The sequence below is a fragment of the Streptomyces wuyuanensis genome (assembly GCF_900103455.1).
Lineage (GTDB): Bacteria > Actinomycetota > Actinomycetes > Streptomycetales > Streptomycetaceae > Streptomyces > Streptomyces wuyuanensis.
Genome location: NZ_FNHI01000004.1, coordinates 225,960 through 341,302, shown reverse-complemented (window position 1 = coordinate 341,302; position 115,343 = coordinate 225,960). Strand labels below are relative to the sequence as shown.

General features: G+C 73.0%; 98 protein-coding genes and 2 pseudogenes (2 of these 100 cut by a window edge). 66 read left to right on the top strand and 34 right to left on the bottom strand.

Annotated elements, in window-relative coordinates; translation table 11 throughout:
- From BLT82_RS08730 to BLT82_RS08720, 3 genes are all read left to right on the top strand, one after another.
- Positions 1-267: the 3' portion of an SAV_6107 family HEPN domain-containing protein gene (locus BLT82_RS08730; protein ID WP_093653284.1), read on the top strand. 309 nt of this gene lie to the left of the window's left edge; 267 of the gene's 576 nt are visible here — the last part of the coding sequence; its start codon lies off the left edge, out of view; its stop codon occupies positions 265-267.
- A 205-nt stretch (positions 268-472) separates the two neighbouring features.
- Positions 473-1,261: a methyltransferase gene (locus BLT82_RS08725; protein ID WP_093653283.1), complete on the top strand. Its 789-nt coding sequence runs from the start codon at positions 473-475 to the stop codon at positions 1,259-1,261.
- A 283-nt stretch (positions 1,262-1,544) separates the two neighbouring features.
- The gene (locus BLT82_RS08720) at positions 1,545-1,937 is read left to right on the top strand and encodes a DUF3040 domain-containing protein (RefSeq protein ID WP_093653282.1); all 393 of its coding nucleotides are present in this window, start codon (positions 1,545-1,547) and stop codon (positions 1,935-1,937) included.
- Between the two features lie 291 nt (positions 1,938-2,228).
- Here BLT82_RS08720 and BLT82_RS08715 read toward each other — a convergent pair whose 3' ends face one another.
- The 4 genes from BLT82_RS08715 to BLT82_RS08700 all read right to left on the bottom strand — a co-directional run bounded on the left by BLT82_RS08715 (position 2,229) and on the right by BLT82_RS08700 (position 7,974).
- The gene (locus BLT82_RS08715) at positions 2,229-4,646 is read right to left on the bottom strand and encodes a transglutaminase TgpA family protein (protein ID WP_208867781.1); all 2,418 of its coding nucleotides are present in this window, start codon (positions 4,644-4,646) and stop codon (positions 2,229-2,231) included.
- Entirely contained in the window at positions 4,643-5,995 is a 1,353-nt protein-coding gene (locus BLT82_RS08710) for a DUF58 domain-containing protein (RefSeq protein ID WP_093653281.1), read from the bottom strand. Before BLT82_RS08710 ends, BLT82_RS08715 begins: the two co-directional genes overlap by 4 nt.
- A complete protein-coding gene (locus BLT82_RS08705; protein ID WP_093653361.1) occupies positions 5,995-7,047 on the bottom strand; it encodes an AAA family ATPase in 1,053 nt (350 codons plus the stop codon). The genes BLT82_RS08710 and BLT82_RS08705 overlap by 1 nt, the downstream gene beginning before the upstream one ends.
- A gap of 384 nt (positions 7,048-7,431) precedes the next feature.
- The gene (locus BLT82_RS08700) at positions 7,432-7,974 is read right to left on the bottom strand and encodes a beta-class carbonic anhydrase (RefSeq protein ID WP_093653280.1); all 543 of its coding nucleotides are present in this window, start codon (positions 7,972-7,974) and stop codon (positions 7,432-7,434) included.
- Between the two features lie 305 nt (positions 7,975-8,279).
- On the opposite strand from BLT82_RS08700, the gene rsmH reads away from it, so the two are divergent.
- The 16 genes from rsmH (at position 8,280) to BLT82_RS08615 (ending at position 26,491) form a co-directional block, all read left to right on the top strand.
- Positions 8,280-9,260, top strand: coding sequence for a 16S rRNA (cytosine(1402)-N(4))-methyltransferase RsmH (rsmH, locus tag BLT82_RS08695; protein ID WP_093653279.1), 981 nt, complete (start codon positions 8,280-8,282; stop codon positions 9,258-9,260).
- Between the two features lie 60 nt (positions 9,261-9,320).
- Positions 9,321-9,905 (top strand): cell division protein FtsL, encoded by a 585-nt coding sequence (locus BLT82_RS08690; protein ID WP_404203393.1) that lies wholly within the window; start codon positions 9,321-9,323, stop codon positions 9,903-9,905.
- Between the two features lie 4 nt (positions 9,906-9,909).
- Positions 9,910-11,874, top strand: coding sequence for a peptidoglycan D,D-transpeptidase FtsI family protein (locus BLT82_RS08685; RefSeq protein WP_208867780.1), 1,965 nt, complete (start codon positions 9,910-9,912; stop codon positions 11,872-11,874).
- 17 nt (positions 11,875-11,891) lie between these two features.
- Positions 11,892-13,586, top strand: a complete 1,695-nt coding sequence (locus BLT82_RS08680) for a UDP-N-acetylmuramoyl-L-alanyl-D-glutamate--2,6-diaminopimelate ligase (protein ID WP_404203390.1) — start codon at positions 11,892-11,894, stop codon at positions 13,584-13,586.
- A 3-nt stretch (positions 13,587-13,589) separates the two neighbouring features.
- A complete protein-coding gene (locus tag BLT82_RS08675; RefSeq protein WP_093653276.1) occupies positions 13,590-15,026 on the top strand; it encodes a UDP-N-acetylmuramoyl-tripeptide--D-alanyl-D-alanine ligase in 1,437 nt (478 codons plus the stop codon).
- Entirely contained in the window at positions 15,023-16,093 is a 1,071-nt protein-coding gene (gene mraY / locus BLT82_RS08670; RefSeq protein ID WP_093653275.1) for a phospho-N-acetylmuramoyl-pentapeptide-transferase, read from the top strand. The genes BLT82_RS08675 and mraY overlap by 4 nt, the downstream gene beginning before the upstream one ends.
- Positions 16,090-17,517, top strand: a complete 1,428-nt coding sequence (murD, locus tag BLT82_RS08665) for a UDP-N-acetylmuramoyl-L-alanine--D-glutamate ligase (RefSeq protein WP_093653274.1) — start codon at positions 16,090-16,092, stop codon at positions 17,515-17,517. The genes mraY and murD overlap by 4 nt, the downstream gene beginning before the upstream one ends.
- A gap of 466 nt (positions 17,518-17,983) precedes the next feature.
- Positions 17,984-19,300, top strand: a complete 1,317-nt coding sequence (gene ftsW, locus BLT82_RS08660; RefSeq protein WP_208867792.1) for a putative lipid II flippase FtsW — start codon at positions 17,984-17,986, stop codon at positions 19,298-19,300.
- A 6-nt stretch (positions 19,301-19,306) separates the two neighbouring features.
- Positions 19,307-20,395, top strand: a complete 1,089-nt coding sequence (murG, locus tag BLT82_RS08655; RefSeq protein ID WP_093653273.1) for an undecaprenyldiphospho-muramoylpentapeptide beta-N-acetylglucosaminyltransferase — start codon at positions 19,307-19,309, stop codon at positions 20,393-20,395.
- A gap of 21 nt (positions 20,396-20,416) precedes the next feature.
- Complete coding sequence (locus BLT82_RS08650) at positions 20,417-21,217, top strand: cell division protein FtsQ/DivIB (protein WP_093653272.1); 801 nt, start codon at positions 20,417-20,419, stop codon at positions 21,215-21,217.
- Positions 21,218-21,497: 280 nt separating this feature from the next.
- Positions 21,498-22,703 (top strand): cell division protein FtsZ, encoded by a 1,206-nt coding sequence (gene ftsZ, locus BLT82_RS08640; RefSeq protein ID WP_093653270.1) that lies wholly within the window; start codon positions 21,498-21,500, stop codon positions 22,701-22,703.
- A gap of 28 nt (positions 22,704-22,731) precedes the next feature.
- Positions 22,732-23,457: a peptidoglycan editing factor PgeF gene (gene pgeF / locus BLT82_RS08635; protein WP_404203385.1), complete on the top strand. Its 726-nt coding sequence runs from the start codon at positions 22,732-22,734 to the stop codon at positions 23,455-23,457.
- Positions 23,454-24,173, top strand: a complete 720-nt coding sequence (locus tag BLT82_RS08630) for a YggS family pyridoxal phosphate-dependent enzyme (RefSeq protein WP_093653268.1) — start codon at positions 23,454-23,456, stop codon at positions 24,171-24,173. The genes pgeF and BLT82_RS08630 overlap by 4 nt, the downstream gene beginning before the upstream one ends.
- A gap of 134 nt (positions 24,174-24,307) precedes the next feature.
- The gene (gene sepF, locus BLT82_RS08625) at positions 24,308-24,967 is read left to right on the top strand and encodes a cell division protein SepF (RefSeq protein WP_093653267.1); all 660 of its coding nucleotides are present in this window, start codon (positions 24,308-24,310) and stop codon (positions 24,965-24,967) included.
- A 77-nt stretch (positions 24,968-25,044) separates the two neighbouring features.
- On the top strand, positions 25,045-25,341 hold the full coding sequence (locus tag BLT82_RS08620; RefSeq protein ID WP_017947448.1) for a YggT family protein: 297 nt from the start codon (positions 25,045-25,047) through the stop codon (positions 25,339-25,341).
- A gap of 49 nt (positions 25,342-25,390) precedes the next feature.
- Positions 25,391-26,491, top strand: a complete 1,101-nt coding sequence (locus BLT82_RS08615) for a DivIVA domain-containing protein (RefSeq protein WP_093653266.1) — start codon at positions 25,391-25,393, stop codon at positions 26,489-26,491.
- A 335-nt stretch (positions 26,492-26,826) separates the two neighbouring features.
- On the opposite strand, the gene ileS is transcribed toward BLT82_RS08615, so the two are convergent.
- Positions 26,827-29,964: an isoleucine--tRNA ligase gene (gene ileS / locus BLT82_RS08610; RefSeq protein WP_093653265.1), complete on the bottom strand. Its 3,138-nt coding sequence runs from the start codon at positions 29,962-29,964 to the stop codon at positions 26,827-26,829.
- A 576-nt stretch (positions 29,965-30,540) separates the two neighbouring features.
- On the opposite strand from ileS, the gene BLT82_RS08605 reads away from it, so the two are divergent.
- The 6 genes from BLT82_RS08605 to BLT82_RS08580 all read left to right on the top strand — a co-directional run bounded on the left by BLT82_RS08605 (position 30,541) and on the right by BLT82_RS08580 (position 36,864).
- A complete protein-coding gene (locus tag BLT82_RS08605) occupies positions 30,541-31,776 on the top strand; it encodes a TraR/DksA family transcriptional regulator (RefSeq protein WP_093653264.1) in 1,236 nt (411 codons plus the stop codon).
- A 101-nt stretch (positions 31,777-31,877) separates the two neighbouring features.
- Positions 31,878-32,438, top strand: a complete 561-nt coding sequence (lspA, locus tag BLT82_RS08600; protein WP_093653263.1) for a signal peptidase II — start codon at positions 31,878-31,880, stop codon at positions 32,436-32,438.
- Positions 32,439-32,580: 142 nt separating this feature from the next.
- The gene (locus BLT82_RS08595; protein ID WP_093653262.1) at positions 32,581-33,522 is read left to right on the top strand and encodes an RluA family pseudouridine synthase; all 942 of its coding nucleotides are present in this window, start codon (positions 32,581-32,583) and stop codon (positions 33,520-33,522) included.
- Positions 33,519-34,028, top strand: a complete 510-nt coding sequence (locus tag BLT82_RS08590; protein ID WP_093653261.1) for a GNAT family N-acetyltransferase — start codon at positions 33,519-33,521, stop codon at positions 34,026-34,028. Before BLT82_RS08595 ends, BLT82_RS08590 begins: the two co-directional genes overlap by 4 nt.
- A gap of 415 nt (positions 34,029-34,443) precedes the next feature.
- A complete protein-coding gene (locus BLT82_RS08585; RefSeq protein ID WP_093653358.1) occupies positions 34,444-36,030 on the top strand; it encodes a Na+/H+ antiporter in 1,587 nt (528 codons plus the stop codon).
- 87 nt (positions 36,031-36,117) lie between these two features.
- Positions 36,118-36,864, top strand: coding sequence for an SDR family NAD(P)-dependent oxidoreductase (locus tag BLT82_RS08580; RefSeq protein ID WP_093653260.1), 747 nt, complete (start codon positions 36,118-36,120; stop codon positions 36,862-36,864).
- A gap of 117 nt (positions 36,865-36,981) precedes the next feature.
- Here BLT82_RS08580 and BLT82_RS08575 read toward each other — a convergent pair whose 3' ends face one another.
- Positions 36,982-38,073, bottom strand: coding sequence for a mechanosensitive ion channel family protein (locus BLT82_RS08575; protein ID WP_093653259.1), 1,092 nt, complete (start codon positions 38,071-38,073; stop codon positions 36,982-36,984).
- A 162-nt stretch (positions 38,074-38,235) separates the two neighbouring features.
- Between BLT82_RS08575 and BLT82_RS36775 the strand changes: the two genes are divergently transcribed.
- The 3 genes and pseudogenes from BLT82_RS36775 (at position 38,236) to BLT82_RS08565 (ending at position 39,832) form a co-directional block, all read left to right on the top strand.
- Positions 38,236-38,370, top strand: coding sequence for a toxin-antitoxin system HicB family antitoxin (locus BLT82_RS36775; RefSeq protein WP_143041481.1), 135 nt, complete (start codon positions 38,236-38,238; stop codon positions 38,368-38,370).
- Positions 38,367-39,140 (top strand): annotated as a pseudogene (locus BLT82_RS08570) (RNA-guided endonuclease InsQ/TnpB family protein); the annotation flags it as partial. The gene BLT82_RS36775 and the pseudogene BLT82_RS08570, both read left to right, overlap by 4 nt.
- A gap of 98 nt (positions 39,141-39,238) precedes the next feature.
- On the top strand, positions 39,239-39,832 hold the full coding sequence (locus tag BLT82_RS08565; protein ID WP_093653258.1) for a dienelactone hydrolase family protein: 594 nt from the start codon (positions 39,239-39,241) through the stop codon (positions 39,830-39,832).
- On the opposite strand, the gene BLT82_RS08560 is transcribed toward BLT82_RS08565, so the two are convergent.
- The 5 genes from BLT82_RS08560 to BLT82_RS08540 form a co-directional block, all read right to left on the bottom strand.
- Entirely contained in the window at positions 39,829-41,394 is a 1,566-nt protein-coding gene (locus BLT82_RS08560) for a serine/threonine-protein kinase (RefSeq protein WP_093653257.1), read from the bottom strand. The genes BLT82_RS08565 and BLT82_RS08560 overlap by 4 nt on opposite strands.
- A 38-nt stretch (positions 41,395-41,432) precedes the next feature.
- Positions 41,433-43,088 carry an alkaline phosphatase D family protein gene (locus BLT82_RS08555; RefSeq protein ID WP_093653256.1) on the bottom strand — a complete coding sequence of 552 codons (1,656 nt, stop codon included), beginning with the start codon at positions 43,086-43,088 and terminating at the stop codon, positions 41,433-41,435.
- A gap of 324 nt (positions 43,089-43,412) precedes the next feature.
- Positions 43,413-44,225, bottom strand: coding sequence for a DsbA family protein (locus BLT82_RS08550; RefSeq protein ID WP_093653255.1), 813 nt, complete (start codon positions 44,223-44,225; stop codon positions 43,413-43,415).
- Positions 44,226-44,280: 55 nt separating this feature from the next.
- On the bottom strand, positions 44,281-44,964 hold the full coding sequence (locus BLT82_RS08545; protein ID WP_093653254.1) for a hypothetical protein: 684 nt from the start codon (positions 44,962-44,964) through the stop codon (positions 44,281-44,283).
- A 232-nt stretch (positions 44,965-45,196) separates the two neighbouring features.
- A complete protein-coding gene (locus tag BLT82_RS08540) occupies positions 45,197-46,522 on the bottom strand; it encodes a DUF2252 domain-containing protein (protein WP_093653253.1) in 1,326 nt (441 codons plus the stop codon).
- 191 nt (positions 46,523-46,713) lie between these two features.
- On the opposite strand from BLT82_RS08540, the gene dnaE reads away from it, so the two are divergent.
- Positions 46,714-50,253: a DNA polymerase III subunit alpha gene (gene dnaE, locus BLT82_RS08535; protein ID WP_093653252.1), complete on the top strand. Its 3,540-nt coding sequence runs from the start codon at positions 46,714-46,716 to the stop codon at positions 50,251-50,253.
- A 200-nt stretch (positions 50,254-50,453) separates the two neighbouring features.
- Here the strand turns inward: dnaE and BLT82_RS37085 are convergent, their stop codons facing one another.
- Complete coding sequence (locus BLT82_RS37085) at positions 50,454-50,603, bottom strand: hypothetical protein (RefSeq protein ID WP_167745986.1); 150 nt, start codon at positions 50,601-50,603, stop codon at positions 50,454-50,456.
- A 223-nt stretch (positions 50,604-50,826) separates the two neighbouring features.
- On the opposite strand from BLT82_RS37085, the gene BLT82_RS08530 reads away from it, so the two are divergent.
- Genes BLT82_RS08530 through BLT82_RS08515 form a run of 4 tightly spaced genes read left to right on the top strand, consistent with a single transcriptional unit; the run spans position 50,827 to position 54,675 of the window.
- Positions 50,827-52,101: an NYN domain-containing protein gene (locus tag BLT82_RS08530; protein ID WP_093653251.1), complete on the top strand. Its 1,275-nt coding sequence runs from the start codon at positions 50,827-50,829 to the stop codon at positions 52,099-52,101.
- 37 nt (positions 52,102-52,138) lie between these two features.
- A complete protein-coding gene (locus BLT82_RS08525; RefSeq protein ID WP_208867791.1) occupies positions 52,139-53,113 on the top strand; it encodes an ABC transporter ATP-binding protein in 975 nt (324 codons plus the stop codon).
- Between the two features lie 55 nt (positions 53,114-53,168).
- A complete protein-coding gene (locus BLT82_RS08520) occupies positions 53,169-54,002 on the top strand; it encodes an ABC transporter permease (RefSeq protein ID WP_093653249.1) in 834 nt (277 codons plus the stop codon).
- Positions 54,003-54,051: 49 nt separating this feature from the next.
- Positions 54,052-54,675 carry a DUF2567 domain-containing protein gene (locus BLT82_RS08515; RefSeq protein ID WP_244291886.1) on the top strand — a complete coding sequence of 208 codons (624 nt, stop codon included), beginning with the start codon at positions 54,052-54,054 and terminating at the stop codon, positions 54,673-54,675.
- A gap of 408 nt (positions 54,676-55,083) precedes the next feature.
- Here BLT82_RS08515 and ybaK read toward each other — a convergent pair whose 3' ends face one another.
- The 4 genes from ybaK to BLT82_RS08495 form a co-directional block, all read right to left on the bottom strand.
- A complete protein-coding gene (gene ybaK, locus BLT82_RS08510) occupies positions 55,084-55,581 on the bottom strand; it encodes a Cys-tRNA(Pro) deacylase (RefSeq protein WP_093653247.1) in 498 nt (165 codons plus the stop codon).
- Positions 55,582-55,632: 51 nt separating this feature from the next.
- A complete protein-coding gene (locus BLT82_RS08505; RefSeq protein WP_093653246.1) occupies positions 55,633-56,373 on the bottom strand; it encodes an LON peptidase substrate-binding domain-containing protein in 741 nt (246 codons plus the stop codon).
- Positions 56,374-56,378: 5 nt separating this feature from the next.
- Positions 56,379-57,455 carry a hypothetical protein gene (locus BLT82_RS08500; RefSeq protein WP_093653245.1) on the bottom strand — a complete coding sequence of 359 codons (1,077 nt, stop codon included), beginning with the start codon at positions 57,453-57,455 and terminating at the stop codon, positions 56,379-56,381.
- Between the two features lie 310 nt (positions 57,456-57,765).
- Entirely contained in the window at positions 57,766-59,373 is a 1,608-nt protein-coding gene (locus tag BLT82_RS08495) for an oxidoreductase (protein ID WP_093653244.1), read from the bottom strand.
- Between the two features lie 248 nt (positions 59,374-59,621).
- On the opposite strand from BLT82_RS08495, the pseudogene hisD reads away from it, so the two are divergent.
- The 9 genes and pseudogenes from hisD to BLT82_RS08455 all read left to right on the top strand — a co-directional run.
- Positions 59,622-60,947: pseudogene (gene hisD / locus BLT82_RS08490) on the top strand (histidinol dehydrogenase); the annotation flags it as partial.
- A 113-nt stretch (positions 60,948-61,060) separates the two neighbouring features.
- Positions 61,061-62,230, top strand: coding sequence for a histidinol-phosphate transaminase (locus tag BLT82_RS08485; RefSeq protein ID WP_093653242.1), 1,170 nt, complete (start codon positions 61,061-61,063; stop codon positions 62,228-62,230).
- Positions 62,227-62,820 carry an imidazoleglycerol-phosphate dehydratase HisB gene (gene hisB, locus BLT82_RS08480; protein ID WP_023589163.1) on the top strand — a complete coding sequence of 198 codons (594 nt, stop codon included), beginning with the start codon at positions 62,227-62,229 and terminating at the stop codon, positions 62,818-62,820. Before BLT82_RS08485 ends, hisB begins: the two co-directional genes overlap by 4 nt.
- Before the next feature lie 2 nt (positions 62,821-62,822).
- Positions 62,823-62,987 (top strand): hypothetical protein, encoded by a 165-nt coding sequence (locus BLT82_RS37080; protein ID WP_167745985.1) that lies wholly within the window; start codon positions 62,823-62,825, stop codon positions 62,985-62,987.
- Complete coding sequence (gene hisH, locus BLT82_RS08475; RefSeq protein ID WP_093653241.1) at positions 62,984-63,625, top strand: imidazole glycerol phosphate synthase subunit HisH; 642 nt, start codon at positions 62,984-62,986, stop codon at positions 63,623-63,625. Before BLT82_RS37080 ends, hisH begins: the two co-directional genes overlap by 4 nt.
- 2 nt (positions 63,626-63,627) lie before the next feature.
- Positions 63,628-64,356: a bifunctional 1-(5-phosphoribosyl)-5-((5-phosphoribosylamino)methylideneamino)imidazole-4-carboxamide isomerase/phosphoribosylanthranilate isomerase PriA gene (priA, locus tag BLT82_RS08470; protein WP_093653240.1), complete on the top strand. Its 729-nt coding sequence runs from the start codon at positions 63,628-63,630 to the stop codon at positions 64,354-64,356.
- Positions 64,353-64,751, top strand: a complete 399-nt coding sequence (locus tag BLT82_RS08465; protein WP_093653239.1) for a Rid family hydrolase — start codon at positions 64,353-64,355, stop codon at positions 64,749-64,751. Before priA ends, BLT82_RS08465 begins: the two co-directional genes overlap by 4 nt.
- Positions 64,748-65,518 carry an imidazole glycerol phosphate synthase subunit HisF gene (gene hisF, locus BLT82_RS08460; RefSeq protein WP_093653238.1) on the top strand — a complete coding sequence of 257 codons (771 nt, stop codon included), beginning with the start codon at positions 64,748-64,750 and terminating at the stop codon, positions 65,516-65,518. Before BLT82_RS08465 ends, hisF begins: the two co-directional genes overlap by 4 nt.
- A gap of 97 nt (positions 65,519-65,615) precedes the next feature.
- On the top strand, positions 65,616-66,824 hold the full coding sequence (locus BLT82_RS08455) for a serine hydrolase domain-containing protein (protein ID WP_244291885.1): 1,209 nt from the start codon (positions 65,616-65,618) through the stop codon (positions 66,822-66,824).
- A gap of 79 nt (positions 66,825-66,903) precedes the next feature.
- Here the strand turns inward: BLT82_RS08455 and BLT82_RS08450 are convergent, their stop codons facing one another.
- Positions 66,904-67,536, bottom strand: a complete 633-nt coding sequence (locus BLT82_RS08450) for a TIGR03085 family metal-binding protein (RefSeq protein ID WP_093653236.1) — start codon at positions 67,534-67,536, stop codon at positions 66,904-66,906.
- Between the two features lie 84 nt (positions 67,537-67,620).
- Here BLT82_RS08450 and hisI point away from each other — a divergent pair, with 84 nt between their 5' ends.
- The 11 genes from hisI (at position 67,621) to lgt (ending at position 76,823) form a co-directional block, all read left to right on the top strand.
- Complete coding sequence (hisI, locus tag BLT82_RS08445; RefSeq protein WP_093653235.1) at positions 67,621-67,980, top strand: phosphoribosyl-AMP cyclohydrolase; 360 nt, start codon at positions 67,621-67,623, stop codon at positions 67,978-67,980.
- An 11-nt stretch (positions 67,981-67,991) separates the two neighbouring features.
- Complete coding sequence (locus BLT82_RS08440) at positions 67,992-69,542, top strand: anthranilate synthase component I (RefSeq protein WP_093653234.1); 1,551 nt, start codon at positions 67,992-67,994, stop codon at positions 69,540-69,542.
- A gap of 8 nt (positions 69,543-69,550) precedes the next feature.
- Positions 69,551-70,207 carry a TIGR02234 family membrane protein gene (locus BLT82_RS08435; protein WP_093653357.1) on the top strand — a complete coding sequence of 219 codons (657 nt, stop codon included), beginning with the start codon at positions 69,551-69,553 and terminating at the stop codon, positions 70,205-70,207.
- A gap of 116 nt (positions 70,208-70,323) precedes the next feature.
- Entirely contained in the window at positions 70,324-70,584 is a 261-nt protein-coding gene (locus BLT82_RS08430) for an HGxxPAAW family protein (RefSeq protein ID WP_093653233.1), read from the top strand.
- An 86-nt stretch (positions 70,585-70,670) separates the two neighbouring features.
- Complete coding sequence (locus BLT82_RS08425) at positions 70,671-71,204, top strand: DUF2752 domain-containing protein (RefSeq protein WP_093653232.1); 534 nt, start codon at positions 70,671-70,673, stop codon at positions 71,202-71,204.
- A 126-nt stretch (positions 71,205-71,330) separates the two neighbouring features.
- A complete protein-coding gene (gene trpC, locus BLT82_RS08420) occupies positions 71,331-72,140 on the top strand; it encodes an indole-3-glycerol phosphate synthase TrpC (RefSeq protein ID WP_093653231.1) in 810 nt (269 codons plus the stop codon).
- A gap of 291 nt (positions 72,141-72,431) precedes the next feature.
- A complete protein-coding gene (trpM, locus tag BLT82_RS38790; RefSeq protein WP_107490236.1) occupies positions 72,432-72,569 on the top strand; it encodes a tryptophan biosynthesis modulator TrpM in 138 nt (45 codons plus the stop codon).
- Positions 72,570-72,638: 69 nt separating this feature from the next.
- Positions 72,639-73,943: a tryptophan synthase subunit beta gene (gene trpB / locus BLT82_RS08415; protein ID WP_093653230.1), complete on the top strand. Its 1,305-nt coding sequence runs from the start codon at positions 72,639-72,641 to the stop codon at positions 73,941-73,943.
- Complete coding sequence (gene trpA / locus BLT82_RS08410) at positions 73,940-74,752, top strand: tryptophan synthase subunit alpha (RefSeq protein ID WP_093653229.1); 813 nt, start codon at positions 73,940-73,942, stop codon at positions 74,750-74,752. The genes trpB and trpA overlap by 4 nt, the downstream gene beginning before the upstream one ends.
- A gap of 116 nt (positions 74,753-74,868) precedes the next feature.
- Positions 74,869-75,696, top strand: a complete 828-nt coding sequence (locus BLT82_RS08405; protein WP_208867776.1) for a DsbA family protein — start codon at positions 74,869-74,871, stop codon at positions 75,694-75,696.
- Between the two features lie 206 nt (positions 75,697-75,902).
- Entirely contained in the window at positions 75,903-76,823 is a 921-nt protein-coding gene (gene lgt / locus BLT82_RS08400; protein WP_093653227.1) for a prolipoprotein diacylglyceryl transferase, read from the top strand.
- Between the two features lie 121 nt (positions 76,824-76,944).
- Here the strand turns inward: lgt and BLT82_RS08395 are convergent, their stop codons facing one another.
- The 7 genes from BLT82_RS08395 to BLT82_RS08365 all read right to left on the bottom strand — a co-directional run bounded on the left by BLT82_RS08395 (position 76,945) and on the right by BLT82_RS08365 (position 86,283).
- Entirely contained in the window at positions 76,945-77,742 is a 798-nt protein-coding gene (locus BLT82_RS08395; protein ID WP_093653226.1) for an HpcH/HpaI aldolase/citrate lyase family protein, read from the bottom strand.
- Positions 77,739-78,989 (bottom strand): CaiB/BaiF CoA transferase family protein, encoded by a 1,251-nt coding sequence (locus BLT82_RS08390; protein WP_208867774.1) that lies wholly within the window; start codon positions 78,987-78,989, stop codon positions 77,739-77,741. Before BLT82_RS08390 ends, BLT82_RS08395 begins: the two co-directional genes overlap by 4 nt.
- Before the next feature lie 234 nt (positions 78,990-79,223).
- Positions 79,224-80,132 carry a ribokinase gene (rbsK, locus tag BLT82_RS08385; protein WP_093653225.1) on the bottom strand — a complete coding sequence of 303 codons (909 nt, stop codon included), beginning with the start codon at positions 80,130-80,132 and terminating at the stop codon, positions 79,224-79,226.
- Entirely contained in the window at positions 80,129-81,562 is a 1,434-nt protein-coding gene (locus BLT82_RS08380; protein WP_093653224.1) for an ADP-ribosylglycohydrolase family protein, read from the bottom strand. The genes rbsK and BLT82_RS08380 overlap by 4 nt, the downstream gene beginning before the upstream one ends.
- Positions 81,559-82,725: an ADP-ribosylglycohydrolase family protein gene (locus BLT82_RS08375; RefSeq protein WP_093653223.1), complete on the bottom strand. Its 1,167-nt coding sequence runs from the start codon at positions 82,723-82,725 to the stop codon at positions 81,559-81,561. Before BLT82_RS08375 ends, BLT82_RS08380 begins: the two co-directional genes overlap by 4 nt.
- Positions 82,726-82,798: 73 nt before the next feature.
- The gene (locus BLT82_RS08370) at positions 82,799-84,109 is read right to left on the bottom strand and encodes an ADP-ribosylglycohydrolase family protein (RefSeq protein WP_093653355.1); all 1,311 of its coding nucleotides are present in this window, start codon (positions 84,107-84,109) and stop codon (positions 82,799-82,801) included.
- Positions 84,110-85,269: 1,160 nt separating this feature from the next.
- Positions 85,270-86,283: an ADP-ribosylglycohydrolase family protein gene (locus BLT82_RS08365; protein WP_404203358.1), complete on the bottom strand. Its 1,014-nt coding sequence runs from the start codon at positions 86,281-86,283 to the stop codon at positions 85,270-85,272.
- A gap of 219 nt (positions 86,284-86,502) precedes the next feature.
- Here BLT82_RS08365 and BLT82_RS08360 point away from each other — a divergent pair, with 219 nt between their 5' ends.
- The 5 genes from BLT82_RS08360 to BLT82_RS08340 all read left to right on the top strand — a co-directional run bounded on the left by BLT82_RS08360 (position 86,503) and on the right by BLT82_RS08340 (position 95,301).
- Positions 86,503-87,231 (top strand): VIT1/CCC1 transporter family protein, encoded by a 729-nt coding sequence (locus tag BLT82_RS08360; RefSeq protein WP_093653221.1) that lies wholly within the window; start codon positions 86,503-86,505, stop codon positions 87,229-87,231.
- A gap of 406 nt (positions 87,232-87,637) precedes the next feature.
- Entirely contained in the window at positions 87,638-92,218 is a 4,581-nt protein-coding gene (gene gltB, locus BLT82_RS08355) for a glutamate synthase large subunit (protein ID WP_093653220.1), read from the top strand.
- Positions 92,211-93,671: a glutamate synthase subunit beta gene (locus BLT82_RS08350; protein WP_093653219.1), complete on the top strand. Its 1,461-nt coding sequence runs from the start codon at positions 92,211-92,213 to the stop codon at positions 93,669-93,671. Before gltB ends, BLT82_RS08350 begins: the two co-directional genes overlap by 8 nt.
- Before the next feature lie 247 nt (positions 93,672-93,918).
- The gene (locus BLT82_RS08345; protein WP_093653218.1) at positions 93,919-94,641 is read left to right on the top strand and encodes a vWA domain-containing protein; all 723 of its coding nucleotides are present in this window, start codon (positions 93,919-93,921) and stop codon (positions 94,639-94,641) included.
- A gap of 189 nt (positions 94,642-94,830) precedes the next feature.
- Positions 94,831-95,301: a pyridoxamine 5'-phosphate oxidase family protein gene (locus BLT82_RS08340; RefSeq protein WP_093653217.1), complete on the top strand. Its 471-nt coding sequence runs from the start codon at positions 94,831-94,833 to the stop codon at positions 95,299-95,301.
- Between the two features lie 240 nt (positions 95,302-95,541).
- Here BLT82_RS08340 and BLT82_RS08335 read toward each other — a convergent pair whose 3' ends face one another.
- The 4 genes from BLT82_RS08335 to BLT82_RS08320 all read right to left on the bottom strand — a co-directional run bounded on the left by BLT82_RS08335 (position 95,542) and on the right by BLT82_RS08320 (position 101,736).
- Complete coding sequence (locus tag BLT82_RS08335; RefSeq protein WP_093653216.1) at positions 95,542-97,113, bottom strand: DUF4139 domain-containing protein; 1,572 nt, start codon at positions 97,111-97,113, stop codon at positions 95,542-95,544.
- An 8-nt stretch (positions 97,114-97,121) separates the two neighbouring features.
- Positions 97,122-99,230, bottom strand: a complete 2,109-nt coding sequence (locus tag BLT82_RS08330; RefSeq protein ID WP_244291884.1) for a DUF4139 domain-containing protein — start codon at positions 99,228-99,230, stop codon at positions 97,122-97,124.
- 347 nt (positions 99,231-99,577) lie between these two features.
- Positions 99,578-100,582: an acyl-CoA dehydrogenase family protein gene (locus BLT82_RS08325; protein WP_093653214.1), complete on the bottom strand. Its 1,005-nt coding sequence runs from the start codon at positions 100,580-100,582 to the stop codon at positions 99,578-99,580.
- 2 nt (positions 100,583-100,584) lie between these two features.
- Positions 100,585-101,736 carry an acyl-CoA dehydrogenase family protein gene (locus BLT82_RS08320; RefSeq protein WP_093653213.1) on the bottom strand — a complete coding sequence of 384 codons (1,152 nt, stop codon included), beginning with the start codon at positions 101,734-101,736 and terminating at the stop codon, positions 100,585-100,587.
- Between the two features lie 49 nt (positions 101,737-101,785).
- Here BLT82_RS08320 and BLT82_RS08315 point away from each other — a divergent pair, with 49 nt between their 5' ends.
- The 5 genes from BLT82_RS08315 (at position 101,786) to BLT82_RS08295 (ending at position 106,753) form a co-directional block, all read left to right on the top strand.
- A complete protein-coding gene (locus BLT82_RS08315) occupies positions 101,786-102,574 on the top strand; it encodes an SDR family oxidoreductase (protein WP_093653212.1) in 789 nt (262 codons plus the stop codon).
- 91 nt (positions 102,575-102,665) lie between these two features.
- Positions 102,666-103,280: a TetR/AcrR family transcriptional regulator gene (locus tag BLT82_RS08310; RefSeq protein WP_093653211.1), complete on the top strand. Its 615-nt coding sequence runs from the start codon at positions 102,666-102,668 to the stop codon at positions 103,278-103,280.
- Between the two features lie 36 nt (positions 103,281-103,316).
- A complete protein-coding gene (locus tag BLT82_RS08305; RefSeq protein WP_093653210.1) occupies positions 103,317-104,474 on the top strand; it encodes an acetyl-CoA C-acetyltransferase in 1,158 nt (385 codons plus the stop codon).
- Positions 104,475-104,730: 256 nt separating this feature from the next.
- The gene (locus BLT82_RS08300) at positions 104,731-104,934 is read left to right on the top strand and encodes a cold-shock protein (RefSeq protein ID WP_093653209.1); all 204 of its coding nucleotides are present in this window, start codon (positions 104,731-104,733) and stop codon (positions 104,932-104,934) included.
- A gap of 91 nt (positions 104,935-105,025) precedes the next feature.
- The gene (locus tag BLT82_RS08295) at positions 105,026-106,753 is read left to right on the top strand and encodes a DEAD/DEAH box helicase (RefSeq protein ID WP_093653208.1); all 1,728 of its coding nucleotides are present in this window, start codon (positions 105,026-105,028) and stop codon (positions 106,751-106,753) included.
- Between the two features lie 158 nt (positions 106,754-106,911).
- Here the strand turns inward: BLT82_RS08295 and BLT82_RS08290 are convergent, their stop codons facing one another.
- Genes BLT82_RS08290 through BLT82_RS08275 form a run of 4 tightly spaced genes read right to left on the bottom strand, consistent with a single transcriptional unit; the run spans position 106,912 to position 110,309 of the window.
- The gene (locus tag BLT82_RS08290) at positions 106,912-107,961 is read right to left on the bottom strand and encodes an NAD(P)H-dependent flavin oxidoreductase (RefSeq protein WP_093653207.1); all 1,050 of its coding nucleotides are present in this window, start codon (positions 107,959-107,961) and stop codon (positions 106,912-106,914) included.
- Positions 107,958-108,713 (bottom strand): CoA-transferase subunit beta, encoded by a 756-nt coding sequence (locus BLT82_RS08285; RefSeq protein ID WP_093653206.1) that lies wholly within the window; start codon positions 108,711-108,713, stop codon positions 107,958-107,960. Before BLT82_RS08285 ends, BLT82_RS08290 begins: the two co-directional genes overlap by 4 nt.
- A complete protein-coding gene (locus tag BLT82_RS08280; protein ID WP_093653205.1) occupies positions 108,710-109,561 on the bottom strand; it encodes a CoA transferase subunit A in 852 nt (283 codons plus the stop codon). Before BLT82_RS08280 ends, BLT82_RS08285 begins: the two co-directional genes overlap by 4 nt.
- Before the next feature lie 4 nt (positions 109,562-109,565).
- Positions 109,566-110,309, bottom strand: coding sequence for an enoyl-CoA hydratase family protein (locus BLT82_RS08275; protein WP_093653204.1), 744 nt, complete (start codon positions 110,307-110,309; stop codon positions 109,566-109,568).
- A gap of 66 nt (positions 110,310-110,375) precedes the next feature.
- Between BLT82_RS08275 and BLT82_RS08270 the strand changes: the two genes are divergently transcribed.
- From BLT82_RS08270 to BLT82_RS08260, 3 genes are all read left to right on the top strand, one after another.
- Positions 110,376-111,203, top strand: coding sequence for an SDR family oxidoreductase (locus tag BLT82_RS08270; protein WP_244291883.1), 828 nt, complete (start codon positions 110,376-110,378; stop codon positions 111,201-111,203).
- A 1-nt stretch (position 111,204) separates the two neighbouring features.
- Positions 111,205-112,137: an SDR family oxidoreductase gene (locus BLT82_RS08265; RefSeq protein ID WP_093653203.1), complete on the top strand. Its 933-nt coding sequence runs from the start codon at positions 111,205-111,207 to the stop codon at positions 112,135-112,137.
- Positions 112,138-112,521: 384 nt separating this feature from the next.
- A complete protein-coding gene (locus BLT82_RS08260) occupies positions 112,522-112,914 on the top strand; it encodes a guanyl-specific ribonuclease (protein WP_093653202.1) in 393 nt (130 codons plus the stop codon).
- 129 nt (positions 112,915-113,043) lie between these two features.
- Here the strand turns inward: BLT82_RS08260 and BLT82_RS08255 are convergent, their stop codons facing one another.
- A complete protein-coding gene (locus BLT82_RS08255; protein WP_093653201.1) occupies positions 113,044-114,579 on the bottom strand; it encodes a HEAT repeat domain-containing protein in 1,536 nt (511 codons plus the stop codon).
- A gap of 23 nt (positions 114,580-114,602) precedes the next feature.
- Positions 114,603-115,343, bottom strand: partial view of a hypothetical protein gene (locus tag BLT82_RS08250; protein ID WP_093653200.1) — the 3' portion only. 159 nt of this gene lie beyond the right edge of the window; the window shows 741 of its 900 coding nt (coding positions 160-900); the start codon falls outside the window, past its right edge; its stop codon occupies positions 114,603-114,605.

Below are 115,343 nucleotides of genomic sequence, written 5' to 3'. Positions count from 1 at the left end.
CCGGAGATCGCCCCGGAGCTCACCGAGTGGAGCGCCCTCTTCGCCTCCGGCGCCGAACGCCGGGCCCGCGCCGAGGCGGGCATCCGGGGTGCCGCCGGCAGCCGAGACGCCGACGACCTGCTCCGCGACGTGGGCATGTTCCTCAGGCTGGTGGAGCGGATGCTGGTGCTCCAGCCGGTACTGCCGCAGCCGAGGCCCGAGCAGGCGGGGCCCGAGCAGGCGGGGCGGGAGGGCTCGGTAGGACGGCCCGAGGGCGCCGCGGGATGAGCGAACCTCCCCGCGCCCGCTCACCGGGCGCGGGGAGGCTGCGGGGACCGGAGGCGGGGACTGTCCGCGGCGGGCGTGCCGGCGGGCGGGCGCGGGGACACCGTGGGATGACCGGGGCGCCCGGCCGAGGCAATAGGGTGGAGCCAGCCTGCACCGTTCACGCCCCGTCAGCAGGGGCGGCACCCGCGCCGAGGAGTCAACTGCCGTGTCGGACCAGACGCCCCCCGTTCGGCCTCGCCGTGGGGAGACCCCGTCCCGCGCCTCCCTTCGCACGGCCGTCGTCTGGGAGGTGCTCAGGGACGCACTGGACCGCCGGGCCAAGGCGACCGGACGGGACGCCCTGGACGTCCTCGACACCGGTGGCGGTTCCGGCAACTTCGCCGTGCCCGCGGCTCGCCTCGGCCACCGCGTCACCGTGGTCGACCCCAGCCCCAACGCGCTGTTCGCACTGGAGCGGCGGGCGGCCGAGGCCGGGGTGGCCGACCGGGTGCGCGGGGTCCAGGGCGATGTCCACGGGCTGTTCGACGTGGTGGAGCGCGGCGGCTTCGACGCCGTGCTGTTCCACGGCGTGCTCGAGTACGTCGAGGACCCGGCCGAAGGCGTGCGGAACGCGGTGGAGGCCCTGCGCCCGGGAGGCGCCCTCAGCCTGCTCGCCGCCGGGCTCGGCGGCGCCGTCCTGGCCAGGGCCCTGGCCGGGCACTTCACCGAGGCCCGGCGGGCGCTCGGCGACCCGGCGGGGCGGTGGGGCGAGGGCGACCCGACGCCGCGCCGGTTCACGGCCGAGCAGCTCACGCAACTCGTCGGCGACTCGGGCCTCGAGATCGCGTCCGTGCACGGTGTGCGGGTCTTCGCGGACCTCGTCCCGGGGGTGCTCGTGGACACGGAGCCGGGGGCGCTGGAGGCCCTGCTCAAGCTGGAGGAGGCCGCCGCCGAGTCGCCCGCGTTCCACGCCGTCGCCACGCAGCTCCACGTCCTCGGCGAGAAGCGCGGCTGATCTCGGGCACCCGGTGCCGTGGCCCCGCCGCTGATCAGCCACGCAGCTGCAGATGGAGTACGCCACAGGCCCCCCGATCGAGGCGTTCGCCCCGTATGATCGGGGGACACGATCCGGCATGACGGACAGGCGGTTGGGGAATCAACGCCTCAGCAGTCGATCCGGCATGGCAGGCCCCGAAGGGCAATCGGGCACTCGGCGGGTTTCACGGGGGCGATTCCCTGCCTATCCTGAAAGGGCCGCATACCGGTCGCCCCCCGCGACCGACGACTAGGAGGACTCCGTGCCGCTCTCGGAGCACGAGCAGCGAATGCTCGAGCAGATGGAGCGAGCGCTGTACGCCGAAGATCCCAAGTTCGCGACAGCGCTTGAGGGAAGCGGGCTGCGTACGTACACCCGACGACGGGTCTACCAAGCGGTCGCCGGCTTCCTGGTGGGTATCGCGCTCCTCATGGCCGGAATGGTCGCCCAGCAGATCTGGATCAGCGTGGTGGGTTTTCTCGTCATGCTCGGCTGTGCGGTCCTGGCGGTCACCGGCTGGCGCAAGGCGCCGAAGCCGGGTGAGCAAAGCAACCCCGGGGCCGAGGCCACGCGCCGACAGCCCAGGCAGCGCCGGTCGATGATGGACCGGATCGAGCAGCGGTGGCAGCGCCGCCGCGACGAGCAGGGCCACTGAGCCCCGTGTGACGTCCACGTCCACGCATCTGACGAATCGGCTGAGGGGTGACCGCCACGGCGGTCACCCCTCACGCGTCCGCCCGTCCGTTTAGGTGCGACACCCCATCCCCCTCCTGGGCGCCACGGCCCTCGCGACCACGCCCCGTCCCGGGCCCGGCGACCCTCGCAACCGGGGCCGGCCCCCGTCCCCGCACAAGGACCGGGTCAGGCGAAAGGGCCGGGCCAGGCGATCGCGCACAAGGACCGGGCCAGGCGGGACGTCGCCCCGCCTGGCCCGGCCCCGGGCTCGTCACCCCCGCTGCCGCAGCGGCCTGCGCAGCTGTGCCATCGCACGGTCCACGAGCCGGCGGCGGGCATCGGCCGCGCGGCCCACGAGCGCGTTCCAGCGCTCCGAGCACGCCCATACGACCCGCACCGCGGAGCGCGGCAGCAGCAGCGCACGCAGGCTCCCGACCCGGCCGGCCCGCTCTCCCAGACCCGCCCGCACCCGGCCGGCATCCTCGGCCAGCCCCGTTCCCGGAGTGGGCCTCGGCGCGTACAGCACCTGCTCCACCGCGTGGGCCACCCGGTGCACCGAGTCCGCGGGTGCGCCGTCCAGCCGGCCTAGGCGGACGATGCGCGCGGCCGCCTTCCTCGGCGACAGCGACTCGTCCGGCGGGATGCCGTGGTCCCAGGCGGTGTCCGCGATCTCCTGCCAGACCAGGAGGGTCCGCGCCGCGGCCTCCTCAGCGGTACGGCCTCCGGAGCCGAGCCGGAACCTGCGCTGTCTCGTCCGCCACAGCATCGGCAGCAGCGGGACCGCCGCCAGAGCGGCGATCCCCCCGGTCCACGTCAGGACCGTGGCGAGCGAGGAGCCCCCGTCCCCGGACTCCGAGACGTCCTGCGGCGCCGTGGCCCCGCACTCGCCGAGCCGGCGCTCCTGCGGGGAGCAGTCGGACGACTGCGACGGGGCGGCCGGCACCGCCATCGACGCGGCGTCCTCCGGCTCCGCCGGGCTGCTCGGCCCGCCGGACGGGGTGGCCGCGCGCGTGTAGTCGGGCGCGTTGCCCCGCGTCGGCGTCGGTTCGAACCGGGTCCACCCCGCGCCCTCGAAGTACAGCTCGGGCCAGGCGTGGGCGTCCTGGTTGCTGACGGACCGCGCCCCGTCCGCCGCGGGCGTGCCGGGCGTGAACCCCACCGCGACCCGGGCCGGTATCCCCAGGGTCCGCGCCATGGCGGCCATGGAGAACGAGAAGTGGATGCAGAACCCTTCCTTGTTCTTCAGGAACCGCGAGATCGCCTGGACGCCGCCGCCCGAGTCCACCTGGGTGTCGTAGGTGAAGCCGCCGTCCGCGGCGAACCAGTCCTGGAGCTTGACCGCCCGCTCGTAGTCGTTCGCGGCGCCCCGCGTCACCCGTAGCGCGGTGGATCCCACATCGGCCGGCAGAGTGTCCGGCACCTTGGTGTACTCCTCCAGCAGCGCTGCCGGGGCCTTCGGCGCCTCGGCGAGCTGCCGCGCGGTGGGCTTCACCTGGAGGCTGGAGACCGAGTACTGCAGTCCGCCGGTCGTCTGCCCCCGGTCGCCGACGATCGTGCGGCGGGCCGGGTCGAAGCGCCACTTGCCGTCCACGGCCACCTTGGTGGCGGGGTACGGCATGGGCAGCCAGCCCTGCTTGTAGGCGCCCGCGGCGGAGATGTTCGTCCTGATCTCCGTCGTGGCCACTCCGCCGCCCAGGCCCTCGGGGCGGGGGAGCTCGGCAGGGATGTCGGTCACCTTGCGGACCGAGAACTTCCATGCCCCGCCGTCGAACTGGTCGAGCGCCATGATCCGCAGATACATGTCGTTGGTGGCGTTCGCGTTCGTCTTGTACTTGAGCCACTCCCGGCTCTCGGGCTGGTTCAGGCTGTCCTGCAGCGTCACCACCGGGTTCACCGCGTTGATGGTGCCGCCGCCCGAGCCCGCGCCGGCACCGGCACCGCCCCGGCCGATCAGACCGCCGCCCAGGGCCGGCAGCGACCAGTGGACGACCAGGGCGACGCCGAGCGCGGCCACACCGATCCGCCTGCCGGTGCGCACGGGCGCGTGCGCGGTCCCGTCCCCGCGGTCGAACCCCGCCCCGCCCCGCGGCGGAGCGCCACCGAAGACCCGGCCCCACTGGGACAGCCGGTCCCGGCCCTCCGCCAGCAGAAGCAGCAGATATCCGGAGGCCGCCAGCAGGAACCACCACCAGCCCGCCCCGCCCCCGGACAGTCCGGCGGCCACCGAGAACAGCGCCAGCAGCGGCAGACCCGCGGGGGCGGCGCTCCGGTACGTCACGGCCAGCGCGTCCACGGCCAGGCCGATCAGCAGCACCCCGCCGATCAGCAGCAGCTTGATGCCGTCGGTCGCCGGGGCCGGGATGGCGTACCTGCCGACGTCCTGCGCGCCCGTGGCCAGCAGCTCGCCGAGCCTGCCGACGGCGTCCGGCCCGGGGACCAGCCCGAGCACGGCGTCCTCACGGGCGAAGACCAGCGTGAGCATCAGCAGCGCCAGCACGGCCTGGGCCGCGACGGTCAGCGGCCGCGCCAGCGGCACCCGGCGCGCCGCGGCGCCGGCCCCGCCGACCAGTGCCGACAGGAACGCGGCCTGCAGCAGCCACGTCCACGGATCGACCAGCGGGACCATCGCGGCCGCCGCCATCAGCGTGGCGGCGTAGGCGCACAGGGCGACCCTTCCACGACCGCTCATGTCCATCCCCCAGAGAGACCCGTCGTACCGGCCGGGGCGGAGTCCGCGCGCTCCCGCGCCGCCTGCCGCCACAGCTCGGGAAGTGCCGCGCCGGGTCCGGCGGGGACCACCGTCCACCCGGCCTCGCGCAACCCGCGCAGCCGCGCCTCCACTGCGTCGTCCACCGCCCCGTTCGCCATCCACAGGCCGCTGTCCAGCACGAACGCGACAGCGCTTCCGCTGCGCTGCCGCATCCGGGCCGCCACCGCCGCCTGCTCCTCGTCCATGTCGCCGAAGAAGGCGACCAGCAGACCCTCGCCGCCGCCGCGCAGCACGTCGTAGGCGCGCGACAGCCCCGCGCCGTCCGAGTGGTCGACGACCGCGAGCGCGTCCAGCATCAGCCCGGCCGACTCCGCCGACTCCTGCGGCGAGCCGGCGAGACCGTCCCCGCCGTCGCCGGGCACCGAGGTGCCCGTGTCCGTCAGCAGCCGGACCGAGAAACCCCGCTCCAGCATGTGCACCAGGGCGGAGGCCGTGCCCGACACCGCCCACTCGAAGGCCGAGCCGGGCCCGGCGCCCCGGTAGGCCGCGCGCCGGGTGTCCAGCAGCACCGTGCACCTGGCCCGCTGCGGCTGCTCCTCGCGACGCACCATCAGCTCGCCGTAGCGGGCGGTGGAGCGCCAGTGCACCCGGCGCAGGTCGTCCCCGTGCCGGTAGGTCCGGGGGATCACGTCGTCGTCCCCGGCCAGGGCCAGCGTGCGCTGCCGTCCGTCCCCGTACCCCGTGGCATCGCCCGAGAGCCGCACCGGCGGCAGCGGTTCGGTGCGGGGGATGACGGTGAGGGTGTCGGAGGAGCTGAAGGAACGGGTCAGCTCGCACATGCCGAAGGGGTCGTTCAGCCGCAGCTGCAGGGGACCGAGCGGATAGCGTCCGCGCAGGTCGGACCGGACCCGGTACGACACCTCGCGCCGGCCGCCCGGCTCCACCCGGTCCAGCACGAACCGGGGCCGGGGCCCCAGCACGTAGGGCACGTGGTCCTGGAGCATCAGCAGGCCCGTGGGCAGTCGGGAGACGTTGTCCAGGCGCAGATGCACCCGGGCCTCGGACCCGGCGGGCACCCGGGAGGGGAACAGCCTCCGGCTGCCCGCCACCCGGTAGCGGGTGCGGTACAGCACGGCCACGCAGATCAGGGGCAGCACGGCGAGCAGCAGACCGACCCGGAGCAGATCGCTCTGCCCGAGCACCACCGCACACACCGCCGCGGCCACCCCGGCCGCCAGGAACGAGCGGCCGCGTGTGGTCAGCCCGCCGAGAGCCGACCGCAGACCGCCCTTCTCCTCATCGCCGCCGGCGGGGCTCCCGGCCGTCATCAGAGCCGCCGGACGCCGGGCCGCTGCTGGCCGTAGGCGGGGCCGCCGGGCGTCTGCCGGGCGCCGGTCCCGTACGTGGTGTCGTTGCCGGAGGTCGGCACCGGCGTGCGCTGGAGGATCTCCAGCACGACCTGCTCGGCCGTGCGCCGGTTCAGCTGTGCCTGGGCCGTCGGCAGCAGGCGGTGCGCGAGCACCGGCACGGCGAGCGACTGGACGTCGTCGGGCAGCGCGTAGTCCCGGCCGCTCAGCGCGGCCGAGGCCTTGGCGGCCCGCAGCAGGTGCAGGGTGGCGCGCGGCGAGGCGCCCAGCCGGAGGTCGGGGTGGTTGCGGGTCGCGGAGACCAGCTCCACCGCGTACCTCCGCACGGAGTCGGCGACATGGACCGTCCGCACCGCGTCGATCAGCTTCACGATGTCGTGGGCGTGCGCCGCCGGCTGGAGGTCGTCGAGCGGGGACACCGCGCCGTGCACGTCGAGCATCTGCAGCTCGGCCTCCGGCGTCGGGTAGCCCATCGACACCCGGGCCATGAAGCGGTCCCGCTGTGCCTCGGGCAGCGGGTACGTGCCCTCCATCTCCACCGGGTTCTGGGTCGCCACCACCATGAAGGGGGTGGGGAGTTCGTACGTCTGCCCGTCGATCGTGACCTGCCGCTCCTCCATGGACTCGAGCAGCGCGGACTGGGTCTTCGGCGAGGCCCGGTTGATCTCGTCGCCGATCACGATCTGGGCGAAGATCGCACCGGGCTTGAACTCGAAGTCCCGTCTCTGCTGGTCGTAGATCGACACGCCCGTGATGTCCGACGGCAGCAGGTCCGGCGTGAACTGGATGCGCCGTACCGAGCAGTCGATCGACCGCGCCAGTGCCTTCGCCAGCATCGTCTTGCCCACGCCCGGCACGTCCTCGATGAGGAGATGCCCCTCGGCGAGCAGCACTGTCAGCGAGAGCCGTACGACCTCAGGCTTGCCCTCGATCACACCCTCCACCGACCTGCGGACACGCTCCGCTGTGGTGGTCAGATCCGTGAGGCTCGCTCGATCGTCATAGGTCGTCACCCGGCCCTCCTCGGCCCGTTCCATGGGCCGGTGCACTGCTTGCGGCACGGCCCACCCCGAAACACGGACACCTTCCCCGGTCGGTTCCGCGAAGGTGCCACACCCGCATTCTTGTTGCCGTTGCCGCGTCGTGTCACTCGCCTGTGGACAAGTGGGCGCCATATGTCTGAGGTTGCCGTGTTTGGCCGCTCACGCAGCGCTGTGATCCGCCCCACGCGGGGCGGCTGCGGCGACTCGGCGCGACGCCGCACCGGCATTCCGTGCGACGCCGTGCGGACCTCGCAGGCCGTGCCGTGCGACGCCGTTCCGGCCGCCGGCCGCCGGCGGACAGCGGACAGCGGACGGCGCCGCGCTGCGGGCTCGCGCGGCGCCGTCGGTCGGGTCTCAGCCGGTGGGGTCGATCTCCCGCAGCAGACCCGACGTGACGTCGAAGACGAACCCGCGCACGTCGTCGCTGTGCAGCAGGAACGGCGAGGTGCGCACCCGCTGCATCGACTGGCGCACGTCCTGGTCCACGTCGCGGAACGCCTCGACCGCCCACGGCGGCCGCTGGCCCACCTCGTCCTCCAGCTCGTGCCTGAAGTCCTCGGTCAGGCTCTCCAGGCCGCAGCCGGTGTGGTGGATGAGGATGACGCTGCGGGTGCCCAGCGCCCGCTGGCTGATGGTCAGCGAGCGGATCACGTCGTCGGTGACCACTCCGCCCGCGTTGCGGATCGTGTGGCAGTCGCCGAGCTCCAGGCCCAGCGCCGCGTGGAGGTCGAGACGGGCGTCCATACAGGCCACCACGGCGACCTTGAGTACCGGCCGGGCGTCCATGCCGGGGTCGGTGAAGCCCGAGGCGTAGCGCTGGTTGGCTTCGACGAGCCGGTCGGTGACCGTGCCGCCGGCGAGGGCGGTGTCTGCGGGGAGGTGCGCGGAAGTCGACATGTCTCCGACGGTAATGGTCACGGGCCTGCGCAGCGCGCTGTGAGAGCGGACAAAGAACGTCAACACGGCTTGTTGTGAGCTAACCCACAGGCGGGAGCGGACCGTGTCCGTTCGGGTGAGTCGCGCCGCCCGCGGACCCCTCGGCCGCCGCCGCTGCGACGCGCCAGCCGGTTGATTGACCGGCACGACCAGTGGACTAAAGTGACGCGCAGTTCACGGACACATCCAGCACATTTCCGCGTTTTCCCGCGGGTGCGGCAAACGTACGGCCCGGCCACCGCCTGCGCCGGACCTGAGAGGGCGCATTGAGCCAGCGACACGTCCCGGTGATGCTCCAGCGGTGCCTGGACCTGCTGGCGCCCGCCCTGGAGCGTCCCGGCGGGGCCGACTCCACCGAAGTCCCGGGCCCCGTGGTCGTCGACTGCACCCTCGGTCTCGGCGGGCACAGCGAGGCGCTGCTGACCCGCTTCCCCGCGGCCCGGCTCGTCGCGCTCGACCGGGACACGGAAGCGCTGCGGCTGTCCCGCGAGCGGCTCGCACCGTTCGGCGACCGCGCCACCCTCGTGCACGCCGTCTACGACGAGCTGCCCGACGTCCTCGACCGGCTCGGCATCCCCGCCGTCCAAGGCGTCCTCTTCGACCTCGGCGTCTCCTCCATGCAGCTCGACGAGGCCGACCGCGGCTTCGCCTACGCCCAGGACGCGCCGCTCGACATGCGGATGGACCAGACGACCGGCCTGGGCGCCGCCGAGGTCCTGAACACCTACCCGCCGGGCGAGCTGGTCCGGATCCTGCGCGCGTACGGCGAGGAGAAGCAGGCCAAGCGGATCGTCGCCGCGATCGTGCGCGAGCGGGAGAAGGAACCGTTCACCAACAGCGCCCGGCTCGTCGAGCTGATCCGAGACGCGCTCCCGCAGGCGGCCAAGCGCACGGGCGGCAACCCGGCCAAGCGCACGTTCCAGGCCCTGCGCATCGAGGTCAACGGCGAGCTGACCGTGCTGGAGCGGGCGATCCCGGCCGCGGTGAAGGCCCTGGCAGTCGGCGGCCGGATCGCGGTCCTCTCGTACCACTCGCTGGAGGACCGGCTGGTCAAGCAGGTCCTCGCGGAAGGTGCCGCCAGTACGGCACCGCCCGGACTGCCCGTCGTCCCCGAGCGCTACCAGCCGCGGCTCAAGCTCCTCACCCGCGGCGCCGAACTCCCTTCCGAGGAAGAGGTCGCGGAGAACCGCCGGGCGGCGCCCGCGCGGCTGCGCGGCGCCGAGCGGATCCGCGAGGACGTGCGGTGACGGCGGCCGCGCCGAGGGAGCACGACCGGTGACGACAGCCGCGGCGAGGGAGGGCGACGGGTGAGGAAGGCCGCCGGACAGCTCAAGGGGCGTGCCGCACGGCTCGCGCGGCTCATGCCGTCCGGGCCGAGCACCGCGGCCCGTACCCCCTTCGTCCTGCTGGTCGTTCTCCTGCTCGGCGGTGGGCTGATCACCCTGCTGCTGCTCAACACCTCCCTCAACGAAGGCTCGTTCAGGCTGAGCGAGCTCAGGAAGAAGACCACCGAACTCACCGACCAGGAACAGGCGCTGCAGCGGGACGTGGACGAGCGCTCCGCCCCGGACGCCCTGGAGCGGCGGGCCCGAGAGCTCGGCATGGTGCCCGGCGGCAATCCCGCCTTCCTCGCTCCCGACGGCACGGTCCGCGGCGTCCCGAAGCGGGCGACGGCCGATCCGTCGGCCGTCCGGAGCCCGGAACCGCCGGCCAGGCCGGTCGGGCCGCCCGCTCCCGCGCAGCCGGCCGCGTCCGGCGCTCCCGCACCGCCTCCCGCGTCGCCGAAGCCGTCGGCCGCCGGTGCGCCGGCGGCGTCCGCAGCACCGTCCGCGCCGCCGCGGCCCTCCGCGTCCGGCGTGCCGAAGCCGCCCCCCACGACCCCCGGCAGGTGACGCTGTGCCACCCAAGGAACCACCGCGGCGCCGTGTGCCGGGCCCCGCGCGCCGCGGTCCGGGCGACCGCGGACGCCCGGCGCCGCGCCGTCCCCGCAGGACCGCGCCGGACCCGCGGCCGGCGGCGGCCGGCCGGATCCGGCTCGGCAACCCCCGCCCCCGGCTGAGGCTCGTCAGCCTCGCTCTCACTCTCGTCATGCTGACGTTCGTGGTCCGGCTGCTCCAGGTGCAGGCCGTCGACGCCGGCACGTACGCCGCGATGGCGGAGAAGAACCGCTACATGAGCCACAAGCTCGCGGCAGAGCGCGGCCGGATCACGGACCGCGCCGGGATCGCGCTCGCCACCACCGTCGACGCGCACGACATCACCGCCGACCCGAAGATGTTCACGCCCGAGGAGAGCAAGGCCCCGGACGCCCCGGAACAGGCCGCCGCGCTGCTCGCGCCCATCCTGGGCGCCGACCGGGCCGAACTCGCGAACAAGCTCAAGGCCCCGAAGTCCCGGTACACCGTCCTCGCCCGCCGCCAGACCCCGCAGGTCTGGAAGCAGATCAAGGACCTCAAGAGCGTCTTCGCCGAGAAGGCCGCCGCCGAAAGGGCCAAGGGCGGCCCGGGGGCCAACGTCCTCGCCGGCGTCTTCCAGGAGACCAGCAGCCGACGCGTCTACCCCAACGGGGATCTCGCCGCGGGGATACTGGGTTACGTCAACGCCGACGGCCGCGGCGCGGGCGGCCTGGAGTCCATGCTCGACAAGGAGCTGGCGGGCAAGGACGGCAGCATCACCTACGCGCAGTCGGGCGGCCGCCGGGTGCCCACCGCCGGGACCCGGGAGAAGCCCGCCGTCCCCGGCTCCGACATCGAGCTGACCATCGACCGCGACATCCAGTGGGCCGCGCAGCGCGCGATCAGCGAGCAGGTGACGAAGTCCAAGGCCGACCGCGGTTACGTGGTGGTCCAGAACGCCAGGACCGGCGAGGTCCTGGCGATGGCCAACGCGCCGGGCTTCAACCCCAACGACATCTCCCGCGCCAACGCCGCCGCCATGGGCAACGCGGCCCTCCAGGACGTCTACGAGCCCGGCTCCACCAGCAAGGTCATGTCCATGGCCGCCGTGCTGGAGGAGCAGGCCGCCACGCCGGGGACCCACGTCACCGTCCCCAACCGGCTCCACCGCGGCGACCGGCTCTTCAAGGACGACATCGACCACCCCACCTGGTACCTGACGCTCAACGGCGTACTCGCCAAGTCGAGCAACATCGGGACGATCCTGGCGACCGGACAGCTCGGGAAGACCCAGAGCCAGGCCAACCGCGTCCTCTACTCCTACCTGCGGAAGTTCGGCATCGGCAGCCCGACCGGCCTCGGCTACCCGGGCGAGACCCCCGGCATCCTGGCCAAGCCGCAGGACTGGTCGACCTCGCAGCAGTTCACGATCCCGTTCGGCCAGGGCCTGTCGATCAACGCCATGCAGGCCGCCTCCGTCTACTCGACCATCGCCAACGGCGGGGTGCGCATCGAGCCCACCCTGGTGCGGGGCACCCGCGGTCCCGACGGGCGCTTCAACCCGGCGGAGGCCCCGGAGAAGACCCGGGTGGTGAGCGAGAAGACCGCGAAGACCCTCGCGGCGATGCTCGAGTCGGTCGTCGGGAACGAGGAGGGCACCGGCACCAAGGCCCGGATCCCGGGGTACCGCGTCGCCGGGAAGACCGGGACAGCGAACCGGGTCGATCCCGAGCTCGGCCGCTACCGGGGCTACACCGCCTCCTTCGCGGGCTTCGCGCCCGCCGACAAGCCTCAGATCACCGTCTACTGCGCGATCCAGAACCCGACCCGGGGCAGCTACTTCGGCGGCCAGATCTGCGGACCGATCTACAAGAAGGTCATGGAGTTCGCGCTCAAGACCCAGCAGGTCGCGCCGACCGGCGCGGCTCCCGCGCGGCTGCCGGTCACTTTCGACCCCGGCGCGTGACCCGGGAGGAACAGCCAGTGAGAACCATCACGCCCGACCCCGGGAACCGCTCCCCGGGGGCCGCCGCGCCCGCCCTCGCCGCGTCCCGGTCGCCGCGCGGGCGCGGCCCACGGGGAGGCCCCTCATTTAGCGCCGGTCCCGGTACTGCCGGTACGCTCACCGCCGTGCCACAAGCTGATCAGTACCGAACCGCCCCTCCCCGTCCGGCCGAGGTCCGCCCGATCGACCTCGCAGACCTGGCCGCCCGGCTGGGGGTCGAGCCCCCGGGCTCCGGCGCGGTCACGGGCATCACGCACGACTCCCGCGCGGTGCGCCCCGGAGACGTGTACGCCGCTCTGCCCGGTGCCCGGCTGCACGGCGCCGACTACGTCGCCCAGGCCGGGGATCTCGGCGCGGCCGCGATCCTCACCGACCCGACGGGCGCCGACCGCGCCGCCGCGACCGGACTGCCCGTCCTGGTCACCGAGAACCCGCGCGGCAGAATGGGCGAGCTCGCCGCGGAGATCTACGGCCGCCCCGGTGAGGCGCTGCTGCAGATCGGCATCACCGGCACCTCGGGCAAGACCACCACGGCGTACCTCGTCGAGGGCGGCCTGCGCGGCGCCGGCCGCCGCACGGGCCTGATCGGCACGGTCGAGATGCGCATCGACGAGGAGCGCATCAAGTCGGAGCGCACCACGCCGGAGGCCACCGACCTCCAGGCCCTGTTCGCCGTGATGCGCGAGCGCGGGGTCGAGGCGGTCGCCATGGAGGTGTCCAGCCACGCGCTGGTGCTCGGCCGGGTCGACGGCTGCGTCTTCGACGTCGCCGTCTTCAACAACCTCTCGCCGGAGCACATGGAGTTCCACTCCGGCATGGAGGACTACTTCCAGGCCAAGGCCCAGCTGTTCACCCCGGCCCGCGCCCGGCGCGGTGTGGTCAACCTCGACGACGAGTACGGGCAGCGGCTGGTGACGGAGTCCCCGATCCCCGTCGTCACGTTCTCCGCCGAGGGCCACCCCGACGCCGACTGGCGCGCCGACGGCGTCGAAGTCGGCCCGCTGGGCTCCACGTTCACGGTCCTCGGCCCGGCGGGCGAGCGGGTGCGCGCCCAGGCCCCGCTGCCCGGCCCGTTCAACGTCGCCAACACGCTCGCCGCCATCGTCACCCTCGCCGTCGCGGGCATCGACCCGCAGACCGCGGCCGACGGCGTCGCCGCCGTGCCGGGCGTCCCCGGCCGGCTGGAGCGCGTCGACGCCGGCCAGCCGTACCTCGCGGTGGTCGACTACGCGCACAAGACGGACGCGGTCGAGTCGGTCCTGCGCTCCCTGCGCAAGGTCACCGAGGGCAGGCTGCACATCGTGCTCGGCTGCGGCGGCGACCGCGACCGGACCAAGCGCGGCCCGATGGGCGCCGCCGCCGCCCGGTACGCCGACACCGCCGTCCTCACCTCGGACAACCCCCGCTCCGAGGACCCCCTCGCGATCCTCGCCGCGATGCTCTCGGGCGCCGCCGAGGTGCCCGCCCACGAGCGCGGCGACGTCATCGTGGAAGCGGACCGGGCCGCCGCCATCGCCGCGGCCGTCGCCCGGGCCGCACCCGGCGACACCGTGCTGATCGCCGGCAAGGGGCACGAGCAGGGACAGGACATCGCCGGTGTGATCCGCCCCTTCGACGACCGCCAGGTGCTCCGCGAAGCGATCGAGCACAGCAACAAGAACAGTGAGGGATGAACAGTGATCGCCCTCTCCCTCGCCGAGATCGCCGAAATCGTCGGCGGGCAGCCGTACGACATACCGGATCCGTCGGTACGCGTCACCGGGCCCGTCGTCCGGGACTCCCGTGAGGTCGTTCCCGGCAGCCTCTTCGTCGCCTTCGTCGGCGCGCGCGTCGACGGCCACGACTACGCCGCGGACGTGGTCGCCGCGGGCGCGGCCGCCGTACTGGCCTCGCGTCCCGTCGGCGTCCCCGCGATCGTCGTGGACGACGTCCCGCGGGCCCTCGGCGCGCTGGCCCGCGCGGTCGTGCAACGCCTCGGCGCCACGCTCGTGGCACTCACCGGCTCGGCCGGCAAGACGAGCACCAAGGACCTGATCGCCCAGGTGCTGCGCCGCAAGGCGCCCACCGTCTGGACCCCCGGCTCCCTCAACAACGAGATCGGCCTGCCGCTGACCGCGCTCAGCGCCACCGACGAAACCCGTTTCCTCGTACTCGAGATGGGCGCCCGGGGCATCGGCCACATCCGCTACCTCACCGAACTCACCCCGCCCCGCGTCGGCGTCGTGCTGAACGTCGGCACCGCGCACATCGGCGAGTTCGGCGGCCGCGAGCAGATCGCCCGGGCCAAGGGCGAACTCGTCGAGACGCTGCCCCCCGCCGATGCGGGCGGAGTTGCCGTACTCAACGCCGACGACCCCCTCGTCCGCGCGATGTCCGCCCGTACCCAGGCACGCGTCGTGCTGTTCGGGGAGTCGGACGAAGCGGACGTACGCGCCGAGAACGTCCGCCTCATGCCCGGCGGACAGCCCGCATTCCGCCTTCGCACACCCTCCGGGTGCAGCGACGTGACCTTGCGGCTGTACGGTGAGCACCACGTGTCGAACGCGCTCGCCGCGGCCGCCGTCGCCCATGAGCTGGGCATGTCCGTCGACGAGATCGCCACCGCGCTCTCGGAGGCGGGCACCCTCTCCCGCTGGCGTATGGAGGTCACCGAGCGTCCGGACGGCGTGACGATCGTCAACGACGCCTACAACGCGAACCCCGAGTCCATGCGAGCCGCGCTGCGTGCGCTCGCGGCCATGGGCACGGCCGCCCAGGCCGCCGGGGGGCGCACGTGGGCGGTGCTCGGTCCGATGGCCGAGCTCGGCGGCGAGGCGCTGCCCGAGCACGACGCGGTCGGACGGCTCGCCGTCCGGCTCAACGTCAGCAAGCTCGTCGCGGTCGGGGGCAGGGAAGCGTCCTGGCTGCAACTGGGCGCATATAACGAGGGTTCGTGGGGTGAGGAGTCGGTGCACGTGTCCGACGCGCAGGCGGCGGTCGACCTGTTGCGCAGAGAGCTGCGCCCGGGAGACGTCGTGCTGGTGAAGGCTTCCAGGTCGGCCGGGCTCGAGCGGATCGCCGAGGCACTGCTCGCCGACACCGGTTCGACCGAGGGGCAGGTCGCCGGCCGATGAGGCAGATCCTCTTCGCGGGAGCCATCGGGCTCTTCCTGACGCTCATCGGCACGCCGCTGCTGATCAAGCTGCTGGCCCGCAAGGGCTACGGCCAGTTCATCCGTGACGACGGCCCGCGCAGCCACGGCAGCAAGAAGGGCACGCCCACCATGGGCGGCATCGCCTTCATCCTGGCCACGCTGATCGCGTACGCCCTCACCAAGGTGATCACCGGCGAGGACCCGACCATTCCGGGCCTGCTGGTGCTGTTCCTGATGGCGGGCATGGGCCTGGTCGGCTTCCTCGACGACTACATCAAGATCGTCAAGCAGCGGTCGCTGGGCCTGCGGGCCAAGGCGAAGATGGCCGGCCAGCTGATCGTCGGCATCGCCTTCGCGGTGCTGGCGCTGCAGTTCCCGGACGACCGCGGCAATACCCCGGCCTCCACCAAGCTGTCGTTCGTCACCGACTTCGGCTGGACGATCGGTCCGGTGCTGTTCGTGGTCTGGGCGCTGTTCATGATCCTCGCGATGTCGAACGGCGTGAACCTCACCGACGGACTGGACGGTCTGGCCACCGGCGCCTCGGTGATGGTCTTCGGCGCCTACACCTTCATCGGCCTGTGGCAGTTCCAGGAGTCCTGCGCCAACGCGACGACCCTGACCAACCCGGCCGCCTGCTTCGAGGTACGGGATCCCCTCGACCTGGCGGTCGTGGCCGCCGCGCTGATGGGCGCCTGCTTCGGCTTCCTGTGGTGGAACACCTCGCCGGCGAAGATCTTCATGGGCGACACCGGCTCCCTGGCGCTCGGCGGCGCGCTCGCCGGTCTGGCGATCTGCTCCCGCACCGAGCTGCTCCTGGCGCTCCTCGGCGGCCTCTTCGTCCTGATCACCCTCTCCGTGATCATCCAGGTCGGTTCCTTCCGCCTCACCGGGAAGCGCGTCTTCCGGATGGCCCCGCTGCAGCACCACTTCGAGCTCAAGGGGTGGTCCGAGGTCCTTGTCGTGGTCCGCTTCTGGATCATTCAGGGCATGTGCGTCATCGTGGGACTGGGCATCTTCTACGCGGGCTGGGCGGCCGACAAGTGAGCACGCAGGACTGGCAGGGCAGGCACGTCACCGTCGCCGGGCTGGGCGTGAGCGGCATTCCGGCCGCCCGCGTCCTGCACGGCCTCGGCGCGGTCGTCACGGTCGTCAACGACGGTGACGACGAGCGCGCGCGGGCCCAGGCGGCGGAGCTGGAGGCGGAGGGAATCACCGTCCGCCTCGGCGACGGCGCCACCCTGCCGGAGGGCACCGAGCTGGTCGTCACGGCGCCCGGCTGGAAGCCCGACAAGCCCCTCTTCGCGGTGGCCGCCGAGGCGGGCGTCGAGGTCTGGGGCGACGTCGAACTCGCCTGGCGGCTGCGCGGCCTGGACGGCCGGGAGGCAGCGCCCTGGCTCGCGGTCACCGGCACCAACGGCAAGACCACGACCGTGCGGATGCTCGCCGCGATCCTGGAGGCGGCCGGTCTGAAGACCGCGGCCGTCGGCAACATCGGGGTCTCCCTGCTGGACGCGGTGCTCGGCGACGAGAAGTACGACGTGCTCGCCGTCGAGCTCTCCAGCTACCAGCTGCACTGGGCCCCCTCGCTGCGCGCCCACTCCGCCGCCGTCCTCAACCTCGCTCCGGACCATCTCGACTGGCACGGCTCCATGGAGGCGTACGCCGCCGACAAGGGCCGTGTCTACGAAGGCAACACGGTCGCCTGCGTCTACAACGCCGCCGACCCCGCCACCGAGGACCTGGTGCGGGAGGCCGACGTCGTCGAGGGCTGCCGCGCCATCGGCTTCACCCTCGGCACGCCGGGGCCCTCGCAGCTCGGTGTCGTCGACGGCATCCTCGTCGACCGCGCCTTCGTCGAGAACCGGCAGAAGCAGGCGCAGGAACTGGCGCAGGTCTCCGACGTCGACCCCCCGGCTCCCCACAACATCGCCAACGCCCTCGCCGCCGCCGCGCTGGCCCGCGCGTTCGGCGTCGAGCCCGCGGCGGTGCGGGAGGGACTGCGGGCCTTCCGGCCCGACGCGCACCGCATCGAGTACGTGGACGAGGTCGACGGCGTCGCGTACGTCGACGACTCCAAGGCCACCAACACCCATGCCACGGAAGCGTCCTTGGCGGCGTACGACCCGATCGTCTGGATCGCCGGCGGACTCGCGAAGGGCGCCACGTTCGACGAACTCGTCGAGAAGTCCGCGAAGCGGCTGCGCGGCGCGGTGCTGATCGGCGCGGACCGGGCGCTGATCGCCGAAGCCCTGGCGCGACACGCGCCCGAGGTCCCGGTGGTCGACCTCGACCGGACCGACACTGGGGCGATGTCGGCGGCGGTCCGCGAAGCGGCACGGCTCGCGCGGCCCGGGGACACGGTCCTGCTGGCCCCCGCCTGCGCCTCCATGGACATGTTCGCCAACTACAACAAGCGAGGCGAGGCGTTCGCGGACGCGGTCCGCGCCCTCGCCGCCGAGCGCGCCTGACCGGCCCTGGCCCCGCCGCCACGACCCGGCGGCGTGGCCACGACCTGGAGGGGACAGCGACATGCCACCCGACGCGATCACGACGCCCGACCCGCCGTACTCGCGGCGGCCCGCCGGCACCCACGGCACGACGGACCCCACCGGCCGCCCGGCGCCCGTCCCAGGGCGGTACGACACGTCCGCCGCGGACGCGTCCGGTTCCGTGACGCCCCCCGGCGGCGCCGCGTACACGGACCCGGCCGGTGCCGCGGCGGGTCCCAACCGGGCCTGCGGCACGGGTGCGTTGACCTCCCCGGCGCAGCGCGGCAGCCCTTACGGCGGGCCGGCGGGGAGGCCGTCCCGCACCCGTACCGCCCGGCGCGAGCCGTTCGCCGAGCGGCTGCGCGCCCTCGGCCGGGCACTGGTGCCCGCGCCCGCCTTCGCCGGACCGCCCGCGCCCGCCTTCGCCGGACCGCCCGGGGTCGCCCTGCGCAGCAGGACCGCCAAGCAGGCGCCGCGGCCCGCGTACGGCTGGGGCGGGTCCCGTGGCGGCCGCCCCCGCCCGCCCCGCGGCGGCGGACTGCGCCGGCTGTACGAGCAGGCCCGCCGGGCCTGGGACCGGCCGCTCACGGCCTACTACGTGATCCTCGGCGCCGGCCTGCTGATCACCGTGCTCGGCCTCGTGATGGTCTACTCCGCCTCGATGATCACGGCGCTGAAGTACTCGCTGCCCTCCTCCTACTTCTTCCGCAAGCAGTTCCTCGCCGCCGTCATCGGTGCCGGGCTGCTGCTGATCGCCTCCCGCATGCCACTGAGGCTCCACCGCGCCCTCGCCTACCCGATCCTCGTGGTCAGCGCCTGTCTGATGGTCCTGGTGCAGGTTCCCGGGATAGGGCAGTCGGTCAACGGCAACCAGAACTGGATCTCGCTCGGCGGGCCGTTCCAGCTCCAGCCCAGCGAGTTCGGCAAACTGGCCCTCATTCTCTGGGGTGCCGACCTGCTCGCCCGCAAACAGGACAAACGACTGCTCACGCAGTGGAAACACCTGCTCGTCCCGCTGGTCCCGGTGGCCTTCATACTGCTCGGGCTGATCATGCTCGGCGGCGATATGGGCACCGCCATCATCCTGACCGCGATCCTCTTCGGGCTGCTCTGGCTGGCCGGCGCCCCGACCAGGCTGTTCGTGGGCGTGCTGTCCGTCGCCACGGTGATCGGCGCGGTGCTGATCAAGACCAATGCGAACCGCATGGCCCGCTTCCAGTGCGTCGGCGCCACCGACCCCGGCCCGGACGACAGCTGCTGGCAGGCCGTGCACGGGATCTACGCCCTGGCCTCCGGCGGATGGTTCGGTTCCGGCATCGGTGCGAGTGTGGAAAAATGGGGTCAACTGCCCGAAGCCCACACCGACTTCATCTTCGCCATCACCGGGGAGGAACTGGGCCTCGCGGGGACACTGTCGGTGCTCGCACTCTTCGCGGCTCTAGGCTATGCGGGTATCCGCGTGGCCGGACGCACGGAGGACCCCTTCGTGAGGTACGCCGCGGGAGGTGTGACCACCTGGATCACGGCCCAGGCCGTGGTCAACATCGGTGCGGTGCTCGGACTGCTGCCGATCGCCGGTGTCCCCCTCCCGCTGTTCTCCTACGGAGGCTCCGCGCTGCTGCCGACCATGTTCGCGGTCGGACTGCTGATCGCCTTCGCGCGGGAGGATCCCGCGGCGAAGGCGGCCCTGGCCGTGCGGCCCGGGATGAGATGGAAGACGATGAGACGGCGCGTCAAGGAACGTCCGTCCGGAGAGCGGTGAATTTCGGTGCATGTCGTACTCGCCGGCGGGGGGACCGCCGGCCACATCGAGCCCGCGCTCGCCCTCGCGGACGCCCTGCGGAGGCAGGATCCGACGGTGGGCATCACGGCCCTCGGTACCGAGCGCGGCCTGGAGACCCGGCTCGTCCCCGAGCGGGGCTACGAGCTCGCGCTCATCCCCGCCGTACCGCTGCCGCGGAAGCCGACGCCCGAGCTGATCACCGTTCCGGGTCGGCTGCGCGGCACGATCAAGGCCGCCGAGCAGGTCCTGGAGCGCACGAAGGCCGACGCCGTCGTGGGCTTCGGCGGGTACGTCGCCCTGCCCGGATACCTCGCCGCCAAGCGGCTCGGGGTGCCGATCGTGGTCCACGAGGCCAACGCCCGCCCGGGCCTGGCCAACAAGATCGGTTCGCGGTACGCCGCCGCGGTCGCCGTGTCGACTCCCGACAGCAAGCTGCGCAACGCCCGCTACGTCGGCATCCCGCTGCGCCGCTCCATCGCCACCCTCGACCGGGCCCGCGTCCGGCCCGAGGCGCGTGCCGCCTTCGGCCTCGACCCCAACCTGCCGACGCTGCTGGTCTCCGGTGGATCGCAGGGCGCCCGCCGCCTCAACGAGGTGGTCCAGCAGGTCGCTCCGCTGCTCCAGCGCTCCGGCATCCAGATCCTGCACGCGGTCGGACCGAAGAACGAACTGCCGCACGCCGACAACATGCCCGGGATGCCGCCGTACCTCCCGGTACCGTACGTGGACCGGATGGATCTCGCGTACGCGGCTGCCGACATGATGCTGTGCCGCGCGGGCGCCATGACCGTCGCCGAACTCTCCGCCGTGGGCCTGCCCGCCGCGTACGTACCGCTGCCGATCGGCAACGGCGAACAGCGGCTCAACGCGCAGCCCGTGGTGAAGGCCGGTGGCGGGCTGCTGGTCGACGACGCCGAGCTGACCCCCGAGTGGGTCCAGGGCAATGTGCTCCCGGTCCTCGCCGATCCGCACCGGCTGTACGAGATGTCCCGCGCCGCGGCCGAGTTCGGGCGCCGGGACGCAGACGATCTGCTTGTCGGAATGGTGTACGAGGCGATCGCCTCACGCCGATAGGCACGGCGAAGGGCAGGGAGCATGGCCGGACCGACGACCGCCGAACGCGGCACGCGCAAGCCCAACGGACCGTCGTCGGCCGGCCGGCTTCGCAAGGGTCCGGCTCCGCGCCGGCCCCGGCTCCCCGCCCCCCGGCTCCTGCTCTCCCTCGTCGCCGCCGTCGTCCTCGCCGGCGGCGGCCTGTGGGTGCTGTACGGCTCGTCCTGGGTCCGGGCCGAGCGGGTCGAGGTGTCCGGCACCGGAGTTCTGACGCCCCGTGAGGTCGAGGACGCGGCCGGCGTTCCGCTGGGAACCCCGCTGGTCTCCGTCGATCTGGACGGGATCGAGAGCCGGCTGCGCGACCGGCTGGCCCGCATCGAGTCGGTCGAGGCGGAGCGCTCGTGGCCGCACGGCATCGTGCTGCGGGTGACGGAGCGGAAGCCCGTCCTCCTCATGCGCAAGGGCGCCAGATTCGTCGAAGTCGACGCGAAGGGCGTCCGGTTCGCCACGGTGGACAAAGCCCCCAAAGCGGTTCCGCTCGTGGAGATGGCGGCGAACGAGTCGCCGAGCACCCGGCGTTTCGGGGGGCAGCGGCTGCTGAAGGGAGCTGCCCTGGTCGTCTCCCAACTCCCGGCCCGGGTCGCCGCGGATCTCCGGAGCGTACAAGTAATTTCGTACGATTCCCTCACTCTGAAGTTGACGCGCGGCCGTGAGGTGATGTGGGGCAACAGCGAGGACGGCGAGGTCAAGGCCCGTACGCTCACCGCCCTGATGAAAGCCGCCCCCCGTGCCGGGCGCTTCGACGTGAGTGCCCCCACCGCCCCTGCGGCATCGGCGAGTTGACGCACAAATGCGCAGGCCAGCACCCTGGTTGGTCAGCGCAACGGCTGATCACATAGGGTGAAAAGAAAAACGGGAGGTTCGGCGTGTTCGTTGAACGCACGCCACTTGTCGACTTAGTGTCTCGTTCGAGAGAGTCCAGGAAGCAGAGACACTGGTAACCCTAAACTTCAACGTTAGGGTTTGGGTCGGCATTTCGGACCGTCCCAATCGGCATCCGTCGTCGCGGCGCGGCCACCACCGCGAAGCGGCGACTCGTAACTCGAGGCGAGAGGCCTTCGACGTGGCAGCACCGCAGAACTACCTCGCAGTCATCAAGGTCATCGGTGTCGGCGGCGGTGGTGTCAATGCCATCAACCGAATGATCGAGGTCGGCCTCAAGGGCGTCGAGTTCATCGCGATCAACACCGACGCGCAAGCCCTGTTGATGAGCGACGCCGACGTCAAGCTCGACGTCGGCCGCGAACTCACCCGCGGCCTGGGGGCCGGAGCCAACCCGGCAGTCGGTCGCAAGGCGGCAGAGGACCACCGAGAGGAGATCGAGGAGGTCCTCAAGGGGGCCGACATGGTCTTCGTCACCGCCGGCGAAGGTGGCGGCACCGGCACCGGCGGCGCACCCGTCGTGGCCAACATCGCGCGTTCGCTCGGCGCCCTCACCATCGGGGTGGTCACCCGGCCCTTCACCTTCGAGGGCCGCCGCCGCGCCAACCAGGCGGAGGACGGCATCGCCGAGCTCCGCGAAGAGGTCGACACCCTCATCGTCATCCCGAACGACCGGCTGTTGTCCATCTCGGACCGCCAGGTCAGCGTGCTCGACGCGTTCAAGTCCGCCGACCAGGTGCTGCTGTCGGGTGTCCAGGGCATCACCGACCTCATCACCACGCCCGGCCTCATCAACCTCGACTTCGCCGACGTCAAGTCCGTCATGTCCGAGGCCGGCTCGGCCCTGATGGGCATCGGTTCGGCCCGCGGCGACGACCGCGCGGTGGCCGCGGCCGAGATGGCGATCTCCTCGCCGCTGCTGGAGGCGTCCATCGACGGAGCCCGCGGTGTGCTGCTCTCGATCTCCGGTGGCTCCGACCTCGGCCTCTTCGAGATCAACGAGGCCGCCCAGCTGGTGAGCGAGGCCGCCCACCCCGAGGCCAACATCATCTTCGGTGCCGTCATCGACGACGCACTGGGCGACGAGGTGCGGGTCACCGTCATCGCGGCCGGCTTCGACGGCGGCCAGCCGCCCGCCCGACGCGACAACGTGCTCGGTTCCTCCTCCGCCAAGCGCGAGGAGCCCGCTCCGGCGGCCAGGCCGGAGCCGGCCCGCTCGATCGGCGGACTCGGCACCTTGCCGCCGCGCGAGGAGTCCGCCCCCGCCGAGCCGGTCCCCGCGGCGAACGAGACCTCCCACCCGCAGACCCCGTCGCCGCAGGTGCCGCCGGCCCGGCCGTACGACAGCTCGGCGGAGGAGCTGGACGTCCCGGACTTCCTGAAGTGATCTTGAAGTGATAGGGGAGCACAGCAGAGTGGGCGGCGCCCACTTCGCCTTCACCGACCGGTGGGGCGGGGTGAGCGCCGCTCCGTACGACGAGCTCAATCTCGGCGGCGCGGTCGGTGACGACCCCGTCGCCGTCCGTACGAACCGGGAGCTCGCCGCCGGGCGGCTGGGCGTCGACCCCGGCCTCGTGGTCTGGATGAACCAGGTGCACGGCCGGGACGTCGCCGTCGTCGACGGCCCGTGGGCCGGCGCGGACGTCCCCGCCGTCGACGCTGTGGTCACCGCCCGGCGCGGACTTCCCCTCGCCGTGCTCACCGCCGACTGCACGCCGGTACTGCTGGCCGACCCGGTCGCCGGAGTGGTGGCCGCCGCCCACGCGGGGCGCCCCGGGCTGGTCGCCGGGGTCGTGCCGGCGGCGGTCGAGGCGATGGTCGGGCTCGGCGCCGACCCGTCCCGCATCACCGCCCGGACCGGTCCCTCGGTCTGCGGGCGGTGCTACGAGGTACCCGAGGTGATGCGGGCGGAGGTCGCCGCGGCCGAGCCGGCGGCCTGGGCCGAGACGAGCTGGGGCACCCCGGCCGTGGACGTCGCCGCCGGAGTGCACGCCCAGCTCGATGCGCTCGGTGTGCGCGACCGGAACGCGTCGCCGGTCTGCACACTGGAGTCGGGAGACCACTTCTCCTACCGACGCGACCGCACCACCGGGCGGCTCGCCGGATATGTCTGGCTGGACCGCGAGAGAGACGACGCATGACCGACCGCAGGACCGAACTCGCCGAGAACCTGGCGCGGGTGGAGGAACGTATCGCCTCCGCCTGTGCCGCGGCCGGGCGCAAGCGGGAGGAGGTGACCCTGATCGTGGTCACCAAGACCTACCCCGCGAGCGACGTCCGTCTGCTGCACGAACTCGGCGTGCGGCACGTCGCCGAGAACAAGGACCAGGAGGCGGCCCCGAAGGCGGCCGCCTGCTCGGATCTGTCGCTCACCTGGCACTTCGTCGGACAGCTTCAGACCAATAAGGCCCGTTCCGTTGCCGGTTATGCCGATATCGTGCAGTCGGTCGACCGGCCGAAGCTCGTACGCGCACTGTCCGCGGCGGCGGTCCACGCCGGACGCGAACTGGGCTGCCTCGTCCAGGTCGCCCTCGACGCGGAGTCCGGCCGGCAGGGCGACCGGGGCGGCGTCGCGCCCGGCGACGTCGAGGAGTTGGCGGCGGCGGTGGACGAGGCCCCCGGGCTCCGGCTCGACGGGCTGATGACGGTCGCCCCGCTCGCGGGGCCGTACGCCGGGCGTCAACAGGCCGCTTTCGAGCGGCTGATGGAATTCTCATCCCGCCTGCGCGCGGACCGTCCGGCTGCGAACATGGTGTCAGCAGGGATGAGTGCGGACCTCGAGCAGGCCGTGGCGGCGGGAGCGACACACGTGCGCGTCGGTACGGCGGTGCTCGGAGTCCGACCCCGCCTCGGGTAACGTCGCGAAGCAAGTCGGACCACAGCAGAAAATATGGTCATTTCCGTCGAAAGGCGGACAGGCCGAGTGGATCGCGGGCACTTGGTGACGTAGCCGAACGAAGCCGATCCACCACAGAGCGGAGGACTCAGAGAATGGCCGGCGCGATGCGCAAGATGGCGGTCTACCTCGGCCTCGTGGAGGACGATGGGTACGACGGCCGGGGGTTCGACCCCGACGACGACTTCGAACCCGAGATGGAGCCGGAGCCCGAGCGGGACCGTCGGCGGCACCAGCCTCCGCATCAGGTGGAACGGGAGGAGCCGGTGCGCGTGGTTCAGCCGCCGGCGCCGCGTGAGTCCGCGCCGCGATCGGCCCACGGGTCCGCGCCGGTGCCCGCGTCCCTGGCCGCTCCGCTCTCCGCGGAATCCGGACGTCCGGCGCGAATCGCCCCCGTGGCATCCATCACACCTGAACGTCCCAGTCTGGAGAAGAACGCACCGGTGATCATGCCCAAGGTTGTGTCCGAGCGGGAGCCCTACCGCATCACAACTCTGCACCCCCGGACCTACAACGAGGCCCGTACCATCGGGGAACACTTCCGTGAGGGCACCCCGGTGATCATGAATCTGACGGAGATGGACGACACCGATGCGAAGCGACTTGTCGACTTTGCCGCGGGACTCGTCTTCGGCCTCCATGGCAGCATTGAGCGGGTGACTCAGAAAGTCTTCCTCCTCTCGCCTGCTAACGTCGATGTCACGGCGGAGGACAAGGCCCGCATCGCAGAGGGCGGGTTCTTCAACCAGAGCTAGAACGAGCCAGAACACGACCGAGGGAACGACCCGGCCGCAAGGCCGGCAACGAGAGCCAGGGGAGAGGGAAGCGCGGGATGAGCGTGGCACTGCAGGTGATCTACATCGCTCTGATGTGCTTCCTCATCGTGCTGATTTTCCGGCTGGTCATGGACTACGTCTTCCAGTTCGCCCGCTCGTGGCAACCCGGGAGGGCGATGGTGGTCGTCCTGGAGGCCACCTACACTGTCACCGATCCACCGCTCAAGCTTCTGCGGCGGTTCATTCCGCCGCTGCGTCTCGGGGGCGTGGCACTCGATCTGTCCTTCTTCGTTCTGATGATCATCGTTTACATCCTGATCTCCGTCGTGAGCAGCGTGGGGAGAGGGATGTGAACGGTACGGTCTTGCCGACTGCCGACGACTACGTAGAGGTGAAGTAGAGATGCCGCTGACCCCCGAGGACGTGCGGAACAAGCAGTTCACGACCGTCCGCCTCCGAGAAGGCTATGACGAGGACGAGGTCGATGCCTTTCTCGACGAGGTCGAAGCCGAGCTGACGCGCCTCCTCCGAGAGAACGAGGACCTGCGCGCGAAGCTTGCGGCGGCGACCCGTGCGGCCGCGCAGAACCAGCAGCAGCAGGGCATGCGCAAGCCGCCGGAGCCGCAGGACGGCCGTGGTCCCGGCGCTCCCGTGCCCGCCGCCATATCCGGACCCCCCGTCCAGCAGCAGCCCCCGCAGATGGGTCCCCCCCAGCTGCCCGGTGGAGCTCCTCAGCTGCCGGCCGGTCCCGGTGGTCACGGTGGTCACGGTGGTCATGGCCCCCAGGGTCACCCGCAGGGTGGTCCGATGGGCCCCGGCCCGATGCAGGGCGGTCCCATGGGCGGCCCGATGGGCGGCCCCATGGGTGGTCACGGTGGCCCGCAGCTCCCGGGCCAGGGCCCGGGCGGTGACAGCGCCGCACGCGTGCTGTCCCTGGCCCAGCAGACGGCCGACCAGGCGATCGCGGAGGCCCGCTCCGAGGCCAACAAGATCGTCGGCGAGGCCCGGTCGCGCGCCGAGGGCCTGGAGCGGGACGCCCGCGCCAAGGCCGACGCGCTGGAGCGGGACGCGCAGGAGAAGCACCGCGTCGCGATGGGCTCGCTGGAGTCCGCCCGCGCCACGCTGGAGCGCAAGGTCGAGGACCTGCGCGGCTTCGAGCGCGAGTACCGCACGCGTCTGAAGTCGTACCTGGAGAGCCAGCTGCGCCAGCTGGAGACCCAGGCCGACGACTCGCTGGCCCCGCCGCGGACCCCGGCTGCCGCGTCGCTGCCCCCGTCCCCCTCGATGGCTCCGGCCGGCGCCGGTGCCCCGTCCTTCGGCGGCAACCAGGGCATGGGCGGCAACCAGGGCATGGGCGGCGGCCCGTCGTACGGCGGCCAGCAGCAGATGTCCCCGGCGATGACCCAGCCGATGGCGCCGGTGCGGCCGCAGGGCGGTCCGCAGCCGATGCAGCAGGCACCGTCGCCGATGCGCGGTTTCCTCATCGACGAGGACGACAACTGACGGCGGGCCACGGCGCGGAGCGCGCATAGCCGTCGGCAGGCTTGAACGGGCCGGGCCCGGGACGAACGTCCCGGGCCCGGCCCGTTTCTTGCGCGCCCGCTCGCACTGAGCCTCGCGCCGGTCCCGGTCTCGCCCGCCTCGCGCCGCACGGGTGCGGGGCGTCCCGCGTGCTGCGCGGCGTCGTGCGGTCGTGCGGGCGCGGGGAGCGGAGTACGACGCCCTCGCCAGCGTGCCGAGACGGCGGGTCGCCCAGCCGCGCAGGAGCCGCACGGACGGGGAACGCGAAGGGCCCGGCCCCGAAGGAGCCGGACCCTCGATGCGCGGTGCGGTACGGGTTACGCCTTGCGGAGACGGAACGTCAGGGAGAGGCCCTCGTCCGTGAACGGGGTGCCGTACGCGTCGTCGCCCTCGCCCGTCGCGAAGTCCGTCGCGAGGACCTCGTCCGCGATCAGCCCGGAGTGGTCCGAGAGCGCCGAGGTGACCTCGGCATCCGTGGACGACCAGCGGAGCGCGATACGGTCGGCGACGTCCAGACCGCTGTTCTTGCGCGCCTCCTGGATCAACCGGATCGCGTCACGGGCCAGTCCGGCCCGCCGCAGCTCCGGAGTGATCTCCAGGTCGAGCGCGACCGTGGCGCCCTGGTCGGAGGCGACCGACCAGCCCTCTCGCGGGGTCTCGGTGATGATGACCTCCTCCGGGGAGAGGGTCACCTCCTCGCCGTTGACGGCGATCACGGCCGAGCCGGATCGCAGCGCGAGCGACAGCGCCGCCGCGTCCGCCGCCGCCACTGCCTTGGCGACGTCCTGCACGCCCTTGCCGAAACGCTTGCCCAGCGCCCGGAAGTTCGCCTTCGCCGTCGTGTCGACCAGTGATCCGCCGACCTCGGACAGCGAAGCCAGCGACGAGACGTTGAGCTCCTCGGTGATCTGCGAGTGCAGTTCCGGCGACAACGACTCGAAGCCCGATGCCGCGACCAGCGCCCGCGACAGCGGCTGGCGGGTCTTCACACCGGACTCCGCACGGGTCGCTCGGCCCAGCTCCACCAGCCGGCGGACCAGCGCCATCTGCCGGGAGAGCTCCGGGTCGATGGCGGAGAGGTCGGCCTCCGGCCAGGTCGTCAGGTGCACGGACTCCGGCGCCTCCGGCGACACCGGGACCACGAGGTCCTGCCACACCCGCTCCGTGATGAACGGGGTGAGCGGGGCCATCAGCCGGGTGACGGTCTCGATCACGTCGTGGAGCGTCCGCAGCGCGGCCGCGTCGCCCTGCCAGAACCGGCGGCGCGAGCGGCGTACGTACCAGTTCGACAGGTCGTCCACGAAGGACGAGATCAGCTTGCCGGCGCGCTGGGTGTCGTACGCCTCCAGCGCCTGCGTGACCTGGTCGACCAGTGCGTGCAGCTCCGAGAGCAGCCAGCGGTCGAGCACCGTGCGCTCCGCCGGCGCCGGGTCGGAGGCCGACGGCGCCCAGCCCGAGGTGCGGGCGTACAGCGCCTGGAAGGCGACGGTGTTCCAGTAGGTGAGCAGCGTCTTGCGCACGACCTCCTGGATGGTGCCGTGGCCCACCCGGCGAGCCGCCCACGGCGAGCCGCCGGCCGCCATGAACCAGCGCACGGCGTCGGCGCCGTGCTGGTCCATCAGCGGGATCGGCTGCAGGATGTTGCCGAGGTGCTTGGACATCTTGCGGCCGTCCTCGGCGAGGATGTGGCCCAGGCAGACCACGTTCTCGTACGACGACTTGTCGAAGACCAGCGTGCCGACGGCCATCAGCGTGTAGAACCAGCCGCGGGTCTGGTCGATCGCCTCGGAGATGAACTGCGCCGGGTAGCGCTTCTCGAAGATCTCCTTGTTCCGGTACGGGTAGCCCCACTGCGCGAACGGCATGGACCCCGAGTCGTACCAGGCGTCGATGACTTCGGGGACCCGCGTCGCCGTCGAGGAGCACTGCGGGCAGGCGAAGGTGACCGCGTCGATGAACGGACGATGCGGGTCCAGGCCGGACTGGTCCTCGCCGGTGAGCTCGCTCAGCTCGGCGAGCGAGCCGACGACGGTCAGGTGGTCGTCGTCGCAGCGCCAGATCGGCAGGGGGGTGCCCCAGTAGCGGTTCCGCGACAGCGCCCAGTCGATGTTGTTGTTGAGCCAGTCTCCGTACCGGCCGTTCTTGACCGAGTCGGGGAACCAGTTGGTGTTCTCGTTCTCCTCGAGGAGCCGGTCCTTGATCGCGGTGGTGCGGATGTACCACGACGGCTGCGCGTAGTAGAGCAGCGCCGTGTGGCAGCGCCAGCAGTGCGGGTAGCTGTGCTCGTACGGGACGTGCCGGAAGAGCAGGCCGCGGGCGTCCAGGTCCTGGGTCAGCGCCTCGTCGGCCTTCTTGAAGAAGACGCCGCCGACCAGCGGCACGTCCTCCTCGAAGGTGCCGTCGGGACGGACCGGGTTCACCACGGGGAGGCCGTACGCGCGGCAGACCTTGAGGTCGTCCTCACCGAAGGCGGGGGACTGGTGGACCAGACCCGTGCCGTCCTCCGTCGTCACGTACTCGGCGTTGACCACGAAGTGCGCCGGGGCCGGGAACTCGACGAGCTCGAAGGGCCGGCGGTAGCCCCACCGCTCCATCTCGGCGCCCGTGAAGGTCTGGCCGGTGGCCTCCCAGCCTTCGCCGAGGGCCTTCTCCAGCAGCGGCTCGGCGACGACGAGCTTCTCCTCGCCGTTCGTGGCCACCACGTAGGTGACCGCTGGGTGCGCGGCCACGGCGGTGTTGGACACCAGCGTCCACGGGGTGGTCGTCCACACCAGCAGCGAGGCCTCGCCCGCGAGCGGGCCGGAGGTCAGCGGGAAGCGGACGAACACGGACGGGTCGACGACGGTCTCGTAACCCTGCGCCAGCTCGTGGTCGGACAGGCCGGTGCCGCAGCGCGGGCACCAGGGCGCGACGCGGTGGTCCTGGACCAGCAGGCCCTTGCCGAAGATCTCCTTCAGGGACCACCACACGGACTCGATGTACTCGGGGTCCATGGTCCGGTACGCCTCGTCGAGGTCGACCCAGTAGCCCATGCGGGTCGTCAGCTCGGCGAAGGCGTCGGTGTGGCGCGTCACGGACTCGCGGCACTTCGCGTTGAACTCCGCGATGCCGTACGCCTCGATGTCCTTCTTGCCGTTGAAGCCGAGCTCCTTCTCGACCGCGAGCTCGACCGGCAGACCGTGGCAGTCCCAGCCGGCCTTGCGGGCCACGTGGTAGCCCCGCATGGTCCGGAAGCGCGGGAAGACGTCCTTGAAGACGCGGGCCTCGATGTGGTGGGCGCCGGGCATGCCGTTGGCCGTGGGCGGGCCCTCGTAGAAGACCCACTCGGGGCGGCCCTCGGACTGCTCGAGGCTCTTCGCGAAGACCTTGTTCTCGCGCCAGAAGTCGAGCACGGCGTGCTCGAGCGCGGGCAGGTCGACCTGGGCTGGCACCTGGCGGTACTGCGGCGGCGTCATGTACGGGCTCCTCCAACGGAGTGTGTCTCTTCCGTCGGAGGGACGAGAGCCGATGCGCTGCGCTCCCGCGGTACCACCCTCCTTGGCCCTCCGGCGCACGGCCGGGGAGCCCCCTCATTGGGGTCGCGATGCCGGTTCTACTGGCCCTGGGACGACTGCGGGCGTTCTTCCGGCGGCTCAGGGGTGATCATTCGCACCGCGCTCGCCCCCGGGCTCTCACCGTCCCCGGGTCGCTCATGGCTGCGTACGACGCTACTCGTCCCCATCCACGCCTTTCGCTTCGCCCAGTGTACGGGCCCGGACGCGTGGGGGCCGACCGGATTTCCCGGCCGCCGGGCCGAGCGGAGGGCCGCCCCCGCATGACCCGAATGGCCACACGGAGCCGAGCGGGTTCCGCAGGCGCCCGCCCGGCGGATTAGGGGGCGGGGAGCTGGGCACAACGGATGCAGGCTCGCGTTGGGGAAGGCGCGGGGCGGGCCGGACAGGCGGCGTGCCCCGTTGCCGCGGCGCTGGGGTCGATTTATCGTCCCAGCACGATTCGCGAGCAAGATCACAATATGTGAAGGGGCCGCGGCCATGGTGGCGAAGAAGACCGCCGTGAAGAAGACGGCGTCAGCGAGGTCCACCGCCGCTGCGGGGGCGGCGGCCAAGGAGACGAACGGCAAGAAGAGCGTCGTCGCGAAGAAGAGCACCCGGAGGGTGACGAAGACCGTCGCCTCCGGCGCGAACGCGCACGACGCGGCCGAGGCGAAGGCCGCGGAGCCCGCCAGGAAGGCCGCGCGGAAGAGCACCGCGGCGGCGGCCAAGCGGTCCGCCGCCACGGCCAGGTCCGCGGGCGGGGGGAAGACCTCGTCGAGAAGCTCGAAGGCCCACGCCCCGGAGCCCCCGGCGCCGGACGCGGAGAAGGAACCGGGCGGAGCCGCCGGGGGGGCGGCGAAGGAGTCGGGCCGGAAGGCGGCACGCAAGGCGACCGCCCGGGCCGCCGCGAAGTCGGGCGCCGCGTCGAAGGCCACCGGCGGCGCGAGGACTCCGGACGCGGGGCCGAAGGCCGGGGACGCCGCGTCGAGTACCACCGGCGCCGGCAGGGCCGGGGGCAGGTCCGCCGAGGGCACGACGACCGCGGCGACGAGGAAGAGCACGGCCGCGAAGAAGACCGCGGCCACGAGGAAGACCGCGGCCGGCAAGGACGCGGCGGGGCGCTCGGCGGCGCCTCCGGCGGCGGCCGCCAAGGCGCCGGGCAGGAAGGCGGCTGCGAAGGCAGGCGCCGGCAAGGCCGCCACGGCGGCCAGGGAAGCGGTCGAGGCCGCGGAGCAGACGGGAGCCAGGACGGTGGCAGCCAAGAAGAGCGCGGGGTCCGGTACGGACACGAAGGACACCGCGTCGCCGGTGCCGCAGGCGCGGGTCGCGGCGGCGCCGGGGGACCTCGCCGTACGGCCGGGGGAGGACCCGTGGACGCCGGAGGAGGTCGCCGAGGCGCGCGCCGAGCTGGAGAGCGAGCTCGCCCGGCTGCAGGCCGAGATCAGCCACTCCGAGGAGGCGCTGACCGGGCTGATGCGGGACTCCGGTGACGGCGCCGGGGACGACCAGGCCGACACCGGCACGAAGAACATCACCCGCGAGCACGAGATGGCGCTGGCCGCCAACGCCCGCGAGATGGTCGAGCAGAGCGAGCGGGCCCTGCACCGGCTGGACGCGGGCACGTACGGCCTCTGCGAGGTGTGCGGCAACCCGATCGGCAAGGCCAGGATGCAGGCGTTCCCCCGGGCCACCCTGTGCGTGGAGGACAAGCAGAAGCAGGAACGGAGAGGCTGACCCCGCCACCGGCTCCGGACCGCGGCACGGTGTCCGGAGCCGGGCCCGCACCCGCGTGCCGTACCCTCGTGACCAGTCAGCACCTAGGTTGAGGGACTCACGTGGCAGAGGCGGAGCGCATCATCGGTACGCCGGACGTAGACGACGAGGCCGCGGCTCCCGCCGAGCGGCCCAAGGGCGAGCGGAGGATCTTCGCCCTGTTCGCCGTGGCCGCCGTGGCCTACGTGCTGGACCTCGCCAGCAAGATGCTGGTCGTCGCGAAGCTGGAGCACCACGAGCCGATCCGGGTCATCGGTGACTGGCTGAGGTTCGAGGCGGTCCGCAACCCCGGTGCCGCGTTCGGCTTCGGCGAGGCGTTCACGATCATCTTCACGATCATCGCCGCCGTGGTGATCGTGGTGATCGCGCGGCTGGCACGCAAGCTCTACAGCCTGCCGTGGGCCATCGCGCTCGGCATGCTGCTGGGCGGTGCGCTCGGCAACCTCACGGACCGGATCTTCCGTGCGCCGGGGGTCTTCGAGGGCGCGGTCGTCGACTTCATCGCGCCGAAGCACTTCGCCGTGTTCAACTTGGCGGACTCGGCGATCGTGTGCGGCGGCATCCTGATCGTGATCCTGTCCTTCAAGGGTCTGGACCCGGACGGCACCGTCCACAAGGACTGACAAGGACCGGGGCGGGTCCTGCACGGTCCGCGGCAGCGCGACGGCCGACCGCTGCGGCGCCCGGACGTCGCCGGCGGGCTGCCGGGCGCCGGTTGTCCACAGGCGTGCCCGGTCACAGGGGCCGACAAGGCATACTCGACGGGTGAGCACGATTCCCGAAACCCGCACCCTGCCCGTACCCGACGGCCTCGAGGGCGAGCGCGTCGACGCCGCCATATCGCGGATGTTCGGCTTCTCCCGGACGAAGGCCGCCGAGCTCGCGGCCGCGGGCAAGGTCCAGGTCGACGGCTCGGTCGTGGGCAAGTCCGAGAGGGTGAGCGGCGGGGCCTGGCTCGAGGTCGAGATGCCGCAGGCTCCCGCGCCGGTGCAGGTCGTCGCCGAGCCGGTCGATGGCATGGAGATCGTGCACGACGACGAGGACATCGTCGTGATCGCGAAGCCGGTCGGCGTGGCGGCCCACCCGAGCCCCGGCTGGTCCGGGCCGACGGTGATCGGCGGGCTGGCCGCGGCCGGGTACCGGATCTCCACGTCGGGTGCCGCGGAGCGGCAGGGCATCGTGCACCGGCTGGACGTCGGCACCTCCGGGCTGATGGTGGTCGCCAAGTCGGAGCGGGCGTACTCCCTGCTGAAGCAGCAGTTCCGGGAGCGCACGGTCGACAAGCGGTACCACGCGCTGGTGCAGGGCCACCCGGACCCGCTCAGCGGCACGATCGACGCCCCCATCGGCCGCCACCCCCAGCACGACTACAAGTGGGCCGTGACGGCCGAGGGCAAGCCCTCCGTCACGCACTACGACCTGATCGAGGCGTTCCGCGCCGCCTCGCTGCTGGACATCAAGCTGGAGACCGGCCGTACGCACCAGATCCGGGTGCACATGTCGGCCCACCGGCACCCCTGCGTCGGCGACCTCACGTACGGCGCCGACCCGACGATGGCACGGCGGCTGGGCCTGACCCGGCAGTGGCTGCACGCGGTGCGCCTGGGCTTCGAGCACCCAGCGGACGGCCAGTGGGTCGAGTTCGCCAGCGAGTATCCCGAGGATCTGCAGGCGGCGCTGGACCGGATCGCGGCGGAGAGCGCATGACCGGGCACGCGGAGCACCCGCCGGACGACGTCGCCCCGGGCGGATACGCCGTCCGCGAGGCGACGGACCCCGCCGACCGTGAGGCGTGCTTCACGGTGCGCAAGGAGGTCTTCGTCGTCGAGCAGCGGGTGCCGCAGGAGATCGAGTACGACGCCTACGACGCCGAGGGCGCGGACACGATCCACGTCCTGGCCGTCGGCCCGGAGGGCCCGCTGGGCACGGGCCGGCTGCTGTACGGCCCGGCGGCGGCCGGCAAGACCGGGGGCGACCCTTCGGTCGGCTCCCTGGGGCGGCTCGCGGTGACGGCGGCCGCGCGCGGCCGCGGCGTCGGGGCTGCGCTCGTCCGCGCGATCGAGTCCGCGGCCCGTGAACGAGGTCTCTCCGCGGTCGACCTGCACGCACAGACCCACGCGCTCGTGTTCTACGAGCGCCTGGGCTACGAGGCGTACGGCCCCGAGTTCCCGGACGCGGGCATCCCCCACCGGGCCATGCGCCGAGCGCTCTGACGGGGTCGTCCCGCGGGCATCGCGCCGGGGACGGCCGTCATGCCCGGGCCGTGTCGTGGTGGCCGTGCTCCACCTGCCGGCACTTCCGGCGCGGCACCGGCACGTCCCGCGGCCGGGCGCCGCCGCCGTGCCCGGTGGCCCATACCCCCGGTCCGGCTCCTGCGCGACCCGTACCTGCCCTGTCCGCCCGCCGGGCCCGCGCACCCCGGCCCGACCGGGCACCACCTCCGCGCGGGGCGCTCGTACGGCCCCCGCCCGATCGCGAAGCCGTCCCGCTCCCCTCATCGTGCCCGGCCCGGCCGGTGACGGGCCTTCAGCAGCCGGTCCGGGGACGGGCGTATTCGGATGAATCGGGATGAACGCATGGCACGCTGGAGCCGGTGATCGTCGGAGATTCGACCGTCGAGGGGTGCTCGTGGACCAACTGGCGCTGCTGTTCGTGCTGTTGCTGGGAGCCGTGATCACCGTGCCGCTCGGGGAGCGGCTCGGGCTGCCCGCGCCGGTGCTGATGACGCTCGTCGGCGTCGTCCTCGCCCTGCTGCCCTTCGTCCCGAACGTCACCATCCGGCCCGAGCTCATCCTTCCGCTGCTGCTCCCGCCACTGCTGTACGCCGCCGTGCAGCGCACGTCCTGGCGGCAGTTCACCGCCAACGTCCGGCCGATCTTCCTGCTCGCCGTCGCCCTGGTCTTCATCACCACGGCCGCCGTCGCGGCCGTCGCGCACACGGTCGTCCCCGGGCTGCCGATCGCCGCAGCGGTCGTCCTCGGCGCCCTCGTGGCACCGCCGGACCCGGTCGCCGCGACCGCCGTCGCGGGCTCCCTCGGCCTGCCCCGCAGGCTTGTGTCGATCCTGGAGGGCGAGGGGCTGTTCAACGACGTCACCGCGATCGTGCTCTACCACGTGGCGATCGGCGCGGTCGTCAGCGGTACGTTCTCGTGGCCCAGGGCCGCCCGCGAACTGGTGCTCTCCGCCGTCGTCGCGGTGGCCGTGGGACTCGCGCTCGGCTGGCTCTCACAACGGCTGATGGGCCTGCTCGGCGACCCGACCCTGCAGATCGGGCTCACCCTGCTCGTGCCGTTCGTCAGCTATGTGCTCGCCGAGGACCTGCTCGGCTCCGGCGTGCTCGCCGTGCTCGTCACCGCCCTCTATCTGGCCGAGCACGCGGTCGACGCCGACGACGTGCTCTGGCGGCTCGCGGGCAACACCTTCTGGCAGGTCGTCGACACCCTCGTGACCGGGGTCGCCTTCGGCCTCATCGGGCTGGAACTCCACAACGTCTTCGGCACTGCCGAAGGCCGGGGCGGCCTGCTGACGGGATGGTCCGTGCTCGTCGTCGCCACCGTCATCGGCGTGCGGCTGATGTATCTGCTGCCCGCCACCTGGCTGACCAAGCGGCTCCACAAACGGCGCGACTACGACGAGGAGATCCCCGTCGGCTGGCGCGAGACCGTGGTCATGTGGTGGTCCGGGATGCGGGGCGTCGCCTCGGTCGCGCTGGCCCTGGCGATCCCCCTGCGCACGGCGGACGGCGCACCGTTCCCGGGTCGGGACGTGATCGTCTTCATCGCGTTCGCGGTGATCATGACGACCCTGGTGCTCCAGGGGCTCACACTGCCCTGGCTCGTGAAACGGCTCGGCGTACGAGCCGACACCGACGCCGAACGGGCGCTGGAGCGTGACCTCGCGCTGCGCGCGGCCAAGGCGGCCAAGCACCGGCTGAAGGAGATCGAGCAGGTGGAGGAGTTGCCCGAGGACATCGCGGAACGGCTCCAGCGGGCGGCGTACGACATCGGCACCCGGATCAGTCCGGACATCGTGGACGAAGAGCGCCGCGAATGGTTCGCCAGGCGGGCGGGCCGGCAGCGGACGCTCCTGCGCGTGCAGCGCGAGATGCTGTCGGCCGCTCGGCACGAGGTGCTCGCCGCGCGCAGCGAGCCGGGCGCCGACCCCGAGGTCGTCGATCGCGTCCTGCTGCACCTGGACGTCCGCAGCCTGCGCTGACACCCGTCCGTGTGCGGCGCCCCAAGTCGGCCGCGCGGGGCGGTTTCGGACCGGCTCCGGGCGGCCGGCCGGTCGTAGGATCGGTGCATGGCGCGCACGGTGGTGATCAGTGGCGGGGGTACGGGAATCGGGCTCGCGACGGCGGAGGTGTTCGCCGCGGACGGCGAGCAGGTACTGCTGCTCGGGCGCCGCGAGGAGGTGCTCCAACGGGCGGCCGGGCGGATTCCCGGAGCACGCTACTGCGCGGCGGATCTGACCGAGCCCCAAGGCGCGCGCCGGGCCGCGGAGTTCGCCGCGCGGGAGTACGGCACTGTGGACGTCCTCGTCCACAGTGCGGGCGGCAGCGGCGCGCTGGAGGACCGGCCCGAGTTCGAGGACCCGCTGGAGGCGGTCGCCCACGACTGGACGCTCAACTTCCGGCTCAACACCCTGACCGCCACGCTCCTCACCGAGGCCCTCCAGGACCATCTGGCCACGCCCGGGGGCCGTGTGCTGTTCCTCAGCTCCATCGCGGCCTACCGGGGGTCCGGCTCCGGCGCGTACGCGGCCTCCAAGGCCGCCCTGCACCCGTACGCGCACGACCTGGCCCGCCGGCTCGGGCCGCGCGGCATCACGGTGAACCTCGTGGCTCCCGGTTACGTCGAGGAGACCGACTTCTTCGGCGACGGGATCGGGGAGGACCGCCGAAGGCAGCTCATCGCCGAGACGTCCACGGGCCGGGCCGGCCATCCCGGCGACGTGGCCCAAACCCTCCACTGGCTCGCCTCGCACGCGGCGGCCCACATCACGTCCCAGGTCATCCAGGTCAACGGTGGTGCGGAGCGCGGCCATTGAGGCCGGGCCGCCGGCCTCCGGCCGGGCACGGTCCCGCCGGGCGGGACCCCGGACACCGGTGGGCGCCCGCCGCCGGGAAAGCGCCTCGGCGGCGCCGTCCCCACCGCCCCGGTCCCGTCAGCCGCGGCCGGTCCGCTGGGCCGGGGTCTCCGGCTGGGTGTGCGCGGCGGGCGGGGCGACCGCCTGGGACGTGGCGATCCGCGGGAGCGCGTGCGCGTGGTGGTCGCACAGCCAGGCGATCAGCTGCTCCCGTACCGCGCACCGCACCGTCCAGATGTCGTCCGCGTCCTTCGCGGTGACGACGGCGCGGACCACCATCGTGTTGGGCGTGGTGTCCGTGACCGCGAGCGACCAGTCGCGGCCGTCCCAGGCCGGGCAGTCGCGCAGGATGTCGTGGAGCTTCTCGCGCATCTCGTGCACCGGCGCCGTGTGGTCGAGATGGAAGAAGACGGTCCCGGTCATCTGCACGCCGCCGCGCGACCAGTTCTCGAACGGCTTGCTGGTGAAGTACGACACCGGCATCGTGATCCGCCGTTCGTCCCACGTCCGCACCGCGAGGAAGGTGAGCGTCACCTCCTCCACCGTGCCCCACTCGCCGTCCACGACGACGGTGTCGCCGATGCGGACCATGTCGCCGAAGGCGATCTGGAAGCCGGCGAAGAGATTGCCCAGCGTGGACTGGGCCGCGACACCGGCGACGATGCCGAGGACACCGGCGGAGGCCAGCAGGGAGGCTCCCAGCTTGTCCATCCCCGGGAAGGTCAGCAGCATCGAGGCGAAGGCCACCACGCCGACCAGGGCGGTGACGATCCGCTGGACCAGCGCGACCTGGGTGCGGACCCGGCGGACCCGCGCGAGATCCCGGGAGCTGGCCGCGAAGCGGGAGTACGAGGCCTCCACCACCGCCGCGGCGATCCGCACCACCAGCCAGGCCGAGGCGGCGATGAGGACGAGCGTCAGGACGTGGCCGATGAAGGCCTCGTTCCGTTCGACGACCGCGATGGCGCTCTCCGTGTAGGTCCCTCGCAGCAGCGCGGTCAGCACCACCACCTGCAACGGCACCCGGCAGCGGCGCAGCAGCCCCCACAGCGGGGTTTCGCTGTGGCGGGCGTCCGCGCGGCGGAGCAGCAGATCGGTGAGCCACCCCAGCAGCAGCGTGAGAAGGACCGAGCCGACGAGGACGATCAACGGACGCAACACGTTCTCCATCAGATACCTCTCGAAAGGGGACCTCCGGCTTTGGCCGGAGGGGGGATTTCGTCCTCGAACCGGAGGCGCGCAGCGCCGGAGCTCGCTTCGTTTCCCGCCCGCGACGAACAGTCGCGGAGTGGTGGAATCTTGGTTGTGGCTAGGGGTGATCGCCGGGAGTCAATGAACCTTCGCGTTGCTCCTGAGCTGAAGCGGCAGATCGAGGCATACGCCGAGCGCGTAGGCATCTCGATCAACGCTGCCGCGTGCGTTCTCCTCGCCGAGGGGCTGCGCGTCGAGCGGAGGCGTGAGCGGTGATCCGCGCGTACAAGTTCCTCCTGCGCCCCACGGCCCGTCAGACGGCCGTGCTCGGCCAGATGCTGCGGGACCACTGCTCCCTGTACAACGGCGCCCTCCAGGAACGCCGTGACGCCTACCGGCACACCTCGAAGACCACGGTCCGCGACGGGGACCAGTCCGCCCAGCTCAAGGAGATCCGGGTATTCGATCCGGAGCGTCAGGGCCGTTGGGCGTTCTCCTCCCAGCAGGCCACCCCGCGCCGACTGGACAAGGCGTTCAAGGCGTTCTTCCGCCGGGTCAAGGCCGGGCAGAGCCCGGGATACCCCCGCTTCAAGGGCGTCGGGCACTTCGACACCGTCACCTTCCCCAAGGGCGGCGACGGCTGCCGATGGGACTCCACCCCCCACGATGCGCGGGCACGCGTACGGCTCCAGGGTGTCGGGCACGTCCGGGTGCGCCAGCACCGGCCCGTGCGCGGCCGGGTCAAGACGATCTCGGTGAAGCGCGAGGGAACCCGCTGGTACGTCGTCCTCTCCTGCGACAGCGTGCCCGCGGAGCCCCTGCTGCCCACGGGGGCGATGGTCGGCATCGACACGGGCGTCGCCCACTTCCTGACCACCTCGGACGGCGAGCACGTCGCCAACCCGCGATTCCTCACCGCGATGGCCGCGGAGCTGGGCGAGGCGCAGCGGCACCTCGCGACGTTCCCGAAGCGGACCCGGCAGCGCACCAAGCGCCATCGCTCGGCGGCCCGGAAGGTCGCCAAGCTGCACGCCAGGATCCGGCGGGCCGGGCTGGTCCTCTGCGCGGCGGCTTGGCCACCGACGCAGGAAGCCCGCGCGTCTACGCAAGGGTGGAGTCACGTCCTCGAACGTAACCTGACCGCATGGACATCATGCTTTTCCATTCGACCTACGGTCTGCGTCCCGCCGTGCTCGCCGCCGCCGAGCGACTGCGCGCGGCGGGCCACCAGGTGTGGACCCCCGACCTGTTCGACGGCCGGGTGTACGACTCCGTGGAGGAGGGCAGGGCGTACAAGGACGAGGTCGGAGTGGACGAGCTGCTGAAGCGGGCGATCGTGGCGGCCGCGCCCCACTCGGAACGCGGCCTCGTGTACGCGGGGTTCTCCCTGGGCGCCGCCATCGCCCAGAACCTGGCCCTCGGCGACGAGAAGGCCCGGGGTCTCCTGCTGCTGCACGGCACTTCGGACATCGCGGAGAACGCTCGGGTCGAGGACCTGCCCGTACAGCTCCACGTCGCCGACCCCGACCCCTTCGAGCCGCACGACTGGCTCACCGCCTGGTACCTGCGGATGGGCAGGACGGGTGCCGATGTCGAGGTCCACCGCTACCCGGGCGCGGGGCACCTCTTCACCGACCCGGATCTTCCCGACTACGACGAGGAGGCGGCCGGCCTGACGTGGCGCGTGGCGCTTGGCTTCCTGGAGACGCTCGGGGACGGCGGGGACGGCGGGGCCTAGCCGCGACGGCAGCGCCCCGACGGGTTGTCCGCCGGGGGGCGGCACTGAAGCGCCGAGTCCTCCGCGCGGGAACTCACATAGCGGCCGAAGCAGCTGTTGGCCGTGGTGCGGCCGCGTTCGGCGCAGAACCTGAGCGCGGCCCGGCCGTCTTCGAACGGCCCCTCGGCGTAGACGACCCAGTAGCCGGGCCGCAGCGACGCGTAGTCGTCGCTGCGTAGGTACCGGGCCTCGGGGACCGTCTGGCGAATTCGGGCAAGCCGGACATCGCGGGCGCTTGTGCCGGATTCGACGGGCTCGGAGAAGAGCTGCGCGATCCAGCGGCCCGAGGGCGGCGGGGGCGCGGGGCGATCCGCCGGAGTGTTCTCAGTCGCCGGCGCGGTGACGGTGACCGTTGGTGCCGGGGGTGCGCTCGGGCTCGGCGCCGGGCTCGAGACGGGGATGGCGGAGGCGGAGGCCGCGGGGCCCGATGCCCCACCGGCGCCTTTCGCGTCGTCCGCCGTCCGCCCCCCGGGATCCCGCAGCGCCAGCGCGATCGCGGTGGCGGCGGTGATCGCGAGGGCCACGGCGACCACGGCGGCGACCAGGGGCGCGCGGTTCGCACGCCGGTCCTCCGGGAGCCGCGCGGGCGGCTGGGGGACCGTCGGCCGCGGACTGTCCAGCCGGGTCGGTACCGGCGGAACCGGCCAGGGCGCCGGCTCCGGCGCGGGCGGCGCCGTTGTCGTGGGCTGCGCCCAGTACGGTGCCGTCCCCGCCTCGACCTGCGCGAGCATCGCGTCCAGTCGCGCCGCGTCGGGCCGGGCCGCCGGGTCCCGTACGAGCAGGGCCTGGAGAACGGGTGCGAGCGGCCCGGAACGCACCGGCGGCGGCACCGGTTCGTCGAGAACCGCCGCCAGCGTGGCCAGAGTCGTCGGCCGGCGCATCGGGCTGACGCCCTCCACGCCCACGTACAGCACCAGGCCCAGCGACCAGAGGTCGGACGCCGGGTCGTCGTCGCGGCCGCGGACGCGTTCGGGCGCCATGTACTCGGGCGAGCCGATCAGTTCGCCCGTGGCGGTCAGGGAGGTCGAGCCCTGGAGCGCCGCGATCCCGAAGTCGGTGAGGACGGCGGCGGCCGCGCCGGGGGAACCGGCCGGGCGCAGCAGGACGTTGGCCGGCTTGACGTCCCGGTGCTGGATTCCGGCCGCGTGTGCGGCGCGCAGCGCGGAGAGCACCTGGCGTCCGATGCGTGCTGCCTCCAGCGGGGTGAGCGGCCCCAGGGCGAGCCTGTCCTGGAGCGAGATCCCGGGCACCAGCTCCATCACGATCCACGGATGCGGTTCGGCGTCGACGATGTGATGGACCGTCACCACATGGGAGTGGCTGATCCGGGCCAGCGCCCGGGCCTCCCGCAGTACGCGCTCGCGCACGGCCTCGGAAGCGGAGGCGTCGGATCTGACCGCCTTCAGGGCGACTTCACGGTGGAGCACGGTGTCGCGGGCCCGCCACACCGTGCCCATGCCTCCGCTGCCGAGCCGTTCGATCAGCTCGAACCGCCCGTCGATCAGTTCCCCCGGCGCGTTCATGGCGCCAGGTTAGAGGAACCGCCGCGGGGGTTGCGGCCTCAGCGCACCGGCTGGTTGACGCGCTCGACCTTCTGCGAGCCGTTCAGCGTCCGGTACGAGCGCGTCCACGAGGCGGTCGCGTCCTGCCGCGTCTTGTCGGAGAGGACGTAGTAGTCCATCTGCGACCGCTCGGCCGTCACGTCGAGGACGCCGTAGCCGTGGCGGTCCATGTCGAGCCACTTCACATGGCGGTTCGCGGCCTTGACGGCGGTGGCCGCGACCAGGGACAGCGTGCCGGGGGCGACGTGCAGGATGTCGTCCAGGTTGTCGGACGACACCGACGTGACGACGAACTCGGTCGCGGCCGACTGCGACAGCGGGTACGTGGCCGCCTTCACCGGTACGTCGTTGGCCCACGCCATGTGGATGTCACCGGTGAGGAAGACGGTGTTCTTGATCCCGCGGTCCGTCAGGTGCTTCAGCAGCTCCTTGCGGTCGTCCGTGTAGCCGTCCCACTGGTCCACGTTGACGGCGAGCCCTTCCTTGGGCAGCCCGAGCAACTCGGCGATCGGCCCCAGCAGATGGGCGGGCACGGAACCGAAGGCCACCGGCGAGATCATCACCGAGGTGCCGACGAGCTTCCACGTGGCGTCCGACGAGGCCAGGCCGGACTTGAGCCAGTCGAGCTGGGCGCGGCCGGTGATCGTGCGCTCCGGGTCGTCGACCTTGCCGCTGCCGACGGACGCCTGCTCGGAGCGGAACGAGCGCAGGTCCAGCAGATGCAGATCCGCCAGCTTGCCGAAGCGCAGCCGGCGGTAGACCGTGCCCTCCGTGGAGGTCCGTACGGGCATCCACTCGAAGTAGGCCCGCTTGGCCGCCGCGGCCCGGGCCGCGTAGTCGCCCTCGGTGCCGGGCGTGTGGTTCTCCGCGCCACCGGCCCAGGCGTCGTTGGCGATCTCGTGGTCGTCCCAGATCGCGACGAGCGGGTGGGCGGCGTGCAGCGCCTGCAGGTCGGCGTCGGTCTTGTACGTGCCGTGCCGGGTGCGGTAATCGGCGAGCGTCGTGATCTCGTGCGCGGGCTCGTGCCTGCGCACGACGTACTCGTCGGCCGGGTAGCCGCCGGTGCCGTACTCGTAGATGTAGTCGCCGAGGTGCAGGATCGCGTCGAGGTCGGCGCGGGCCGCGAGATGGCGGTACGCGGCGAAGTATCCGGACTCCCAGTTGGCGCAGGACACCACGCCGAAGCGCACCCCGGGCGCGGCGGCGTCGGCGGCGGGCGCGGTCCGGGTGCGGCCGGTGGCCGACACGGTGCCGCCGGAGGTGAAGCGGAAGAAGTAGGCGGTGGCCGGAAGCAGCCCCCTGACGTCGACCTTGACGGTGTGGTCGGTGGCCGCGGTGGCGGTGGTCAGTCCGCCGGCGACGACCTTGGTGAAGCCCCTGTCCTCGGCGATCTCCCAACCCACTTCGGTGGCGGGGCCCTTGCCGGAGCCGGGCAGCGCGTCGGGGGCCGGGGTGACCCGGGTCCACAGCAGTACGCCGTCGGGCAGGGGGTCGCCCGAGGCGACCCCGTGGAGGAAGGCCGCGCCCTGTTCGAGGGCGGCGGCGGGAGAGGCGGCCGCGAGCGCGGGTGCGGCGGCGGCAGTGGCTACAGCGGTGGCGGCAGCGGCTTTGACGACCGAGCGGCGGCTGGGAGTTGAGGTGAGTCTACTGGTCACGGCCGGTCAGACTACTGACCGGTAAGGCGAACGGGCAGGCGAATTCAGGAAGTTCGTCTGCGCGTTTTCGATTGTCCGCCCGGCGTTGCCTGACAATACGTCAGGCAGCGACGGGCTGCGGACTCCGCTCGGGACGCGGCAAGGGCCCCGGGCGATGTCCTGCCGGTGCTCGGGGGGCCTCGCGGCCGCCCGCACCGGCCTGCCGCGCTCCCGACGCCTGCGCCGGGGGCCCATACGCCGAGTGGGCCGTGCGCCGGGGCGATTCCCGGCACACGGCCCACATCGAAGCCGGCGGCTCCGTGAGGCGTCGGCCCGTGGGAGGCGTCAGCCCTTGAGCGCCTTGTCGACCGCGGCGTTGAACTGCTCGACCGTCATCGGGGCGTTGTCACTGCCCTCCGCGACGACCTTCTTGCCGTCCATCTTCAGGGTCGGCGTGCCGCTCACCCCGCTGTCGTCGAAGGTCTTCGACATCTTCAGCGCCCAGGAGTCGAAGGTGCCGTTCTCGACGTTCTTCTTGAACGCGGCGTTGTTCTTGAGGGCGTCCACCGAGTCGGCGACCTTCAGCAGGTACGCGTCCTCGGCGAACTTGTCGTCGCTCTCCTCCGGGTGGAAGTTCGCGGAGTAGAGGGCCGCCTTGTAGTCCATGAAGGCCTCGGGGCTCACGTCGAGCGCGGCGCCGAGGGCGGAGAGGGCGTTCTTGGAACCCTCGCCGTTGTCGCTGTTGTCGATGAACGTCGCGCCGATGTACTTCAGCTTGTACTTGCCCGCGTCCACGTCCTTCTTCACGGTCTCGCCGACCGCCTGCTCGAACGTGGCGCAGACCGGGCAGCGCGAGTCCTCGTAGACCTCGAGGGTCTTCTTCGCGGCCGGCTTGCCGACGACGATCGTCGTGCCGTTCTCGCCCTCGCTGTTCCTGGGCTTGACGACCTTGGCGTCCTTCGCCGCCTCCCAGGCCGAGGGCTTGTTGGCCTGCATGACGGCGTAGCCGATGCCGCCCGCGGCCGCCAGGACCGCGACGGTCGAGACGGCGACGACGACCTGCCGCCTGATCCTGTCCTTCTTGGCCTGGCGCTCGCGCTCCAGACGCAGACGCTCGCGGGCGGCGGCCTTGTTGGCGCGGCTGTTGCGTGCACTCATGATCGTTTTCTCCGTGGGAAAGTGTGAAAAGGGTCGGTCGGGGACGTGCCGTGGCTCAGGCGTGAGCCGTGGCGGGCAGCGGTGGTCCCCTCCGCCGCACGGAGTGCACGAAGTGGCGGGTACGGGCGACGGCCGGGCGGGACCCCGGCCGCGCCGAGGGGCGGGCGGCGGTGGCGCGGCGGTGGACGACGGCGACCGCGGTCAGCAGTGGGCGGAACGCGGCGAGGGCCGCCGTGCGCAGCAGACCCGCGAGCGCCGACTCTCCGTGCCGCAGCCAGGCGGCGGCGAGCAGCCCGACGGAGACATGGGCCGCGAGCAGCAGCCAGGGCACATACGGATCGGGGGAGTCGACGAGCGCGCCGAGCCGGCTGTCGGCCGCTGCCACACCGGGCAGATGCGCTCCGGCGCTGCCACCGCACAGCACGTCCACCCCGACCGCGCGGAGCGACCCGGCCACGGGTCCGCCCGCGGCGCCGTAGCAGACGTGCTGGCCGGCGGTGAAGACCGTGTCCGCGGCCAGCTCCAGGGGTACGAGTACGGCCGCGATCGGCCCGTACCCCCGCTCCCGGCCGGCCAGGGCGTACGTGACCAGGAACACTCCGCCGGAGACCGCCGCGACGGTCGTCAGCGGCAGCGGCACCCGGGAGAGCAGCACATGTGAGGCCACGGACAGCGTCACGACGAATGCCGTGAAAACCGCCGCCCGCAGCCCTCTGAGCCGGGTCTCGCCTATGTGCACGGGGCTCCTGACTGGTGGACGTCCGCACTGCCGGCTTCCCGGGGCCGCCAGCGGGGAAGAATCCGGCATCGTCTGGAGTGTGCCATGTCGTTCGATAAGGGGCCGCTAAGGATCCGGCCCTCTTCCCGCTCGGCGGCGCGAGCGGGACGGGCCTGCTCGGGCCGCCGTCCACCGGGGCCGGGCCGCCGTCCCGCGCCCGCCGCTCCGGGGCCGGGCCGTCCCCGGCCCGGCCCTACAGCCCGGGGATCCGGCCGTTGCGGAACAGGTCCACGAAGATCTGGTGGTCGGCGCGGGCACGGGCACCGTAGTCGTGCGCGAAGTCCACCAGCAGCTCGCCGAAGCCGTCCTCGTCCGCCGCGATCGCCGCGTCGATGGCGCGCTCCGTGGAGAAGGGCACCAGCGAGTGGCCGCTCTCGTCGTCCGCCGCCGCGTGCATGGTCGCAGTCGCACGGCCGAGGTCGGCCACCACCGCCGCGATCTCGTCCGGGTCGTCGATGTCCGACCAGTCCAGGTCCACCGCGTAGGGCGACACCTCGGCGACCAGCTGGCCCGTGTTGTCGAGCTCGGTCCAGCCCAGCCAGGGGTCCGCGTGCGCCTGCAGGGCGCGCTGCGAGATCACCGTGCGGTGCCCCTCGTGGTGGAAGTAGCTGCGCACCCGCTCGTCCGTGATGTGCCGGGACACCGCCGGCGTCTGCGCCTGCTTCATGTAGATCACGACGTCGTTCTCGAGGGCGTCGCTGTTGCCCTCCAGCAGGATGTTGTACGACGGCAGTCCGGCGGAGCCGATGCCGATGCCGCGACGACCGACCACGTCCTTCACCCGGTACGAGTCGGGCCTCGTGAGACTCGACTCGGGCAGGGTCTCCAGATAGCCGTCGAACGCGGCCAGCACCTTGTAGCGCGTGGCGGCGTCCAGCTCGATCGCCCCGCCGCCCCCGGCGAAGCGCCGCTCGAAGTCGCGGATCTCGGTCATCGAGTCCAGCAGCCCGAAGCGGGTCAGCGAGCGGGCGCGGCGGAGCGCCTCCAGCAGCGGGCCCTCCGCGGTGTCCAGGGTGAAGGGCGGCACCTCGTCGTTCTTCGCTCCCGTGGCCAGGGCGTGGACGCGCTCGCGGTAGGCGGCGGCGAAGATCCTCACCAGCTCCGTGATCTGCTCGTCACCGAGCGCCTTGGTGTACCCGATCAGTGCCAGCGAGGCGGAGAGCCGCTTGAGGTCCCATGTGAAGGGGCCCACGTACGCCTCGTCGAAGTCGTTGACGTTGAAGATCAGCCGGCCGTTGGAGTCCATGTAGGTGCCGAAGTTCTCGGCGTGGAGGTCGCCGTGGATCCACACCCGGCTGGTGCGCTCGTCCAGATACGGACCGGCGTTCTGCTCGCGCTCCAGGTCGGCGTAGAACAGGTTTGCCGACCCCCGGTAGAAGGCGAAGGCCGAGGCCGCCATCTTGCGGAACTTCACCCGGAACGCGGCCGGGTCGGCGGCCAGGAGCTCGCCGAAGGCGGTGCCGAACACGGAGAGGATCTCCTCGCCGCGCTCGCCGGCCGGGGGCTGGTGGACCGACATCGCTGGGTGCCTCCTGGTGCATGAGGTGGGGGACGGGGGTTCCGTCACGCTCAACGCACGACGGTAGTGCGGAGTGCCCGGGGCGCCCACCTGCCACTCCCCGCCGGGTCGTGGTGCCGGGCCCTCTTCTGTCGGTGCGGAGGCATAGACTTCCACGCTGTCCACCCAGACCGTCCTGGAGGCCTCCCGCCGTGACCAAGCCGCCTTTCACGCACCTTCACGTCCACACCCAGTACTCGCTGCTGGACGGTGCCGCGCGGCTCAAGGACATGTTCAACGCCTGCAACGAGATGGGCATGACGCACATCGCCATGAGCGATCACGGCAACCTCCACGGTGCGTACGACTTCTTCCACTCCGCGCAGAAGGCCGGAGTCACCCCGATCATCGGCATCGAGGCCTACGTCGCCCCGGAGTCCCGGCGGAACAAGCGGAAGGTCCTGTGGGGCCAGCCGCACCAGAAGCGGGACGACGTCTCCGGTTCCGGCGGCTACACCCACAAGACGATCTGGGCGGCCAACGCGACGGGACTGCACAACCTCTTCCGCCTCTCGTCCGACGCGTACGCCGAGGGCTGGCTCCAGAAGTGGCCCCGGATGGACAAGGAGACCATCTCCAAGTGGTCCGAGGGCCTGATCGCCTCCACCGGCTGCCCGTCGGGCGAGCTCCAGACCCGGCTGCGCCTCGGCCAGTTCGACGAGGCCCTGAAGTCGGCGTCCGAGTACCAGGACATCTTCGGCAAGGACCGGTACTTCCTGGAGCTGATGGACCACGGCATCGAGATCGAGCGCCGGGTCCGCGACGGACTGCTGGAGATCGGCAGGAAGCTCGGCATCCCGCCGCTGGTCACGAACGACTCGCACTACACGTACTCCCACGAGGCCGGCGCCCACGACGCGCTGCTGTGCATCCAGACCGGCAAGAACCTCTCCGACCCGGACCGCTTCAAGTTCGACGGCACCGGCTACTACCTGAAGTCGACCGACGAGATGTACGCGATCGACTCGTCGGACGCCTGGCAGGAGGGCTGCCGCAACACGCTGCTGGTCGCCGAGCAGGTCGACACGACCGGGATGTTCGAGAAGCGCGACCTGATGCCGAAGTTCGACATCCCCGAGGGGTACACGGAGGTCTCCTGGTTCCGCGAGGAGACCATGCGCGGTATGGAGCGCCGCTTCCCCGGCGGCATCCCAGAGGACCGCCTCAAGCAGGTCGAGTACGAGATGGACACCATCATCTCGATGGGCTTCCCGGGGTACTTCCTCGTCGTCGCCGACTTCATCATGTGGGCCAAGAAGCAGGGCATCGCGGTCGGCCCCGGCCGAGGCTCCGCGGCCGGCTCGATCGTGGCCTACGCCCTGGGCATCACGGACCTCGACCCGATCCCGCACGGTCTGATCTTCGAGCGCTTCCTCAACCCCGAGCGCATCTCGATGCCCGACGTCGACATCGACTTCGACGAGCGCAGGCGCGTCGAGGTGATCCGGTACGTGACGGAGAAGTACGGCGCCGACAAGGTCGCCATGATCGGCACGTACGGCACCATCAAGGCCAAGAACGCGATCAAGGACTCCGCCCGCGTGCTCGGCTACCCGTACGCGATGGGCGACCGGCTCACCAAGGCCATGCCCGCCGACGTCCTCGGCAAGGGCATCCCGCTCTCCGGCATCCTCGACCCGCAGCACCCGCGCTACAGCGAGGCCGGCGAGATCCGCGGGATGTACGAGAACGAGCCGGACGTGAAGAAGGTCATCGACACCGCCCGCGGTGTGGAGGGCCTGGTCCGGCAGATGGGTGTGCACGCCGCCGGCGTGATCATGTCCAGCGAGACCATCACCGAGCACGTCCCCGTGTGGGTGAGGCACACCGACGGCGTGACCATCACCCAGTGGGACTACCCGAGCTGTGAGTCGCTCGGCCTGCTGAAGATGGACTTCCTGGGCCTGCGCAACCTCACGATCATGGACGACGCCGTCAAGATGGTGAAGGCCAACAAGGGGATCGACATCGACCTCCTGAGCCTGCCGCTCGACGACCCCACGACGTTCGATCTCCTGCAGCGCGGCGACACCCTCGGCGTGTTCCAGTTCGACGGCGGCCCGATGCGTTCGCTGCTGCGGCTGATGAAGCCGGACAACTTCGAGGACATCTCCGCCGTGTCGGCCCTCTACCGGCCGGGCCCGATGGGCATGAACTCGCACACGAACTACGCCCTCCGCAAGAACGGCCAGCAGGAGATCACCCCGATCCACCCGGAGCTGGAGGAGCCGCTCAAGGAGGTCCTGGACGTCACCTACGGCCTGATCGTCTACCAGGAGCAGGTGCAGAAGGCCGCCCAGATCATCGCCGGCTACTCCCTCGGCGAGGCCGACATCCTCCGCCGTGTCATGGGCAAGAAGAAGCCCGAGGAGCTGGCCAAGAACTTCACGATCTTCCAGGCGGGCGCCCGGAAGAACGACTACAGCGACGAGGCCATCCAGGCCCTGTGGGACGTGCTGGTCCCCTTCGCCGGCTACGCCTTCAACAAGGCGCACTCCGCCGCCTACGGCCTCGTCTCGTACTGGACGGCGTACCTCAAGGCCAACCACCCCGCCGAGTACATGGCGGCGCTGCTCACCTCGGTCAAGGACGACAAGGACAAGTCCGCCGTCTATCTGAACGAGTGCCGCCGCATGGGCATCAAGGTGCTGCCGCCCAACGTGAACGAGTCGGAGCCGAACTTCGCGGCCCAGGGCGACGACGTGATCCTCTTCGGCCTCACGGCCGTCCGGAACGTCGGGCAGAACGTCGTGGACTCGATCATCAAGTGCCGCAAGGCCAAGGGGAAGTACACGTCGTTCCCGGACTTCCTGGACAAGGTCGAGGCGGTCGTCTGCAACAAGCGGACCATCGAGTCGCTCATCAAGGCCGGCGCCTTCGACGAGATGGGCCACACCCGCAAGGGGCTCGTCGCCCAGCACGAACCGATGATCGACAACGTGGTCGCGGTCAAGCGCAAGGAGGCCGAGGGCCAGTTCGACCTCTTCGGGGGGATGGGCGACGAGGCGAGCAGCGAGCCGGGCTTCGGGCTCGACGTCGAGTTCTCCGACATCGAGTGGGAGAAGTCGTACCTGCTCGCCCAGGAGCGCGAGATGCTCGGCCTGTACGTCTCCGACCACCCGCTCTTCGGCATCGAGCACGTGCTGAGCGACAAGACCGACGCGGCCATCGCGCAGCTGACCGGCGGGGAGCACTCGGACGGCGCGGTCGTCACCATCGGCGGCATCATCTCGGGCCTCCAGCGGAAGATGACCAAGCAGGGGAACGCGTGGGCGATCGCCACCGTGGAGGATCTGGCGGGCTCGATCGAGTGCATGTTCTTCCCGGCGACCTACCAGTTGGTGTCCACCCAGCTCGTCGAGGACACGGTCGTCTTCGTGAAGGGCCGGCTCGACAAGCGCGAGGACGTCCCGCGGCTGGTCGCCATGGAGCTGATGGTCCCGGACCTGTCCTCGGCGGGCACCAACGCGCCCGTGGTGATCACCATTCCGACGGTGAAGGTCACCCCGCCCATGGTCAGCCGCCTCGGCGAGATCCTCGGCCACCACAAGGGCAACACGGAGGTGCGGATCAAGCTCCAGGGCGCCCGCAAGACCACCGTGCTGCGTCTCGACCGGCACCGGGTCCAGCCCGATCCCGCGCTGTTCGGCGATCTGAAGGTGCTGCTCGGCCCGTCCTGCCTGGCGGGCTGAGGGGGCCGGCCCGGCCGGCGCCCGGACCGCAGGAGGCCGCCGCCCCGGACACGGGGGCCCCGGGGCACGGGGCCCGCGCGCGGGCTCCGACGCGCGGGAGTCCGCCGATGGCGCCGGGGCGCGGTGTACTTGAGGGGCGCGCCCGACAACCGGGCGCGCCCCTCACTCGTACGTCACACGTGGATGCCGTGCGTGACGCGTCAGTTGTGTCCGAAGCGCTTCTGCCGCCCCTTGTGGGCCGTCGCGATCGGAGTGTCCGCCTGGGCCTCCGGCGTACGGGCCTCCTGGGCGCCGCGCTCGCCGGTGGAGCCGCTCTGGGGCTTGCGTTCTCGGTTCTTGTTCTTGGCCATGGTGATGCCTCCCGTGGGATGTAGGGGCCAGGGCCGCCCTCAGCCTCACATAGCCGAATACTCTGCGCATTTCGGATGATTGCAGTGAGTAACGGGCTGCTGTTAACGTGCGGCTTCACTCCCCGCCACGCCGATGATCGAGTTCCGGCGGTCAACCTTCCGGCGTTCGGGCAGACTCGAAGGAAACCCGAAGCAACTCCGATCCCGAGGTTCCCGAAAGAGGGTGGAACGCGTGGACCGCTGCGTCGTCCTGGTGGACGCCGGCTATCTGCTGGGAGCCGCCGCGAGCCTCCTCGCCGGGGAACCGGCACGTTCCCGCATCACCGTCGACCACGCCGCCCTCATCCAGGCCCTGCGCGATCGTGCCGAGGCCGACACCGAACGCCCGCTGCTGCGCATCTACTGGTTCGACGGCGCCCCCGACCGGGTGCCCCAGCCGGAGCACCGCCGCCTGCGGGTCATGCCCCGGGTCACCGTCCGGCTGGGTGCGCTCACCCGCAGCGACGGCCGCTGGGCCCAGAAGGGCGTCGACGCCGCCATGCACGCGGAACTCACGGAACTCGCCCGGAACCGGGCCTGCTCGGACGTGGTGCTGGTGACCGGGGACGGCGATCTGCTCCCCGGGCTGATGTCCGCGAAGGAGCACGGCGTCGCCGTTCATCTCTGGGCCGTCCAGGCCGCCGACGGCGACTACAACCAGTCCGAGGACCTGGTCGCCGAGGCCGACGAGCGGCGCGTCCTCGACCGTGCCTGGATCACCCGGGCCGTGCGCGCCAAGGAACTCACCGGCGTCTGCGCCCCGCCGCCCGTGCCCCGGCCGGAGATCGCGGCCATCCTGTCCGCCCCGCTGCCGGAGTCGGCGCTGTCCGCCGCGGAGCGGTCGGAGGAGACGGGCACCCCGGTGGCGGGCGGCAACGGCACGGCGCCCCCTGCCCCGGCGGCCGTGAGCGGCACGGAGAACGGCGTCGCCGCCCCCGCCGCCAACCACCACGCCAAGGGCGTCCCCACCCCCAAGGACCTGGCGGGCCTGCGCGGCCCGTCCGGCCAGGCCGAGCGTCATCCGGCCGCCGGGGCGACCCTCCGCTGGTCCTCCGACAAGGGCTGGATCGAGCGGCCGGGCGGTGGCACGCCCGGCGAGACCGCGGACGCGGCCTCGCTCCCCACCCTCGCCCAGCTCACCAGCGCCGAGCAGCGCTGGGCCGACCGCGAGGAGGACATCACCACCGTCGGCGGCGATCCGTTCGAGGTCGGGCAGGTCTTCGCCCGGCGCTGGATGGAGCGGCTGCCGGATCCGGCGCACGTGGAGAAGCTGTCGGGAATGTATCCCCGCATCCCGCACCGCATCGACGGCGAACTGCTGCGGTACGCGGCCCGCTTCGGGCTGCTCGCGCACAAGGACGACCAGATCGACGAGCACGACCGCTATGCCATCAGGGCCGGATTCTGGCGGGAGATCGATGTCCGAGCGGCCACGGAACGCGCCCCGGCCGGGGACTAGGGCGGGCGACCCCTTAGGCTCGTCCCTCGTGAGTACGGTGTGCGTGGTGCGGGATCTGGTCAAGACGTACCCCGCCGCGCGTGCCCGGCGGGGGATTCCCGCGACCCCCGAGGTGCGTGCCAACGACGGGATCGGCCTCGACGTGGGGCGGGGCGAGATCTTCGGGCTGCTCGGCCCCAACGGGGCGGGCAAGTCGACCCTGGTCCGGCAGCTGACCGGTCTGATGCGCCCGGACTCCGGCACCGTCGAGGTGCTCGGCCACGATCTCGTACGCCATCCCGAGCGGGCCTCGCGACTCATCGGCTACCTCGGCCAGGAGTCCACCGCACTCGACGAGCTGACGGTCGCGCTCGCCGCCGAGACCACGGGCCGGCTGCGCGGGCTAGGGGCGCGGCAGGCGCGTGCCGAACGCGACGCGGTCCTGGAGGAACTCGGCCTGACCGGCCTCGCGGGACGGCCCTTGAAGAAGCTCTCCGGAGGCCAGCGGCGGCTCGCCTGCTTCGCCGCCACGCTGGTGGGGGAGCGGCCGGTACTGGTGCTGGACGAGCCCACCACGGGCATGGATCCGGTCGCCCGGCGGGCCGTCTGGGCCGCCGTCGACCGCCGGCGTGCCGAGCACGAGGTGACCGTCCTGCTCGTCACCCACAACGTCATCGAGGCGGAGACGGTCCTCGACCGGGTCGCCGTGCTGGAGCGGGGCAAGGTCATCGCCTGCGACACGCCCGCCGGGCTGAAGGAGCGCGTCGCCGGCGAGGTGCGGGTGGAACTGGTGTGGCGCGAGCGGGCCCCGCTCGACGTGCCCGAGGTCGCCGCGCTCCGGCCCTCCGCCCAGGAGTCCGGGCGGCGCTGGGTCCTCCGGCTCGCCCCGGACGAGGCCCGGGCCGCCGTCGCTGCCGTGACCGGCGGCGAGGCGTTCTCGGCCCTCGACGACTTCACCCTGGCCACGCCGAGCCTGGAGGACGTGTACCTCTCGCTCGGCGGCCATGCGACGAAGGGACTGGTGAAGGCGTGAGCCGTGAGCCGTCGCCCGTACCGGCGTCGTCCGTACCGAACAGGAGCAGCGCCAGGTGAGCATCGTGCCTGCGGAGGCCGTGTCCGCGCGTGTACGGGGGGCGTGCGACGCCCGGACCGGGGGCGACGGGGGTGCCGCGCCGCTCGCCCCGCGAGCCCGGCTGCTGCCGGCGCTCGCGGCGGTGTACCGCGCCCAGCTGTCCCGGGCCCGCGTCGCGCGGATACCGCTGCTCTTCGTCGCCACGTTCCAGTCCGTGGGGATCATGGTGCTGATGCGCGGGGTCGTGGACGGCGGGGCGGAGGCCCGCGCCGTGGTCGCCGGCTCGTCCGTCCTGGTCGTCGCGTTCGTCGCGCTCAATCTGCTGGCGCAGTACTTCGGTCAGCTCCGTGCTTCCGGTGGTCTGGACCACTATGCGACGCTGCCGGTGCCGCCGGCCGCGGTGGTACTCGGGGCGGCGGGGGCGTACGCCTCGTTCACCGCGCCGGGGACGGTCGTGACCGCGGTGATCGGCTCGGTGCTCTTCGGGCTGCCGCTCACCCATCTGTGGGTACTGGTGGCGGTGATCCCCCTCGCGGGGGCCGCGCTCGCCGGGCTCGGCGCTGCGCTCGGGCTGCTCGCGCCGCGTCAGGAACTGGCGACGCTGCTGGGTCAGTTGGGCATGTCGGCGGCCCTGCTGCTGGGAGTGCTCCCGGAGGGGCGGCTGCCGGGGCCGATCGCGTTCGCGCGGGACCTGCTGCCCTCCACGTACGGAGTGGAGGCATTCGCTCATACGTTCGACAGGCATCCGCACTGGCCGACGGTCGCGCTGGACCTCGCCGTCTGCGCGGCCGTGGGCGTGGTCTCCCTGGCCGTCGCGACCTGGGCGTACCGGCGGGCCGCGGTCCGCTGACACCGCGGCCGGTGAGGCGGGCCACAGGGACGTTTGGCACGATGTCAGGGTGACAGCACCCCTGACGCCGCCCCACCGGCCCGCCCCGCACGACACGTCCTGGAACCACCCGCATCCCGCGCCGCACCCGGACGGAGAAGGGCTGGAGATGAGGAGCGAACTGCGCCGGGCGGCGATCGTGCTGGTGGCCGTGACGCTCGCCGGGATCGTGCTCGGTCTGCTGTGGCTGTGGCTGGCTCCGAAGGTGCCGCTGATCTCGACGGAGAAGGCGGTCTTCTTCGCGGACACCGAGGGCGAGGAGGCCGCCGGCGCGGACGGCACGTTCGTCCTGCTGGCGCTCGGTTTCGGTGTGCTCAGCGCCGCGGTCACCTTCTGGTTCAACCGCCGAGGGGGCATCGCGATCGTTGCCGCGCTCGCCCTGGGCGGGATCCTCGCCTCCGCCGTTGCCTGGGGCACGGGGCATCTGCTCGGTCCCGAGTCGGACGTCGTCGCCCAGGCCCGGGCCGTCGGCCAGGGCGTCGTCTTCGACGCGCCCCTGCGCCTGCGCGCGAAGGGCGCGCTGCTGGCCTGGCCCATCGCGGCGATGGTCGTGCACCTCGCCCTCACGGCCCTGTTCGCCCCGCGCGACCCCGAGCCGGAGTGGCCGCCGCTGGGCCCGGATCACCAGGGCTGAGCCTCCGCAGGGCCGGAGGCGACGCCGGTCCCGCTGACGGCGGACCGGCCCCGGGCACAAGGGCCCGCCCGGTCGCCTCGTGCGGCGGGGCGGGCCCTTGTGCCCGGGGCGGGCCCGGGCCTGTGCGCTCCGCGGGCGGCCACGGCCCCGCCCGCAAGGCCGCTCGCGTCGGTCGCGGCAGCAGTGCGGTGCGCCGCCGCGACCCGGTCGCCCGGAAGGCGGCGGCGCACCCTCGTTCAGGCCGGCCTGCGGCCGTGGTTCGCCCGGCGCTTCTTCAGCCGCCACTTGCGCTTGCGGGTGCGTTTGGACACGGAGGACCCCCTCGGCTCGGCATGTCCTTCGGTCGTAGCCGAGCGCGGGCGCGCCGTCGAGGGGGTGTGCGGGCCGCAGCAGGCGTACGCGGTGGTCTCAGGTGCGCCCGATCGGCGCCAGGACGGCGTCCGTCAGCGAGGCCAGGTCCGCCGGTGCCAGCTCCACCTCGAGTCCGCGCCGGCCGGCCGAGACGCAGATCGTCGGGTACGCGGAGGCCGAGGAGTCCAGCACCGTACGCAGACGCTTGCGCTGGCCCAGCGGGGAGATGCCGCCGCGGACGTAGCCCGTGGTGCGCTCCGCCGCCGCCGGATCGGCCATGGCCGCACGCTTGCCGCCGACCGCCGTGGCCAGTGCCTTCAGGTCCAGTTGCCCCGCCACGGGCACGACGGCGACCGTCAGCTCGCCGTCCACGTCGGCGACGAGCGTCTTGAAGACCCGCTCGGGCGTCACGCCCAGCGCCTGCGCCGCCTCCTCCCCGTACGACGGCGACGCCGGGTCGTGCTCGTACGCGTGCACGGTGAACGCCGTCCCCGCGGCCGTCAGCGCCACCGTCGCCGGCGTGCCGCCCTGCTGCTTCCTGGCCTTCTTCGCCAAGGTCCTTCTCCCTCGCCACGATCGGTCCTGCTCGGTTCTGTCCGGCCGGGCTCAGTTCGGGCTCGTCGGCGAGCGCGTCAGATCGACCGCGGGCAGCGACGGCAGGTGGCGTATGACCGCGGTCTCGGACCGCAGCAGCTTCAGTTCCTCGCGCAGCCGCGTCGCCGTGTCCGGCGCCTGCAGCAACTTCTGCTTCGACGGCGTGTCGAGCACGGCCGCCGCGGCGACCAGGTACGAGACCACCGACGGCTCGTCCGGAAGCTCCGAGCCCGTCGACAGCGAGCGCTCCCGGGCCCCGGCCAGCCGCTTCTGGTAGTTGCGGAAAGCCCGCAGCACGCCCTCGGCAAGCGTGCCCGCGCCCTCGCCCGACTCCTCCGGGATCTCCTCGAGTTCGGCCGTCAGGAACGGGCCGCTCGCGTCGACCGAGAGCAGCTTGACCCGGGTGGTCCCGGTGGCCAGCACCTCGAAGCTGCCGTCGGCGCGCTCCCGGATCGTCGCGGCGTCCGCGATGCAGCCGACTCGGTGGAACGCCTGGATCGGATCCGGGCCGAAGCCCGCGGCCGGACCCTTCTCGGGCCGGGCGGTCTGATCGGGCATCCCGGGCGCGGACGGCGCGACCTCGCGGCCGTCGCGGATGGCGACCACGGCGAAGCGGCGGGGATCGGACTCGTCCGTCTTCAACAGCTCGCGCATCATGGCGCGATAGCGCTCCTCGAAGACGTTCAGCGGCAGCACGAGGCCGGGGAAAAGCACCGCGTTGAGCGGGAAGAGAGGCAGGCGAGCGGTGGTCACAGCGGTCAAGCGTAGTGGTCGCCGGGCACGGCGTGTCCGGCCGCCCGTCCCTGGCCGGCAACTGCCCTGCCCGTGGAGCGCGTCCGGCGCCCCCCGCGGATCGGCGTCGCGGACGCCACCTCGATGCGGACCCCGTCCCGTGCCTCCAGGAACTGGCCCAGCGGATCGTCCGACACCCGGTTCCACGGGAACGACGTGGCGTACGGACCGATCGCGTGGAACTGGTCCAGTGCCTCGTCCCACCGGCCCCGTGCGATCAGTACGTACACCAGGAGATTGCGGACCTCGGCGGGCCAGGGGTCGCCGCTGCGGTACCGGGCGGACAGCTGCGCCGCCCGGTCGGCGGCGGCGTCGATCCGGTCCGCCTGCACGGCGGTGACGGCGCCCGCGAGCAGCAGCGTCAGCGCGGCGCGCACCGGCAGGGCCTGCACCAGCGAGCCGGGCAGCGAGTCCTCCGCCGCCCGCTCGGCGAAGTCGAAGCACTCCCGGTGCGAGCCGTGCCAGACCGCCGAGAGGTACTGGAGGGCGGCGACGTGGCAGCCGTAGTGGTGCGAGGAGCGGCGGACCGCCTGCTCCCACAGCGCCTCGAAGGCGGTGTGCGTGGCGTGCGTGCCGCGCGCGTGGTCGAGGGCCAGCCGCCAGGGCACGGGGTCGCGGGGATCGGCCTCCGCCGCGGCGTGGATCAGCGGGCCGACCTCGCGCAGCCGCTCCACGCTCGCGGGCGACTCCCACGCCCTGCGGACCTCGAGTTCGGCCTTCACGAGCAGGGCGTCGGGGTCGCGCGGGGAGGCGGCGAGCCAGCCGGCGAGCCAGTCGGGCCTGCTGTAGGCGAACGCCGCGAGCCGCATGACGTAGCGGTCGCGGTTCTCCCACTCGGCCGCGCCCCGCGTGGTGGCCAGCAGCTTGGCGGCCGGTTCGTGATCGCCGACCGCGGCGGCCACGAGCGCGGGCCCGAGTTCCCCGTCCGGGGCGTCGAGCAGTACCGCATCGTCCGGGGCCAGTCCGTCGGCGAGCCGCGGGGTGTGCCGGACCATGCGGGCGGTGCTGATCAGGGCGCGCAGCAGAGACATGGTGCGGACCATTGAAAGCCGCAGGTCGGGGCCGCGCCAGAGGGCATCTGTGAAGTTTTGGTAGCAGGTGGAATGGTTGTCCTGGCTCAGGTCAAGAAAACGCAAAGGAGCGCGCATTCGCGGCGCACCGGGGGCGCTCGGCGCGCCCCTCGGGAACGCCCCCGCAAGCCCCCTCGCCCGCGTACGGGGGCACCGGCCCCACGCAGGCCCGGACGCGCCGGCCCGGAACGCGCCCCGGCCCAGCACGCCCCGCCAGCCCCACCCGGGACGCCCCGCCCGGCGACCCGGCACGCGCGGCCCCCGGAACGCGCCGCCACCGCCCTCAGCTGCGTCTCAGCAGCCGGGACGCGCCCGCCGCCACCGTCGTCGCGAGTATCCAGCCGAGCAGCACCAGCGCCGCGGCGACCCATTGCCAGTGGCCTTCCAGCCGCCAGTAGCCGTCCTGGCCGAGGTTGATCACCGGCAGGAGCAGGTCGAGAGCGTAGAGCGAAGGGTTCCACTCCGGATGTTCGTTCGGCTTCATCGCATCGGGCGCGTAGCGGGAGAACGCCACCGCGCCGGCCGCCCAGAGCACCGCCATCCACAGCGCGGCCCGGCCCGGGCGGTAGCCGTACGCCACCGTCCAGTCCTGGACGTAGCCCCAGAGCTTCGCGGCGAGCGGCAGGGTCTCGCGCCGGCGGCGCTGCTTGGCGAGGAGCACCTCGCGGGCGTCCGCGTCCTCCCCGCTGTTGCGCAGCACGGTGGCCAGCCGCTCGTACGGCTCCGGCTGGTACTCGGGGGTGGCCGCGGCGACCCACTCCAGCCGCCGCGAGAGCGGGAAGCGGCTGTAGGGCACGAGGTTCTCGTAGGCGAACCCGCCCATCGCCAGCCCGCCCGGGCCGGGCCAGCTCGTGGAGAGGTCGATGAGCGTGACGACCTTCGCGCCGTTCAGCACCACGCGTCCCTGCTCCGGCCGCTCCCCGTTGAAGCGCAGTTCCGGAGTGACGATCCGGCGCAGCGACAGCTCCTCCCGGCGCGCCCCGGACAGCACGAACCGGGCGTGGTGGAGGTCGACGGCGTCACCGAAGCGCCCGTCGTCCAGCCGCACCCCGCCATGGCACTCGAAACGCTGTTCCCGCGCGCCGGCCCCGTGCCCCGGGGCGTCGAAGGAGAGCCCGAACGGGGGCGTGGCGCCCTGGTCGCCGGCGGAGTCCACCCACGCCCTGGTCAGATACAGCGTGCGCTCCACCGTCAGCTGGGGGGCGTTCAGCGCGCGCCGGCCCTCGACCGCCCGCAGCCGGCTGCCGCGCAGGCTCAGCGACACGCCGACCTTCGCGCCGCGCAGACTGACCTCCCCGTAGGTCTCGATCAGCTCGGCCTGCAGATCCTGCGCCACGGACAGACCGTCCGCGGTGATGGCCCGGCCGCGCCGGTCCGGCCGCACCCGGATCTGGTTGATCAGCAGGTCCGTGCCTATCTGGGCGTCCGTGAGCCGTATCCCGTGCTCGATGCGGCAGCGCGGCAGATGCAGATCGCCCTCGGTGTGGAGCCGGGCCGCCTCCAGCCTCGGTATCGCGCACCCCACCAGCCGCAGCGTGGTGAACCGCGACTCCGGCAGCGTCAGCTCGCTCTCGAAGCGGCACCCGGTCAGCTCGACGTACGGGCCGATCGTGCCGCCGGCGAGCGTGAGCTTCCCCGTCACGTAGGCACCCAGCAGCTTCAGCGCACAGACCCGCCCCGGACGCGCCGGCGGGCCGCTGAGCAGCAGCAGTGCGATCACATCGGCGCGCACGCTCCGCCCGGGACCCCACTCCAGCTCGGAGAAGGGATCGTTCAGCAGCGGATTGCCGTCGCGAAGATCGCACGTCATTCCGTACTCGAACGAGGTCCACATGGTTCGTTCCGCCGTGGTGAGATCGTTGGGCATGTCGACGCCCTGCGGCTCGGTCAATGCCGCTCCCTCGCTTTCCCCCGGTCCGCCTACCCGGTCTCGTACTGCCGTTCTTCCCGCTGGGTAACGGAACGAACACGAGTGGTCATGGCGGATGTTCGTGCCGCGAGGGGCGGACCGGCCGCCCGGGAACCCGGAGCCGGACGGGGAGAACGCGGCTCGCGTGCGGTGACCGAGTGGCGGGTGGGTGTGTATCAGCCAGTGATACGGAAGACCGGTACGCGGATCGCGTCTGAGAGAATTGTTCCGTGATCTCTCGTATCGACCTCCGCGGCGACGCCCTCCCCGAGGGCTCCGCGCTGCGAGACCTGCTGCCCCGTGCCGAGTTCGACGTGGAAGCCGCCCTGGAGAAGGTGCGGCCCATCTGCGAGGACGTGCATCATCGCGGGACTGCGGCGCTGATCGAGTACGCGGAGAGGTTCGACGGCGTCACCCTGGACCGGGTGCGGGTGCCCGAGAAGGCCCTCGTCGAGGCACTCGAGCAGCTCGACCCCCAGGTCAGGGCCGCTTTGGAGGAGTCCGTCCGCCGGGCCAGGACGGTCCACCGCGCCCAGCGCCGCGACGCGCACACGACCCAGGTCGTGCCCGGCGGCACCGTGACCGAGAAGTGGGTTCCGGTCGAGCGTGTCGGGCTGTACGCGCCCGGCGGCCGCTCGGTCTACCCCTCATCCGTGATCATGAACGCGGTGCCCGCGCAGGAGGCCGGCGTCGAGTCCATCGCGCTCGCCTCCCCGCCGCAGAAGGAGTTCGGCGGACTGCCGCACCCGACGATCCTCGCCGCCTGCGCGCTGCTCGGCGTCGACGAGGTGTACGCGGTGGGCGGCGCCCAGGCCGTCGCGATGTTCGCGTACGGCACCTCGGGACCCGACGGATGTGCGCCCGCGAACATGGTGACCGGCCCCGGCAACGTCTGGGTCGCCGCCGCCAAGCGCTACTTCACCGGCCGCATCGGCATCGACACGGAGGCCGGCCCGACCGAGATCGCGGTCCTCGCCGACGCCACCGCCGACCCGGCGCACGTCGCCGCCGACCTGATCAGCCAGGCGGAGCACGACCCGCTGGCGGCCGCCGTGCTGGTCACCGACTCGCCCGAGCTCGCGGACGCGGTCGAGCGGGAGCTGGAGCCTCAGATCGCCGCGACCAAGCACGTCGACGACCGCATCGTCCCGGCCCTGTCCGGGAAGCAGTCCGCGATCGTCCTCGTCGACGGCATCGAGGAGGGCCTGCGCGTCGTCGACGCGTACGGCGCCGAGCACCTGGAGATCCAGACCGCCGACGCGCCCGCCGTGGCCGACCGGGTGCGCAACGCGGGCGCGATCTTCGTCGGCCCCTGGGCGCCGGTCTCCCTCGGCGACTACTGCGCCGGGTCCAACCACGTGCTGCCGACCGGCGGCTGCGCGTGCCACTCCTCAGGCCTGTCCGTCCAGTCCTTCCTGCGCGGCATCCACATCGTCGACTACACGCGCGAGGCGCTCGCCGACGTCGCCCACCACGTGGTGACCCTCGCGAACGCGGAGGACCTCCCGGCCCACGGCGCCGCCGTGAAGGCTCGTTTTGCCGGAGGCGAACCGGACAGGCAAGTTGCCGGAGGCGAACCGGACAAGCACGTTGCCGGAGGCGAACCGGACAGGCACGTTGCCGGAGGCGAACCGGACAAGCACAGTGACTGGAAGGTGCCCCCGAGCAAGTGAGCACGACCGACATCGGCATCGACGACCTGCCCATCCGCGAAGAGCTGCGCGGCAAGTCGCCGTACGGCGCGCCGCAGCTCGACGTGCCCGTGCAGCTGAACACCAACGAGAACCCGTACCCGCTTCCCGAGGCGCTCGTCGAGAGGATCGCCGAGCGGGTGCGCGAGGCCGCGCGCGGCCTCAACCGCTATCCCGACCGGGACGCGGTCGAGCTGCGCACCGAACTCGCCCGGTACCTCACCCGCACCGGAAAGCACCCGGTCGCCCTGGAGAACGTGTGGGCGGCCAACGGCTCCAACGAGGTCATCCAGCAGCTGCTGCAGACCTTCGGCGGACCCGGGCGCACCGCCATCGGCTTCGAGCCGTCGTACTCGATGCACGCGCTGATCGCGCGCGGCACCGGCACCGGCTGGATCTCCGGCCCGCGCAACGACGACTTCACCATCGACGAGCAGGCGGCGGCCGACGCGATCGCCGAGCACCGGCCCGACGTGGTCTTCATCACCTCGCCCAACAACCCCACCGGCACGGCCGTCGCACCGGAGACGGTCCTCGCGCTGTACGAGGCCGCCCAGAAGGCCAGGGCGGACGGGGCGGGGGCGCTCGTCGTCGTCGACGAGGCGTACGTCGAGTTCAGCCACCGGCCCTCCCTGCTCCCGCTGCTCGAAGGCCGGCCGAACCTCGTCGTCTCGCGCACCATGTCCAAGGCGTTCGGCGCCGCCGGACTGCGCCTCGGCTATCTCGCCGCGCACCGCGCGGTGGTCGACGCACTGCAGCTGGTCCGGCTCCCGTACCACCTCTCGGCCGTCACCCAGGCCACGGCGCTGGCCGCCCTGGAGCACACCGATACGCTGCTGAAGTACGTCGAACAGCTCAAGCAGGAGCGGGACCGGCTGGTCGACGAGCTGCGCGCCATCGGTTTCGAGGTGACCGACTCCGACGCCAACTTCGTCCAGTTCGGACGGTTCGACGGCGAGGGCGGCGCCCATGCCGCGTGGCAGAAGATCCTCGACCGGGGAGTCCTGGTCCGCGACAACGGCGTACCGGGCCGGCTGCGGGTGACCGCCGGCACCCCCGAAGAGAACGACGCGTTCCTCGCCGCGGTACGCGCACTGAAGAGTTCCGTGGGGGACACCCCCACACCCCCGAAGGAGCAGAAGCGATGAGCCGCGTAGGACGCGTCGAGCGCACCACCAAGGAGACGTCCGTCGTCGTCGAGATCGACCTCGACGGCACCGGGAAGGTCGATGTGTCGACCGGGGTCGGCTTCTACGACCACATGCTCGACCAGCTCGGCCGCCACGGTCTGTTCGACCTCACCGTCAAGACCGACGGCGATCTGCACATCGACAGCCACCACACCATCGAGGACACCGCCCTCGCGCTGGGTGCCGCCTTCAAGCAGGCCCTCGGCGACAAGGTCGGCATCTACCGCTTCGGCAACTGCACGGTGCCGCTGGACGAGTCGCTGGCCCAGGTGACCGTCGACCTCTCCGGCCGCCCGTACCTCGTGCACACCGAGCCGGAGAACATGGCGCCGATGATCGGTGCGTACGACACCACGATGACGCGGCACATCCTGGAGTCCTTCGTGGCCCAGGCGCAGATCGCGCTGCACGTCCACGTGCCGTACGGACGCAATGCCCACCACATCGTGGAGTGCCAGTTCAAGGCGCTGGCGCGGGCGCTGCGCTACGCCTCGGAGCGCGACCCGCGCGCTGCCGGAATCCTGCCGTCCACGAAGGGTGCCCTCTAGCCGTGAACGGTCTCTCCACGGTTCTGATCGTCGTCGGGCTCTTCCTGATCGGCGGCATCATCTCCTTCGCCAAGCAGCAGATGCCCAAGGGCCTGATCGCTCTGCTGGCCGCCGGTGCGGTGATGTGCCTCGCCGCCGGCGTGCTGCGACTGGACGTATGGTCATGAGCGAACGGAAGAACGTCGTCGTCTTCGACTACGGCTTCGGCAACGTCCGCTCGGCCGAGCGCGCCCTCGCCCGCGTCGGCGCGGACGTCGAGATCACCCGCGACTTCGACAAGGCCATGAACGCCGACGGGCTGCTCGTCCCCGGCGTCGGCGCCTTCTCCGCCTGTATGACGGGGCTGCGGCAGGCCCGCGGCCACTGGGTCGTCGACCGCAGGCTCTCCGGCGGACGGCCCGTCATGGGCATCTGCGTCGGCATGCAGATCCTCTTCGAGCGCGGTATCGAGCACGGCGTCGAGACCGAGGGCCTCGACGAGTGGCCCGGCGTCGTCGGCCCGCTGAAGGCCCCGGTCGTGCCGCACATGGGCTGGAACACGGTCGAGGCCCCCGAGGACTCGGAGATGTTCGCCGGCCTCGACGCCGAGGCCCGCTTCTACTTCGTGCACTCCTACGCCGTGCGCGAGTGGGACTTCGAGGTGACCAGCGCGGCCATGGCCGTCCCGAAGGTCACCTGGGCGACCCACGGCGAGCCCTTCGTCGCCGCCGTCGAGAACGGTGCGCTGTGGGCCACCCAGTTCCACCCCGAGAAGTCCGGCGACGCCGGCGCCCAGCTGCTCACCAACTGGATCGAGACCCTCTGATCATGTCTCAGAAGCTTGAACTCCTCCCCGCCGTCGACGTCCGCAACGGCCAGGCCGTCCGCCTCGTCCACGGCGAGTCCGGTACGGAGACCTCCTACGGGTCCCCGCTGGAGGCCGCCCTCACCTGGCAGCGAGCGGGCGCCGAGTGGCTGCATCTGGTCGACCTGGACGCGGCCTTCGGCACCGGCGACAACCGGGAGCTGATCGCCGAGGTGGCCGGGGCCATGGACCTCAAGGTCGAGCTGTCCGGCGGCATCCGCGACGACGCGTCGCTCGCCGCGGCCCTCGCCACCGGCTGCACCCGGGTCAACCTCGGCACCGCAGCCCTGGAGACGCCCGAGTGGGTCGCCAAGGTCATCGCGGAGTACGGCGACAAGATCGCGGTCGGCCTGGACGTGCGGGGCACGACCCTGCGCGGCCGCGGCTGGACCCGCGACGGCGGCGACCTCTACGAGACCCTGGCCCGGCTCGACTCCGAGGGCTGCGCGCGGTACGTCGTGACCGACATCGCCAAGGACGGCACGCTCCAGGGCCCCAACCTGGAGCTGCTGCGCAACGTCTGCGCCGCCACCGACAAGCCGGTCGTCGCCTCCGGCGGCGTCTCCTCGCTCGGAGACCTGCGCGCGCTCGCGGGCCTCGTCCCGATCGGCGTGGAGGGCGCGATCGTCGGCAAGGCGCTGTACGCCGAGGCGTTCACCCTGGAAGAGGCTCTGGAGGCGGTGTCCCGGTGAGCAGCGACATCCGACGCGTCGGTTCGGCCGGCCCCTGGGAGGACGCCTTCGGGTACTCCCGTGCGGTCGAGCTTCCCAACGGCCTGGTGCTGGTGTCGGGCTGCACGTCGGTCGTCGACGGCGCGGTCGTCGACGGCGGTCCGTACGACCAGGCCGTGAACGCCTTCAACGCGGCGCTGGCCGCGCTGAAGGAGCTCGGGCTGGGCGGTGAGCACGTCGTGCGCACCCGGATGTACCTCACGCACGCCCGGGACGTCGACGAGGTCGGCCGGGCGCACAAGGAGCTGTTCGGGTCCGTTCGCCCCGCCGCGTCGATGCTCATCGTCTCCGGTTTCGTCGACCCGCGGCTGGTCGTCGAGGTCGAGGTCGAGGCGTACCGGGGAGAGACCTCATGACCCTCGCCGTACGTGTCATCCCCTGCCTCGACGTGGACAACGGCCGGGTCGTCAAGGGCGTCAACTTCCAGAACCTGCGCGATGCGGGCGACCCCGTCGAGATGGCGAAGCTGTACGACGCGGAGGGGGCCGACGAGCTGACCTTCCTCGACATCACGGCCTCGTCCGGCAACCGCGAGACCACGTACGACGTCGTGCGCCGCACCGCCGAGCAGGTCTTCATCCCGCTCACGGTCGGCGGCGGGGTCCGCTCCGCGGACGACGTCGACAAGCTGCTGCGGGCCGGTGCCGACAAGGTCGGCGTCAACACCGCGGCCATCGCCCGGCCCGAGCTGATCCGCGAGATCGCCGAGCGCTTCGGCCGCCAGGTGCTGGTGCTGTCCGTCGACGCGCGGCGCACCCCGGAGGGCACCGTCACGCCGTCCGGATACGAGGTGACCACCCACGGCGGTCGCCGCGGCACCGGCATCGACGCCGTCGAGTGGGCCCACCGCGCGGCCGAGCTGGGCGCGGGGGAGATCCTGCTCAACTCGATGGACGCGGACGGCACCAAGGACGGCTACGACACCAGGATGATCGAGGCCGTCCGCAAGCACGTCACGGTCCCGGTGATCGCCTCCGGCGGCGCGGGCAGGCTGGGCGACTTCGCCCCCGCCATCGCGGCCGGGGCGGACGCGGTGCTCGCGGCGTCCGTCTTCCACTTCGGCGATCTGCGCATCTCCCAGGTCAAGCAGTCGCTGCGCGAGGCGGGGCACCCCGTCCGCTGACCTCCTCGGTCCCACCCTTCGGGCAGCTTGTCCGAAGGGTGGTCGGGGCTTCCCGTTCCGCCGGGCGGTGCGACTGGTGTGCGCGCATAGTGCGGTTATGAGGCCGTCCCGTCCGGTGATGCTGCTTCTCGCGGCGACACTCGTCGCCGCGAGCCCCGCGACCGCCGCCGTCCCCGAACGGGCCGCCGGCCCCGGCCGGCCGTGCGTCGGTTCGCCGCCACCCAGGGGCGGGGAGGCGCGGGAGGCGCTGGACATCGCCCAGCGGGTCAAGTCCGAGCAGCACCTGAACTCCGTGCTGGTGCGCGTCACCAAGGACGGCGAGGAGGTCCTCACGGCCGGCCTCGGCCAGTCGATGACCGGCGTTCCCGCCCGGCCCGGCATGCACTTCCGCGCGGGCTCCGTCGCCATCGTCCACATGGGCATCGTCCTGCTGCAGCTGGTGGACGAGAAGAAGGCACGGCTCGACGACCCCCTGTCCCGCTGGCTGCCCGACGCCCCGCACGCCGACGAGATCACCCTGCGCATGCTGGGCAGTTCGACCTCGGGCCTGCACGACTACGTCACCGACCCGAAGTTCCTCGCCGCCCTGGAGGCGGCCCCGTTCCGGCACTGGACGCCCGAGGAACTGGTCGCGTACCCGGCCGCCCATCCCCTCTGGTACGAGCCCGGCACCGGCTGGAGCTATTCGCACGCCAACTTCGTGCTGCTCGGCGCCGCCCTGGAGAAGATCAGCGGCACGCCGCTGGACGAACTGCTGCAGCAGCGCGTCATGGGCCCGCTCGGGCTCGCCGACACCCGCAACGGCTTCACCCCCGAGATCCAGCCGCCGGTGCTGCACGCCTTCACCAGGGAGCGCGGTCCCTACGAGGAGTCCACCTTCTGGAACCCCTCCTGGACCACGGCACCCGGCGCAGTGATCACCACCCACATCTGCGACCTGGCCCGCTCGGCGGAGGCGGTAGGCACGGGCGAGCTGCTGTCGCCCGCGGCGTTCAGGACCCAGCTCGACCCCGGCACGGTCGGGCTCGGCGGCGGCACGAAGACCTGTCCCGCCACGGTCTGCCCGAAGAACACCGCGGCCCGGCACTTCGGGCTCGGGGTGCTGGTCATGAACGGGTGGATCCTGACGAACCCGTCGTTCTCCGGGTACGCGGCCGTCCAGGCGTACCTCCCCGCCGAACGCCTCGCGATCGCCGTCGCGACGACCAAGGGCAAGGACACCCCGGACGGCAACACCGCGCAGACGATCATGAACGGGATCGCCGAGGCGCTCGCTCCCGGGCATCCCGCCCCCGGAGGCCGCTGACGGCGCGAGCGGCGCCCCGGGACGGCGGGCACCTCGGCCCGGCCCCGGCGGCCCGGCGGCCGGTTCGGGGCGGCCGGGATCAGCCCATGCCCAGCTGCGTCCTGCCGACCCGGTCGACCGCCTCCTTGTCGCCTTCGACCTCCACGTGCGCCGCGTCCTGCCGGCCGAAGGCGTACATCGTCAGCTCACCCGGCTCACCGGTCACCGTCACCACCGGGGCCCCGCGGTGTGCCACCGCCGTCTGCCCGTTCGGACGCCGCAGCACCAGACCCACCGGCGCCTTGCGGCCCAGCAGCCGGGCCGACCTCTCCAGCCGCGACCAGAGCGCGTCGGCGAACACCGGGTCCAGCTCCCGCGGCGTCCAGTCGGGCTGCGCCCGCCGCACGTCCTCGGCGTGGACATAGAACTCCACCGTGTTGGACGCCTCGTCCACCTGCTTGATCGAGAACGGCGACAGTCTCGGCGGACCCGTGCGGATCAGCCGGATCAGCTCGTCGTACGGCCTCTCGGCGAACTCGGCCTGCACCCGGTCCAGCCTGCTCTTCAGGGGCCCGAGCACGATCCCCGCGGCCTCGGGGCGCCGCTCGCGCACCACGACGTGGGCCGCGAGATCCCGGGTGTTCCACCCCTCGCACAGCGTCGGGGCGTCCGGGCCGGCCGCCTCCAGCAGGTCGGCGAGCAGAAGTCGTTCACGCTTCGCATGGGTCGACATGGCGGCCAGCCTACGACCGGCGCGCCGCGTCCGCCCAGTGGACGCACGCCCGTCACGGCCCCGCGGGCGCGGCACAATGGCGGCATGACCAGCACCCCCAGCGCACTCGACCCCGCCATCGCCGCCCGCCTCAAGCGCAGCGCCGACGGACTGGTCCCGGCCATCGCCCAGCAGTACGACACCGGCGAGGTCCTCATGCTCGGCTGGATGGACGACGAGGCACTGCACCGCACGCTGACCACGGGCCGCGCCACCTACTGGTCCCGCAGCCGCGGGGAGTACTGGGTCAAGGGCGACACCTCCGGGCACGTCCAGCACGTGAAGGCGGTCGCCCTCGACTGCGACGCCGACACCGTCCTCGTGAAGGTCGACCAGATCGGGGCCGCCTGTCACACCGGAGACCGCACCTGCTTCGACGCGGACGTACTCCCCCTGGGCCAGTAGGGTCGTACGCCATGGATCTCGAGACCTTCCGCAAGCTGGCGGCCGACCGCCGCGTCATCCCAGTCAGCCGGCGTCTCCTCGCGGACGGCGACACCCCGGTCGGCCTCTACCGCAAGCTCGCGGGCGAGAGGCCGGGCACCTTCCTGCTCGAGTCCGCCGACGGGGGCACCTCCCACACCGTGGGCGGTGGGGGCGGGGGCTCCTGGTCCCGCTACTCCTTCATCGGCGTACGGTCCGCAGCGACCCTCACCGTCCGCGACGGGCAGGCCCACTGGCTGGGCACCCCGCCCGTCGGCGTCCCCACGGACGGCGACCCGCTGGAGGCCCTCCGGGCGACCGTCGAGGCCCTCCACACCCCCCGGCAGGACCTCGACGAGGGCATGCCGCCCTTCACCGGCGGCATGGTCGGCTACCTCGGGTACGACATCGTCCGCCGGCTGGAGCGGATCGGCGAGCACGGCCGGGACGACCTGGGGCTCCCCGAGCTGACCATGCTGCTCACCTCGGATCTCGCCGTCCTCGACCACTGGGACGGCTCGGTGCTGCTGATCGCCAACGCGATCAACCACAACGACCTCGACACCGGTGTCGACGAGGCCCACGCTGACGCCGTCGCCCGTCTCGACGCCATGGAGGCCGACCTGGCCCGGCCGGTCGAGAGCCGGCCGCAGGCGCTGCCGCCCTCCGAGCTGCCCCCGTACACCGGGCCCATGTGGAGCGGTGCGGAGTTCCGGGCGGCCGTCGAGGACGTGAAGGAGCGCATCCGCGCGGGCGAGGCCTTCCAAGTCGTGCCGTCGCAGCGGTTCGAGACCCCGTGCGAGGCGAGCGCCCTCGACGTCTACCGGGTGCTCCGGGCCACCAATCCCAGCCCGTACATGTACCTGCTGCGCTTCCCCCACGGGGACGGCGGGTTCGACGTCGTCGGCTCCAGCCCGGAGGCGCTGGTCAAGGTCGAGGACGGGCGCGCCATGGTGCACCCCATCGCCGGCACCCGTCCGCGCGGCGCGACCCCGCAGGAGGACCAGGCGCTCGCCGACGAGCTCCTCGCCGACCCCAAGGAGCGCGCCGAGCACCTCATGCTCGTCGACCTCGGCCGCAACGACCTGGGCCGGGTCTGCGAGCCCGGCTCCGTCGAGGTCGTCGACTTCATGTCGGTCGAGCGGTACTCGCACGTCATGCACATCGTCTCGACGGTGACGGGCCGGGTCGCCGAGGGCCGCACCGCCTTCGACGTGCTCACCGCCTGCTTCCCGGCCGGCACGCTCTCCGGCGCTCCCAAGCCCCGCGCGATGCAGATCATCGAGGAGCTGGAGCCCTCGCGGCGCGGACTGTACGGCGGAGCCGTCGGATACCTCGACTTCGCCGGCGACTCCGACACCGCCATCGCGATCCGCACCGCGCTGCTCCGCGACGGCACCGCCCACGTGCAGGCCGGGGCGGGGATCGTCGCCGACTCGGATCCGTTCGCCGAGGACACCGAATGCCGCAACAAGGCGGCCGCGGTGCTGCGTGCCGTGCACACCGCGAACCGGCTGAACGCCGACGGGAGGCGTAAGGGATAGTGGGGGGCGTGACTGCTGTACCCGTACCCCACTCCAGTGGCCAGGCCGAGCGGACGGCCGGTGCCGCCGCGGCCGCCCCGGGCGGCCGGCGCAGCCTCGCGGCCGCCCTGTTCCTCGGCGCCGTCGGCGCCGCCGTGGTGCTGCTCGCGTCGGGGCAGACCTGGGCCGAGGGCACGGCCGCCGTCGGAGCCGGCAGCGTGCCGCTCCAGGCCGACGGCCGCGACGTCACCGGGCTCCCCGCGGCGCTCGCCGTCGTCGGCCTGGCCGCCCTCGTCGCCGTATTCGCCGTCCGCCGGGCGGGCCGTGTGATCGTCTCCGCCCTCCTCGCGCTGAGCGGGGCCGGCGCGGCGGCATCCGCCTTCCTCGGTGCCTCCGACAGCGCGGCACTGGACGAGAAGGCCCGGCAGACCACCGGCGACACGGCCGCGGTCATCGACGGCCTCACCCACACGGCCTGGCCGTACGTCACCGCCGTCGCCGGGCTGCTGATCCTGGCCGCCGGCCTGCTGGCCATGCGGTACGGCTCCTCCTGGCCCGCCATGTCCGCACGCTACGAGCGCGAGGGCGGCGCCCCGCGCGGGGGCCGCCCGGCGGCCGACCCGGACCGGCCCGAGGAGCTGTGGAAGGCCCTGGACCGAGGCGAGGACCCCACCGGCGAGCGGTGAGGCATTCCCATCGCGATCAGTGACGACCCCCACGTCCCGGCAGCCCCACGGGTACGGGACAATGGGACGAGAGCATCCGACCCACCCCCCAGCGCAACACCAACGAGGAGCACTTCATGGCGGGCAGCAGCCACGGACACACCCCGGCCGCCTGGACCGGCGTCACCATCTCCTTCATCGGCTTCTGCATCTCAGGAGTCTTCATGGTGGCCGCAAACCCGCTCGGGTTCTGGGCCGGCATGGGCGTGGTCGTCCTCGGAGGTGTCGTCGGAGCCGCGATGAAGGCCGCCGGCCTCGGGCAGAAGGAGTCGGCCGTGCCCGTCCCGGCCCGCACCCCGGTCGCGCAGCCGGTGGCCGCCGAGGCGACGGCCTCCTGACCGCACAGATCCCCGCGAGAGGCGCGGCCCGGCGAGCCCGGGCTGCGCCTCTGCGCACGACCGGGGACAATCGCGGGGTGGAAGCCATGCCTGCCGCCACCCCCGTACCGGGACGATCCGCCGAACCGGGACCGTCCCCCGCCGCCGCGCCGGGACCCGAGCCCGCGCCGGCACCCGCGCCCCGGCACCACGACGGGCCGCCGCCGGCACCCCCCGCGCCTCCGCCCCTGCGCCGCCGGCTCGCCGCGCCGCTGGCCACGCTGGCCGCCGTCGCCGGGGCCTTCGCCTACGTCGGTGCGGTCGACCCGAACGAGCCCGGCCACTACCCGGTCTGCCCGCTGCTGCGGTTCACCGGGATCTACTGCCCGGGCTGCGGCGGGCTGCGCAGCGCCCACGCGTTCGTCCACGGCGACCTGGGCACCGCCTTCGGCGCCAACGCCCTCGCCGTCGCCGGATACCTGGTCTTCGCGGTGGTGTGGGCCGTGTGGCTCGTGCGCGCGGTCGGGGCGAAACCGGTCCGGATCACGCTCGGGCCCGCCTGGTGGTGGGGTCTCGGCGCGCTCCTGGCCGTCTTCACCGTTGTCCGGAACCTGCCGTTCGGCTCGGGGCTCGCGCCCTGACCCGGGGAAGAAGTCCCAGGTAGTGGGACGGGCGTCAACCGGATGCGGACCCTTCGCCCGCATCCGGATACCATCGGGAATGCCGACAGTGATCCATCATCAACCTCCCGGAAGGGGGCCGCTCGCGTGAGTGTGCTCGACGAGATCATCGACGGCGTGCGCGCCGACCTCGCAGAGCGGCAGGCGCGGGTCAGCCTCGACGAGCTCAAGGAGCGTGCCGCCAAGGCGCCCCAGGCCAAGGACGGCGTCGCCGCCCTCCGCGGCGACGGCGTGAAGGTCATCTGCGAGGTGAAGCGCTCCAGCCCCTCCAAGGGCGCGCTCGCCGCGATCGCCGACCCCGCCGGTCTGGCCGCCGACTACGAGGCGGGCGGCGCGGCCGTCATCTCCGTCCTCACCGAGCAGCGCCGCTTCGGCGGCTCGCTCGAGGACCTGGAAGCCGTGCGGGCCCGGGTGGACATCCCCGTGCTCCGCAAGGACTTCATCGTCACGTCGTACCAGCTGTGGGAGGCCCGTGCCTACGGCGCCGACCTGGCCCTGCTGATCGTCGCCGCCCTCGACCAGGAGGCCCTGGTCTCCCTGATCGAGCGCGCCGAGTCGATCGGACTCACCCCGCTCGTCGAGGTCCACGACGAGGACGAGGCCGAGCGGGCCGTGGACGCCGGCGCCAAGATCATCGGTGTCAACGCGCGTGACCTCAAGACCCTCAAGGTCGACCGCTCCACCTTCGAACGCGTCGTCCCCGAGGTCCCCGCGGGAATCGTCAAGGTCGCCGAGTCCGGAATCCGAGGCCCCCACGACCTGATCGCGTACGCCAACGCCGGCGCCGACGCGGTGCTGGTCGGGGAGTCCCTGGTCACCGGCCGGGACCCGAAGGCCGCCGTGGCCGATCTGGTCGCCGCGGGCGCCCACCCGGCGCTGCGGCAGGGGAGGGACTGACCACCGGTGGCTTGTTCGGGCTCGGTTCGCCTCGGGGGCGCTTGGGTGTGCGTCGACGGTCGTTCGTGCTCGGTCCCTCGTGCCTCGGGGCCTGCGCGCGTCCTCCCTTTCGACGCCCACGCGCCCCTTCGGCTCGCTCCCGTGGCCTTCTCGGCTCGCCTCCGGGGCGCTTGGGTGTGCGTCGACGGTCGTTCGTGCTCGGTCCCTCGTGCCTCGGGGCCTGCGCGCGTCCTCCCTTTCGACGCCCACGCGCCCCTTCGGCTCACTCGCCCGCGCCCGAGCGGGGCGCGTGTGCCGCATGCCCCGCTGGCGCGCGGCTGCCGCCCGCGCGGCTGCCGCGCCCCCGCCCGGCGGGTGCACGGACGCCGGGTCAGGTACGTCATCGGGGACGAGCCCGGCCAGGTCAACGGCATGCGATGGCGTCGCTGAGCGACACGCTCAGCACCGGACGTCATCATTCATTTCTCTTCGGCTTACACGCACACGAGGAGTTCTGGCATGCCCAGTCAATACTTCGTTCCCGACCCCGAGGGTCACGTGCCGAACGCCGCCGGCTACTTCGGCGACTTCGGCGGCAAGTTCATCCCCGAGGCGCTCGTCGCCGCGGTCGACGAGGTGGCTGTCGAGTACGACAAGGCCAAGTCCGACCCGGCCTTCGCCGCAGAGCTCGACGAGCTGCTCGTCCACTACACCGGCCGTCCCAGCGCGCTGACCGAGGTGCCCCGCTTCGCCGAGCACGCGGGCGGCGCGCGGATCTTCCTCAAGCGCGAGGACCTCAACCACACCGGCTCCCACAAGATCAACAATGTGCTGGGGCAGGCCCTGCTCACCCGGCGCATGGGCAAGACCCGGGTCATCGCCGAGACCGGCGCCGGCCAGCACGGCGTGGCCACCGCCACCGCCTGCGCCCTCTTCGGCCTCGACTGCACCATCTACATGGGCGAGATCGACACCCGGCGCCAGGCGCTCAACGTCGCCCGGATGCGCATGCTCGGTGCCGAGGTCGTGCCGGTGAAGTCCGGCAGCCGCACCCTGAAGGACGCCATCAACGAGGCGTTCCGCGACTGGGTCGCCAACGTCGACCACACCCACTACCTGTTCGGCACGGTCGCGGGCCCGCACCCCTTCCCGGCGATGGTCCGCGACTTCCACCGGGTCATCGGCGTGGAGGCCCGGCGCCAGATCCTGGAGCGCACCGGCCGCCTCCCGGACGCCGCCGTGGCCTGCGTCGGCGGGGGCTCCAACGCCATCGGCCTCTTCCACGCGTTCATCCCGGACGAGGGCGTGCGCCTGGTGGGCTGCGAGCCCGCGGGCCACGGAGTCGAGACCGGCGAGCACGCGGCGACCCTGACCGCCGGCGAGCCGGGCATCCTGCACGGCTCGCGCAGCTACGTCCTCCAGGACGACGAGGGCCAGATCACCGAGCCGTACTCGATCTCGGCCGGCCTGGACTACCCCGGCATCGGCCCGGAGCACTCGTACCTCAAGGACACCGGACGCGGTGAGTACCGGGCCGTGACGGACGACGCCGCCATGCAGGCGCTGCGGCTGCTCTCCCGCACGGAGGGCATCATCCCGGCCATCGAGTCGGCGCACGCGCTGGCCGGCGCCCTCGAACTGGGCAAGGAACTCGGCAAGGACGGGCTGATCCTGGTCAATCTGTCCGGCCGGGGCGACAAGGACATGGACACGGCCGCCCGCTACTTCGGGCTGTACGACGCGGACGGCGGCGCCGGCACGGACGCCGTCGTCGAGGCGGACGCCGCCGGCGAGGTCGCGGAGATCGAGGGGGACGCCAAGTGAGCGGCAACATCCGACTGCTGAGCGACACCCTGGCGCGCGCGAGGTCCGAGGACCGGGCAGCCCTCGTCGCCTACCTCCCGGCCGGCTTCCCGACCGTCGACGGCGGCATCGAGGCGATCAAGGCCGTCTTCGACGGCGGCGCCGACGTCGTCGAGGTGGGCCTGCCGCACAGCGACCCGGTGCTGGACGGCCCCGTCATCCAGACCGCCGACGACATCGCCCTGCGCGGCGGCGTCAGGATCGCGGACGTGATGCGCACGGTCCGGGAGGCCACCCGGGCCACGGGCAAGCCGGTGCTCGTGATGACGTACTGGAACCCCATCGACCGGTACGGCATCGAGCGGTTCACCGCCGAGCTCGCCGAGGCGGGCGGCGCGGGCTGCATCCTGCCGGACCTGCCGGTCCAGGAGTCCGCGGTGTGGCGCGAGCACGCCGAGAAGCACGGGCTCGCCACGGTGTTCGTCGTCGCGCCCAGCAGCAGGGACGAGCGGCTCGCCGAGATCACGGCCGCGGGCTCGGGCTTCGTCTACGCGGCCTCGCTGATGGGCGTCACCGGCACCCGGGAGTCGGTCGGGGCCCAGGCCCAGGACCTGGTGGGGCGCACCCGTGCCACCACCGAACTGCCCGTGTGCGTCGGGCTGGGCGTCTCCAACGCCGAGCAGGCCGCCGAGGTCGCGGGCTTCGCCGACGGTGTGATCGTCGGCTCGGCGTTCGTCAAGCGGCTGCTCGACGCCGACGACCACGCCGCCGGAATCGCGGCGGTGCGGGCGCTGGCGGGCGAGCTCGCGGAGGGCGTCCGCAAGCGGTGACCGACGGGGGGCCGTCCGGTCGTGGAACGAAGGATCTGATCGGACCGGCTCACCCGTCCGGGTGGACATGGGACCGGGGAGGCGCATGCGCGCCTCCCCGGTTCGTTGCTGTGGTCGTGAGCGAGAACAACCAAGAGGGAAGGCGGGCCGCGCGCGAGCGGCTCATGCGCGAACGCGAGCAGCAGAAGGCCCGTGAGAAGCGACGGCGCCTGTTGATCGTGTCCGCCGCCGTGGTCGGCGTCCTTGGTCTGGCCGCGGTCGTCGGCGTGATCGCGGCGGGCGGCGGGGGCAAGGACGAGGGCTCGGCCGCCGACGGTCCGGTGGTGGCCCCGAGCGGCGCCCAGGGCGAGGACGCGCTCGCCCTCCCGGCGGGCGCCGACGACGCGCCGTCGACGCTCACGGTCTGGGAGGACTTCCGCTGCCCGGCCTGCGCCCAGTTCGAGAACGTGATGAGGCAGACGATCCACGACCTGACCGCCTCGGGTCAGCTCAGGGTCGAGTACCACCTCGCGACGATCATCGACGGGGGCATGGGCGGCAACGGCTCGCACCGCTCGGCGAACGCGGCCGCGTGCGCGCAGGACGCCGGGAAGTTCGTGGAGTACCACGACGTGCTCTACCAGAACCAGCCGCCGGAGACCGAGGACGCCTTCGGGGACAACAAGCGGCTCATCGAGCTGGCGGGCAAGGTCCCGGGCCTCGCCACCCCCGCGTTCACCGAGTGCGTGGAGTCCGGCAGGCACGACAGCTGGGTGGACAAGTCCGGTCAGGCCTTCGAGAAGCAGAACTTCCGGGGCACACCGACGGTGCTGCTCAACGGCGAGTCGGTGTTCCCGCAGAAGGGCAACGAGCAGATCAGCCCCGAGAACCTGCGGAAGTGGGTCGCCGAGGCCAACAAGGGCAAGAAGCCCGGCTCGGCGCAGCCGAGCCCGGCGGCTTCCTGACGGGCACGCGTTCCCGGGTGGGCGTTCCGCGGCGCGGCCGGGGGCGCCCACCCCCGCGTGTGCGCGGGGTGCCGGTCGACCGCCGCTCGGCCCGGTGGCCCGGTCGTCGTCGGTGGTGGGGGACTCGTCGTGCGGGGGCTCGTTATCCAGACGTTGCGCGGTCGCTTGCCGTGCCCCGGGCCCGGCAAGGTAGCGTCGGACCTGCCATGGACCTTGCCTACATTCCCAGCCCGTCCACGGGTGTCGTCCACCTCGGACCGCTTCCGCTGCGCGGCTACGCCTTCTGCATCATCATCGGTGTCTTCGTGGCCGTCTGGTACGGCAACAAGCGCTGGATCGCCCGCGGCGGCAAAGCCGGCACGGTGGCCGACGTCGCCGTGTGGGCCGTCCCTTTCGGCCTCGTCGGCGGCCGTCTGTACCACGTGATCACCGACTACCAGCTGTACTTCGGCGAGGGTGAGAACTGGGTCGACGCGTTCAAGATCTGGGAGGGCGGCCTCGGCATCTGGGGCGCCATCGCGTTCGGCGCGGTGGGAGCGTGGATCGCCTGCCGCCGGCGGGGCATCCCGCTGCCCGCGTACGCAGACGCCATCGCGCCCGCCATCGCCATCGCCCAGGCGATCGGCCGCTGGGGCAACTGGTTCAACCAGGAGCTGTACGGCAAGCCGACCGATCTCCCGTGGGCTCTCGAGATCAGCGAGGGAGTGAACCGGGAGGCGGGCCTCTACCACCCGACGTTCCTCTACGAGTCGCTGTGGTGCGTGGGTGTCGCGCTGCTGGTCGTCTGGGCCGACCGCCGCTTCAGGCTGGGGCACGGGCGCGCGTTCGCGCTGTACGTCGCCGCGTACTGCGCCGGCCGGGCCTGGATCGAGTACATGCGCGTCGACGAGGCGCACCACGTCCTCGGCCTGCGGCTGAACGTCTGGACCGCGATCGTGGTGTTCGCCCTTGCCGTCGTCTACATCGTGGTCTCCGCCCGGCTCCGCCCCGGCCGTGAGGAGATCGTCGAGCCCGCCGCCGTGCGGCAGGGCAACGGGGCGGGCGCCGACTCCGCCTCCGGCGCGACGTCCCTGGACAAGGACGCCGAGGGCGACCCGGCGGACTCGGGGTCCGCGAACAGAGGCTGACCGGGAGCCGAGGCTCCGCACAGGGCGTTTCCGCAGGGCCGCCCGGCCGTCACGGCCGGGCGGCCCTGCGGGCTTCGCGGGCCCGTCGCCCTGCGGCCCTGCCGCCCTGCGGCAGGCCGCGTCAGGCGCCGTCGCGGCCTGCCAGGGAGAGCGTGCGGTGGGCCGCCGCGACGACGGCCGCGTCGACGAAGCGGCCGTCGGGGAGGGCCAGGGCGCCCGCGTCCGTCGTCGCCGCCTTGACGATCTCCTCCGCCGCCTCCACCTCCTCGGGGCCGGGGAGATAGGCGCGCTCGATCACCGGGAGCTGCCGGGGGTGGATCGCGGCCCGGCCGAGGAAGCCCAGCGAGCGTCCGTGGGCACAGGAGGCCGCCAGCCCGTCCAGGTCCCGGATGTCGGGGAACACCGACTGCGTCGGCGGGGGCAGACCCGCCGCGCGGGCGGCGACGACGACGCGGCTGCGCGGCCAGTCCAGTCCGGTGTCGTTCCGCACGCCCAGGTCCGCCCGGAGATCCGCCTCGCCGAGCGCGATACCGCGCACCGCCGGGTCGGCGGTCGCGATCGCGTACGCGTGCTCCACTCCACCCGCCGATTCCAGCAGCGCGTACAGCCCCTTACCGGGGGCCAGCTTCGCCGTGACACGGATGTCGGTGGCGTGTGTCACCTTGGGGATGCGCAGAGCCGCCAGTCCCGGCAGGGGGGCCAGCGGTGCGATGTCGCGTTCCGCGTGGATGCGGACGTGGACCGGCACGGGCTGGGGGGAGGAGAGCAGTTCGGCGGTGGCCGCGAGCGCGTACGTCTTGCGGTGCGGGGCGACCGCGTCCTCGAGGTCGACGATCACGATGTCGGCGCCGGACGACAGCGCCTTCTGGACCACCTCGGGGCGGTCCCCGGGGACGTACAGCCAAGTGAGCGGGGTCATAGCGCGCCTTCGCCGCGCAGCGCGGCGATCCTGGCGGGGGTGAGCCCGAGTTCGCCCAGGACGGCGTCGGTGTCCGCGCCGTGCGGCCGGCCGGCCCAGCGGATGCCTCCGGGAGTCTCGGAGAGGCGGAAGAGGATGTTCTGCATGCGGATCGGGCCGAGCTCCGGATCGGGAACCTCGGTGACGCTGTCCAGCGCCCGGTACTGGGGGTCCTCCATGACGTCCCGTACGTCGTAGACGGGGGCGACCGCGGCCTCGGCCTTGTCGAAGGCGGCGATGACCTCGTCCCGGGTGTGGCGGGCGATCCAGGCGCCCACGGCCTCGTCCAGCACGTCCGCGTGCTCGGCCCGTCCGCTGCCGGAGGCGAACCACGGCTCGGAGGTCAGTTCCGGACGGCCGACGAGCCGCATCACGCGCTCGGCCACGGACTGCGCGGAGGTGGAGACGGCGAGCCAGGCGCCGTCGGCTGCCCGGTAGGTGTTGCGGGGCGCGTTGTTGCGGGAGCGGTTGCCGGTGCGCGGCTGGACGTAGCCGAGCTGGTCGTACCAGATGGGCTGCGGACCGAGCACGGTGAGGATGGGCTCGATGATGGCCATGTCGACGACTTGGCCGCGGCCGTTGGCGGCGCGGGCGGTGAGGGCGGTCATGACGGCGTAGGCGGTGGCGAGGGCCGCGATGGAGTCGGCGAGCCCGAAGGGCGGCAGCGTGGGCGGGCCGTCCGGCTCGCCGGTGATCGCGGCGAACCCGCTCATGGCTTCGGCGAGGGTGCCGAAACCGGGCCGGTGGCAGTACGGGCCGAACTGGCCGAAGCCGGTGACCCGGGCCAGCACCACCCGGGGATTGGCGGCGCTCAGCTCCTCCCAGCCGAGCTGCCACCGCTCCAGCGTGCCGGGGCGGAAGTTCTCGACGACGACGTCCGCGGTGGCGGCCAGCCGCAGGAAGGTCTCGCGGCCGCCGGGTGTGGACAGGTCGAGCGTGATGGTGCGCTTGTTGCGGCCGAGCAGCTTCCACCACAGTCCGACGCCGTTCTTGCCGGGCCCGTGGCCCCGTGACGGGTCGGGCTTCCCGGGGTGCTCGACCTTGATCACATCGGCGCCGAAGTCGCCGAGCATCGTCGCGGCGAGCGGGCCGGCGAAGAGGGTGGCGAGATCGAGGACGCGCAGCCCGGCGAGCGGCCCGCCCGCGGCGGGCGCACCGGCTGGGACGGACTGGCGAGCGGTGACGACGTCGGCGTCGGGATCGTGCATGGGGGCTCCTTGCGAGTCTCCTGCGGGGCGTGCGCGGTGCGGTGACGGGTCGAGGGGGTACGGGCTGTCGTGGGTACGGGCTGTCGTGGCTCGTGCCGGGCGGCCGGGGCACGGGGTGCGTTCCGTACGGTGCCGGTCGCGGTCGTGGTGTGCGATCCGGCGGCGGTGGCCTCGCGGCGCCGCGATCGGCGGGCACTCGCAGCGGGGCGCCGCCCGCGGCAGCGCCCGGCGGGCTCAGCCTCCCGTGGCGCCCTCCAGCCGGCCGGCGTCGATCTCGGGCCGGTACGGCATGGAGGACGAGGCGCCGGCGCGCTGGACGGACAGCGCCGCCGCGGTGGATGCCCAGGCCATCGCCTCGGGCATCGGCCGGCCCTCGACCAGGGCCACGGTGAGGACGCCGACGAAGGTGTCCCCGGCGGCCGTCGTGTCGACGGCACGCACCCGGGGCGCCGGGACCGTGACGGGTTCGGCGCCCCGGGCGGCGTGGAGGCTGCCCGCCGCGCCGAGCGTGATCACGACCTGCGGCACCTGGCGGAGCAGCGCCTCGGCCGCGGCTCGCGGGTCGGCGATTCCGGTGAGCAGGGCGGCCTCGTGCTCGTTGGGCACCAGCAGGTCGGTGACCGCGAGCAGTTCGGGCGGCAGGGGCTGCGCGGGCGAGGGGGTGAGGACGGTCCGTACCCCGTGCCGATGGGCGGCCTCGGCGCCGGCGATCACCCCCGCGAGGGGCAGTTCGAGCTGGAGGAGCAGCGCGTCGGCGGCGGCGATGAGGGTCTCGTCGCCGGGGGTGAGGTGGTCCACCGTCCCGTTGGCGCCGGGGATGACGACGATGGCGTTGCCGCCCTCGTCGTCCACCACGATGTGCGCGGTTCCGGACGGCCCCTCCGCGGTGCGCAGCAGATCGGTGTCGACCGCGGAGTGTTCGAGCGTCTCCCGCAGCACGACGCCGAAGTCGTCCGTGCCCACGGCGCCGATCATCGCCACCTCGCCGCCGGCCCGGGCGGCGGCGACGGCCTGGTTGGCGCCCTTGCCGCCGGGGACGGTGCGGAACTCCCGGCCCGTCACGGTCTCCCCGCGCTGCGGCGCCTTCGGGACGTAGGCGACGAGGTCCATGTTGGTGCTGCCGAGCACGACGATGCCGGTCATGGGTGCGGGTCCTCCCGGAGATTGATGCGGTCGTACGTGAGGCGGGCGAGCGAGTCGAAGCCGATGCCGTCGAACCCTCCGACGGTAGTGGCGAGTCGGTTCTTGAGCGGGGCCGTCCAGCGCTCGGGCAGGCGGTCGGGGCGGCCGGCGAGCAGCCCGGCCAGCGAACCGGCGGTGGCGCCGTTGGAGTCCGTGTCCCAGCCGCCCGAGACCGCACGGCAGATCGAGCCGGCGAAGTCGCCGTCCGCGTGGGTGAGCGCGGCGGCGAGCAGGGCCGCGTTGGGGATGACGTGCACCCAGTGACAGGCGCCGTGCGCCGCGTGCAGCCGGTCCACGACCGTGTCGAAGTCGTCGTGCGCGGCGGCGGTGGCGATGCCGCCGCGCACGGCCGCAGCGAACCGCGACCGGGGCGGGACGACACGGAGTCCTTCGCGCAGGCACCCGTGCACGTCGGTGCCGCCGCCGGCCGCGACGGCGAGTGCGGCCGCGATGAACATGGCCCCGTACACGCCGTTCGCGGTGTGGGTGAGCACCGCGTCGCGGTGGGCCTGCTCGGCCGCGGCCGCCGGGTCGCCCGGGTGGGTCCAGCCGTGCACGTCGGCGCGGATGGCGGCGCCGATCCACTCCCGGAAGGGGTTGTGGCGGGTGGCGGTGTCCGGCGGTTCCAGCCCGTCGAGGAGATTGCGGTACGCGACCCGCTCGGCGGTGAACGTACGGCCGGCGGGGAGTTCGTCCAGCCACAGCCGTGCGACGTCGGCGGTGCCGAAGTCCGGTCCGTGGCGCTGGAGGAGGAGCAGGTTCAGCAGCGGGTAGTTGAGGTCGTCGTCCTCGGGCATGCCGTCGATGTTCTCGGCGAGGGAGGTGGGGGCGGAGCGGCGGTTCCAGGGGTGGGCGGCGAGCAGCCCGGGGGGCACGCCCTTCGCCGTGAACCAGTTCGAGAGCGGCCAGTTGCCGGTCGCGCGGGCGAGTGCGCGGACGGCGTTCAGGGGGAGCTTCTCCACGGGCTTGCCGAGCAGACAGCCCGCCGCCCGGCCGAGCCAGGCGGCGTGCAGCCGCTGCTCCAGGGTCCCGTCGGGCCCGCACCCGGGCGTGTCCTTCGACCGTTCGCCCGTCGGGTGCTTCGCCCGCTCCCGCGAGCAGGACGCCGGCCAGTCGGGGCAGGCCGCCCGGATGGCCGGGAGGCCCGTCGGCTCGCGGTCGGCGAACGGAGAGGGGAGCGCGTCCAGTTCGTCCAGCAGCCGGATCGCCAGCTTCCGCAGCCGCGGGTCGGCGGAGCGGGGTGAGGCACCCGCGGCCGGCGGTGCCGGGGTGCCGCCCGCCGTACGCCAGCGGTGTGCGACCGCCGAGGCGTCGCGGCCGTCCTCGGCGGCCTGGCGGAGCTCGTGGCCTACCAGGTCCTCGGGCTGGACCCAGGTGAGCCGGAGGTTCACCGGGCTTCCGTGAGCCGCGCGAAGGCGGCCTCGTGCGCCCGGCGGCGCCGGGTGTCGCGGGCGAAGACCTCGTACGCGACCTCCGTGAGCGCGCGGGCCGGGGCGTGCAGATCCAGGCGGCTGGCCTCGGAGACGGTCTTCACCCAGTCGGTGGGGACCGGTTCCTCGCCGTGCAGCGCGCCGGCGATCGCCCCGGACATCGTGGCGATCGAGTCGCAGTCCCGGCCGTAGTTCACGGAACCGAGCACGGTCCTGCGGAAGTCGCCGTCGCCGATGAGCAGCATGCCCAGTGCGATGGGGAGTTCCTCGACGGAGTGCAGCCGGGAGGGGCGGCGAGCCGCCAGGGAGGGGGAGCGGTAGTCGGGCCCGACGGTGTCGAAGGGCGCGACAGCCTCGCGGAGCGGACGGAGCGCGGGTTCGAAGTCGCTGTGGCGGGAGGCCACTTCGGCCACCGCCTCGATCGCCGAACGGGTGCCGTCCTTGGCGAGCGACAGACAGGTCTCGACGACGGACTCCGGGCTCGCGCCGGGTGTGCAGGCCGCGGCGACCGCGGCCGCGAGGACGCCCGCCGCCTCGCGCCCGTACGAGGACTGGTGGGCTCCCGCCACGTCCAGGGCCTCCGCGTAGGCGGCGGCCGGGTCGGCCGCGTTGACCAGGCCGACGGGCGCCATGTACATGGCCGCACCGCAGTTGACGATGTTGCCCGCCCCGGCCTCACGGGGATCGACGTGGCCGTAGTGCAGCCGGGCCGCGAGCCACTTCTCGGCCAGGAACACCCGCTGCAGGGGGAGGGCCTCGGCCTCCAGCTCGGGGATCCAGCGGGGAGTGGAGACGAGGTCCGGTACGAGGTGGTCGGCGACGGCGTACGCGTCGAGGTGGTCACGGACGGTGGCGTAGACGCGCACGAGTGCGTGCGTCATCAGGGTGTCGTCGGTGACGTGCCCGTCGCCCTTGTGGTACGGCGCGATGGGGCGGGCGGTGCGCCAGTCGTCGCCGTGCCAGGGGCCGACGATGCCCCGAACCCGGCCGCCGTGGCGTTCCACGATCTGCTCCGGCGTGTATCCCTCGACCGGGCCGCCGAGCGCGTCGCCCACCGCCGCGCCGACGAGGGAGCCCGTGATCCGGTCGTCGAGCGGGGCGACCGGGTGCGCTGAGAGTGTCATGTCGGAATTGTCCACCCGGGGTGGGCGCCGGTGAGGCAGGCCGCGTCGGGGATTCGCGCCCGGGAGAGGCGAGTTACGGGTCCGGAGTCCGCACGGGTGTCCCCGCGGCCGAGGTCGGGTGGGTCACCGGGACCGGCGCGGCGGCGGGCGGCGCGCCGTGCGGGGCGAGCGGAGGACCGTCCGGCGGGCGGATCGTGCGGGCGAGCAGCCCCGCCAGTTCGACGAGGTCCGTACCGGCCAGGCGGGGCAGGGCGCAGCCGGCCAGGGTGCGGCAGGCGTCCCGCCATGCCGCGGGCACGGCCGCGCCGCCGCCGAGGGCGCCGGTCAGCGCACCGGCGAGGGCGGGCGCCGAGTCGGCGACGCGCGACAGGCATGCGGCGGCGGGGAGCGCGCCGCCCATCCGGCCGCGCGCCGCCGTCACGAGGGCGAGGGCGACGGGCACGGTCTCGGCGGCGGCGATTCCGTAGCTGTAGACGTGGTCGACGATCTGGTGCTCCAGCAGGGGCACGAGGGAGAAGGCGTCCTCCGCGTCGCGGGCGAGCGCGAGGGCGTGCCGGGCGTTGCGGCCGATCTCGGTTGCCTCGGGGAGTTCGGCGAGGGCGGCGCCGACGGACGCGTCCACCGGTGCGCCGCCCAGCGCCGCCGCGACGGCCGCCGCCATGGCACGGGCGCCGTGGACCCCGTCGCCGTCCTGGGTGTAGCGGGCGTCGAACTCGGCGAGATCGGCGGCGGTCCGCGGATCGCCCGGGTGGACGACGGCGAGGACGGCGGCCCGGACGCAGGCGGCGTCGTCGAAGTAGTGCGGGTTGTCGTGGCCCGTGGCGGGCGGGCGCAGTCCGGTGGCCAGATTGCCGAGGCCCGCGCGTACGGAGATCCGGGCCCGGAGGGGAGGCACGGCCGCCTCGACCTCGGGGGCACGCGCCTCGGCCGCGGCGATCTTTCCGGCCAGGGCGTTCCAGGCACGATCGACCGCGGCGCGCATACGGCGCCCGGGGTCGAGCCCGTCGAACCGTTCTCCCGCGGAGGCGAGGACCGTCTCGGCGGCGAAGGCGGCCCACTCGGCGTCGTCGGACGGGCCGAGGCGCAGAGGTTCCGGGGGCTGGTTGAGGGCGATCGGGACCGGGAGGGTGGTCGTGGCGTTCTGTTCGGCGAACGTGTCGAGCTCACGGGTGAGACGCCGGGTCCACTCCGGCATCCGCGCGGCCCGGTGCCGCGCGGCGGGCCATCCCGCGGCGTCACCGGCGGCGAGCCCGAGCAGCAGTCCCTCGATCCGGGCGCGGTGCACGTCGTGAGCGGGAGGAGCGGTGCGCGCCCGCGCGGCGGGGGCCTCGCCGGGGCGGAGCGCCGTCCGGTGCAGCCAGGAGGAGTAGCCCCACCCCGACACGGGCCCGCCGCTCCTGGTCCCGGCACCGTGGCCGTCCTGCGGCCGGCTCCGCCCGGCGGCAGGACCGTCGTCGGCCGCCGCGCCGCGCGACCGGCTGCCCGGTGCCGTGTGCCGCCGCAGCGGGTCCGTCCCGTGCTCGGGCCGTCCCACCGGGCGCGAGTGCTCCGGCCTCCACGAGCGCTCGCGCGCGGTGCGGTCGGCACCCGAGGCGCCGGCGCCGGCGGAGAGCCCGGCGGCTGCTCGGGCCGCTCCGGTGGCTGCGGCTGCTTGGGGCGTTCCGGCGGGTCCGGCGGTTCCGGTGGCTTGGGCCGCCCCGCTCGCCTCGGTGGTCTTGGTGGTATCGGTGGCTGCGGCCGCTTGGGCGGTTCCGGCTGCTTGGGCGGTACCAGTGGCTGCGGCCGCTTGGGCCCCCCCGCTCGCCCCGGCGGTCTTTGTGGTGTCGGCGGCCCCAGCGCTTCCGACGGTTCCGGCTGCTTGGGCGGTACCAGTGGCTGCCGCTGCTCGGGCCGTTCCGCTCGCCCCGGCGGTGCCGTCGGGCGCCGTGGCCGATCCGCTCGATGGTGGTCCGGCGTTTGCGGCGGTACCGGCCGTTCCGGTCGCTTCGGCTGCCTTGCTCGCCCCGGTGGCTGCCGCTGCTTGGGCCGCTCCGCTCGCCCCGGCGATTCCGGCGGGCGCCGTGCCCGCGCCGGTCCCGGCCGACCGGGCCCGCGTCGCGGCGGCTTCGTTCGCTCCGGCCCGGCGGACCGTTTCTGCGCCCTCCCGGACCCGGCGCACCGCACCTGCCGCGCCGGCTGGGGATTCCGCCGGTGTCTGCGCGCCGGTGGAGCCCTGCGGAGCCCCGGGCCCCGCACCCGTCGCCTCGGCCGTCGATCTCGCGGGTGCCTCCGGGCCGGCGCCCGCCGGCCGTTGCGTCCGGCCCGGGGACACGCCGTCCGCCGTACGCGCGACCCGCTCCCACACCTCATCCGGGCCTCCGGCCCGGGTGCCCGTCGGTGTCTCCGGGCCCTGCTGCTGGTCCTCCCGGACCGTCCCCGGGTCCGGCGCCCCCTCCCCCGACCCGTCGTCGGGCGTGTCCGGCCGGTTCGCCGCCAGGTCCGGAGGGGAGTCCGGGCTGTCGGGGGCGGGCTGGTCCGGGGTGGCGGAGTCGAGGGGGCGGGGGGTCATGAGAGGGCCTCGGTGTCGTCGTACGGGGTGAGCAGATCCGCGATGTCCAGGACGTGGTAGCCGCGCATCGAGGGGAGGCAACTGCCCCGGACCGGGCCGATCGCGGCGGCCCAGTCCGGCGGGATGGCGGAGGCGCCCGACATCGCGCCGGCCAGCGCGCCGGCGACCGCGGCGGTGGTGTCGGCGTCGCGGCCCATGTTGACCGCGGTCAGCACCGACGTGCGGAAGTCGCCGCGGGCCGCCGCGAAGGCGCCGAAAGCCAGGCCGACCGCCTCGGGCGCCAGGTCGGTCCACGGGTAGCCGCCGATGACGACCGCGGAGCGGACCGTGCGTTCGCGGCCGAGCAGGTCCGTCCCGGCGCGTTCCGCGGCCACGACCGCCCGGCGCATCGAACGCGAGGTCCAGGAGTCCAGGGGGACGACGGACAGGGCCGCGCCGATCACTCCCGCCGGGCCGGCTCCCGCCATCGCCGCGGCCACCCCCGCCGCCACCGCCTGCCCGCCGTAGATGCCCTCGCCGTCATGGCTCACGCAGCCGTCGATGGCCACCAGCCGCGCCGCCTCGTCGGGGGAGCCCGCGGCGAACACCCCGAACGGCGCCGCCCGCATCGCGAGCCCGTCGCTCCACGCGTGCCGGTGCTGCGCGGTGATGGGTGCCGCCAGCCCTCGGCGCAGGTTCTCCAGCGTGCCGCGCTCGCTGAATCCGGCACCCCGGAACGGACCCTCGTCCAGGTCCGCGATCCAGTGGTGCCACGCCTTCTCCACGTGTGCCACGGTCAGCGCCGACCCGTGCCGGGCGAGCAGCAGCCCGGAGAAGATCGCGTACTCCGTGTCGTCCGTGCCGGCGGGGCTGTCGCTCACGAAGCCCTCGATGCGGCCCCAGCGGCGGCGGATCTCCGACGGCCGCATGTTCTCGGCGGGTGCGCCCAGGGCGTCGCCCACGGCCAGTCCCAGGAGCGCGCCGCGGGCCCGATCGCATGCAATCCAGTCCACCGCGCCACTCCTTCGCACCCCTTCGGGCCCCTTCCTCGATCTGTCCCACGCGGGGCGCCGGGTGCGGGCGCGGGAAACCCCGGTTCACGCGTCCGGCCCAAGGGCGGAGCCCAGCGCTCTGACCAGGTAAGTAAAGCCTGCCTTGCTAGCGCGCCCCTTACATCGCGCGTACTTTCGAGAACGAGAAACGGGGCGGGGCACGGACGTGGACCCGCTCCGGGGAACGAGGGGAGAGCTGTGTCCATCATCGAGACCGAGGCGACGCTTCACGAGGCGCACCGCGACAACCACACGCACCGCGATGTCAACGGCGGCTGGCTGCGTCCCGCGGTGTTCGGCGCGATGGACGGGCTCGTGTCCAACCTGGCCCTGATGACCGGTGTCGCGGGCGGGTCCGCGTCCCCGCAGACCATCGTGATCACGGGCCTCGCCGGCCTCGCGGCCGGCGCCTTCTCGATGGCCGCGGGCGAGTACACCTCCGTCGCCTCGCAGCGCGAGCTCGTCCAGGCGGAACTGGACGTCGAGCGCCGTGAGCTGCGCAAGCACCCGGTCGACGAGATGGAGGAGCTGGCCGCGCTGTACGTGGCCCGCGGTGTCGAGCCCCGGCTCGCCCGTGAGGTGGCCATGCAGCTGTCCAGGGATCCCGAGCAGGCCCTGGAGATCCACGCCCGCGAGGAGCTGGGCATCGACCCGGACGAGCTGCCCTCGCCGACGGTGGCCGCCGTCTCGTCCTTCGGGTCGTTCGCCCTGGGTGCGCTGCTGCCGGTCCTGCCGTACCTCCTGGGCGCCACCACGCTGTGGCCCGCGGTGCTGCTGGCGCTCCTGGGGCTGTTCGCCTGCGGCGCGCTGGTGTCCAGGGTGACCGCGCGCGGCTGGTGGTTCAGCGGGCTGCGCCAGCTGGCCCTGGGCGGTGCCGCCGCGGCCGTCACCTACGGGATCGGAAGCCTGGTCGGGGCCGCCGTCTAGCCGTTCGACCTGCGTCGTCACAGCCTTCGGGGGTCCCTTCCGGAGGCTGTGACCTACGTCCTGCTGCCCTATCGGGCCGTGAGGTGCGACACTTGGTCTTGGCCTCACACCAAGAGCCGTTACCGGGCGGTTTCGAATCCTTAACCGCCGGGCATGAGCCACACGCGCTGTGGGCAACGAAGCCTGCTCTGCATCCCGGGTCCGTGGACACCGATCCCAAGCCGATCTGTCCGCACCCGCCCCCACCTGCGCCGCTATCAGAACCCCATAGCGCGGTGTCCGCATGTTGGAATGGGCTATCCGCTTCCCGAGAACCTCTCCATCATGTAACCTGCACGAAATTTCAGCGGAGGGCCAACGTCGTCCCTCGGCACCGCCACATGCCACGACGACGACGGGAGAGCCGATGCGTTCCGACGCCTGGTCGCCCATGGACGGTCGCCCCGCCCCGCAGGGGATGTACGACCCCCGTAACGAACACGACGCCTGCGGCGTCGGGTTCGTGGCCACCCTCACCGGTGTTGCCAGCCATGAGCTGGTCGAGCAGGCGTTGACCGTTCTGCGCAACCTCGAGCACCGCGGCGCCACCGGCTCCGAGCCCGACTCCGGCGACGGGGCCGGCATCCTCCTCCAGGTCCCGGACGCCTTCCTGCGCGAGGTCGCCGGATTCGAGCTCCCCGAGGCCGGTTCGTACGCCGTCGGCATCGCCTTCGTCCCGCAGGGCGCCGAAGACGAGGCCGTCTCACGGATCGAGACGATCGCCGCAGAGGAGGACCTCTCCGTCCTCGGCTGGCGCGACGTCCCCGTCGCGCCCGAGCTGCTCGGCGCGACGGCCCGTTCGACGATGCCCGTCTTCCGCCAGCTCTTCGTGGCCGGGGACGACCCCCGGGCCGGAGGCTCCGCGCTCAGCGGCATCGCCCTCGACCGCAAGGCGTTCGTGCTGCGCAAGCGCGCCGAGCGCGAGGCCGGCGTGTACTTCCCGTCGCTCTCCGCACGCACCATCGTCTACAAGGGCATGCTGACCACCGGCCAGCTGGAGCCCTTCTTCCCGGACCTCTCGGACCGCCGCCTCGCCACCGCAGTGGCCCTGGTCCACTCCCGGTTCTCCACGAACACCTTCCCGAGCTGGCCGCTGGCCCACCCGTACCGCTTCGTGGCGCACAACGGTGAGATCAACACCGTCAAGGGCAACCGCAACTGGATGCGGGCCCGTGAGTCGCAGCTGGTCAGCGAGCTGTTCGGGGACGGGAACCTGGACCGGATCTTCCCGCTCTGCACGCCGGACGCCTCCGACTCCGCCTCCTTCGACGAGGTCCTGGAGCTGCTCCACCTCGGCGGCCGCTCGCTGCCGCACAGCGTGCTGATGATGGTTCCCGAGGCGTGGGAGAACCACGACTCCATGGACCCGGCCCGGCGCGCCTTCTACCAGTACCACTCCACGATGATGGAGCCCTGGGACGGCCCGGCCTGCGTCACCTTCACCGACGGCACCCAGGTCGGCGCGGTCCTCGACCGCAACGGCCTGCGCCCCGGTCGCTACTGGGTCACCGACGACGGCCTCGTCGTGCTCTCCTCCGAGGTCGGCGTCCTGGACATCGACCCCGCCAAGGTCGTCCGCAAGGGCCGCCTCCAGCCGGGCCGGATGTTCCTCGTCGACACCGCCGAGCACCGCATCATCGAGGACGACGAGATCAAGGCCCAGCTGGCCGCCGAGCAGCCCTACGAGGAGTGGCTGGAGGCCGGGATCATCGAGCTCGGCGACCTGCCCGAGCGTGAGCACATCGTCCACACCCACGCCTCGGTCACCCGCCGCCAGCAGACCTTCGGCTACACCGAGGAGGAGCTGCGCGTCCTGCTCGCGCCGATGGCCCGCACCGGCGCCGAGCCGATCGGCTCCATGGGCACCGACTCGCCGATCGCGGCCCTCTCCGAGCGCCCGCGGCTGCTGTTCGACTACTTCACCCAGCTGTTCGCGCAGGTCACCAACCCGCCGCTGGACGCCATCCGCGAGGAGCTCGTCACCTCGCTGATCTCCTCGCTCGGCCCACAGGGCAACCTGCTGGAGCCGACCGCCGCGTCCTGCCGCTCGGTCACCCTGCCGTTCCCGGTGATCGACAACGACGAGCTGGCCAAGCTCATCCACATCAACGCCGACGGCGACATGCCCGGCATGAAGGCCGTCACCCTTTCCGGCCTCTTCCGGGTCTCCGGCGGCGGCGACACCCTCGCCGCCCGGCTGGACGAGATCTGCGCCGAGGCCGACGCCGCCATCGAGGGCGGCGCCCGCCTGATCGTGCTGTCCGACCGCCACTCCGACGCCGAGCACGCGCCGATCCCGTCGCTGCTGCTCACCGCGGCGGTCCACCACCACCTCATCCGCACCAAGCAGCGCACCCACGTGGGTCTGCTGGTCGAGGCCGGCGACGTCCGCGAGGTGCACCACGTCGCGCTGCTCATCGGCTACGGCGCCGCCGCCGTCAACCCGTACCTGGCGATGGAGACCGTCGAGGACCTGCTGCGCGCCGGTACGTTCATCGAGGGCCTGGAGCCCGAGCAGGCGATCCGCAACCTGATCAAGGCGCTCGGCAAGGGCGTCCTCAAGGTCATGTCCAAGATGGGCATCTCCACCGTCGCCTCCTACCGGGGCGCCCAGGTCTTCGAGGCCGTCGGTCTCGACGACGCCTTCGTCGCCAAGTACTTCGACGGCACCGCGACGAAGATCGGCGGCGCCGGCCTCGACGTCGTCGCCAAGGAGGTCGCCGCCCGGCACGCCAAGGCGTACCCGGCCAGCGGCATCGCCCCGGCGCACCGCGCGCTGGACATCGGTGGCGAGTACCAGTGGCGCCGTGAGGGCGAACCGCACCTGTTCGACCCCGAGACCGTCTTCCGGCTGCAGCACGCCACGCGCACCAAGCGGTACGACATCTTCAAGAAGTACACGGGGCGGGTGAACGAGCAGTCCGAGCGCCTGATGACGCTCCGCGGCATGTTCGGCTTCAAGTCCGACCGCCCGTCGATCCCCCTCGACGAGGTCGAGCCGGTCTCCGAGATCGTCAGGCGCTTCTCCACCGGCGCCATGTCGTACGGCTCCATCTCCAAGGAGGCGCACGAGACCCTCGCCATCGCCATGAACCAGCTGGGCGGCAAGTCCAACACCGGTGAGGGCGGAGAGGACCCGGACCGCCTCTACGACCCGGCGCGCCGCTCGAGCATCAAGCAGGTCGCCTCCGGCCGCTTCGGCGTGACCTCCGAGTACCTGGTCAACGCGGACGACATCCAGATCAAGATGGCCCAGGGCGCCAAGCCCGGCGAGGGCGGCCAGCTGCCCGGCCCCAAGGTCTACCCGTGGGTCGCCAAGACCCGGCACTCCACCCCGGGTGTCGGCCTGATCTCCCCGCCGCCGCACCACGACATCTACTCGATCGAGGACCTGGCGCAGCTGATCCACGACCTCAAGAACGCCAACCCGGCCGCCCGCATCCACGTGAAGCTGGTGTCCGAGGTCGGCGTCGGCACCGTCGCCGCGGGTGTCTCCAAGGCCCACGCGGACGTGGTGCTCATCTCCGGCCACGACGGCGGCACCGGCGCCTCGCCGCTCACCTCGCTGAAGCACGCGGGCGGCCCCTGGGAGCTCGGCCTCGCCGAGACCCAGCAGACGCTGCTGCTCAACGGGCTCCGCGACCGGATCGTCGTGCAGACCGACGGCCAGCTGAAGACCGGCCGCGACGTCGTCATCGCCGCGCTCCTCGGCGCCGAGGAGTTCGGTTTCGCGACCGCCCCGCTGGTCGTGTCCGGCTGCATCATGATGCGCGTCTGCCACCTGGACACCTGCCCGGTCGGCATCGCCACGCAGAACCCGGTCCTGCGCGAGCGCTTCACCGGCAAGGCGGAATTCGTCGTCAACTTCTTCGAGTTCATCGCCGAGGAGGTCCGCGAACTCCTCGCCGAGCTGGGCTTCCGCACGCTCGACGAGGCCGTCGGCCACGCCGAGCTGCTGGACACCACCCGCGCGGTGAACCACTGGAAGGCCCAGGGCCTCGACCTGGCGCCGCTGTTCCACGTGCCCGACCTGCCCGAGGGCGCCGTCCGCCACCAGCTGGTCGAGCAGGACCACGGCCTGGAGAAGGCCCTGGACAACGAGCTGATCAAGCTGTCCGCTGACGCGCTGGCCGCGGCCACCGCCGAGGAGGCGCAGCCGGTCCGCGCCCAGGTCGCGATCCGGAACATCAACCGGACCGTCGGCACGATGCTCGGCCACGAGGTGACCAAGAAGTTCGGCGGTGCGGGCCTGCCCGACGACACCATCGACATCACCTTCACCGGCTCCGCCGGCCAGTCCTTCGGCGCCTTCCTGCCGCGCGGCGTCACGCTGCGCCTGGAGGGCGACGCCAACGACTACGTCGGCAAGGGCCTCTCCGGCGGCCGGGTCGTGGTCCGCCCCGACCGCGGCGCCGACCACCTCGCCGAGTACTCGACCATCGCGGGCAACACCATCGCCTACGGCGCCACCGGCGGCGAGCTGTTCCTGCGCGGCCGCACCGGCGAGCGCTTCTGCGTCCGCAACTCCGGGGCGCTGGTGGTCTCCGAGGGCGTGGGCGACCACGGCTGCGAGTACATGACCGGCGGCCACGCCGTCGTCCTCGGCGAGACGGGACGCAACTTCGCGGCCGGCATGTCCGGCGGTGTCGCGTACGTCATCGACCTCGACCGGGACAACGTCAACGCCGGCAACGCGAACGCCGTCGAGATCCCGAGCGACACCGACAAGGAGTGGCTGCACGACGTCGTGCGCCGCCACCACGAGGAGACGGGTTCCACGGTGGCCGAGAAGCTCCTCGCCGACTGGCCCGCCGCCGCGGACCGGTTCAGCAAGATCATCCCGACCACGTACAAGGCCGTGCTCGCCGCCAAGGACGCCGCTGAGCTCGCCGGTCTCTCCGAGCGGGAGACCACCGAGAAGATGATGGAGGCGGCGACCAATGGCTGACCCCAAGGGCTTCCTGACCACCGGGCGCGAGGTCGCCGAGACCCGCCCCGTCGCCGAGCGCGTCAAGGACTGGAACGAGGTCTACGTCCCCGGCTCCCTGCTGCCGATCATCAGCAAGCAGGCCGGGCGCTGCATGGACTGCGGCATCCCGTTCTGCCACAACGGCTGTCCGCTCGGGAACCTCATCCCCGAGTGGAACGACTACGCCTACCGCGAGAACTGGCAGGCGGCCAGCGAGCGGCTGCACGCCACGAACAACTTCCCGGAGTTCACCGGCCGCCTGTGCCCCGCCCCGTGCGAGTCGGCGTGCGTCCTCGGCATCAGCCAGCCCGCCGTCACCATCAAGAACGTCGAGGTCTCGATCATCGACAAGGCGTGGGACACGGGTGACGTCAAGCCGCAGCCGCCGGAGCGGCTGTCCGGCAAGACCGCCGCGGTCATCGGCTCGGGGCCGGCGGGCCTCGCCGCCGCCCAGCAGCTGACGCGGGCCGGCCACACCGTGGTCGTCTACGAGCGCGCCGACCGCATCGGCGGGCTCCTCCGCTACGGCATCCCCGAGTTCAAGATGGAGAAGCGGCACGTCAACCGCCGCATCGAGCAGATGCGCGCGGAGGGCACCAAGTTCCGTACGGGCATCGAGATCGGCCGCGACCTCACGGCGACGGACCTGCGCAAGCGGTTCGACGCGGTCGTCATCGCCGCCGGTGCCACGACCGCGCGCGACCTGCCGGTGCCGGGCCGCGAACTGAACGGCATCCACCAGGCGATGGAGTACCTGCCGCTCTCCAACAAGGTCGTCGAGGGCGACTTCGTGTCCCCGCCGATCACCGCCGAGGGCAAGCACGTCGTCGTCATCGGCGGCGGCGACACCGGCGCCGACTGCGTCGGCACGGCCCACCGCCAGGGCGCGGCCTCCGTGACCCAGCTGGAGATCATGCCCCGGCCCGGCGAGGAGCGCAGCGCCGGCCAGCCCTGGCCGACGTTCCCGATGCTCTACAAGGTGACGTCGGCGCACGAGGAGGGCGGTGAGCGGGTCTACTCCGTCTCCACCACCCACTTCGAGGGCGACGCGGACGGCAACGTCCAGTCCCTCCACCTCGTCGAGGTCGAGTTCGTCGACGGCAAGCTGACGCAGAAGCCGGGCACCGAGCGCGTGATCCCGGCCCAGCTGGTCACCCTCGCCATGGGCTTCACCGGCACCGACGTCGAGAACGGCCTGGTCTCCCAGTTCGGCCTGGCGCTGGACGAGCGCGGCAACATCGCCCGCGACGCGGACTTCGCCACCAACGTCGACGGCGTCTACGTCGCCGGCGACGCGGGCCGCGGCCAGTCGCTGATCGTCTGGGCCATCGCCGAGGGCCGTTCCGCGGCGCGCGGGGTGGACCGCTACCTCACGGGCACCAGCGAACTGCCCGCGCCGATCCGCCCGACGGACCGTTCGCTGACGGTCTGACCGGACGCCCTTCCCGGGACCGTTCGCTGACGGTCCCTCATATACGTCCCGTACAAAGGCGTACGGAACAGACGCGGCGCCTGCCCCCGTCCCCGACCGGATGATGGGCGGGCGCCGCGGCATCTTCCGGGGTGACGGTACGCGCCCGTAATCTCGCACCCCGCGCGCGGCCGCCCGGCGCGTAGTCTCTCGCCACGGGTGCGGCCCGCACGGGACCCACGGACGACCGGCGAACGGAGACACGCCCATGGCGGCCATCAGCCTGCGCAAGATCGAGGAGACCGCGCCGGCCCTCGTCGGCCTCTACAAGGCCGCCGGGGTGTCGCTGGCGAAGCACGGGCTGAACGACCGGCGTGCCGCGGTGTACCTGGTGGTCGACTACTCCGGCTCCATGAAGCCCTACTACAAGGACGGCAGCGTCCAGGCCCTCGCGGACCGGGTCCTCGGGCTGTCGGCCCATCTGGACGACGACGGGCGCGTCCCCGTGGTCTTCTTCTCCACGGACATCGACGCCGAGACCGACATCGAACTCGCCGACCACGAGGGCCGGATGGACCGGATCGTGGCGGGGCTCGGCCACATGGGCAGGACCAGCTACCACCTCGCCATGGACGCGGTCATCGACCACTATCTGGAGAGCGGTTCCACGGCGCCCGCGCTCGTCGTCTTCCAGACCGACGGCGGACCGATCAACAAGCTCGCCGCGGAACGGTATCTGTGCAAGGCGGCGAAGCTGCCGATGTTCTGGCAGTTCATCGGCTTCGGCGACCCGGACAGCCGGCAGTTCGACTTCCTGCGCAGGCTCGACGACCTGGCGGTCCCCGCGAAGCGCCCCGTCGACAACGCGGGCTTCTTCCACGCGGGGCACGACCCGCGGCAGCTCCGCGACGAGGAACTCTACGACCGGCTGGTGTCCGAGTTCCCGGTGTGGCTGGCGAACGCGCGTGAGTTGGGCATCGTGCGCTCCTGACCCCGGTCCCTCCCCGGGACCCCCGGACCCCCGGACCCCCTGTCCCTCCCCGGACCCCCTGTCCCTGCCCGGGACCCCGGCCGGGCCGCGGTAGGAGGTGGCCGCCGTCGGAGTGATGTGCCGGCGGTCACGGCACCCTGCTCGGAATACCGGACATCGGATGTCCGGTATTCGGGGTTTCCTGGGCCCATGAGCAACAGCTGGGCAGACTTTCAGGCCGCGGAGCCGGACTTCGCCACGGTGGTGCGGGAGCGCTTCGAGAAGTACAAGCACCATGTCCTCGCGACCCTCCGCAAGGACGGATCGCCACGGCTCACCGGGCTGGAGGTGACCTTCCGCTCCGGGGAGCTGTGGCTCGGGATGATGCCGGACTCCCGCAAGGCGCTGGACCTGATGCGCGACCCAAGGTTCGCGATCCACGCCAATCCGGGCGCGGACGACTCCATGGCCGACGGGGACGTCCGGATCGGCGGACGAGCCGTCGAGGTGACCGACCCGGAGGCGAAGGCCCCGTTCCGGTCGGCGACCGAGGCACCGGAGCCGTTCCACCTCTTCCGGGTGGAGCCGACGGAGGTCGTGCGGATAGGGGTCGAGGGCGACGAACTGGTCGTCCGCGTGTGGCGGCCGGGCCGGGACCTGCGGACCGTGCGGCGCCGTTGACGACGCTCTGGTCGGCACGGCCGGGCGGCCCGGAGGGTGTCCGGGTCGCCGACCCGCGAGGGTCCGCCTTCGTATCGGGCCGGCCCGGCACGGTGCGAACGGCAGGCCGCCCCGGGGCGGCCTCGAGCACACCGACGGCGGCGGCGATGCGCTGCCGGTGGGGCGCCGACGATCCGACCGGGTCCCGCCGCACCGCCGCCCGGCCTGCCCGTCGCCGGTGCGCCCGTGCGGAGCGAAGGGTCAGAGCCCGGTGACCTTGGCGCTCGCCGACAGCTCGTAGACCAGCGTGACCGTGCGGTGTCCGCCCGCCGGCAGGCTGACGTCCCAGCGGGCCACGCCGTCGGCGTCGAGCACGTCGGGCGGCGGCGAGCAGGCTTCCTTGCGCAGGCGCACCTCCACAGCCGAGACCTCGGAGACCGGGATCCGCTCGCGGAGGACGACCACCCGTTCGCCGTGCTCCCCGGGCGCGGAGAACCGGGACAGGTGCAGCCGGACCGTGCGGGTGACCACGGTCCGCTGCGTGATCCCGGCAGTGTCCCGGACCTCCTCGGTCTCCCTCACCACCCGGTGGTCGTCGGAGCTGCCGAAGGCCAGCTCGGCGGGGGCACCGGGGGCCGTGAAGCCCAGCGTGCCGCGGCCGGTGAAGCCGCTGCCGCGGATCAGGTCCACCGGCCCGGCGAGCAGTGCGTGACCGGACCGGTTGTCGAACCGGACCGCCTGTGTGACCAGCGGGGACAGCTCGGGTGAGCAGGCGTACTCGCTGCGCGCGCCCGTGGTGAAGGCCGAGACGGGCACCCGGTGCGCGCGGCCGTCACAGGCCACCGAGACCGGCGCCGGGGACTCCAGCACCCGAACCTCGCCGCCGTCGTCCACCCCGGGCAGGCCGACCACCGGGGCCGGGCCGAGGTCCCCGACCTCCTCCTCGCGCAGCTCGACGTCGACCGTGCGGCGCTCCGCCGAGGAGCGGTCCCTGAGAGTCAGCCGGTCCTCGCCGAGCCGCGGCGGGTCGGCGGCCTGCGCCGAGCGGGCCGTCGAGAACGTCAGCCGCACGTCCGACCAGTCCTCGCCGGTGCGCTGCCAGACCATCGCGTCGGTCTCGAGCGTCAGGGCGCCGCCGTCGAGCACGGCCCGGTAGGCGGGCCGCCACAGCGCACACGGTGTCAGATGGCTCAGCCGCAGTTCGGCCGGCCCCGCTGCCGCGGCGTCCACGGTCAGCTCGATGTGGCCGACCAGCTCGGCGGGTTCCTCCTCGGAGAGGGCCAGCGCCCGCCGGGTCTCCCCGAGTCCCTCCGCGACGGCCGCCAGCCGTGCCTCGACGGAGCGGAGCTCCTCACCGCGGGCGTCGCGCTCGGCGTCCACCCGGTCCAGTTCGCGGGCCCAGCGCTCCGGCTCGGCCTCGCCCGACCCGGCGCCCTCCCCGATCTCCCGCAGCAGATCGGCGGCGAGCCGGCCGAGCAGGTCGAGCCGGGCCCGGAGGCGGTCGCGCCGCTGTTCCAGGGCACGCTGCTCCTCTTCGAGTCCGTGCTCGCGGTGGCGAAGCGCCGAGTCGTCGCCGGTGGGCGGCTGCGGGGCACGCGGCGTCCAGCCGCGGACGATCCGCAGGTCGAGCACCGTCACCGGACGTTCCGGACGATCGGTCGTCAGCTCGGCGTGCAGGCTGCGGTCGACGGCCAGCGCGCTGACCGGTCCGAGGCGGAGCCGCTGGACCCCGGCGTCCAGCTCGAGCACGGCAGAGCGCTCGACGTGGGCCCGGTCCTCCAGGCAGGTGACGGCGGTGACGGGAAGCGGGATCGGCACCCGGGCTGTGGACATGGCGTACGTCAGCTCCTGCGGTTGCCGCCGGTCAGGGCCTTGCCTGCCGGGATGCGGATCTCGTAGCCGCCTTCGAAGGCGAAGGTGGCGCCGGCGGGCAGGTCCACCCGCCGTATGCGGGTGCCCGGGGCGTGGTGCTCGGGGCCTTCTCCGTCCACGGGTACCGTCCAGTCGGCCCGCTCCTCGATCCGGACGTCCGGTTCCGAGGTGACCGGGACCCGCTCGCGGACCTCCACGGTGACGTCCTGCCCGAGCCGGTTGGCCAGCTCCACACGGACGCGGTGGTCGAGCACGGTGGTGCTGCCGCGCAGCCCCGAGGCCGACTCGCGCAGCTCGGTGCGGCGGGTGACCCGGATGGCCTCGGCCGGGCCGAGGCCCACCCGGCGGACCGCGCCCGGGGCGAGCGTGGGCAGCGCGGCGGTCAGCGCGAAGCCGTCGTCGACGGTGACCTCCACCGGGCCGGCCAGCAGCGCCCGGTCGGTGGCGTTGGAGAGCACCAGCGTGGCGTACACGGTCTCCTCCACGGACGGCACGCAGACGTACTCGGTGCGCAGACCGACCGGCATCTCGCCGATGGCGACGGTGTGCCAGGTCCCGTCCGACGGGATGTCGGCGCGGGCGGCGGCGTCGAAGCGGTGGTCGAAGGAGCCCGCCGACCGGCGGGGCGGCACGGCGTGTCCGGGCAGCGGCAGCGAGGCCACCGCCTCGGCCCGGCGGCGGTACTCGGCGGCCACCAGGTCGTCCGGGGCGGCGGGGAAGATCCGCCCCCGCCGCCCGTGCTGCTCGTCCGGGCCGCTCAGGACCAGGGCGGCGTAGTCGAGTTCGGCACCGCTCGGCCGCGGCGGCCCGGTCACCGGTTCCTGCGGTGGCGGCGGGGGACCGCCGGGAGCGGCAGGTGCCATCGGAGCGTGGACGGCGAAGGACGCGCCGCGCGCACGCGGCCCGGAGCCCGGTCGCGCCCCGGCCGGGCGCGCGAGGTCGGGCCCGCCGCCGAACGCGCCCGGGGCCGGAACGGCCACACCGCCGGGTTCGGGGAGCGCCGAGGGTGGAGCGCCGTAGCCCTGCGGGGCCGGCGGTGGTGGCGGGGGAACCGGCGCGGAGCCGGCGACGGGGACGGGTACGGAGCCGGCCCCGGCGGCGGGGCGGGGGCCCGCCGAGTCGTAACCCGTGAACAGGCCGGCGAGCCCCGCCGGGGGCTCGCGCCAGCCGGAGGGCGCCGGGGCGGGCTGGCGGCGCCCGATCCGGAGCGAGCGGAGCTTCGGCAGATCCGTGCGCCGCCGCAGGTCGGCGGTGGACAGGCCGACGAGTACGCCCGTCCAGTCCTCGCCGGTGCGCTGGGCGATCGAGGCGCGCAGCACCAGCCGGCCGCTGCCGTCACCCTGGCGGTGGACGAGCCGGTAGGTGGGAACCCAGACGGCGCCCGGTACCCCGTACTCCAGCTCGACCTCCACCTCGTCCGCCGGCGGTTCCCGCTCACCCGCGTCGGTACCGGCTCGCGCTTCGGTGCGGGCTGCCGCTCCCGCCCCGGCCCCGCCGAGCGTCAGGGCCACCGAAACCGTCGCCTCCACATGCGGTGACGGCGCGTCGGTCGAAGCCCGTTCGAATTTGTCAGCGGCGACGTGGAACGCGTGCTCGGCGTCGCGCAGCGCCTTCTCCAGCTCGACGAGCCGGGCGTGAAGACCCGTCAGCCGGTCGTCGACGAAGCCCGCGAGCTCCAGCCAGGCGTCGACGGGCGTGCGGCGGTGCGGGTCGTCGCGCTTGCGGGCGGGCGGAACCGGGCGCAGCGCCCTGACCTCCTCGATCAGGCCCAGTTGGCGGTCCCGGCGCCCCTCGGCGGCCGCGACCTCGTCGCGCAGCCGATCGACCTCGCGCCGCAATTCGCCGGAGCTCCCCGGGGCGGCCGGTTCGGCCTCGACCTCCACCCGGGCCTCGACGACCCGCACACCGGAGGCGCCCAGGACCCTGGCCCGCAGGGACCCCGCGTCCAGTGAACGGGGAAGTCCTGTCACCCGCACCCGGCCGTCCGGCGGCACACTGCCCCTGGCCAGCCGGCGGCACAGGGCGCCCTGCGCGTACACCACCACCGAATCGAGGGTCGACCCCCACCTGTGCGCCATGTCGGCCGTCATCCGCCCCGCCCCCGCCGCGTCCGTGTGGAGCGAAGCCTACGCGAGCGGTCGGACGCCCCGCCCCGGTCCGACGATCCGGGCCCCGGCGCGAGGGCCCGCGGTACGCCCGGGACTTGAGGACGTACGACCGGGGCCGGGGTCCGCCCGCGCCCTGCCGGAGACGCCGGGCGGTTCAGGGCCCCGCCCGGCACCCGCCCGTGTCCGGGTAGACCGGCCCGGCACGGGTGGGACGACCCCTTCGGCACACGTGGGAAGACCCGCTGGGTCCCGTTCGGGCCCGGCGGTCCCCGGCGCGCGCTCCGGACGCCGTGCGTGCCCGGCCTGGACGGGGCGGGCTACGCGTCCGCCGCGGACGAGCCCTCCAGCACCGCCGCCCTGCACTGGGCCGGAGTGCCCCAGGCGTCCCGCAGGGGACGGGCCTTGCGCAGCCACAGGGACAGATCCAGTTCGTCGGTGTAGCCGACGGCGCCGTGCAGTTGGAGCGCGGTGCGGGCGGCGGCGTACGCGGCCTCGCCCGCGGCCGTCTTCGCCGCCGCGACATCTGCTGCGGCGAGGGTGAGGGCCGCGCCGTGCACGAGCGGCCGGGCGAACTCCAGGGCGATCAGCGTGTCCGCCAGCCGGTGCTTGACCGCCTGGAACGAGCCGATCGGCGCGCCGAACTGGGTGCGCTGCCCGACGTACTCGACGGTGCGCGCCAGAAGCGCGAGCCCGACGCCGAGCGCCTGCGCCGCCGTCGCGAGCCGCGCCCAGCAGGCCGCGCGCCGCGCCGCCGCCGCGACGGCGGGCCCGGCGGCGACCACCTCACCGCCCGCCCCGGGCACGGCGAGCCGCCGCACCGGGTCGCCCGACGCACGCACGGGCCCGTGCCCGGCGGCGAGCCGCAGCACCGCGCCCTCGTCGCGGTCGTCGTCGACCACGAGCAGGTGGTCCGCCGCGTCCGCGTCCAGGGCGTACGGTCCCGCGCCCGGTACGTGCAGCGACACCGGCAGACCGCCCGACGCGACGCCCGGCAGCAGGCGTTTGCCGAGTACGGGCTCGTCCAGGGCCGCCACGAGCACCGCGCCCGCGACCGTCTCCACCAGCGGTCCCGGCACGGCGTGCCGGCCCAGCTCGACGAAGGCGAGGGCCAGTTCGACCGGAAGCGGCCCGACCCCCTCGTACGCCTCCGGCACGGCCAGCGCGAACACGCCGGCGCCGGCGATCCGGGACCACAGCTCCCGGCCCGGCGCGTGGTCGCCCCCCGCCCAGGCGCGGGCCGCCGCGGGCGCGTCCGCGGCCGCCAGCAGCGCGTCCAGCGAGCGGACGAACGCCAGCTGTTCGTCGGTCGGCAGGAAGCGCATCGTCAGCGGCGTCCTTTCGGCAGGCCGAGCAGCCGCTCGGCGATGATGTCGCGCTGGATCTCGTTCGTGCCCGCGTAGATGGGCCCGGCCAGGGCGAAGACGAAGCCCTCCGCCCACTCGCCGGGTCCGTCCGCCGGCTCGCCCTCCGGGCCGATCAGGTCGAGCGCCGTCTCGTGCAGTGCGATGTCGTACTCGGACCAGAACACCTTGTTCAGGCTGGACTCCGCGCCGATCTCCGAGCCGGCCGCGAAGCGCGAGGCAGCAGCGCAGGTGAAGAGCCGGTACGCCCGCGCGCCGATCACCGCGTCCGCGACACGGTCGCGCAACGCCGTGTCGGACGGGTCGGCCCTGGCGCGCCACAGCTCCACCAGACGCCGCGCCGCGGCCAGATAGCGGCCGGGGGAGCGGAGCATGAGCCCGCGCTCGTTGCCCGTCGTCGACATGGCGATGCGCCAGCCCTGCCCCGGTTCGCCGATCACGTCCTCGTCCGGGACGAACACCTCGTCCAGGAACAGCTCCGCGAACGCGGGCTTCCCGTCCAGCCGGCGGATCGGCCGGACCGTGACCCCCGGAGCCCGCAAATCGAACATCAGGTACGTCAGACCCCGGTGCGGACGGTCGGCGTCCGGATCCGTGCGGAAGATGCCGAAGGCCCTGTCGGCGAACGCCGCCCGCGACGACCAGGTCTTCTGCCCCGACAGCAGCCAGCCGCCGGCCGTACGGACCGCACGGGAGCGCAGCGACGCGAGGTCCGAGCCCGCCTCCGGCTCGGACCAGGCCTGGGCCCAGACCACCTCGCCGCTCGCCATGGGCGGCAGGATCCGGGCCCGCTGCTCCTCCGTGCCGTGGTCGAACAGGGTGGGCGCCAGCAGGTGGATGCCGTTCTGGGAGACCCGGCCGGGGGCACCCGCCGCGTAGTACTCCTCCTCGAACACCAGCCACCGGAAGATGTCCGCCCCGCGGCCCCCGTACCTCTCGGGCCACGAGACCACCGACCAGCGGTCCGCGGCCAACCGCGCCTCCCACCGCCGGTGTTCGGCGAAACCCTCCCGGGTCTCCAGCGACGGCAGCGGCACGCCCGGGACGTGCGCGCGCAGCCAGGCGCGGGCCTCGGCGCGGAACGCGTCCTCGTCCGCCGTGTGCGTCAGGTCCATCAGCGCACCTCGGTTCCCTAACAAGTGTTTGGTAGGTTAACGTGCCCGTGTGACGGACAACAAGGCTCAGTACGTTCCCGGGCACGCACTGCTGGACGGCCGGACCGCCGTCGTCACCGCCGCCGCCGGCGCGGGGATCGGCGGAGCCACCGCCCGGCGCCTCCTGGAGGAGGGCGCCCGGGTGCTGGTCAGCGACGCGCACGCGCGCCGCCTGAAGGAGACGGAGGAGTCCCTGGCCGCGGAGTTCGGGTCGGCGGCCGTCGCCTCACTGGTGTGCGACGTCACCGACGAGAACCAGGTGCGGGCCCTCTTCGGCGCAGCGGCACGGCTGCACGGCGGACTCGACGTCGTCGTCAACAACGCGGGCCTCGGCGGGACCGCCGCGCTCGTCGACATGACCGACACGCAGTGGGCCCGGGTCCTCGACGTCACCCTGAACGGCACCTTCCGCTGCACCCGGGCCGCGCTGCGCGCCTTCCGCGATTCCGGCCGCGGCGGCGTCATCGTCAACAACGCCTCCGTCGCCGGCTGGCGGGCCCAGGCCGGGCAGGCCCACTACGCGGCCGCCAAGGCCGGAGTGATGGCCCTCACCCGCTGCGCGGCCGTCGAGGCGGCTGAGTTCGGGGTCCGCGTCAACGCCGTGGCCCCCAGCCTCGCGATGCATCCCCACCTGGTGAAGGTGACCACCGCCGAACTGCTGGAGGACCTCACCGCCCGCGAGGCCTTCGGCCGGTACGCCGAACCCTGGGAGGTCGCCAACGTGATCGTCTTCCTCGCCAGCGGATACTCCTCGTACATGACCGGCGAGACCGTGTCCGTCAGCTCCCAGCACCCCTGAGGGCTGTCCCGTGATCCCCGGCGGGCGATCCACCGGTGATGACGGGACAGCCCCCGGGCGTCCGGGCCCCGGGCAGGACCAGAATGGACACGTGGCCACGACCAAGAAGAAGACCCAGGTGAGCGCCTCCCCCGAGCGGCGCCGCGAACTGCTCGGCACCGCGGCCGAGGTGTTCGCGGCCCACGGCTACAACGCCACCACAGTCCGCAGGATCGCCGACGAGGCGGGAATGCTCGCGGGCAGCCTCTACTACCACTTCGACTCCAAGGAGTCGATCCTCGACGAGATCCTCTCGGCCTTCCTCGACGAGTTGTGGGCGGGGTACGACGCCGTCCTCGCCGCCGGCTTCGGGCCGCGGGAGACCATCGAGGCGCTCGTCACCGAGTCCTTCCGCGAGATCGACCGGCACCGCGCTGCCGTCGCCATCTACCAGAAGGAGTCCCGGCATCTCTCCGCCCAGCCCCGCTTCCGCTATCTCGCCGACTCCCAGCAGAAGTTCGAGAAGGCGTGGCTCGGGACGCTGGAGCGCGGGGTCGCCTCGGGCGCCTTCCGGGACGACCTGGACGTACGGCTCACCTACCGCTTCGTCCGCGACACGGTGTGGGTCGCGGCGTCCTGGTACCGGCCCGGCGGGCGCCACAGCCCCGAGGAGATCGCCCGGCAGTACCTGTCGATGGTCCTGGACGGCATCGCCGTACGGGACTGAGCCCCGCAAGTCCGCCGACCCCCCGAGGGAGCAGTCATGGCCGAGGCATTCATCGTCGAAGCGGTCCGCACGCCGGTGGGCCGGCGCAGGGGCCGTCTCGCGGCCGTGCACCCCGCCGATCTGGGCGCGCACGTCCTGCGGGCCCTGGTCGAGCGGTCCGGGATCGACCCGGCGGCCGTGGACGACGTCGTCTTCGGCTGCCTCGACACGGTCGGCCCGCAGGCGGGCGACATCGCCCGGACCAGCTGGCTGGCCGCCGGGCTCCCGGAGGAGGTGCCCGGTGTGACCGTCGACCGCCAGTGCGGCTCGTCGCAGCAGGCCGTGCACTTCGCCGCCCAGGGCGTGATGTCGGGCACGCAGGACCTCGTCGTCGCCGGCGGAGTGCAGAACATGTCGCAGATCCCCATCGCCTTCGCGTCCCGGCGGGCCGCCGAGCCGCTGGGGCTGACCGACGGCCCGTTCGCCGGCAGCGCGGGCTGGCGGGCCCGCTACGGCGACGCGCCCGTCGACCAGTTCCACGGCGCCGAACTCATCGCACGGAAGTGGGGCATCTCCCGCCGTGACATGGAGGAGTACGCCCTCGGCTCCCACCGGCGGGCCGTCCGCGCGATCGACGAGGGCCGCTTCGCACGGGAGACCGTCGCCTACGGCGACGTCACCGTGGACGAGGGCCCCCGCCGCGACACCACCCTGGAGCGGATGGCCGCCCTGCCACCCGTGGTCGAAGGAGGCACGATCACCGCCGCCTGCTCCTCACAGGTCTCGGACGGCGCGGCGGCGATGCTGCTCGCGGGCGAACGCGCCGTACGGGAGCACGGGCTGACACCGCGCGCCCGCGTGCACCACCTCTCGGTGCGCGGCGAGGACCCGATCCGGATGCTGTCGGCGCCCATCCCGGCGACGGCCCGCGCGCTGAAGAAGACCGGCCTCACCATCGACGACATCGACCTCGTCGAGATCAACGAGGCCTTCGCCCCGGTGGTCCTGGCCTGGCTGAAGGAGACGGGCGCCGACCCGGCCCGCGTCAACGTCAACGGGGGAGCCATCGCCCTCGGGCACCCCCTGGGTGCCACGGGCGTCCGGCTGATGACCACGCTGCTGCACGAACTGGAGCGCACGGGCGGCCGGTTCGGGCTCCAGACGATGTGCGAGGGCGGCGGCCAGGCGAACGTGACGGTCATCGAAAGGATGTAGCGCCGGCCTCGCCGTGCGATCCGCGCCGTACGCGTCCGGCGGACCCGGCCGCGTACGCGCCGGACCGGTCCGATCTTCCGGGACACGCCGAGGCAGCCGGCCCGGCGGCAGAGAACCGCGGCGAAGCGTGCTACGTTGTAGCGGTTGCAGTTTGGTACCCATGAACTTTATGCGCGCCTGACGGGAATGATCCGCAGGCGCTTTATTGTTTTTCCGGCATCTCCGGATGGGGCCCCTTACCTATCGGGAGAATGACATGGCCACCGGCACCGTGAAGTGGTTCAACTCGGAAAAGGGCTTCGGCTTCATCGCGCAGGACGGCGGCGGCGCCGACGTCTTCGCCCACTACTCGAACATCGCCACCCAGGGCTTCCGTGAGCTCCAGGAGGGCCAGAAGGTCTCCTTCGACGTCACGCAGGGCCCGAAGGGCCCGCAGGCGGAGAACATCGTCCCCGCCTGACCCTCGGGACGCGTACCACGCGGCCGGGGCCCGCACCCACGCGGTGCGGGTCCCGGCCTGTGCTGTGCTCAGCACCAGGAAGGCAAACCGTATGACTCGTTCCGCACGTCCCGCCCGCCGGCGGCCGGCCGAGCGCCCCGCGAAGCGGGCCCTCAAGGGGGCCGCCGGTGTGCGCCGCGCCGCGCCACCGCAGGAATTCACCGTTCCGGAGCCCCGTGTCCCCGCCCTGCCCGCCGTCCGGGCATTCGAAGAGCTGGAGGACCTGCCGGAGGCGCTGCTGAAGACGCTCGCCGCGCAGGGCGTGACGGCGCCGTTCCCGATCCAGGCCGCGACGCTGCCGAACTCGCTCGCCGGTCGTGACCTCCTCGGGCGCGGGCGTACCGGATCCGGCAAGACCCTCGCCTTCGGGCTGGCGCTGCTCGCCCGCACCGCGGGACGCCGGGCGGAGCCGGGGGCGCCCCTCGGCCTGGTGCTCGTTCCCACGCGGGAGCTCGCACAGCAGGTGACCGACGCGCTCGCCCCGTACGCGACCGCCGTGAACCTGCGACTGGCGACCGTCGTGGGAGGACTGTCGATCACCAAGCAGGCCACCGCGCTGCGACGCGGCGCCGAGGTGCTGGTGGCGACCCCGGGGCGCCTGAAGGACCTCATCGAGCGCGGCGACTGCCGACTCGGCGAGGTGGCGGTGACGGTGCTGGACGAGGCCGACCAGATGGCCGACATGGGATTCCTCCCGCAGGTCACCGCCCTGTTGAAGCAGGTGGAGCCGGGTGGGCAGCGCATGCTGTTCTCGGCCACCCTGGACCGGAACATCGACCTGCTCGTGCGGGGATTCCTGAACGATCCCGTCGTGCACTCGGTCGACCCGTCCGCCGGCGCCGTGACCACGATGGAACACCACGTCCTCTACGTCGCCGACGAGACGGACAAGAAGGCCGTCACCGTGCGCATAGCGGCCCGTGACGGCCGCGTCATCCTGTTCCTCGACACCAAGCGATCCGTGGACCGCCTGGTGAAGCGGCTGCTGGCCAGCGGGGTACGGGCGGCCGGCCTGCACGGCGGCCGGACCCAGCCGCAGCGCAACCGCACCCTGGACCAGTTCAAGAACGGCCGGGTGAGCGCGCTGGTGGCCACCAACGTCGCGGCTCGGGGCATCCACGTCGACGACCTTGATCTCGTCGTCAACGTCGATCCGCCGACGGACCACAAGGACTATCTGCACCGGGGCGGCCGGACCGCGCGGGCGGGCGAGTCGGGCAGTGTCGTGACCCTCGTCCTGCCCGACCAGAAGCGCGAGATGACCCGGCTGATGTCGGATGCGGGGATCAGCCCTCGCACGGCCGCCGTCAGGTCCGGCGACGACGAGCTGGCCCGGGTGACCGGGGCCAGGGAACCGTCGGGTGTGGCCGTGGTCATCGAGGAGCCGCGTGCTCCTCAGCCGCCCGCCGCGACGTCGAGGCGGGGGCGCCGACGCCCGCAGGGCGGCCGCGGCGACTCCGGCGGTCGTACGGAGGCCGGCCGCAAGGACGGCGGCAGGGCGGAGGGCGGCCGCACGGCAGGCGGCCGCGCCGACGGTGGCCGCAAGACCAGCGGACGTACCGACGCCGGACCCGCCAAGGGCGGTCGTACCGTCAAGGACGGGGCCGCCGGACGCGGCAAGGGCGGGCGTGCGGTCCAGGACGGGGCCGCCGGACGCGCCGACGGCGGACGTGCCAAGGGCGGGCGCACCCGCGACGGCGCCGGACACGCACGGGGACGTGCGGCGGGCACGGGCACTGCGCAGGGCGCGACCAGGGGCCGCCGGACCACTGCCCGGTAGTCGGGCGCGCGGGGCTGCGGGCCGTTGGCCGGCCCTGCCAGGGGTTCGCATTGACCGGCCCCGGCCCCGGCCGGGGCCCGCGCGCGCCGTCCGCCGACCGGCCCCGCGCGCGGGGCCGGCCCTCGCCCGGTGACCGCCGGGTGGGGCCGCCTCGTGGTTCAGTCCGGGTCCGGCAGCCCCCGCAGTACCCGCTCGGCCTCAGCCATCACCCGGCCGACCAGTTCCCCGCAGCTCGGCAGGTCCTCGATCACGCCTGCGACCTGGCCCGAGGCCATCACGCCGAGGTCGGTGCGGCCCTCGACCATCGCGGCCCGCAGCAGCATGGGGGTGTTGGCGGCGAGCAGCACCTGGCTCCAGGAGAGATCCTTGCCGTGCCGCAGGGCGAGCCCGTCGCGGACCATGGCCGACCAGGACAGCCCGGAGAGCCTTCTGAAGCCCGCCGCCCTGCGCAGCGCGTGCAGCAGGGCGCGGGCGCGGCCTGAACCTTCCAGCGCCTCGACGAGGTCGGAGCGGAGCATGCGGTGGGGCAGTCCGTCGACGGCGGTGGTCACGGTGACGTCCTTGACGGTCGCCGACAGATAGCGGGCCTTCACCGCGTCCGGCACGGTCGAGTCGGACGTGAGCAGGAAGCGGGTGCCCATGGCGATGCCCGCCGCCCCGTACGCGAGCGCCGCCACCAGACCCCGACCGTCGTGGAAGCCGCCCGCGGCGACGACCGGGATCTCGACGGCGTCCACCACCTGCGGCAGCAGCACGGTCGTCGCCACGTCCCCCGTGTGCCCGCCGCCCTCGCCGCCCTGCACGATCACGGCGTCCGCGCCCCAGGCCGCGACCTTCTCCGCGTGGCGCCGAGCGCCGACCGACGGGATCACGACCACCCCCGCCTGCTTGAGCCCGGCGATCAGCTCCCGGGACGGGGCCAGCGCGAAGGAGGCCACCCGCACGCCCTCCTCCACGATGATCCGCACCCGCTCCCGGGCGTCGCCCGCGTCGGCCCGCAGATTGACCCCGAACGGCGCGTCCGTGCGGGCCTTCACCTCGCGTACCGCCTGCCGCAGCCCGGCCGGCGTCATCGTCGCGGAGGCCAGGATGCCCAGGGCTCCGGCGTTCGCGGCCGCCGACACCAGCCGGGGCCCCGCCACCCAGCCCATGCCGGTCTGGACGATGGGATGACGCACTCCGGTGAGCTCGGTGAGTGCCGTCCTCATCGGGCCGGGGCCCCGATCTCGCGGTCGCGCCGGCCGTCCGGGTCGAGAACGGCACGGATGAGCCGCAGTTCCCCGGCGGTCGGCTCGCGGGTGTACGGGACGCGGCCGCCGTCGGCGACGTGGAGCGGGAAACCGGTCGCCTCCCGGACCTCGGACACCGTGACGCCCGGGTGGAGGGCGGCGAGCCGCATCGACCGGTCGGGCGTCTCGAAGTCGAAGACGCCCAGGTTCGTGACGACCCGCGGGATGCGGTGGAAGCGCGCCCCGGCCGCATGGTCGTACCCGACGCCGCTGACCATGTCGACCTTCTCGACGAAGACCCTCGGGGAGTGCCGGGGGACCCAGTAACTGACCGGGTTGTTGAGCGTGTTGACCGGCGCCCCGCGCACACCGAGCAGCTGGCGCGCCGGCCGGGACCAGTCGCCGATGCAGGAGATGTTCTGGTTGCCGTACCGGTCGAGCTGGCTCGCACCCATCATGACGTGCCGCCTGCCGCCGGTGACCATCGTGAGATGGCGGCGGTACGGAAGCCAGCCCTCCACCTCGCCGCCGGGGCCGACGAGCAGCGCCTCGCCGTCGGTGAGCAGGAGATCGGGGGAGAAGGTGTGCCTGGCGAGCCGCGCGCCGAGGGAGGGGATCAGCCCCATGGGGCTCGCCAGCACCTCCCCGTTCCCGCGCCATGCCTCGGCGCAGGCGATCACGCAGTACTCGGAACGGGAGGGCGCGCGAACGCGGCCGGCTGTGTCGGTCACCGCTGCTCCTCGTGCCAGGCCCGAACGGCGGACCGGTAGGCGTGCTCGTCGGGACCGGACAGGAAACGCTCGGCGAACTCCGCCCAGGGGGTGGTCGCGTACAGCTTCTGGAAGGACTCGTCACGGCCGCGGTCGGGGGCGCAGGAGGTGAAGTGCGCCCCGTTCGGGGCCTCGACGACGCCCGTGACGCTGTGCCGTCCGACGAGCAGCGTCTGTGGCGCGGCCTCCTTCGTCAGCTCGGCCGTCTCCACGAGCTGCTCGCACGACAGGTACGCCTCGTCGGCAGCCTCGCAGAAGAGGTCGTCGAAGTAGGGGTCCGGGCCGAGGTACTGGCCGTTGCCGAGGCGGTCGGCGCGGTTGAGGTGGACCAGCGCGGCGTCCAGGCGCAGCGCGGGGACCGCGACGAACTCCTCGCCGTCGGCGTAGGGGGAGCGGACCGTGCGCAGCCCGGGGTTGACCCTCATGACGTCCGAACCGAGGCCGGCCCGCACGGGCATGAAGGGGAGCCGGTTGGCCGCGGCGTGCAGCCCCCACATGAACATCGCCTCGTCGAGCTCCGTCATCGCGATCGTCCCGGCTTCGCGTGCCGCCCGGAAGTGGGGCTCCAGCGGCACCGTGTCGAGCGTCGCGAAGGGTGCGACGAGCCTGCGGACCCGGCCCGCCGCGCACAGCATCCCCACGTCGGGGCCTCCGTAGGAGACGACGGTCAGATCGGTGACCCCGGAGCGCAGCAGCGCCCGGACCAGGGCCATCGGCTTGCGGCGCGAGCCCCAGCCGCCGATGCCGAGGGTCATGCCGCTGCGCAGCCGCCCCACGACGTCGTCCGCGGTCATGGTCTTGTCCGCCATGGATTCACGCCTCCTTGCCGAAGGTGTCCCGGACGCGGCCGGCGATGCCGCCGAGGTTCGCCTCGAAGGTGAAGCCCTGCTCGTACCGGTAGCTGCGGTGGACGTCCACGGGGTCGATGCCGTTGATGGCCGCCTTGGCCATCCGGATGAGGCCGCCGTCCTTGGCGGCGATCTCGCGCGCCAGCTCCAGCGCGGCGGTCCGGAGCGCGTCGCGCGGGACGACCCTCCAGACCGAGCCGTGGGCGTGCAGTTCGGCGGCCGTCACCGTCCGGGAGGTGTAGTACAGGGTGCGCATCAGATGCTGGGGGACGAGACGGGCGAGGTGCGTGGCGGCCCCGAGCGCCCCACGGTCCAGCTCCGGCAGCCCGAAGACGGCGTCGTCGGAGGCCACGACGGCGTCCGCGTTCCCGACGAGCCCGATCCCGCCGCCCAGGCAGAAGCCGTGCACGGCGGCGACGACGGGGACCTCGCACTCGTAGACGGCGCCGAAGGCCTCGTGACAGCCCCGGTTGGCGCCGATCAGGGCGTCGTGCCCGGGATCGCGCTGCAACTCCTTGATGTCGACGCCGGCGTTGAAGCCACGGCCCCCGGCGGCCAGGACGACGCAGCGGATCTCCCGGTCCCGGCCGGCGCGGCGGACGGCGTCGGCGAGCTCGTACCAGCCCTGGACGGGAAGGGCGTTGACGGGCGGGAAGTCGACCGTCACGACGCAAACGCCCTTCTCCGGGCACGCGGTGGAGACACCCATCAGCGGATCAGCTACCTTTCCACCAAACGTTTGTTAGGTGACTGCTCGTCAGAAAGGTAGCAGCCGATGGAACTGGACGGGAGGGTCGCCGTCGTCACCGGCGGGACGCGCGGTGTCGGCGCGGGCATCGCCCGGGCGTTCCTGGCGGCCGGGGCGGAGGTGGTCGTCTGCGCCCGCAGGCCACCGGACTCGCCCGTCGTCTCGGACGGGCGCGCCGCCCGGTACGTGCCCGTCGACCTGCGCGCCCCGGCGGCCGTCAAGGACTTCTTCGCCGGGGTCGCACGCCGCCACGGCCGGCTCGACGTCCTGGTCAACAACGCGGGCGGGGCGCCCTACCGGCTGCTGCGGGACGGCGGCCCGGCCCGGCACGCACGGGTGCTGGAGCTGAATCTGGTGGCACCGCTGACGGCATCGCTCGCCGCCCACGGCCTGCTGCGCGCCGCGCGCGGGTGCGTCGTGATGGTCGGCAGCGTGAGCGCGTCCCGGCCGTCGCCGGGAACCGCCGTCTACGGGGCGGCCAAGGCGGGTCTGGAGAGCCTCGCCCGCTCCATGGCGGTCGAGTGGGCGCCGGAGGTGCGGGTGAACACGATCGTGCCCGGCATGGTCCGCACGGAGCTGTCCCATCTCCACTACGGCGACGAGCAGGGGATCGCGGCGGTGGGCCGCACCGTACCCCTGGGCCGGCTGGCCGAACCGGACGAGATCGGCGACGCGGCGGTGTTCCTCGCGTCCGGCCGGGCCGCATACATCAGCGGGGCGTCGCTGCTGGTCCACGGGGGAGGGGAGCGCCCCGCGTTCCTCGGGGCCGCGACGGTCAACGGGGCCGCGGCGGGCGGCTCCGCCGGTGCGCCGGCCGGCGCAACCACGAGGACGACCGACGACAAGGAGGGCTGAGATGGACGCAGCTGCCGGGATCTGCCGCGACCGGGTCGTGGCCGTGACGGGTGCGGGACGGGGGCTGGGGCGCGCTCACGCGCTGGCGTTCGCGGCGGAGGGCGCGCGGGTCGTCGTCAACGACCTGGGTGTCGGGCCGGACGGCAGGCCCGGCGGCGACAGCCCGGCCGGCCGCGTCGTCGAGGAGATCCGCGCACGCGGCGGCGAGGCGGTGGCCCACTCGGGCGACGTGGCCTCGGCCGAGGGCGCAGCCTCGCTGGTGGCGACCGCGCTCGGCTCCTTCGGGCGGCTCGACACGCTCGTCAACAACGCGGGGTTCCTGCGCGACCGGATGCTGGTCAACCTCGACGAGGACGACTGGGACGCGGTGGTGCGGGTCCATCTCACAGGCCACTTCCTGCCCCTGAAGCACGCGGCGGCCCACTGGCGGGCCGAAACCCGGGCGGGGCGAGAGCCGGTGGCACGCGTCGTCAACACCTCCAGTGGCGCCGGCCTGCTGGGCTCGGTCGGCCAGGGCAGCTACAGCGCGGCCAAGGCCGGCATCGTGGGCCTGACCCTCGTCGCGGCGGCCGAACTGTCCCGTTACGGTGTCCAGGTCAACGCCGTCGCCCCGGCCGCGCGGACGCGCATGACGGAGCGGACCTTCGCCGGGACGATGGCGGCGCCGAAGGATCCGGGAGCCTTCGACGCGATGGCGCCGGAGAACGTGTCGCCGCTGGTGGTGTGGCTCGGTTCGGCGGCATCGGCGGGCGTGACCGGCCGGGTCTTCGAGGCGGAGGCGGGCCGCATCACGGTCATGGAGGGCTGGCGGCGGGGCCCCACGGCCGACCGCGGCACCCGGTGGACCCCCGCGGAGGCGGGGGACACGGCCCTGAAGCTCCTGGCGGAAGGGGTGCCGCCGCATCCGGTGTACGGGGCGCGCCAGGAGACTTGATCACGGCGTCGGCGACAACCGGCCGGGCTTGATCACGGCGAAGACCTCCGGTGCGGTGGAGCTGTCCGGGACGTGCCGCACGAAGACCTCCCTGCGGCGCAGTCCCGGACAGCGCCGACCGCAGTGCCAGGCGGACCGACCACGGCAGGCGGGTTCTCGTCGAACGCGTCCCGGCCGTCCCGCGGCTCGTGCGGCGGCGGAGGCGGGCGTCTCCGGTCCGACCGCGCACGACGGGGTCCGCCGCCCGCGGACGCCGTGGCCCGTGACGCCGGCGCGGCGGTTCCCCATGCCGGGACGTGACCATCCGGTGAGGGAGGTGAACAACCCGGGAACACCCGGGAGTTGACGTTGACATGTCAATTTCTACGCGCGTCATCATGGGACATGCGAATCCCCCCGCGGATCACGACGCTCGGCGGCGCTGCCGCCCTCATCGCCGCCCTGTTCGCCGGCGGAACGGCAGCGGCGCCGGCGAGCGCCGCGCCCGCCGCCGTCGGCGACATCTGCTACTCCGCCCTGCCCTCCCAGGCGCACGACACGCTCGAACTCGTCGACAGCGGCGGCCCGTTCCCGTACCCGCAGGACGGGACGGTGTTCCGGAACAGGGAGGGTCTCCTCCCGTCCCACCCGAGCGGCTACTACCACGAGTACACCGTCGAGACGCCGGGCTCCCCCGACCGCGGCGCCCGGCGCATCGTCACCGGCGACACCGACCGGGAGGACTACTACACCGCCGACCACTACGAGTCCTTCGACCTCGTCGACCACGGCTGCTGAGCCGCCACCCCCCACACACGAGGACCCGTTCCTCGTGCGACCGTGCCGCCGGGCCTTCCCCTTCCGCCCGGCGGCACGGTCGTGCGCGGGCCGTGCGGGCAGCCGGCGCGTGGCCCGCTCGGGCGCCCGTCACCGCGATCTCGGTACCGTCGCCTCCAGGCGCCGGCGCACCCGCTCGTCCGCCACGTACTCCACGGCCTGCTCCGCCGTGGAGTAGGCGTACCCATCCGGGTCCTCGTTCTCCAGGATGCGGGCCAACGCCTCGACGGCCCGCGCGTCCTGACGCATCGCCAGTCCGCGGGCGGCCTCCGCCTCGATGTCGGGAACGGCGTCGTCGAGGCGGTCGGCGAGGGCGTCCCGGATCGCGGAGGTGTCCTCCTCCACATCGGCCAGGACCGTCGTCGCCCAGTCCCTGACCCCGTCGTCCGGGTCCCGGGTGAGCGCGATGACCGCCTCCACACCGTCCGCGCGGCCCGCCGGCAGCAGCCCGTGCAGCGCCACGGCCACGCCGAAGCGCACCTCGGGATCCGGGTGCCCGGCGTGCCGGAGGATCTCCGTCACCCCGGCCGGGTCGGCCTGCTGTCCGAGCGCAGCCACCGCCGCCCGGATCACCTCGGGATCGCGGGCCTCCCGCGACAGCTCGCGCAGCAGCGGCACCGCCCTGGCCGGCATCCCGCCGTTCGAGAGGCCCGCCAGCACATCGGCCGCGAACATCTGCCGCAGCGGGTCCTCCGTCCCGCACCACGCGGCCGCCGCACGGAAGGTGTCCTCGTCGCCGCGGCGCCGGAGGACCTCCACGGCCTCGGTCCAGTCCTCCTGGTCCGGGTCCCCGCGGCGCAGGGCGCGCTCGGCCAGGGTGTCGGCGGGGGTGCGCAGTCCCAGGTCCTCCTCGAGGAGCGTCGCCACGGCCGCGTGCCCGGTCTGCTGCTCGGCGCCGGTGATCCCGCCGCCGTCGTGGTGCAGCTCGACGACCACGGTGACCCCGCCGTCCTCCTCCACACGCCGCGACACGATCTCCACGTACGCCGCGCAGTCGCTCCCGTGCTCCTCGCGGTGCCGCTCGGCCAGGGTGCCGCGCAAGTCCTCCTCCACGTCGACGCCGAGCCAGCGACGCGCCTCCGTGAGCGCGTCCTCCTTCGCCGCCGCGCCGTGCCGCAGCAGAGCCCGGACGCTCGACGGCGAGCCGCGCCGGGCGGCCGTGACCAGCGGGGGCTCCTCGCCCGGACCCGGCCGGTCCGGATCCGCCCCGTTCGCCAGCAGCAGTTCCACGGCCTCCGCACGGCCCTGGCGGCAGGCCCAGGTCAGGGCGCGGACGCCGGCGTCCTCCTCGAGATCGGGACGGGCTCCCGCCGCCAGCAGCGCCCGCATCACCTCCGTGCGGCCCCACACGGCGGCCCCGCACAGCGGCAGCTCCGCCCCGTCGGCACCGCTCGCCCGGTCCGGGTCCGCGCCCGCGGCCAGCAGCAGGCGCACCATGACCGGCCGGTCCTGGGCCGTGGCCACGTACAGCGCCGTCTGCCTGTCCTGGTCGGCGGCCTCGGGCGGCACCCCGGCCCGCAGCGCCCGCACCACCGCGTCGTCATCGCCGCCGTACAGCCCCTCGAAGAGCTCTTCGGCCGGATCCAGGACCGGTCTGCCGGTGTCCTCGGTCTCCTCGGTGCTCATACCAAAACCCTACGGAAGCTCCCTCAGGTGTCGCATTCGAGAACCGTCCGGCACAGCCCGCACCGCGCCCGCACCCGGCCCCGTACCGGCACCCGGATCCGCTGGTGGCACGTGGGGCAGGGGAACGACACCCGCAGCCCGCCGCCCGGCGCGTGCTCGAAGGCGTACGGCGAGCCGTGTCCGGGCCGGCCCGGGCCCGGATTCTCCACGGCGTGCCGCCGGTCCTTGGCGTAGCGGCGCCGCCCGTTCCACCCGGCCGCCGAGAGAGGGGGCTGCCGGCCGTCGCGCAGCGCCTGCTCCCGACCCTTGGTGTAAGCGGTGTAGCCCTGCGGGCTGGTGAACCAGACCGACGGGTCCTCGTCGAAGACCAGTGCGCGTTTGGCCAGCACGTAACCGAATTCCTCGGGGGTCAGATAGCCCAGTTTCTGGCTGGAAACCTCGTCCTCGCGGTAGGCGTCGAGCAGCAGCCAGCCCGCGCCGAGATAGGTCGTCACCGTGTCCGTGAGGATCTCGTTGTCCCGGGTCCCTTGGAACTCCAGCCCGAGCCGGTGCAGCAGCACGTGCGTGATCTCGTGCGCGAGGGCGGCCCCGATGTCGCGGCGATGGCGGCGGAACCGGTCGTTGAGCTCGATGAAGTACTCGGGGCCCGCCGTGAGTTCCACGCTCGCGGCGTGGTGCATCTCCCGGAAGCTCACGATCATCCGGGCCTCCGGCAGCCGCAGCTGACGGACCAGCGCGCGGGCAACGCGCTGCGCCCCGAGATG

Excerpts from the sequence above, each read along its gene's own strand:
- BLT82_RS08715 (WP_208867781.1), bottom strand. The coding sequence starts at position 4,646 with ATGAGCGGTCGTGGAAGGGTCGCCCTGTGCGCCTACGCCGCCACGCTG.
- BLT82_RS08710 (WP_093653281.1), bottom strand. The coding sequence starts at position 5,995 with ATGACGGCCGGGAGCCCCGCCGGCGGCGATGAGGAGAAGGGCGGTCTG.
- BLT82_RS08700 (WP_093653280.1), bottom strand. The coding sequence starts at position 7,974 with ATGTCGACTTCCGCGCACCTCCCCGCAGACACCGCCCTCGCCGGCGGC.
- mraY (WP_093653275.1), top strand. The coding sequence starts at position 15,023 with ATGAGGCAGATCCTCTTCGCGGGAGCCATCGGGCTCTTCCTGACGCTC.
- BLT82_RS08650 (WP_093653272.1), top strand. The coding sequence starts at position 20,417 with ATGGCCGGACCGACGACCGCCGAACGCGGCACGCGCAAGCCCAACGGA.
- BLT82_RS08630 (WP_093653268.1), top strand. The coding sequence starts at position 23,454 with ATGACCGACCGCAGGACCGAACTCGCCGAGAACCTGGCGCGGGTGGAG.
- sepF (WP_093653267.1), top strand. The coding sequence starts at position 24,308 with ATGGCCGGCGCGATGCGCAAGATGGCGGTCTACCTCGGCCTCGTGGAG.
- BLT82_RS08620 (WP_017947448.1), top strand. The coding sequence starts at position 25,045 with ATGAGCGTGGCACTGCAGGTGATCTACATCGCTCTGATGTGCTTCCTC.
- BLT82_RS08615 (WP_093653266.1), top strand. The coding sequence starts at position 25,391 with ATGCCGCTGACCCCCGAGGACGTGCGGAACAAGCAGTTCACGACCGTC.
- ileS (WP_093653265.1), bottom strand. The coding sequence starts at position 29,964 with ATGACGCCGCCGCAGTACCGCCAGGTGCCAGCCCAGGTCGACCTGCCC.
- BLT82_RS08605 (WP_093653264.1), top strand. The coding sequence starts at position 30,541 with ATGGTGGCGAAGAAGACCGCCGTGAAGAAGACGGCGTCAGCGAGGTCC.
- BLT82_RS08590 (WP_093653261.1), top strand. The coding sequence starts at position 33,519 with ATGACCGGGCACGCGGAGCACCCGCCGGACGACGTCGCCCCGGGCGGA.
- BLT82_RS08580 (WP_093653260.1), top strand. The coding sequence starts at position 36,118 with ATGGCGCGCACGGTGGTGATCAGTGGCGGGGGTACGGGAATCGGGCTC.
- BLT82_RS08575 (WP_093653259.1), bottom strand. The coding sequence starts at position 38,073 with ATGGAGAACGTGTTGCGTCCGTTGATCGTCCTCGTCGGCTCGGTCCTT.
- BLT82_RS36775 (WP_143041481.1), top strand. The coding sequence starts at position 38,236 with ATGAACCTTCGCGTTGCTCCTGAGCTGAAGCGGCAGATCGAGGCATAC.
- BLT82_RS08565 (WP_093653258.1), top strand. The coding sequence starts at position 39,239 with ATGGACATCATGCTTTTCCATTCGACCTACGGTCTGCGTCCCGCCGTG.
- BLT82_RS08560 (WP_093653257.1), bottom strand. The coding sequence starts at position 41,394 with ATGAACGCGCCGGGGGAACTGATCGACGGGCGGTTCGAGCTGATCGAA.
- BLT82_RS08550 (WP_093653255.1), bottom strand. The coding sequence starts at position 44,225 with ATGAGTGCACGCAACAGCCGCGCCAACAAGGCCGCCGCCCGCGAGCGT.
- BLT82_RS08540 (WP_093653253.1), bottom strand. The coding sequence starts at position 46,522 with ATGTCGGTCCACCAGCCCCCGGCCGGCGAGCGCGGCGAGGAGATCCTC.
- BLT82_RS37085 (WP_167745986.1), bottom strand. The coding sequence starts at position 50,603 with ATGGCCAAGAACAAGAACCGAGAACGCAAGCCCCAGAGCGGCTCCACC.
- BLT82_RS08500 (WP_093653245.1), bottom strand. The coding sequence starts at position 57,455 with ATGGTCCGCACCATGTCTCTGCTGCGCGCCCTGATCAGCACCGCCCGC.
- hisB (WP_023589163.1), top strand. The coding sequence starts at position 62,227 with ATGAGCCGCGTAGGACGCGTCGAGCGCACCACCAAGGAGACGTCCGTC.
- hisH (WP_093653241.1), top strand. The coding sequence starts at position 62,984 with ATGAGCGAACGGAAGAACGTCGTCGTCTTCGACTACGGCTTCGGCAAC.
- priA (WP_093653240.1), top strand. The coding sequence starts at position 63,628 with ATGTCTCAGAAGCTTGAACTCCTCCCCGCCGTCGACGTCCGCAACGGC.
- hisF (WP_093653238.1), top strand. The coding sequence starts at position 64,748 with ATGACCCTCGCCGTACGTGTCATCCCCTGCCTCGACGTGGACAACGGC.
- BLT82_RS08455 (WP_244291885.1), top strand. The coding sequence starts at position 65,616 with ATGAGGCCGTCCCGTCCGGTGATGCTGCTTCTCGCGGCGACACTCGTC.
- BLT82_RS08450 (WP_093653236.1), bottom strand. The coding sequence starts at position 67,536 with ATGTCGACCCATGCGAAGCGTGAACGACTTCTGCTCGCCGACCTGCTG.
- hisI (WP_093653235.1), top strand. The coding sequence starts at position 67,621 with ATGACCAGCACCCCCAGCGCACTCGACCCCGCCATCGCCGCCCGCCTC.
- BLT82_RS08440 (WP_093653234.1), top strand. The coding sequence starts at position 67,992 with ATGGATCTCGAGACCTTCCGCAAGCTGGCGGCCGACCGCCGCGTCATC.
- BLT82_RS08430 (WP_093653233.1), top strand. The coding sequence starts at position 70,324 with ATGGCGGGCAGCAGCCACGGACACACCCCGGCCGCCTGGACCGGCGTC.
- BLT82_RS08425 (WP_093653232.1), top strand. The coding sequence starts at position 70,671 with ATGCCTGCCGCCACCCCCGTACCGGGACGATCCGCCGAACCGGGACCG.
- trpB (WP_093653230.1), top strand. The coding sequence starts at position 72,639 with ATGCCCAGTCAATACTTCGTTCCCGACCCCGAGGGTCACGTGCCGAAC.
- lgt (WP_093653227.1), top strand. The coding sequence starts at position 75,903 with ATGGACCTTGCCTACATTCCCAGCCCGTCCACGGGTGTCGTCCACCTC.
- BLT82_RS08395 (WP_093653226.1), bottom strand. The coding sequence starts at position 77,742 with ATGACCCCGCTCACTTGGCTGTACGTCCCCGGGGACCGCCCCGAGGTG.
- BLT82_RS08390 (WP_208867774.1), bottom strand. The coding sequence starts at position 78,989 with ATGCACGATCCCGACGCCGACGTCGTCACCGCTCGCCAGTCCGTCCCA.
- rbsK (WP_093653225.1), bottom strand. The coding sequence starts at position 80,132 with ATGACCGGCATCGTCGTGCTCGGCAGCACCAACATGGACCTCGTCGCC.
- BLT82_RS08375 (WP_093653223.1), bottom strand. The coding sequence starts at position 82,725 with ATGACACTCTCAGCGCACCCGGTCGCCCCGCTCGACGACCGGATCACG.
- gltB (WP_093653220.1), top strand. The coding sequence starts at position 87,638 with ATGCGTTCCGACGCCTGGTCGCCCATGGACGGTCGCCCCGCCCCGCAG.
- BLT82_RS08350 (WP_093653219.1), top strand. The coding sequence starts at position 92,211 with ATGGCTGACCCCAAGGGCTTCCTGACCACCGGGCGCGAGGTCGCCGAG.
- BLT82_RS08345 (WP_093653218.1), top strand. The coding sequence starts at position 93,919 with ATGGCGGCCATCAGCCTGCGCAAGATCGAGGAGACCGCGCCGGCCCTC.
- BLT82_RS08340 (WP_093653217.1), top strand. The coding sequence starts at position 94,831 with ATGAGCAACAGCTGGGCAGACTTTCAGGCCGCGGAGCCGGACTTCGCC.
- BLT82_RS08335 (WP_093653216.1), bottom strand. The coding sequence starts at position 97,113 with ATGTCCACAGCCCGGGTGCCGATCCCGCTTCCCGTCACCGCCGTCACC.
- BLT82_RS08330 (WP_244291884.1), bottom strand. The coding sequence starts at position 99,230 with ATGGCGCACAGGTGGGGGTCGACCCTCGATTCGGTGGTGGTGTACGCG.
- BLT82_RS08325 (WP_093653214.1), bottom strand. The coding sequence starts at position 100,582 with ATGCGCTTCCTGCCGACCGACGAACAGCTGGCGTTCGTCCGCTCGCTG.
- BLT82_RS08320 (WP_093653213.1), bottom strand. The coding sequence starts at position 101,736 with ATGGACCTGACGCACACGGCGGACGAGGACGCGTTCCGCGCCGAGGCC.
- BLT82_RS08305 (WP_093653210.1), top strand. The coding sequence starts at position 103,317 with ATGGCCGAGGCATTCATCGTCGAAGCGGTCCGCACGCCGGTGGGCCGG.
- BLT82_RS08300 (WP_093653209.1), top strand. The coding sequence starts at position 104,731 with ATGGCCACCGGCACCGTGAAGTGGTTCAACTCGGAAAAGGGCTTCGGC.
- BLT82_RS08295 (WP_093653208.1), top strand. The coding sequence starts at position 105,026 with ATGACTCGTTCCGCACGTCCCGCCCGCCGGCGGCCGGCCGAGCGCCCC.
- BLT82_RS08290 (WP_093653207.1), bottom strand. The coding sequence starts at position 107,961 with ATGAGGACGGCACTCACCGAGCTCACCGGAGTGCGTCATCCCATCGTC.
- BLT82_RS08280 (WP_093653205.1), bottom strand. The coding sequence starts at position 109,561 with ATGGCGGACAAGACCATGACCGCGGACGACGTCGTGGGGCGGCTGCGC.
- BLT82_RS08275 (WP_093653204.1), bottom strand. The coding sequence starts at position 110,309 with ATGGGTGTCTCCACCGCGTGCCCGGAGAAGGGCGTTTGCGTCGTGACG.
- BLT82_RS08270 (WP_244291883.1), top strand. The coding sequence starts at position 110,376 with ATGGAACTGGACGGGAGGGTCGCCGTCGTCACCGGCGGGACGCGCGGT.
- BLT82_RS08265 (WP_093653203.1), top strand. The coding sequence starts at position 111,205 with ATGGACGCAGCTGCCGGGATCTGCCGCGACCGGGTCGTGGCCGTGACG.
- BLT82_RS08260 (WP_093653202.1), top strand. The coding sequence starts at position 112,522 with ATGCGAATCCCCCCGCGGATCACGACGCTCGGCGGCGCTGCCGCCCTC.
- BLT82_RS08255 (WP_093653201.1), bottom strand. The coding sequence starts at position 114,579 with ATGAGCACCGAGGAGACCGAGGACACCGGCAGACCGGTCCTGGATCCG.